Origin of the sequence: Mangrovihabitans endophyticus (genome assembly GCF_014646155.1) — a bacterium.
Lineage (GTDB): Bacteria > Actinomycetota > Actinomycetes > Mycobacteriales > Micromonosporaceae > Actinoplanes > Actinoplanes endophyticus.
Genome location: NZ_BMMX01000022.1, coordinates 1 through 80,803 on the forward strand (window position 1 = coordinate 1; position 80,803 = coordinate 80,803).

The window sequence follows — 80,803 nt, forward strand, 5'->3', positions numbered from 1 at the left end:
ATCTCGTTGCGGGCGGCGGCCCGGCCGCCGGGGCCGACGCGGCGCCCGCCCGGACCGGCGACCCGGGCGGCAAGCCGCGCGCCTCCACCGGGACCGCGCCGTTCGCGCCGGTGGGCGTAGCTGCTCCGGCCGCCTCGGCTGCCCCGGCTGCCCCGGCTGCCTCGGCCGCCCCGGCTGCCCCGGCCCCTGCAGCCCCCGCGGTCTCCCGTGACCGGGAGACGACCGTTTCTCCCGCAGCGGGCCCGACGGGTGACGTTACGTTCGCGCCCGCGCCGGACACGTCGCCGTCCGCAGGCCCCGGCCCGGACACAACCGCTGCTCACGTGCCCGCTACGGCTCGCGTGGCCGGCGACCCGTCCGGGCCCGGACAAGACGCCGTCGCTGCCGTTGCGACGCCGAGCCGGGACGACGCGCGGCTGGGCGGCCCCGACGCGCGGCTGGGCGGCCCCGACGCGCGGCTGGGCGGCCCCGGCACCGCGGCGCCGGCTGGAGCCGCGTCCGGGGGTGCGCCGGCCGGCGAGGTCGACCCGCTGCTGCTCGGTCCGCCGATCTTCACCCAGCAGAACCGGCCGCTGGACGCCCCGCAGTTCGTGCCGTCCGCTCCGCGGACCGGCCATCCTTGCGCCGACGCCCGCGCCGCAACCGAGGCTTCGGCCGCGTCCGGTTCGCCCGCTCCTGGCGGTTCGCCCGCTCCTGGCGGTTCGCCCGCTCCTGGCGGTTCGCCCGCTCCTGGCGGTTCGCCCGCGCCGCCGGCCGTCGACGCCCGGCCGAACCCCGGCCCGGCCACGCCGGACTCCGGATCCGCACGGACCGCGCCGAGCGGCTCCGGCGACCCCAACCCCGCCACCCTGGGTACGGCGGACGGCCGTACCGGCGATCCGGGTACGGCGGACAGCCGTACCGCAAACTCGGGTGGCGTCGGCGGCGCGGCACCCGGCCACGAACCGGCCGCTGGGTTCGGCGGCATCCGGCTGGGCCGCCCGGCCGGGGATGATTCCGCGAGTGCGCGGCAACCCGGCGTCATCCCGACGCCGAAGGGTGTCGACCTGAGCGGCCCGACGGTGACGGACACCCGCACGAGCGGACCCGGCCTCGGGAACCCGCCCGCCGCTACGCGCGAGGCCGGAAACGGTCCCGCCCCGTACGGCGAACGGCCGGTGCTCGGGCAGCGGCCCGCGGCGAATCCGGCACGGCCGGGTCCGGAGGGCGCGGCACCGGCCCGCCCGCCGTTGGAACCCCCGCAGCTAGGGCAGGTCAACCGGCCGTTGTCCGGTGGCGCGCCGAGCGAGCCGGCGGCTTCCGGAGCTGGCCGGCAGGAGCCCTCGGCGTGGGGACAGCGGTCGCGCCCGCCGCTGGAACCGCCGCAGCTAGGGCAGGTCAACCGCCCGCAGCAACCGCCGGGCGCCGCAGAGCCATCCGGCCTGCCCTCGGTCGGCGGCGTCACCGCCGGGCGCCCGGTCACGGAGCGCTCGCCCGGTGCGGTGGCGCCCGGTGCGGTGGCGCCCGGTGCGGTGGCGCCCGGCGACGCGCCCTCCGGGCTGCCCGCCCGCAGCGGTCTCCCGGCGTCGGTGACACCGCCGTCGCCATCGCCGCCAGCGGTGTCGGCGCCGCAGCCGGCACCGCCGGAATGGCCGAACGGCGGCGAGCATCGGGGCGCACCGGGCGACCGAGGCGCGGAGGAAGGCGCGTCGAACGGGGACAAACCGGATCCGAGTGGTCCGCCGCAGCGCCCCGGCCCGTCCGACTGATCCCGGTGCGCCAGCGCCTCGGGCGCCGCTGGGCCGCCGGGCGCCGGGCGCCGGTCACCGTGTCAGGCCGGTGCCAGGTGACTCCACACCACCTTGCCGCCCGGCACCGGCAGCACGCCCCATGACTCGGTGAGCTCGCGCACCAGGCGCAGTCCCCGCCCGCCCGCGTCCGCCGAACCCGGCGCCACCAGGCGCGGCATCCGCCGGTTGCTGTCGCGCACCGTCAGGCAGATCCGGTCGCCGCGCATGCCCAGGGTGAACTCCATCGTGGTGTGCGCGTGCCGCACCACGTTGGCCACCAGTTCCGAGGCCACCAGGGCCGCGGTCGACGCCGCGCCGGAAAGCTGCCACGCGGCACACGTCTTTGTCACCAGTTGCCGGGCCTGGCGGCACGCGTCCGGCACCGGGCGCAGCCGCACCCTGATCCGCCGGGACTCCTCCTGCGTGGTGTCTTCGGCCATTTCGGTCTCCCAGCTCTGGGCGATTCGCAGCTCTTGGCACCCGGGCCACGCGGCGACCGTGTCGGCGGTCTCCGCGGACGCCCCGCACAGCACCACCGGCACGCCCGGCCATTCGCTCGTCTGGCACAGCACGTCGCTGAACGCGTTCAGCCCGTGCGGGTCGACCACCGTCATGCCGGCGATGTCGACCACGAGCTTGTCAGGCTGGGTGGACAGCGATCGGGCGATGGCGTGCCGCAGCGCGGTGCTGGTGATCGCGTCGAGTTTGCCGCCGACGCGCAGCAGCCCGACCGGAAGATCCTGTTCCGGCCGGCATACCAGCTGACTCGTCATACGCCCCCCTCCACGCATGTCGTCCCCGGCGGGTGCCCGCAGATGGTGCCCGCACCCGGCGACCGGCAAACTCCCGCGTACGCTCGAAAAATGCGGGGGAGACGGGCAGGTCTGGCGGCGCTGCTGCCGTACCTGAGGAATCATCGGGCCACCCTCGCGTTCGTCGCCGCGCTGTCGCTGTTCTCCGCCGGGGCCGCGCTGGCCCAGCCGGTCCTGGTGCGCCACGTGCTCGACGGCATCTCGGTCGGCCGGGCGATCGCGGCGCCGGTCGCCGTGCTGGTCGGCCTGCTGGTCGCCGCCGCCGTGTTCGGCGGCGTGCGGGACTTCTTGTTGAAACGCATCGGCGAGGGCCTGGTGCTGGACACCCGCCGCCGCCTCGCCCGGCATCTGCTGCATCTGCCGATCGCCGAGTACGACCGGCGCCGCACCGGGGACCTGCTGTCGCGGGTCGGCGCGGACACCACGCTGCTGCGGGCGGTGGTCACCTCCGGCCTGTTCGAGATGGTGTCCGGGGCGGTCATGGTGGTGGGCGCGGTGATCGCCATGGCGGTGCTGGATCCGCTGCTGCTGACCGTCGCGCTGAGCGGGCTGGGGCTGGGCATGGCGGTGGCGGTCGCCGCGTCCCGGCGGGTGCGCGGATTGTCCGAGCAGGCGCAGGCGCGGCTGGGCGAGATGACCTCGGCCACCGAGCGGGCCCTGTCCGCGGCCCGCACCATCCGGGCCAGCGGCGCGCAGGACCGGGAGGCGCACACGGTCGGCGGGTACGCCGCCGGGGCCTACCGGGCCGGGATGCGCGTGGCCCGGCTGGAGGCGTTCGTCGGACCGGCCGCGCTGGTGGCCACCCAGGGGGCGTTCCTGCTGGTGCTCGCCGTGGGCGGGGCGCGGGTGGCGTCCGACGCGATCACCGTCGGCGCCCTGGTGGCCTTCGTGCTGTTCCTGTTCTTCCTGGTCGTCCCGCTGGGGCAGGCGCTGAACGCGTACACGCAGGTGCAGACCGGACTGGGTGCCCTGCAACGCATCACCGAGATGCTGGACCTGCCCACCGAGACCGACGCCGACCGCACGCCAGCGCCGTCGGCCGGCCAGTCCGCACCGGCGGATGACGCGGCGGTCGCCGACCGGGCCGACGCCGTGGTCTTCGACCGGGTGAGCTTCGGCTATCCCGGCGGCGAACCGGTGCTGCGCGAGGTGTCGTTCCGGGTGCCGTGCGGCGCCCGGGTGGCGTTGGTCGGTCCCTCCGGCGCCGGCAAGTCCACCGTCTTCGCGCTGATCGAGCGGTTCTACGACGCCGGCCGCGGCACCGTCTGCGTGGACGGCGTGGACGTGCGCGATCTGCCCCGGGCGGCGCTGCGCCGCCGGCTCGGCTACGTCGAGCAGGAGGCGCCGGTGCTGGCCGGCACGCTGCGCGACAACCTGCTGCTGACCGCCCCGCAGGCCGACGAGGCGCAGCTACGGGCCGCGCTCGCCGAGGTCAACCTGGGCGGGCTGGCCACCCGCGCGCCGGAGGGCCTGGACGTGCAGGTGGGCGAGGGTGGCGTGCTGCTGTCCGGCGGCGAACGGCAACGGCTGGCCATCGCCCGTACGCTGCTCGCCGACGCGCCGATCATGCTGCTGGACGAGCCGACGAGCAACCTCGACGCGCGCAACGAGGCGGCGTTGCGCGACGCGGTGGCCGCGGCGGCGCACCGGCGCACCCTGGTGGTGGTCGCGCACCGGCTGAGCACGGTGGTCGACTCCGATCTCATCGTGGTGCTGGACGCCGGGCGGGTGGTCGCCACCGGCACGCACGGCGAACTGGTCGAGCGCAGCGCGCTGTACCGCGAACTGGCCACCCACCAGCTCCTCGTCGCCGAGCCGCCGCGGGACAGGGAGTCGGCAGACAGGGAGTCGGCACCTGCCACACGCCCAAAGTGAAGTACCGTAATCCGCCATGGGTGTCTCGCAGCGGTTGAAGAGCCGGTTCCGCAAGTTTCTGCAGCGTCCGGGCACGACGGTCGACCTCGGGCCGCTGGCCAGGCGGCTGAGCGCCATCGAGGACCGTGAGGAAGCGCTGCGCGAGCTCGACGACGAGGCGCTCACCGAGGCCGCCGGGAAGGCGGCGGACCACGTGGAGATCTGCGCGGTCGGCCGCGAGGCCGCCCGGCGGGCGCTGGACGAGCGGCCGTTCGACGTGCAACTGCTCGGCGCGATGGCGTTGCTCGACGGGCGGGTCGCCGAGATGGCCACCGGTGAGGGCAAGACGCTGACCGCGACGATCGCCGCGTACGGGCATGTGCGGCGCGGCCACGGCCCGGTGCATGTGCTGACCGTCAACGACTATCTGGCCCGCCGCGACGCGCAGTGGATGGAACCGGTCTACACCCGGCTCGGCATCACCGTCGGGTGGGTCACCGAGGCGTCCACACGCGACGAGCGCCGGGAGGCCTACGCCGCCGACGTCACGTACGTCTCGGTCAGCGAGGCCGGCTTCGACTACCTGCGCGACCAGTTGGTGACCGACATCGCCGACCGGGTGCAGCAGGACCTGGCCTGCGCCATCGTGGACGAGGCCGACTCCATCCTCATCGACGAGGCCCGGGTGCCGATGGTGCTGGCGGGCAGCGTGCCGGGCGGGAGCGATCCGGTGCACACCGCCGCCGACCTGGTCCGGGACCTGCAGGCGGGTAAGCATTACGAGGCGGCGGAGGACGGCCGCAGCGTCGCCTTCACCGACGCCGGGCTGGCCCGGCTGGAGGAGCAGCTCGGCGTCGACCTGTACGCCGACGAGCAGTACGCCCAGTTGTCCGCACTGAACGTGGCGTTGCACGCGCACGCGCTGTTGCGCCGGGATGTGGACTACATCGTGCGCGACGGCGGCGTGGAGCTGATCGACGAGATGCGCGGCCGGGTGGCGCAGCGCCGCCGGTGGCCGGACGGGCTGCAGGCGGCGGTGGAGGCCAAGGAAGGGCTGAACGCCACCGCCGAGGGCGAGGTGCTGGACACCATCACCGTGCAGGCGTACATCGCGCTGTACGCGACGGTGTGCGGGATGACCGCCACCGCCGTGCACGTCGGCGAGCAGCTCCGCGAATACTTCAAGCTGGAAGTCGCGGTGATCCCGCCGAACACGCCGAACATCCGCGAGGACGAGCCGGACCGGATCTACTCGGCGCACGACATGCGCGACGAGGCGCTGGTCGAGGAGATCAAGCTGGCCCACGAGAAGGGCCGCCCGGTGCTGGTCGGCACGCTCGACGTGAAGGCCTCCGAACTGCTGGCCAAGCAACTGGCCGCGGCCGGGGTGCCGTCGGTGGTCCTGAACGCCAAGAACGACTCCGAGGAGGCGGCCATCATCGCCGAGGCGGGCGCGCTCGGCGCGGTCACCGTCTCCACCCAGATGGCCGGCCGGGGCGTGGACATCCGCCTGGGCGGCAGCGACGAGACCGACCGCGACGCGGTGGTCGAGCTCGGCGGCCTGTTCGTGATCGGCAGCGGCCGGCACGACAGCCGCCGGGTGGACGACCAGCTCCGCGGCCGGGCCGGCCGGCAGGGCGATCCGGGCGGCTCGGTGTTCTTCGTCAGCCTGGAGGACGACCTGGTCACCCGGCACGCCGGGGACGCGCTGCCGGCGTCGCCGCGGATGGACATCGACGGCGTCGTGCACGACCCGCAGGTGGAGTACGCGGTGGAGCACGCCCAGCGGGTGGCCGAGGGCGTCAACCACGAGATCCACCGCAACACCTGGCGCTACAGCGTGGTCATCGAGCAGCAGCGGATCGCCCTCGCGCAGCGCCGCGAGCGGCTGCTCACCTCCGAGGTGGCCGCCATCATGCTGCTGGAGCGCGCGCCGGAGAAGGCCAAGGAGACCGACGAGGACGTGCTGTCCGAGGCGGCCCGTGCCATCGCGCTGTACCACCTGGACCGGCTCTGGGCGCACCACCTGGCGGAGCTGTCCGAGGTGCGTGAGGGCGTGCACCTGCGGGCGCTGGGCAAGCTGGACCCGCTGGACGAGTTCCACCGCGCGGCGGTGCCGGCCTTCCAGAAACTGTTCACCGACATCGAGGCGCGCACCATCGAGACGTTCGAGGAGGCCGACCTCGGCGACGGCTGGCAGCCGGAGCGCTCGGAGATCGTCCGGCCCAGCGCCACCTGGACGTACCTGGTGCACGACAACCCGTTCGGCTCCGAACTGGACCGGCTGATCGCCGCCGTCGGACGCCGCATCTCCAGCAGCGGCTCCTGACGGCGTCTGCCGGACCCGGCGCGCCGGGTCCGGCAGACGCCGTCGCGGTGCGCCGTTTCAGGGGTGTGCGGCAGTGGCGTGATGGGCCGCGAGGATGTCGCCGCCGAAGTCGCCGCACGGGCGCCGCAGCACCGAGTGCGCGTGGTTGCCGTCCGCGGTGGTGTTGTCGAACTCGATGATCAGGTCGTCGCCCTGGATGCGGTAGTAGTGCGGCGCCCCCGGGCCGGACGCACCCTCCCAGGCGAAGTGCAGATCACGGGCCGGTGGCACGAGCGGCGCGGGCAGCCGCCCGAGATGCGCGCCGACCAGCCGGTCCAGCAGGTCGCGCTCGCCCGGCCGCAGATCCTGCCGGGGCACGCCACGCGGCTCCTGCAGCGCGGCGACCGGCCGGGTCCCGGTGCGCACGTCGGGCGGCGCCAGCGCGGCCACCACCGCCCGCCCGCGCGTGGCCGGGGTCATCGCGGCCAGCAACTCCCGGCCCAGGTCCTCCTCGACGCCCAGCGGGCGCACCGCCGGGCGCCCGGCCACGTCCACCCGGGCCGGGTTGGCGCCCAGGAACACCGGCGCGGGCGCGATCACCTGGTCCACGACCGTCATGGTCACCGACAGGTGGTGCCCCTCGAACCGCCATGCCCACCGGTCGTCACCCGGCTCGCCGAAGACCACCACCCGGTAGTCCTCGCTGTGCCGCCCGCGCTGCCAGCCCTCCCGCCGGTCCAGCACCTCCTCCAGCGCGATCACGGTCATCGCCTGCGCGTACGCCGACTCGCTCAGGCCGGTGGCGAGCAACCGGTGCGCGGCCTTGCGGGCCGTCTCACCGAGCGCGGCAAGGGAGAGTCCCGGCCGGGGGCGCGGGCGGTACTCGATCCAGCGCCGGGCCGCCTCGTCGTCGAACGCGCGGGCGGCCTCGGCCCGCTGCGCGCCGGTCAGTGCGGCCAGGAAGGCCGTCGCCTCGGTATGCACCGCCGCTCACTCCCGTCCCGCGGCGGCGCGGTTCCCGTGCGCCGCCGTCACCGCAGCCTACATTGAGGTCATTCGGCGCGACCAAGATCATCGCGGCCTCCCGGCGGTCGGGAAGGCCGGCGAATAACCCTCACTCATCGGCATTTCGGCGGGCCGGTAACATGCGCCGATGCCGGAGAACGTCCACGTCGGCCGCGCGGGTGTCGACGGTGCCCGTAACCAGGGCTGGCTGCTCGGCCATTTCATGCCCGAGGGCACGTTGTTGCACTCGACGGACGTGGAGGTGAAGTGGGGTGTGCACACACCCGGCGAAGAACGCGCGGCGTGGGCCGTCGGTGAGACCCGCACCGCATTGCTGGTGTTGATCAGTGGCACTTTCGACATCCGGCTCCGCGACCGGACAGTGGTGTTACGCCAACCCGGCGACTATGTGGTGTGGGGACCGGGTGAGGATCATTCCTGGCGGGCCGGCCCGCGGGAGACCGTGGTTCTCACCGTGCGCTGGCCGTCCCTGCCGGGGTGGCGACTGCCATGCCCGGATAATTAATCCCCGCGTCAAGGAAAGTTCTTTCCGGTCTCCCGGTAACGTGACGGGAATCGCTTTTTCGATCGCATTGCGCGTCGGGTCCGTACGGTAAGAAGTGATTGTGGAACGTTTTTCCCACACTGTGGTTGGCAACTTGACCGTCGAACAGCGCCGACGGAACCATCGGTCGCGGTTTTGGGGAAACCGCAGTCACCACATAATGATTTTGTGTGCTCCTGCCGTCATGCGTCGATCATGTCGCGCGTCATGATGAATGAGCCGCCACCCGGGGAGGGGTCATGCCGGTCACGGCACTGTCCGCGCGAGTCACACGACATGGCCCGCGGGCCAGCCGGGTGGTGATCGGCGCGGCGGAGGGGGAGTCGCCGGCGGTCACCGTGACGGTCGCCATACCGTTGACCGACGACACGCTGAGCCCGCAGGCGCACCGGCTCATCGAGGCGGTGCGGGACCTGGTCGAGGCCGGTAACGGCACGGTCGCCTACGACGAGGACGGCGCGACGCCGAGCGTCCGTGACCTGGCGGGCGTGCCCACGCAGCCGGGCGCGGCCGACGGGGACACCGGCGCGGCGCCGGTCGGCCCGGCGCTCGACCAGCCGGCCGGCACCGGGCCGCTGGTGCAGGTGCTGGCCGCTTCCCGCCAGGTCCTGCTGGACGGTGTCGCGCTGCCGCTGACCCGGCTGGAGTTCGACCTGCTGCAGTTCCTGGCCGGGCACCCGCGCCGGGTGTTCACCCGGGGGCAGCTCCTGGCCGGGGTCTGGGGCTACGACCACACCGGCGAGCGCACGGTGGACGTGCACGTGCGCCGGCTGCGGGTCAAGCTGGGCGGCCAGGCGCCGCTGATCACCACCGTGTACGGCGTCGGCTACCGCCTCGCGGACGACGCCCGCATCGTGGTGCAGCCGCAGGACTGAACCGGGCGGCGCTACCGTGGCCGCCATGCGTGTTCGGCCCGTCAGCTTCGCCGCCCTGGTCGACGAGCTCGCCGACCGTTTCGCCGGGCAGCAGCCGGGGCGGCGTCTGCGGGTCGCCGTGGACGGCCCGCCCCCGGCGGCGCCCGGCCTGCTCGCCGACGCGCTGGTCGACCCGCTGCGGGTGCGCGGCCGTGCCGCGGTGCGCGTGTCCGCCGGGGACTTCCTGCGCCCGGCGTCCGTGCGCCTGGAGTTCGGCCGCACCGATCCGGACGCCTTTTACCACGGCTGGTTCGACGAGGCGGCGCTGCGCCGGGAGGTGCTGGAGCCCGCCGGACCCGGCGGCACCGGCACCATCGTGACCACATTGTGGGATCCGGAAACCGATCGTGCCACCCGCGAACCGTACTCGACACTGCCGCCCTCGGCGGTGATCCTCATGGACGGTCCGCTGCTGCTCGGGGCCGGACTGCCGTTCGACGCCACCGTGCATCTGCAGCTCTCCCAGGCCGCCCTGCGCCGCCGCGCCGAACCGCATCTGCGCTGGTCACTGCCGGCGTACGAGCGGTACGCCGCGGAGGTCGCGCCGGCCTCGTTCGCCGATGTGGTGGTGCGCTGGGATGATCTGCGGCACCCGGCCGTGGTTGAGGATCCGTCCTGAGAGTTCATTCATGCCCTCAATCGGCCACTCCGTGGCGAAGTCGAGCACTGACAGTTATGCTCCGACTACTTTTCAGTGAAGATCCCGTTTGGGATCTTCGGCGGTGGGTATGAGCGGGCTCCACTTATGAGGTGGGGAACCGGTCGCGGGGATCACACCGGCAGGGGCCGAGGGAAGGGCAGGGATCACAATGCTCGTCAACAGCGCAGTCGTCACGGGGAAGACCGCCGAGACCGGCAAGCGCCGCACACCGGAGGAAGTCGAGCAGATCCGGGCCGTGCTGCGGAGCCGCTTCGAGCAACTGGACACCGAGTACGAGTCGGCGCTCGCGGAGAACCAGCAACTGCGGCTGGTCGAGATCGGCGATGCCGCGGGCGACGACCAGGCCGACAGCGGCTCCAAGACGGCCGAACGGGACGCGGCCACCTCGCTGCTGCGCACCCTGCTGGACCGCCGCGCGCAGGCCGAACTGGCCCTGCAACGTCTCACCGACGGCAGCTACGGCTACTGCGAGGGCTGCGCGAACCCGATCCCGGTCGCCCGCCTGGAGGTGTTCCCGTCGGCCACCACCTGCGTGACCTGCAAGGCCAACCGGGAACGCCGCGCCGGTTGAGCACCACGCACACGGTCCGCCGCCCGGGCCCCACCCCGGCGGCGGACCGTCGTCATCGGGACTAGCCTGGCGGTTCATGGGTGAGATCGCCGTGGGCACCGCCTCGTGGACCGACAAGACGCTCCTGGCATCCGGCTGGTACCCGCCGGGCGCGGACGACGCGCGCAAACGCCTGGCCTACTACGCGGAACGGTTCGCCGTGGTGGAGGTCGACTCGACCTACTACGGCCCGCCGGCCGAACAGACCGCCGCCCTGTGGACCGAGCGCACCCCGCCCGGCTTCACCTTCAACATCAAGGCGTACAGCCTGCTCACCGGGCATCCCACCCGGGTCTCGTCGATCTACAAGGATCTGCGGCCGGACACCGGCAAGGCGAACGTCTACCCGCGCGACCTGCCGCCGCAGGCGTACGAGGAGATCTGGACCCGGTTCCTCACCGCGCTGGAACCGCTGCACCGGGCCGGCAAACTCGGCGCGGTGCTGTTCCAGTTCCCGCCGTGGTTCGGCATCCGCCGCTCGAACAAGGACTACCTGCTTGAGGTCGCGGCCCGGTGCAAGCCGCTGCGTGCGGTGTTCGAACTGCGCAACGAATCCTGGTTCGCCGGCGGCAACGAGACCGAGACCCTGGACTTCCTGCGCGCCCACCACCTGCCGTTCGTCTGCGTGGACATGCCGCAGGGCCACCGCTCGTCCGTGCCGCCGGTGCTCGCCGCCACCGCCGACCTGGCCGTGGTGCGCTTCCACGGGCACAGCGACAAGTGGACCAGCAAGGACATCTATCAGAAGTTCGGGTACGAGTATTCGCCGCAGGAGCTGGCGTCGTGGGCGCCGCGGCTGCGCGTCCTGGCCGCCGAGACCGACCGCACGCAGGTCTTCTTCAACAACTGCTCCGGCGATTACGCTCAGCGCAACGCCGCCACCATGGTGGAACTGCTGGACCGCGACTGAGGCGACCGGCTCAGATCTCGTCCCACGGCACCGTCGCCCACGCCCGGGTCAGCGCATCGGTCAGCCCGGTCACCCCGCCGTACTTCACGTCGTCGATCACCCCGATCGGCTGCGCCGGGCACGACGAGTTGACCGCGGCAGCGGCCAGCAGGTCGGGCAGATCCCCGGCACCGATCTCGCGGATCGACCACGGCGTCCCGGTCATCGTCAGGGCGATCTGCAACAACACCATGGTCACCCCCTTGAGGGCCGGCGCCCGCGGCCACAGCACCTGGTCGCCGTCCCAGAACGCGACGTTCCAGGTGCTGCCCTCGCTGATCCGGCCGTCCCGGCTCACGAACAGCGCGTCGTCGAACCCGGCGCGCTCCGCCCGCCATCGCGCGTACCGCAGGCCCATGGTGGCCGCGTGCTTGTGCTCCGGCCAGTCACGCTCGTACGGGTCCAGGCGCACCCGCAGCGGCGGCGCCGGCGTGTCCGGGACCGGATCGTCGACCACCACCAGCACGTCCGGGTGCGCGAACCCGTCCGGGCCGGGGAGCATCGACACCCGCACCGTCGCGTCCCCGGTGCCGCGCAGCGCATGCCGGATCAGCTCGCGCAGCCGGGTCTCGCCGGCGAAGTCGGAGCGGGCGCCGAAGAACGCCTCGTTCCCGTCGTCCAGCCGGGCCAGATGCTGCGCGAAGCCGCGGACCCGGGCGTCGCGCACCTGCATCACGGTGAAATGCCCGTAGCCGGCGCGTAGCAACTCGGCGGGCTGCGGGGCACGCCCGTTCAGTTCGACGTTCATCACAGCCAGACTAGGGCCTGACGCCGGACGGCCGGCGAGGTGCCACCGCCCCGGTCCGCCCAGCACAACGCCGCGCCGCGCCGTTCGGTTCCGATCGCCAGCACGAGAGATGCGATACCCGCGCGGCGATCGGTTAGACGTGATCGGCGGCGGGTACGACGAGGGCTCCACCACGCCCCCTGCGGGGGCGTACCCGCGACAAGGAGCTATGGCATGCGACTCAACGACGACGACATCACTGGCGGCGGCGCGGCAGGCGGCGAGGGCCTGGCCGATGGCGGTGCGAACCCGGCGGGCCACGACGGTGGCGCCGACGGGAGCGCGGGCGAGGGCCCGGCCGACGGCGGTGCGAACCCGGCCGGTCGCGACGGTGGCGCCGACGGGAGCGCGGGCGAGGGCCCGGCCGACGGCGGTGCGAACCCGGCGGGCCACGACGGTGGCGCCGACGGCACCGCGTCCTGAGGCGCGGACGATGACGCACGCCACGCCGGGCGGCCCGCACGGCCGCCCGGCCCTGGCCCGGTGTGTCGCGGTCGAGCTGGAGAAATTCGCGCAGGCGCACTGGGGCCACGCGCCCCTGCTGTCGCGCGCCGCCGAGCTGGCCGGGCCGGACGGTTTCGCCGACCTGTTGTCCGCCGACGCGGTGGACGAGTTGCTCAGCCGCCGGGGCCTGCGCACCCCGTTCCTGCGGGTGGCCCGGCAGGGCACCGTGCTGCCCGCCGCGTGCTTCACCGGCAGCGGCGGCGCCGGCGCCGAGGTGAGCGACCAGGTGGTGGACGACAAGGTGATGCGCCTGTACGCCGAGGGCGCCACCCTGGTGCTGCAGGGGCTGCACCGCATCTGGCCGCCGCTGATCGAGTTCGCCGGCCGGCTGGGCGCCGAGCTGCGGCAGCCGTTGCAGATCAACGCCTATCTCACGCCGCCGGCCAGCCAGGGCTTCGCGACCCACTACGACACCCACGACGTGTTCGTGCTCCAGGTGGACGGCACCAAGCGGTGGCGCATCCACCCGCCCGTGCTGAGCGACCCGCTGGAGCGCCAGCCCTGGGGCGGCCGGGCCGACGAGGTGGGCGCCACCGCACAGGGCGAACCCGCCCTCGACGTGGTGCTCACCCCCGGGGATGCGCTCTACCTGCCCCGCGGGTGGCTGCACTCGGCGCAGGCGCAGGGGGAGCGGTCGCTGCATCTGACCGTCGGCGTCCGGGCCCTCACCCGGTACGCGCTGGTCGAGGAACTGCTCGCGCTGGCCGCCGAGGACCGCCGGCTGCGCGCCGGCCTGCCGCTGGGCCTGGACGCCGGCGAACCGGACCAGGTCGAGCCGCACCTGGCCGAGACGGTGGATGCGCTGCGTGACTGGCTGACCCGTGCCGACCCGGCGCAGGTCGCCGCCCGGCTGCGGGAACGCACCTGGCCGTCGGCGCGTCCGGCGCCGATCCGGCCGCTGGCGCAGTTGTCGTTCGCGCAGTCGCTGACCGCCGCGGACCGGGTCACCGCGCGGCCGGGGCTGCGCTGGCGCCTCGACGACGACGGCGCGGAGCACGTCGTGCTGCGCCTGACCGGTGGCACACTGCGGTTCCCGGCGTTCTGCGCCGCGGCGCTGACCACGGTGCTGGACGGCGCCGTGCACCCGGTCGGCGCGCTGCCCCTGGACGACGACCCGGACCGGCTCGTGCTGGTGCGGCGCCTGCTGCGCGAGGGCTTGCTGGTGCCGGCCGGGGACTGAGCCCCGCCGGCCGACCCGGTCCGGCCCGCTCAGCCGCGCAGGACCGCGAACGCCAGCCCGGCGGTGACCAGCCCGGCGAGCAGCACGGTGGCCACCGCCGTGTGGTCCAGTTCGATGCCGCGACGGTCGGACACCCGCTTGGCCTCCACCGCCGCGAGCACCGGACCGAGAACCATCGCGATCAGCGCCACCACGGGCAACGTGGCGGCCAGGTCGCCACCGGCCCGCTGCCCGGCCCATCGCAGCAACTGGTGCGCCACCGCGCCGAGCACGCCGCCGGCCACCCCGAGCACGACGTAGAGCGCCGGGCGCGCGGCAGCCGCCGGCTTCTGGTAGTCGACCAGCGCCCGCGCCTCGGCGGCGTACGACTCGGCGTCGCGGTCGCGCTGCCGGGGCACCGTCGGACCGGGCGCCGCCTTGCCGAAGCGGTCGGCGGTGGAACCGTACCGGTGGGAGATCTCGGACCAGATGTCCCACACCTCGGCGTCGACCCGGTCGCGCTCCCGCTCGGCCCGGCCCACCCGCTGCCGCGCGGCGCGCACGGTCTCCTCGGCGGTGCGCAGCGCCTCGTCCACCGCGGCGACCCGGTCGTCGTGCCAGCGGGTCGCCTCGGCCCGGTGGCCGACCGCCTCGTCCTCCAGCCGGGCCAGCCGCCGCAGCAACTCGGTGTATTCGGAGTCGCCGTCGGTCAGCCCACGGTCGCCCGTCATGACGGTCCGTACGGGATGATCACCTCGGCGCCGCGGTGCACCGAGCGGTCGAAGAACAACCCCCGCCACGGCCGCGGGTACCACACCGGGGGCCGGGCGCCGGGGTAGTACGCGTTCAGTTCGCTGCCGTGCGCGTCCAGTGCCACCCACGCCCCGATCGGGTCGGTGCGTGAGCTCGGGCCGCCCAGCGTCTCCCGCAACAGCGCCGCCCCGCGCCACCAGCCCAGCACGTGGACCCGCCGCTCCGGGCCCTGCCGCAGCACCCGCCGCAGAGCGGCGCTGTCACCGCCCGCCGCGTCCGCCGCGTAGATCAGCAGGAAGTGCGGCCGTGCGGCCGGTTCGCCCGCGGAGGCCTCCTGAGCGGCGTCCTCCAGCAGCCACGCCACGTCGGCGGCGTGGTAGAAGCCGGTGTCGCCGTGCGGCAGCACGCCCTTGAGCTCCTCGACCGCGGCCGACGCGTCCGGGTCCAGGCAGGCCACCGACCAGCGGGCCGCGCCGGGCGGCATCTGCGCGGCCAGCGACCGCGCCGCCGCGGCCAGCACCGCGCACGCCTCGTCGACCCGGGTGCCGAGCACCGCGAGGTTGCGGCCGGGCGCGCGGCGCAACGTCATCCGCGCGGACCGGGCGGCCACGTCGATGGTCTCGCCGAGCAGCGCCACCGGCGCCGCCCCGGTTTCCGCCGGAACGCTCGCCAGCGCGGCGAAGTCCGGGCTGGCGGCCAGCCGCGGCACCGCGTCGCCGTCGAACAGCCGCGGCGGCGGCAGGTCCGGCGGGCGCCGCCGCCACAGCCGGTGCTGCAACGCGTTCCAGCCGTCACGGTCGCCGGCCGCGGGAACCCGCACCACCCGGTTCGCCTCCGGGGCGCCGGAGTCGGCGTTCACCACGGCGTGGTATCTCGGCAGGCCCTCGGCGGCGGTGTTCGCCTCGGCCAGCACCCGCCGGGCCCGCGGCAGCGCGATCCGCAGGGAGAACTGAGCGACCAGCGCGGGGCGGCCCCACAGCGCCTCGATCCCGGACACGTCCTGGCTGGCCAGCACCAGGTGAATGCCCTGGGAACGGCCCCGGCGGGCGAGGTCTTCGAGCAGGTCCACGGCTTCCGCGGCGACCGCGTCGCGCCCGGCCAGCAGCACCTGGAACTCGTCCACCACGGCGACGATCCGCGGCCACGATCCCTGCGGGTCCTCGGCGCGCAGCTCGGCCAGGTTGGTGACCTCGTGCTGCTTCGCCGCGTCCGCCCGGCGGCGCAGCTCGGCGCCGAGGAAACGCAGCAGGGCCAGGCCGAACTCGCGGTCGGTGTTCACGTTGAGCCCGACCAGCCGCACATGCGGCAGCCAGCTCGGGTCCCGGCGGCCCGGGGCGAACCGGGCGAACGACACGCCCTCCTTGAAGTCCAGCAGGTAGAAGGCCAGTTCGCCGGGGGAGTAGCGGGTCGCCAGCGCGCCCATCCAGGCGTAGATGAGGTTGGTCTTGCCGGTGCCGGACGGCCCGGCGATCAGCGCGTGCGGCGGGTAGTCGCTGAGCTTCACCAGCACCGGTGGGCCCAGCGGGCTGTCCCCCAGCGGCGCTACCAGACCGGCGGCCGAGGTCGCGGTCCATTCCGCGTCCGGCAGCAGGCTCGACAGGGCCAGCGGCGCCGGCCCTTCGGCGACCTCGTCCGCGATGGCCCGGCATGTCGTGGTGATCGTCGGCAACGGCGGGCCCTCGTCCAGCCGCACCGGCAGATCGCCGGCGCTGGACAGGCGCGCCCGGTCGCCGTCGGCCGCCTCGATCACCTCGACACCGGCCCGGTCCGCGACCGTCAGCCCGCGCACGATCAGGTGCACGCCGCAGGCGGCGCCGGTGCGCAGCAGCCGGTCGAGCTGGCCCCGGTCGTGCCGGGACAGTTCGTCGGCGTGACCGGAGCCGAGCAGCACCGCGACACGCCACGGTTCCGGCCGGCGCCCGGTGGCCGCGGCCAGCGCCCGCAGCGAGGCGTGCTCCCCGGCCAGCACCGTCTCGTTGATCCGTCGCACGTGGTCGACCAGGCCGTCCAGCAGGGCGGTGAGCTCACCCGGCCCGACCAGGGTGAGCAGGCCCGCGGTGGCCAGCGCGGCGAAGCCGGCCAGGCCGCCGCCCAGATGCTCGGGGTCGTATCCGGTGAGGTGGACCGCGCCGGGGCGTGCCGTGCCCAGGGACCGCAGCAGCAGCGCGGCGACGACCACGTCGCCGCGCCCGTCGTCGCCGCGGATCACCACATGCCCGCGGTCCAGCAGGGCGACCAGCGCGGGCACGTCGTCGTCCGCCGGGACCTGCACCCGGCCCACCCGCACCTGCGGCGCCGCAGCGGCGGGCAGCGCCGGCGAGGGGTGCCAGCGGTCCCACGGCGATGCGGCGGCCCCCGGCGCGGCGCGGCGAGCGGCGTCCGCGAGGGCCGCGGCCAGCGCCGCCCGGTCATCGCGCCGGCCCTGATCGATCTCGTGCAGCCGCTTGTCGCGCTGCGCCGACAGCGTCACCTTCTGCCGTTGTGCCGCGGCCAGCATCCGGTCCCGGCGGTTCGCCGCGCTCAGGTGGCGGCTGCGGGCCTCCTGCAGCTCGGCCTCGGCCACGCCGAGGGCGTGCGACAGGGCGGCCCGCGCTTCGATCACCCGCCGGGTGGGCGACTCAGGCATCGGCGGCACGGGAGGCATCGGTGCCGCGGGCGTCGTCGCTGGAGCGCGACGGCACCGGTTCGGGAGCGGCGGCGTCCAGCGTGGAGGGGTCGCGCCCGAGACGGGCCAGCAGCACACCGGTCAGGACGCTCGCGGTGACCGCGGAGTCGGCCGGGTGCGCGGCGGGCCGTCCGGGCCGCTCCGGCGCCCGGCACACCCGGTCGATGAGGGTGTCCAGCAGCTCCGGCGAGGTGCCGGGTAGCAGCGAGCGGACCCGGTCGCCGACCGCCGACCGGAGCCGGCCCGCGTCCTGCGGCCGGGGTTCGTGCCCGAGCAGGTCACCGGCGAGGCGATGGAGCAGCGCCGGGGTGAGGGCGGACAGTCCCAGCCCGCTGGTCGGCCCGGCCTCGTGCAGGTCACGGCCGAGCCGGCCGCGGTCGCCGCTGCGGACTCCGGCGGCGACCCGCCGCAGCAGCTCGGGGCTGTCCGGCGCCGCGGCGGAGGACTCCCCGTCCGGGGGCTGCTCGCCGGTCAGCTCGGTCACCCGTTCACCCCACCAGGGTTCCAGCTCCTCCGGCGGTGGCGGCTCGCCGCTGGTCCCCGGCGCGTCCTTGCTGACCAGCGCGGCCTTGTAGGCGCGGTCGGGCGCGGCGCTCGCATCGGCGACCAGGCCGAGCGCGCCCAGATAGGCCGCGATGGCGTCCTGGGCGCTGCGCAGCGCGGCGACGGCGCGTTCCGCGTGCTCCAGGGCGTTGCCCAGCTCGGGCACGCCGAGCTGCTGCTGCGACTCGCGCCGTACGTAGAGCAGCAACTCGCCGGCGCTCTGCAGGCGCTGGAGCGCGACGGTCACCTGGCCGGTGGGCAGCTCGTCGGAGGTCGCCCGCAGCCGGGCGCCGAGTTCTTGCAGCAGTGACATCGAATTACAGCGCCGCCGTGTAGGCCTCGGCCTGCTCGACGGCTTGCAGGGTGGCGCCGAGGCACTCCTCTAGCTGCTGGTCGGCCTGGGCCAGCGAGGCGTGTGCGGCGCCGACGGCGTCGCTGGCGCTGCCGTCCAGGGCGGCGGCGAGGCTCTGCTGCGCCTCCCCGAGCTTCTCCCGGGCCGCCTGGATCGCCGCCTGCCCCTCGGTGACCTGCTGCAGTGCGGCGTCGACGGCTGCCCGGACCTCGGCGACACTGGCCACTCGTGCTTGCCTCCCGTGTAGCGGAGAACGTGTTCTGCCGCCAGACTATCGCCTGCGTTGGGGCGGTCGTGTTCGCCTGTCCGGTTTGCGGCACGGCTGCGAAAGCTGACATATGGCTCATGTTGCATGCCTGACGCCGTCCGGCTCCGGCCGGGCGTGGTCAGGCCGGTCGCCGGGGCACGCTGGACGGCCCGCGGATCTGCGCGCCGAGCGCGCTCACCCGGGCCCGCAGGCCACGGTCGGCGGTGACCACCACCACGTCACGCCCGGCGCCCTCGTCGCGCACCAGGGCGACGATCGCATCGTCTCCGCTGCCCGGCGCGGCGATCACCCGGATGCCGGGAACGCCGCGCACCGACCGCGCCTTCCCCTCCACCACGAGGACCACCTCCACCGGGCCGGGAAGATCCGCCAGCCCGCTGGAGGTGATGGACAGCAATGCGTCGCGCAGCCGCGACACCGCCGCGGCGCGGTCACGCCACCAGCCGTCGGGTACCGATCCGACCACGTTGGCGGCGTCGACGACGAGCAACGGATCGGCCATGAGGGCAGCGTCTCACACCGGGAATCACGCGAACGTCGCGGATGCTGTTCCCGCACGGACCGGGTATCCGGACTCACACGACGACCCGGTGTGGACCGCACCGACCATCTGCTGTGGGCGGTGCCGCAGGTGCCCGCGCCCACGTGAGGTCAGGCGGCGGCCATGTGCACGCCGCCGAGCTGCGGGAAGTCGGCCAGCCACGCGACATAGCGCGGATTGCGGGCCACCACCTCCAGGTAGGCGTCCTGCGCCATGCCCAGCAGGCGCGGGGCGAACCGCGCGGCCGGGCCGTCCGGGTGCCACCCCAGCACCTGCCGCCAGCGCAGCGGCGCGCCGGCGAGGGGACGGCTGGTCAGCCCCTGCGGCGGCCGGAACGTCGGCTGGCACAGTGCCACGCCCAGGCCCGACTCGACCATGTCGATGCAGCCGCGGATGTCGGTCTCCAGCACCCGCTTGGGGGTGAAACCGGCGCGGGCGCAGGCCGCCGCGAAGCAGTCCGCGAAACATCCGTCGCCGGGCGCGGCCACCCACAGCTCGTCGAACAGCTCGGCCAGGTCGATGTCCACGCCCTTGGCGGCCGGGTGGTCGTCGGGCATCAGCACGCAGACGCCGTCGATGGCGATGGTCTGCCACACCAGCCCGTAGTCCGCCGAGGGCAGCGCGTCGCCGCAGACGCCCACCTGGGCGTAGTCCAGCTTGCCGGCCAGCACCATGGTGGCCAGCTCGTCGACGTAGTAGGACGCGTGGGTGGTGATCTGCGCGTCCGGCTGCGCAGCGGAGAGACGGTAGACCATGCCGCCCACCGCCGGGCCGCCGGAGGCGCCGATGCGGTAGCGGCTCATGGTGTCCTCGCCGCTGCCGGACCCGGCCAGCCGGGCGGCCTCGTCCTGCAACCCCTTCATCGCCGGCAGCAGCACCCGGGCCCGGGAGAGAACCAGCTCGCCGAGCGCGGTGGGCCGCGCGCCGCGGCGGTCCCGTTCGAACAGCGGTCCGCCCAACGTGCGTTCGATGCGCTGCAGTTGCGCGGTGAGCGCGGGCTGCGCGAGTCCCAGCAGCGACGCCGCCTTGGTCACACTGCCCGTCTCCGCGATGGCGCAGACGACCTTGAGGTGCCGCAGCTCCAGGTTCATAGCGTGACGGTAGGACGTCCATGGGATCCTCGGCTAGACCTTCGGCCACCGAAAGATCCTAAAGCTGTGACAAACGGGTTAACCAACGGGACAGAATTCGCTAACCCGTACGGGCGCAATGCTCCATAGTGTAGTTTTTCTACTACTTCGAGTAAGATCGATGTCCACTTTGTTCGTTGTCACAGGTCTGACATGATCCCCGGCGGGTCCAGGTCCCGCGGATACGTGGTGCGCCGTCCGGCCACGTCGCGGATCTTGTCCAGCACCGCGATCGCCGGGTCCACCACCTTGTTCCACGGCGGCGTCGACGGCGTCCGCGGGTGCGCTCGGGTGGGTGCCGCCTCCACCGCGGTCTCCAGCCGGTTGCCGACCCGCACCAGATCCTCCACCGGCACCATCCGTGCCAGCGCCGGCAGCAGCTCCCGCGCGTCCGCCGCGACGTGGCGGCGCACCGCGGCGGCCACCGCGGTGGCCGCGCCGGCGAACCCGGGCGCGCCGGGCCGCGTACGGTCCAGGCGGCCCAGCCGGGCCAGCAGTCCCCGATCCTCGGCGATCTCCCGGTCGGCCAGCCGCGCCCCGCCGGGCACCACCCGGCGCACCGCGGGATAGAGGTACTGCGCCTCGGCCGACAGATGGCGCACGGTGGTGGCGACCAGCACCTGCGCGAGGGCGCGGCGCCCCGGATCGGCGGCCACCGCGTCGCACAGGCCGAGCAGCTCCCGGTGCTGCGCGCGGATCACGTCCACGGCGGTGCGCCCGGAGGTGGCGCCACCCACCGGTGGCAGGGGAGGAAGGTTCAACGACGGCACGGCGGCGTGCTACCCATCCCGGCGGCCGGGCAAACCGGCGGTGGCTGCCACCGGTTCGCCCTCCCCGGCTGGTAAGAAGAGCGGATGAACGACACCGCGGAGGGCGAAGTCGTCGGCATCTGCCGCGACCTGCTGCGCATCGACACCACCAACACCGGCGATCCGCGCACCACGGCCGGCGAGCGCGACGCCGCGGAGTACGTCGCGCAGCGGCTCGGCGAGGCGGGCATCGACGCGCGGATCCACGAGTCGGCGCCGCGCCGGGCGAACGTGCTCGCCCGGATCCCCGGCGCCGACCCCTCCCGCGGCGCGCTGCTGGTGCACGGTCACCTGGACGTGGTGCCGGCCGATGAGAGCGAATGGTCGGTGCCGCCGTTCGAGGGCGTGGAGCGCGACGGCTACCTGTGGGGCCGCGGCGCCATCGACATGAAGGACTTCGACGCCATGGTGCTCGCGGTGGTCCGCGGCTGGCATCGCACCGGATTCGTGCCGCCCCGCGACATCGTGCTGGCGTTCACCGCGGACGAGGAGGCGGGCATGCAGTACGGCTCGCAATACCTGGTCCGCGAGCACGCGGCGGCGTTCGAGGGGTGCACGGAGGCGATCGGCGAGGTCGGCGGCTTCTCCTACACGGTCGGCGACGACCAGCGGCTCTACCTGGTGGAGACCGCCGAGAAGGGCATCGACTGGCTGCGCCTGCACGCCCGCGGACGCCCCGGGCACGGCTCCTTCGTGCACGACGACAACGCCGTCACCGCGCTGGCCGAGGCGGTCGCCCGGGTCGGGCGGCACCGGTTCCCGACGGTGCTCACCCCGACCGTGCGGACCTTCCTGGAGCAGGTCTCGCAGGCGCTGGGCATCGACATGCCGGACGACCCGCAACTGGCCATCGCCAAGCTCGGCCCGATCGCCGGGCTGATCGGTGCCACGCTGCGCAACACCGCCAACCCCACCCGGCTGGAAGCGGGCTACAAGGACAACGTGATCCCCGGCAAGGCCAGCGCCACCATCGACTGCCGCACCCTGCCAGGCCAGGAGGAGACCTTCCTGGCGCAGCTACGCGAGGTGATCGGGCCGGACGTGGAGATCGAGCACCTGCAGCGGCAGCCCGCGGTGGAGACCAGCTTCGACGGCGCCCTGGTGGACGCGATGGCCGCCGCGCTGCGCGGCGAGGACCCGACGGCCCGCACCGTGCCGTACATGCTGTCCGGCGGCACCGACGCCAAGGCGTTCCGCACCCTGGGCATCCGGTGTTTCGGGTTCGTGCCCCTCAAACTCCCCGCCGACCTGCCGTTCTCCACGCTGTTCCACGGCGTCGACGAACGCGTCCCGACCGACGGACTACAGTTCGGCGTGCGAGTGCTCGACCGACTGCTGCGCACCTGCTGAGAAGGGATCGCTTCGACCATGTCCGACCAGTACGTGGAGCTGGAGGCCGCCCTCGACCGGGTGGTGGAGGCCGCCCGCGCCCATCTGACCGCGGTGAAAGTCGCCCAGGGCCGGATCGACGACGATCAGGTGTGGCAGGCGTACGTGCATCTCAACAACACCTCGTTCGCGTACGACGAGCAGCTACTCGACACGTTCGGTGAGGTGACGCCGTGGGACGTCGAGTCGATCGACCCGGACGAGGCGGACCAGCGCTTCGGCCTCAACGTCGGCGGCCTCGACGGTGCGCCGGCGGAGGACGCGTACCCGCAGGTGATCTCGGTGCGGCAGCGCCGCGACTACCGGGTGCCCAGCGTGGGTGCGCTGCTGCGGGTGGCGCAGGCGGCCCGGCAGTCGCTGGTGCCCGAGGACGCCGAGCGGGAACAGGTGGAGACGGTCGGCGAGGCGGTCATGGAGCTGCTGCAGGCCGGCGACGGGTCGCTTGCCACGCTGGACGTGCCCGAGCTGGAGCCGCTGGACGGCCTGCTCACGGTGACCGAGGCGGACAAGCCGCTGGACCTGGAGGCGTTCGAAGACTCCGACGGCGCCGGCCCGTTCGCGCCCGCCGAGGGCGACCACCTGGTGGGCCGGCTGGACGAGCACCCGTTCCCGCCGGAGGACCTGGACGACGCCGAGCCCGGCCCGGCGTAGGGCCGCCGTCCGCCCCGCCTTACAGCGAGAGACCCGGCTGGTTGCTGCCGTGCATCTTGCGCCGGAGCATCACCTGCCGGGTCCCGTCCCGGAAGAGCTGCACCCGGGCGAGTTCCCACCCGGAGAACTCCGCCTGGATGGCAAGCTGCGCCGCAGCGGTCAACCTGTCGACATTCGATGGCAACCGCAGCGGCGCGTATTCGTAGTCCATGGTCCCTAATATGCTCCAGCGCCGCGGCGGGCACCACCCCCGGTGCGGGTGCCCGTGACCGGGGCCCGGCGACCCGGCGCCGGTGCCCGCTCACCCGTCGCGTTCCGGGTAGCCGAAGGGCACCGCGGACACGTCGTCCAGCGCCTGCGTGATCTCCGCCGGCAGGGTCAGCTCCTCGCTGCGCAGGGCGCCCTGCAACTGCCCGGCGGTGCGGGCGCCCAGGATCGGCGCGGCCACCCCGGGCCGGTCCCGGATCCACGCCAGCGCCACCTCCAGCGGCGGCACCCCGAGACCGGAGGCGGCCGTGACCACCGCCTGCACGATGCTGGAGGAGCGCGGCTCCAGATAGGTCTGCACGAAGGCGGCCAGGTGCGCCGACGCGGCCCGCGAGTCCAGCGGGCGCCCGTTGCGGTATTTGCCGGTGAGCACCCCGCGGCCCAGGGGCGACCACGCCAGCACCCCGATGCCCAGGGCCGAGGCCGCGGGCAGCAACTCCCGCTCGATGCCGCGCTCCAGCAGCGAGTACTCCATCTGGGCGGCGACCACCGGGGCCCGTCCCGGGTACGCGGTCTGCCAGGTGGCCGCCCGCGCGGTCTGCCAGGCGGTGAAGTTCGAGACCCCCACGTAGCGGGCCCGCCCGCTGCTGACCGCGTGGTCCAGCGCGCCCAGCGTCTCCTCCAGCGGCGTCCCGCCGTCGTAGCCGTGCACCTGCCACAGGTCGACGTAGTCGGTGCCCAGGCGGCGCAGCGCGGCGTCCAGGGTGCGCAGCAGGTGGCCGCGGGAGGCGTCCCGGCGGCGGTGCCCGGACGTGCCCAGCCCGGCCTTGGTGGCGATCAGCACCTGGTCGCGCGCGACGAGCTGATCCAGCAGACTGCCGATGACCGACTCGGCGTCGCCGTCGCCGTAGACGTCGGCGGTGTCGATCAGGGTGCCGCCCGCCTCCAGGTAGAACTTGAGCTGGGCGGCCGCGTCGTCGGGATCGGTGTCCCGGCCCCAGGTCATGGTGCCGAGAGCGAGCCGGGAGACCGCCAGCCCGCTTCGGCCGAGCGGTCGCTGCTGCATGGGTGAACCTTATTCAGGGGCTGCTCACCGCGTCATCGTCGAACCGGGTCGGTTACCGGACCGAAATCACCGCGGGTAGGTGCGTAGGCTTCGCCCCGGGATCTTCGCGCCACCTCGGGAGGGCATGTGCGGCTCGGACTCAGCCTCGGCTATCAAGCCTCGTGGAGCACACCGGCGGACCACCTCGCCATGGCGCAGGAGGCGGACCGCCTCGGCTTCGCCGTGGTGTGGGCCGCCGAGGCGTACGGCTCCGACTCGCCCTCGATGCTCGCCTGGATCGCCGGGCAGACGACCCGGATCGATGTGGGCGCGGCGGTGATGCAGATCCCGGCGCGCAGCCCGGCGATGACCGCGATGACCGCGGCCACCATCGACGCGCTGTCCGGCGGACGGTTCCGGCTCGGGCTCGGGGTGTCCGGCCCGCAGGTCTCCGAGGGCTGGCACGGGGTGCGGTTCGCCCACCCGCTGGGCCGCACCCGGGAGTACGTCGAGGTGGTGCGGATGGCGATCGCCCGCAAGCCGGTGGCCTACGACGGCGAGCACTACCAGCTCCCGCTGCCCGGTGGCGCCGGCAAGGCGCTGCGCCTGGGCTTCCACCCGCCGCGCGCGGCGGTGCCCGTCTATCTGGCCGCGGTCGGCCCGCGCAACCTGGAACTGGCCGGCGAGATCGCCGACGGATGGCTGGCCGTGTTCTTCGCGCCGGACTCCGCGGCGGAGCTGCTGGCCCCGGTGGAACGCGGGCGTGCCGCGGCCGGCGCGACGATGGACGGCTTCGACGTGGCGCCCAGCGTGCCGGTGGTGGCCGGCGCCGACGTGGCCGCGTGCGCCGACCTGATCCGGCCGTACGCGGCGCTGTACGTCGGCGGGATGGGCAGCCGGGAGCAGAACTTCTACAACCGCCTGGCGGTGCGCATGGGATACGCCGACGACGCCCGCCGCGTGCAGGACCTCTACCTGGACCGCAAGCCGCGCGACGCGGCGGCCGCGGTGCCGCAGGAGTTCATCGAGCGCACCTCGATCCTGGGCGGCCGGGACCGGATGGTGGACCGCATCCGCGAGTACGCCGCCGCCGGCGTGGGGACGCTGTCGGTCAGTCCGTACGTGGGGGATCTGGACGCCGGCATCCGCACCCTGCGGGCGGTCGCCGACGCGTACGACGCCGCGGGTGTCGCCTGATGGCCACGGTGCTGTTGCTGCGGCACGGGCGCACCGCCGCGAACGCCTCCGGCGGCCTGGCCGGCCGGCAGCCGGTGGAGATCGACGAGACCGGGCGCTCGCAGGCGCAGCGGGTCGGCGCCCGGCTGCGGGAGCTGCCGCTGGCGGCCGTGGTGACCAGCCCGCTGGTGCGCTGCCGGCAGACCCTTGAGCTGGCGCTGCCGGGCGCCGAGCCGGTGACCGACGACGGCCTGATCGAGTGCGGGTACGGCGACTGGGAGGGCCAGCCGCTGAAGAAGCTGGCCAAGGACCCGCTGTGGCCGGTGGTGCAGCAGCATCCCAGCGCGGCGGTGTTCCCCGGCGGTGAGGCGATGGCCGCGATGAGCGCCCGCGCGGTGGCCGCAGTGCGGCGCTGGGACGCCCGGGTGACGCGGGAACACGGCCCGGAGGCGCTCTGGCTGGCGTGCAGCCACGGCGATGTGATCAAGGCGATCGTGGCCGACGCGCTCGGCCTGCACCTGGACGACTTCCAGCGCATCGTCACCGATCCGGCCTCGGTCAGCGTGATCCGCTACACGCCCACCCGCCCGTTCGTGCTGCGCCTCAACGACACCGCCGACCTGAGCGGCCTGGTGCCGCCGCCGAAGGGGCGGCGGCGCGCGGCGCGCGCGGCGCCGTCGTCCGACGCGGTGGTCGGCGGAGGCGGGGGAGCGGGCGCCTGACCGCAACCGTGCTGTCACAAAAAGTGATCAAAGATGTGCGCTGAGTCGCCCATCGTTGCGCCCATGGCGAACCGGCCCGGTGCGCTGCACGCGCCGTCCACCGGACGGATAGGGTCATCGGTATGACCCACCAGGTGCATGCCTTCGAGCCGCCCGAGCGGTTCGTCGCCGGGACGGTGGGCGAGCCAGGCGACCGGACGTTCTTCCTGCAGGCCCGCGGTGGCGGGCGAGTGGTCAGCGTGGCGCTGGAGAAGGTCCAGGTGCAGCTACTCGCCGAGAAGCTGGAGGAGCTGCTGACCGAGGCCAGCCGCCGGTTCGGAGTGGACCTGCCGGACCTGTCACCGCTGGCCACCAACGACAACGAGCCGCTGGACACGCCCGTCGACGAGGAATTCCGCGTCGGCACCCTCGGCCTGGCCTTCGACGTGGACACGAGCACCGTGGTGATCGAGGCGATCGAGGCCGGCGAGGGCGACGTCGAGGCGGACCTCACCGCGGAGGACGAGACCCCGACCCTCGAAGAGGGCGAGGACGACGAGCCGGACGACGCGCTCGACCGGCTGCGCGTCCGGCTGACCCCCGAGGCCACCCGGGCGTTCATCGACCGCGCGAAACGCGTGGTGGCGGCCGGCCGGCCGCCGTGCCCGCTGTGCGGTCAGCCGCTGGATCCGGCCGGGCACCTGTGTCCCCGGCACAACGGCTACCATCGATGACGATCTCCGTGTTGCCCGAGGACGAGGCCGTCGCACTGCTCTCGCGCGGGCATCTGGAGATCGAGGGACGGCTGGTCGACGCCTCCAACACCACGGTCCGGTGCGAGATCAGCCTGGACGGGCTCACCCGCCGTTGCGTCTACAAGCCGGTCCGCGGGGAGCGGCCGCTGTGGGACTTCCCGGACGGCACGCTCGCCGGGCGCGAGGTGTCGGCCTACCTGGTGTCCCAGGCGACCGGCTGGGACCTGGTGCCACCCACCGTGCTGCGCGACGGACCGCTCGGCCCGGGCGCCTGCCAGCTATGGATCGACGAGCCGTCCGGGGCCGACGCGCTGATCGGTTTCGTCCCGGCATACGACGTGCCGCAGGGCTGGTTCCCGGTCGCCTCGGCCCGCGACGACGAGGGCGACGCGTACGCGCTGGCACACGCCGACGACGCGCGGCTGGCCCGGCTCGCGGTCCTCGACGCGGTGATCAACAATGCCGACCGCAAGGGCGCGCACGTGCTCTACGGACCGGGCGACCGCCTCTACGGGGTGGACCACGGCGTGAGCTTCCACGTGGAGAACAAGCTGCGCACCGTTCTCTGGGGCTGGACCGGGAAGCCGCTGCCGGAGGACGTGGTGGCGGTGCTGACCGACCTGTCGGCCCGGATGGACCAGGCCCTGGTCCCGGCGCTGGAGGAGCATCTGACCCTCGCCGAGGTGCGCCAGGTGCGCCGGCGCATCACCCGGCTGCTGCGGGCGGGCCGGTTCCCGCAACCGCCGCGCGACTGGCCGGCGGTGCCCTGGCCGCCGGTCTAGGCCGGCGTCGCGATCAGGCCAGGGCGAGGCCCGGGTCGGGATCCGGGTCCGCGGCCGGCTCCGGCACCCGGTACTCCTCGGTCAGCGTGGTCATCGGTCCCGGCCAGGTCGCCTGCGCCACCTCGATCGGCCGGCGTGTCTCGTCGAAGGCCACATGCAGCAGGTGCAGCACCGGAGTGTCCGGGCGGATCTGCAGGATCTCCGCCTCCTCCCGGCTCGGCTGGCGGGCGCTGATGGTGTCCGTCGCCCACGTGTAGCGCCGGCCCAGCGCCTCCTCCGCCTCCTGATAGAGCGGGCGGCCGAACGCCTCCCGCCGCTCCAGGGAGGTGCCGCGGGCGTCGGCCACGCGGAACCAGGACGCACCCACCTCGACGCAGGCGTCCTCGGTGCGGACCAGATGCCGCCGGACCAGCATCTCCGTCCCGTCGCGGACGCCGAACGCGTCGGCCACCTCGCCGGGCGCCGCCTCGCGGCCCACCGCGGCCAGTTGCTGGCGGTACCGCGCGGCCAGGTCGGCGTGGTATCCGCGATGTGCGCCGTACCGGCCGCGGGAGAGGCGGTTCAGCCGGCGTCGGGTGCCCCGCACGTACGTCCCGGATCCCGGCTTGGTGATCAGCACGCCCTCGACCCGCAACTGGTCGACGGTGCGCTGCACGGTCTGCTTGGCCACGCCGAACATGTCCGCCATGGCCGGGATGGACGGTAGCCGCTCGCCGGGCTGCCAGTCGCCACGGCGGATGCGCTCGCGCAACTGGGCGGCGATCTGACGGTGCGGGAACTCGGCGGCGCCGGGGTTGATCGACATGGAGACCTCCAGACCCTAGGTTCCTAGGATGCCGTACGCGCTGTGCGCCGGCACCCGCGACACGCCGACGGCACCGGACGCCGGACGTGCCGGGCCGGGTCCCAGGCGGTGTTCGGGAGTCTGGTGGAATGCTGGCAACCGTTCGATGCGCGATGGAAGGTCCGATAGATGGAAGCCTTGCGGCTGATCCTGCTCTACCTGCACCTCGTCGGGTTCGCCCTGCTGCTCGGCGGCGCGATCACGCAGTGGTTCACCGGCCGGACCCGGATCAACCCGGCCATGCTCTGGGGCGCGGGCATCCAGGTGGTCACCGGTCTCGGGCTGTCCGCGCCGCTGCGCGGTGGCGGCGATGCCGAACCGAGCGTGGTCAAGCTGGCGGTGAAGCTGATCATCGGCATTCTGATCTTCATCATGGTCTTCTTCTCGCGCCGCCGCGAGGAGGTCAACCGCGGCCACTTCATCGGCATCGTGGCGCTGACCCTGATCAACGCCGCGGTGGCGGTCTTCTGGCACTGACGCCTTCGCGGGATATCGATTGCCGGTGCCGCGCCGGGCCGCGAGGCTGGGCTCATGATTGAGCCGGAGATCATGACCTACTACGAACACGGCGGGGAACACCACCGGCTCGCCACCGGCGCAGGCCGCCTGGAGTTCCTGCGCACCTGGGACGTGCTCGGCCGGGTGCTGCCCGGTCCTCCCGGCCGGATCCTCGACGTCGGCGGCGCCACGGGGGTGTACGCCGCGCCGCTCGCCCGTGCCGGGTACGACGTGCTGGTGATCGACCCGGTGCCGGACCATGTCGCCGCGGCCGGAGCCTGCGACGGAGTCGCCGCGACGCTGGGTGACGCCCGTTCGCTTCCGGTGCCCGACGGCGGGGCGGACGCGGTGCTCCTGCTCGGGCCGCTCTACCACCTGCCGGAGCGCGGCGACCGGGTCACCGCCTGGCGGGAGGCGGCGCGGGCCGCGCGTACCGGCGGGGTCGTCATCGGTGCGGGCATCAGCCGCTTCGCGTCGATGCTCGACGGCTTCGGCAAGGGCTTCTTCGCCGAGCCGGGATACCGTCCCCTCGTCGAGGGAGCCCTGCGGGACGGCGCGCACCGCAACGTTGCCGACCGGGAGCGCTGGTTCACCAGCGCCTACTTTCACCGGCCCGAGGAGGCGGCGGCCGAGGCGGGGGAGGCGGGCCTGCGGGAGGTACGCACGGTGGCCGTCGAAGGGCCGGTATGGCTGACCGGCCCGCGCGTGGACGAGTTCCTGGACGATCCACGGCTGGCCGAACTCACCCTGGACATGCTGCGCCGGGTGGAGGCGGAGCCCAGCCTGCTAGGGGCGAGCAGTCACCTGCTGACCATCGGGCGCACCGCTTGAGCCGCGTGGGCTGAGCCGCGTGCCGCCGGGTGCTCCTGCCGTGTCGGCTGCGGGCCGGTCACCACGACCCGGCGGTCGGGCCCGCCGAGCCGCCCCGGCGCCGCAGGTACTTCTCGAACTCGGTCGCGATCTCGTCGCCCGTGAGCGGTTGAATGCCCTCGTCGCCCACGCGTTCCTCCAGCTCGCGGACGTACTCGCCGAGCTCGCTGTCCTGCTCGGCCGCCGCGCGGACGCGCTTCTCCCACTCGCCCGCCTCCTCCGCCAGGTCCGCCATCGGCACCGGCAGGTCGAGCACGTCTTCGATGCGGTGCAGCAGCGCCAGGGTCGCTTTCGGGCAGGGTGGATTGTTCGCGTAGTGCGGCACGTGCACCCAGAAGGACATCGCGTCCAGTTCTGCCCGGGTGCAGGCTTCCTGGAGCACGCCCACGATCCCGGTCGGCCCGTCGTAGCGGGTCGGCACGATCTTGTATTTCTCGGCCGCGGTGGAGTCGGCCGCGGCTCCGCTGATCGGCAGCGGGCGGGTGTACGGCACATCGGCGAGCAGCGCGCCGAGGAGCACCACCTTCTCGATCTCCAGGCTGTGGCACACCTCCAGGACCTGTTCGCAGAAGGTCCGCCAGCGCATGCTGGGCTCGATGCCCCGGATGAGCACGACGTCACGCTCGACGCCGGGCGGGCTGGCCACCATGAAACGGGTGGTCGGCCACTCGATTTTGCGGGCCTCGCCGTCCGTCATGGCGACGGTGGGACGGCTGACTTGGAAGTCGTAGAACTCTTCCGGGTCGATGGAGGTGATCTCCCGTGCCTGCCAGACCTGTTCGAGATGCTCCACCGCCGCGGTCGACGCGTCGGCGGCATCGTTCCAGCCCTCGAACGCGGCGATGGCCACGGGGGAGCGCAGGAGGGGAAGACCGTCGAACTCTGTCACGATGACACCTTTCGAGACGCGCGTGCCGCAAGCCTACGTGCCGCGCACCCCGCCCCGCCCGGTGCCGCGCGGGGCGGCGCCGGGCGCCGGTACGAATCCCCTGATACCAGCCAAGAGCCGCCGAAAACGGCGCATACTGCGAACGTGCCTGCTCCCGCGGTCGGTCCCGCCGACGACACCGTGTCGTTCGCTCAGCCACGGGGGATGGTGTTCGTCACCGTCCTCTGGGTGGTGGCCGCGGTGTGGGCCGCCTGCCGCGGCCTGTCGCTGCTGATCCTGCTCGCGGCGGGCGCCCGCGTCACCGTCGCGGACCTGATCGGGGTGGGGGAGAGCCTGCTCGTCGTCCCGGCGGTGGCCACCTGCGTGATCATGCTCGTCGCGTGGAACCGGCTGGGATGGCTGCGCAGCAACGTGCACGGCGTGGAGTTCGCCGCGACCGGCCGGCGCGGCGTGCGGCTGCCGTGGTCGGCGATCGCCGCGGTTGCCCTGCGCCGCCGCGGCCCGTTCACCGAGCTGGTGGTGACGCCGTCCGCCGCGGGCGCGATCACCGTCGCCGACGGTCCGGGACGGGCTCCCCGTACGCGTCGTCGCGGGGCGGAGGTGGCGTACCTGGTCGACGTCGGCCTGATGTCGCCCGGACCGCGCACCCTGCTGGCCGAGCTGCATCGCCGCCTGCCGGGCAAGGTCTGACTCGTCACGTCCTCGACGGGGACGGCACGGGGCGTCACGGGCCGAGCTCCCACAGCAGCCGGTAGTAGCCGATGCGTACCGGGTCCGGGTCCACCCCGTACGCGTGGAAGAAGGCGGGTGCCCAGCCCGGTCCGTAGTTCCACTCCAGGCTCCACGAGGCGACCGCCAGGTCGGCCCACCGGTCGGCGACACCCAGCGCGGCCATGTCGACGTGACCGGTCCACGCGCCGTCGTCGGCGACAAGCGTGTTGGGCGCGCACGCGTCCCCGTGGCAGACCACCAGGCGGTCCACCGGCGGGATCTCCTTGGCCCGCACCAGCGCCTCGTCGATGGTGAGGTGCGCGAAGTCGCGGTGCCAGTCCCAGTCGTCGTAATGCCGGTCGGCGGCCAGGCGGTGCGCGACCGACAGGCGATGCTCGGCCATCCAGGTGTACGGGCAGCCGGCGACCGGCAGGGCGTCGTGCAGCGCCCGCAGGCCGGCGCCGATCGCCGCCACCGCCGGGCCGGGGTCACCCAGCCACCGCGGGTCGACGGCGCTGCGTCCGGTCAGGGCGGCCGTCACGAGCCAGGTGCCGGTCTCGTCCGCGCCGGTGTCGAGCACCCGCGGGACCGGTGTGTACGGGCGTGCCCAGCGCAGCCGTGCCGCCTCACGGGCCAGGGGCAGGCCGCTGCCGGCCGGGGCGAACTTGACGAAGAAGCGTTCGGAACCCGAGCCCACCTCGAAGGTGGTGCCGCCCAGCAGGTTGCACCACACCGCCCGCGCCGGGCGCCCACGGGTCAGGGTCCGCACCGCGTCCGGCATGGCAAGCTCAGGTTCCGGTATGCCCACGGGCATGCGCGCCTCCCATGATCTATTGTCACTGATCCGTATTCGCTCCCCGCACGTATCGTGAAGTATCACGCGGATCACGTCAGCCCTCCGGAGGTCCGAAAATGCCGGCGCCCCGTCGTTCCCGCATGGCGCTCCTGGCCCTGTTCGCCGCCGCGGTGACCGCCGCGGGCTGCCTGTCGGCGCCCGGCGGCGACCGTCGCGCCGCGGATCCCGCGCCGAGCGCCACCGGCGCCGGCGACCCGGCCGGCAGCCAGGACCCCGACGGCACGGACACCCCGGAGGAGTTCGCCGCCGACATCGACGACGCCCGGGTGATCGCCGAGGAATACTGGCGGGACCAGTTCCAGGCGTCCGGGCTGGACTTCACCCCGGTGGGCCGGCTGATCCCGTACCGGCGCGCCGGCGAGGTCGACTGCGGGGGCCAGGCGCTGGGTCGCAACAACGCCGCCTACTGCTCGGCGGGCGACTTCATCGCGTACGACGTGAACTGGGCTTTCGCCGCGTTCCAGCAGATCGGCGACGCGTTCATCTTCTACCTGCTGGGTCATGAGTACGCGCACGCCGTGCAACTGCGCCTGGGCATCCGCAAGCAGTTCACCATCCAGCAGGAGCTGCAGGCCGACTGCATGGCCGGGGCGTACATCGGCGACATGGAACGGCGCGGCCGGCTGAGCTTGCAGCCGGACGACACCGACGAGCTCGCCCGCGGCCTGGAGGCGGTGGGCGACGATCCGGGCCAGCCCTGGTTCGCCGAGGGCGCGCACGGCACCGCACGGCAGCGGACCAGGGCGTTCGTCAACGGGTACGACGACTCGTTGAAGCCCTGCGACCTGTCCTGAGACGCGCGCAGGCAACAATGGCGGGGTGACACGACTTCCCGCCGCGGTGCTCTTCGACATGGACGGAACGCTGGTCGACAGCGAGAAGGTGTGGGACGTCGCCCTGCACGAGCTGGCCGAACGGGCCGGCGGCAGGCTGTCCCCGCCGGCCCGGCAGGCGATGATCGGCAGCACCATGAGCCGCACGATGCAGTTGATGCGCGACGACCTGGGCCAGCCGGACCGGCCGGAGGCGCCGGACGCGGCGTGGCTCACCGACCGGGTGTTCGAGCTGTTCGGCAACGGGCTGGTCTGGCGGCCGGGCGCGCACGAGCTGCTGCGCGCGGTGCGCGCCGACGGTCTGCCCACCGCGCTGGTCACCTCGACCGGCCGCAAGCTCGTCGAGGTCGCGCTGGACACGCTGGGCCGGGAGAACTTCGACGTGGTGATCGTCGGCGACGAGGTCGACGCGCCCAAGCCGGACCCGGAACCGTACCTGATCGCCGCGGGCAAACTCGGCGTGCCGATCACCGCGTGTGTGGCGATCGAGGATTCGCCGACCGGGATGGCCAGCGCGCTGGCGTCCGGGGCGGCGGTGCTCGCCGTGCCGGCGGAACTGGAGCTGCCGCCGACCGACGGGGTGCACCTGCGGACATCCCTGGAGGGCGTGGACGCCGCCTTCCTGGGCTCCCTGCTGCGGCCGGTGGCGCTTGACTGACGTCATCTAAGGCGTCATAGTGACGTCATGGATGTCACCCCGTACGTGGACGCGCTGCGTGCCGATCTCGCGGCGGCGGCCGCGCCCGGCGGGCCGGACACGACCCGCGCTGCGGAACTGCTGAGCCACGCCCTGGACGCCTCCGCCAGGCTGGTCATGATCGAGGTGCTGACCGACGCCGCCGCGGAGATCACCACGCGGCTGCCGGACGCGTCCGTGGAGGTGCGGCTGCGCGGGCGCACCGTGGACCTGGTGGTGGACAGCCAGGCGGAGGTCGAGCCGGAGCCGGCGCCGGCCGCGCCGGCGCCGCCCGGCGACGGCGGTGAGCAGGCCCGGCTGACGCTGCGCATGCCCGAGGCGCTGAAGGTCAAGGCCGAGCAGATGGCCGCGGCGCAGGGCGTGTCGGTGAACGCCTGGCTGGTACGCGCGGTGACATCGGCGCTGGGCCACCATGCCGTCCCCGACGCCGGCCAGGCAGTTCCCGGGCCGGGCGACGGTTTCCCGCCGCCGCGCCGGCGCAGCAGCAAGCGCGTCACCGGCTTCTTCGAAGCCTGAGCGGCATTTCGGCAACCTCCGCGGTCCGCCCGTCGTGGCGGGCCCGAGCCTGCCCCGTTCGTCAGATCCGCGCCTACCCGAAGGAATCGCGATGATCGAGTTCGACCGCACCACCCCCGTCATGGCCGCCATCCGCGCCACCCGCGGATTCGTCGACGTCACCGCGGCCGCCGACGCCACCGTCACGGTCGATGTGGTCCCGCTGGACGACTCCGACGCGGCCCACCGGGCCGCCGAGGACACCACCGTCACGCTGGACGGCGACATGCTGGCCGTGACCGTGCCGGAGTCCAGCGGCTGGACCTGGCGGCGCCTGCCCCGGCTGGGCATCACCGTGCGGGTGCCCGCGGAGAGCGCGCTGTCGGTCAAGACGGTCTCCGCCGATGTGCGCTCGGTGGGCCGCTACGCGCAGGTGAAGGTCGACGTCGCCTCCGGCAAGGTCTATGTGGAGGACGTCATCGGCGACGCGGACCTGCGCGCGGCCAGCGGCACCCTGACCGCCAACCAGGTCGGCGGCTCCCTGCGCATCCGGACCGGATCCGGGGATGTGCGCGTGGGTGACGTCACCGGTGACGTCAATGCGGGCACGGCATCCGGATCGGTCGCCATCCGCAGCCTCGGCGGTTCGGCCAAGGCCAGCACCGCGTCGGGCAACGTCACCATCGAGGCGGTGCGGCAGGGCACGGTGCGGGCCTCCACGGCCTCCGGCAACGTGCGCGTGGGCGTGGTCCCCGGCACGCGCGTCTGGCTGGACGCCGGAACGGCCTCCGGCATGACGCGCAACAACCTGGCGGCCGGCGACGAGCACAACGGGGCCGGCGCCGCCGACGCCGAACTGCGCCTGCGGACCGCGAGCGGCAACATCACCGTCGAGCGCGCGCCCAGCGCCCAGCACACGGCCGCCTGAGCGCCGCGCGCCGGCGCCGGGCCTCGCATGGTGAGGCCGGCGCCGGGAGCGCGCGGCGTGACCGGCGCCCGGGCGTCACCCCAGGCGGTCGACGACCTCCGGGGCGGCGTCGTCCCCGGCGCCGGAGGCCGTCTCCCGCTCCGGCCAGGGCGGCGGCGTGCCACCGAACTCCGGGCAGAACGCCTGGTGGCTGCACCATCCGCAGAGCTTGCTGGGCTTGGGCCGGAAATCCCGGTCCCGCTTGGCGCGCTCGATCGCCCCGGACAGCGCGAGCAGGGTGCGTTCGAAACGCTCCAGTTCCTCGGCGTCCGGCCGGTAGTCGCAGACCTCGGCGTCCTTGAGGTAGAGCAGGCGCAGCACCCGCGGCACCACGCCGCGGGTGCGCAGGAGCACCAGCGCGTAGAACTTGAGCTGGAACAGCGCACGGCCCTCGAACGCCTCCCGCGGGGCGCCGCCGGTCTTGTAGTCCACCACCCGCAGTTCGCCGGCCGGTGACACGTCGAGCCGGTCGATGTAGCCCCGGATCAGCAACTCGTCGGCGACCAGGGCGGAGACCAGGCTCTCCCGCTCGGCCGGTTCCAGCCGCCGCGGGTCCTCCACCGCGAAGTAGCCCTCCAGCAGCTCCCGGGCGCCGCGCAGGAACACGCTCAGCGCGTCGCCCGCCGGTGCGGCGCCCGGACCGGCGAACAACGCCGCCAGCGCGGGCTCCTGCTCGGTCAGACCCGCCCACTGCGGCGCGACCAGGTCCGCCGCCGCCTCCAGCGTGCGCTCGGCGGCCGGCAGGTCGAACAGCCGCTCCAGCACCGCGTGCACCAGGGTGCCCCGCGCCTGGTCGGGGGAGGGCTGCTCGGGCAGGCGGTCGATGGTGCGGAACCGGAACAGCAGCGGGCATGTCTTGAAGTCGGCGGCGCGCGACGGCGACAGCGACGGGCCTCCCGCGGGCGGCTGCCGGTCCGCGTCCGGGGCGTCCGGCACCGCGGCGGTGGCAGTGCCCCGGGCGGTGGCGGCCTCCGGAGCGGTGGCGGTCTCCGGAGCGGCGGGGGCGTCCGGAGCAGCGGGGGCGTCCGGAGCGGCGGGGGAGGCAGGTGAGCCGGTCGTGGCGAGCGATCCCGTCATGCCGACAGGCTAGGGCAGGGGTACGACGAAACGCGGGCACGCCCGGCCCGGCGGCCTTTCCGTACCATCGGGGCGTGGAAGACCGAGCGCAGCGCCGCGGCCGGCCGGGCCGCCAGGTCGGCCGGCTGCTGGGCATCCCGCTCTACCTGAGCCCGTCGATGTACCTGCTGGCCCTGCTGGTGACCGTGGTCTACGGCGGATATGCCGAGTCCGAGCTGGGCGTGGCCGCGCCGGCGAGTTACCTGATCGGTCTGGGATTCGTGGCCTGCCTGCTCGGTTCGGTGCTGCTGCATGAGCTCGGCCATGCGCTGACCGCCCGGCGGCACGGCATCGGCGTGCGCGGCATCACCCTGGAGCTGCTCGGCGGATACACCGAGATGGACCGGGACGCGCCCCGTCCGCGGGTGGACGCCCTCGTCGCGCTGGCCGGCCCGGCGGTGTCGGTGCTGCTCGGTGCGATCGCCGCGACGGCCGCCTGGTTGCTGCCGGACCGCACCGTGGTCGGCCAGCTCGCCTTCCAGCTTGCCGCCAGCAACCTGCTGGTGGCCGTGTTCAACGTGCTGCCGGGGCTCCCGCTGGACGGCGGCCGGGCGCTGCGGGCGGGCGTCTGGGCGCTGCTCGGCGACCGTGACCGCGCCACCGAGGTGGCCGGCTGGGCGGGCCGGCTGATCGCCCTGGTCACCGCGGCCCTGGTGATCACGCTCTATCAGCTGCAACTGATCACCCTGTTCGGTCTGGTCTTCATTCTGCTGGTGGTGTTCACCCTGTGGCAGGGCGCCGGTCAGTCCATCCGGCTGGCCCGGATGACCCGCCGTTTCCCGCTGATCGACCTGCGGCGGCTGGCCAAGCCGATCTTCGCGGTCCCGTCCGGGACCCCGCTGGCCGAGGCCCAGCGCCGCCGCGACAGCGACACCCGGGGCCGCCCGGCGCTGGCCGTGGCGGACGCGGCCGGCCGGCTGGTGGGGCTGGTCGACGCGCGGGCCGCCGCGGCGTTGCTGGCCGCGCGGCGGCCGTGGGTGGCGGTGGACACCGTGACGCGCAGCATGGGCGCGGTGCCGGCGCTGGCCGTCGGGCTCTCCGGCGAGCAGGTGGTCCGCGCGGTCCAGGCCCACCCGGGTGCGGAGTACCTGGTGACCTCAGGCGAGGATGTGCTCGGCGTGCTGCACGTCGCCGACCTGGCGTCCGTGCTTGAGCCGCACCGCGCGCCCCGCCGCTGGGGTGACGCGGGTCCCGACGCACCGGACCAGTGGAAGAAGGATCAGTGACCGCCCAGCCTGACATTGCCGTCGACGCGCCGCAGCCCGCGCACCGGGGACCGTTTCGCCCGGGTGACCGCGTGCAGCTCACCGACCCCAAGGGCCGGGCGCACACCGTCGTGCTGGAGCCGGGCCGCGCCTACCACACCCACCGCGGCGCGCTGGAGCACGACGCCCTGATCGGGTTGCCGGACGGCAGCGTGGTCACGTCCTCCGGCGGCACCGCGTACCTGGCGCTGCGCCCGCTGCTGAGCGACTACGTGCTCTCCATGCCCCGGGGGGCCCAGGTCATCTACCCCAAGGACGCGGCGCAGATCGTGGCGATGGGCGACGTGTTCCCGGGCGCCCGGGTGCTGGAGGCCGGCGCCGGGTCGGGCGCCCTGACCTGCTCGCTGCTGCGGGCGGTGGGCGCCTCCGGCGAGCTGCACTCGTACGAGCTGCGGGAGGACTTCGCGGCCATCGCGCGCCGCAACGTGGAGGCGTTCTTCGGTGGCCCGCACCCGGCCTGGCGGCTGCACCATGGCGACGTGACGCAGGCCGAGGTGACCGGTTTTGATCGCATCATCCTGGACATGCTGACGCCGTGGGACGCGCTCGGCATGGTCGAGCGGGCGCTGGTGCCCGGCGGGGTGCTGATCGGCTATGTGGCCACCACTCCGCAGCTTTCCGAGCTGGTCGAGGCGCTGCGCGAGCGGGGCGGCTGGACCGAGCCGCGGGCGTGGGAGTCGCTGGTCCGCGACTGGCACGCCGAGGGGCTCGCGGTGCGGCCCGACCACCGGATGATCGCGCACACCGCGTTCCTGGTGTCCGCCCGCCGCCTGGCGCCGGGGGTGACCGCGCCGCCGCGGCGCCGCAAGCCGAGCAAGGGGGCCGAGGCGTACGCGCAGCGCCGGGCCGCGGCGGCGGCCGCCGCGCGTGGCGGCGACGACGCCGGGAGGGACACCGACGGTCCGCTCGGGCGTCCCGGGGTCTGACCGCACCGTCGGCGGCACGGGGGTGTGACGGCGCGCGGTCCTCGGGTAGGTTTCCCCCAGCGTCTTCTGGGGAGGAGCGAGTGTCCGCGATGAGTTCCCCGCCGTTCGGCGGCAGCAACGACGTGCCGGCGGTCTTTCCGGACTGGTCTCCCTACCAGGACCTGGATTCCGCCGCGCGCGCCTACCTGCGCGATCCGGAAGTGGCCCTGGACGCCCTCAACGGTGTGCTGCGCGGCGCGTCCGTGGTGTCGTTCACGCTGGAGCGCTTCGTCAACGAGGTGAACGGGGTCTGGCAGGAGGTCGTCATCTGCGACGGCAGCCGGCTGGTGCTCTGGCACGGCGAGGACGTCGCGCCCGGCGACGGCCCGGTCGGTTCGATGACGTCGTCGCTGCGGGTGGTGCCGCTGTCGACGGTGACCGAGGTGGGCTGCCGGCGGCGGCTTACCCGCACGCCGGCCGGCCAGGCCCGGGTGGACAGCATCGACGTCTATCTGCTGCTGAGCTCGGTGGACGACGCGGTGCCGCCGCCCGGGATGGGCGACGACGACTCGCGCGCCACGGTGCGGCACGACGCGCTGCGTTTCGGCAAGACGCTGGACGATGGCGGGCCGGGCCAGATCGCGCGGCTGGAGGAATTCTCCCGCGTCGTCGCGTCTCTGGTCGGTCGCCCAACCCTATAGTGGTGTGTTTCATTCCTGTGACATTTTCCGTCACAAAGGAATGCGGGCGGCCGTGAATGCGATCGGTGAATGCGCGAATGTGGCCAGGGTCTCAGTCGGCTTCCGGACCGGCCACCTCGACGTCGTCGCGACGGCGCACGACGTGGATGCAGTCGCCGGGACACTCCTTGGCGGCGTCGATCACTTCGAGCTGCAGACGGCTCGGCACGCCGGTCCGCGCCCCGGGGGATTGCAGCAGCTCACCACCGTCGTCTTTGACGTATGCGAGACCGTCGATGTCAAACTCGAAGACCTCCGGTGCGTACTGCACGCACAGGCCGTCACCGGTGCAGAGGTCCTGATCCACCCAGACCTGTAGCTCGTCCGTTTCGGTCTGCGCCGACACGGTTCACCTCCCCAGAAAGCATGCCCTCCGACCGTACCCGAACCCTGCGACACAACGGGCCGGGCAGTCACCCGAGTGGATCAAGAGTCGGTGACGGCGGTGTTGCGGGGGGTCGAAAAACGGTTCGCAGCAGTTAGTGTTGTCTACCAAGACGTTCGAGCCCCCGGGGAGGTGGGACGTGGCACGCAACGACGAGGCGGACTCACGCGCCGCACGTTGGGAGAAAGAAGCCAACGATCTCTCCAGCCAGGTGTCGTTCCTGCAAGAGGAACTCGCTCTGGTGCGGCGCAAGTTGACCGAAAGCCCCCGACACGTCCGGCAGCTTGAGGAACGGCTCGCGGCGACGCAGACGCAGCTGGCCCGAGTGACCGAGAACAACGACCGGCTCGTGGCGACCCTCAAGGAAGCCCGGGCTCAGATCGTCACTCTCAAAGAGGAGATTGACCGGCTCGCCCAGCCGCCCAGCGGCTACGGCGTTTTCCTGGCGGCGCACTCCGACGGCACCGTGGACGTCTTCACCGGCGGCCGCAAGCTGCGGGTGGCCGTGTCTCCGTCGCTGGAGACCGACGAGCTCAAGCGCGGCCAGGAGGTGCTGCTCAACGACGCGCTGAACGTGGTCGACGCCTTCGGGTTCGAGCGCGTCGGCGAGGTCGTGGTGCTCAAGGAGGTGCTGGCCGGCCCGGACGGGCTCACCGACCGCGCGCTGGTGGTCTCGCACGCCGACGAGGAGCGCATCGTGCATCTGGCCGAGTCGCTGCGCGTGGCCACGCTGCGCGCCGGTGACTCACTGATGATCGAGCCGCGTTCGGCGTACGCCTACGAGCGCATTCCCAAGAGCGAGGTCGAGGAACTCGTGCTGGAGGAGGTGCCGGACGTCGACTACACCGACATCGGTGGCCTGCACTCCCAGATCGAGCAGATCCGCGACGCGGTGGAGCTGCCGTTCCTGCATGCCGACCTGTTCCGGGAACACCACCTGCGGCCGCCGAAGGGCATCCTGCTCTACGGCCCGCCCGGTTGCGGCAAGACGCTGATCGCCAAGGCGGTGGCCAACTCGCTGGCGAAGAAGATCGCCGAGCGGCGTGGTGAGGAGAAGCACACCAGCTACTTCCTCAACATCAAGGGCCCGGAGCTGCTCAACAAGTACGTCGGCGAGACCGAGCGGCACATCCGTCTGGTCTTCCAGCGGGCGCGGGAGAAGGCCGGCGAGGGCACGCCGGTGATCGTGTTCTTCGACGAGATGGACTCGATCTTCCGGACCCGCGGCTCGGGCGTCTCCAGCGACGTGGAGAACACCATCGTCCCGCAGTTGCTCAGCGAGATCGACGGTGTCGAGGGCCTGGAGAACGTCATCGTCATCGGCGCCTCCAACCGGGAGGACATGATCGACCCGGCGATCCTGCGGCCGGGCCGGCTGGACGTGAAGATCAAGATCGAGCGTCCGGACGCCGAGGCGGCCAAGGACATCTTCGCCAAGTACATCCTCAGCGACCTGCCGCTGAACGACGAGGACGTGGCCGAGCACAGCGGCGACAAGGCGGTCACCGTGGCCGCCATGATCGAAGCGGTGGTGCTGCGGATGTACACCGAGTCCGAGGAGAATCGCTTCCTGGAGGTCACCTACGCCAACGGTGACAAGGAGGTCCTCTACTTCAAGGACTTCAACTCCGGCGCGATGATCCAGAACATCGTGGACCGCGGCAAGAAGATGGCCATCAAGGAATTCCTCACCTCCGGCCGCAAGGGCCTGCGGCTGCAGCACCTGCTGGATAGCTGCGTGGACGAGTTCCGGGAGAACGAGGACCTGCCCAACACCACCAACCCGGACGACTGGGCGCGCATCTCCGGCAAGAAGGGCGAGCGGATCGTCTACATCCGCACGCTGGTATCCGGCGGCAAGGGCGCCGAGTCGGGACGATCCATCGAAACCGCCAGCAACACGGGTCAATATCTCTGAGTGGACAACGAACCGTTGCCGCCACGGGCGGAGGGGCCGCGAGTGCCCCTCCGCCCGTGGCACTTCGGGGCCGTTCGCAGGCGTTATCCGCGTGGCCGGGGCGGTGCCGGCGCGGCCCGGGGACGGCGCGATGAGCGGCTCCGCGGGAGACTCGCGGCCACTGTCCGTGCGGCGGCGCGCACCAGCAGGGCGTGGAAGAGCGCCGCAAGCGTCTAGGCTCGACACATCGGCAACGGCAGGACGGCGGCGGGCGGAGTGATGACATGAGCGTTCGGCGAATCATGGGCACCGAGGTCGAGTACGGCATTTCGGTTCCCGGGCAGCCCGGCGCCAACCCGATGGTCACCTCCTCGCAAGTGGTCAACGCGTACGGTGCACGCCCGGAACTGAACCGCGGCGGACGCGCCCGCTGGGACTACGAGGAGGAATCCCCGCTGCGCGACGCGCGCGGGTTCACCTATTCCGGAACGGCCTACGACCCGGCGGAGGCGCTGGCCGACGAGGATCTGGGTCTGGCGAACGTGATACTGACCAACGGCGCCCGGCTCTACGTCGACCACGCGCACCCGGAGTACAGCACCCCGGAGTGCACCAACCCGATGGACGTGGTGCGCTGGGACAAGGCGGGCGAGCGGGTGATGGCCGAGGCCTCGCGGCGGGCCGCCACCATCCCCGGCGCGCACCGCATCCAGCTCTACAAGAACAACACCGACAACAAGGGCGCGTCGTACGGCTCGCACGAGAACTACCTGATGCGCCGGCAGACCCCGTTCGCGGACATCGTCGCGCACCTCACCCCGTTCTTCGTGACCCGGCAGATCTTCTGCGGCGCGGGGCGGGTCGGGCTGGGCCAGGACGGTTCCGGCACCGGCTTCCAGATCTCCTCCCGTGCCGACTTCTTCGAGGTCGAAGTGGGCCTGGAGACCACGCTGAAGCGGCCCATCATCAACACCCGCGACGAGCCGCACTCGGACGCCGACAAATACCGCCGGCTGCACGTCATCATCGGCGACGCGAACCTGTCGGAGACCGCGACCTATCTGAAGATGGGCGCGACCTCGCTGGTGCTGAACATGATCGAGGAAAAGGTGTTCACCGGCGAGCTGGGCGTGGCCGACCCGGTCTCCGAGCTCAAGGCGGTCAGCCACGACCCCTCGCTCAAGCACCTGATGCGGCTGCGTGACGGCCGCCGGCTCACCGCCCTGGACCTGCAGTGGGCGTACTACGAACGGGCCCGGATGTTCGTCGACGAGCGCTACGGCGCCGACGTGGACTCCCAGACCGCCGACGTGCTGAGCCGGTGGGAGGGCGTGCTCACCAAGCTGGGCGACGACCCGATGTCCTGCTCCGACGAGCTGGACTGGGTGGCCAAGCTGCGCCTGCTGGAGGGCTACCGGGACCGGGAGAACCTGGCCTGGTCGTCGCCCAAGCTGCAACTGGTCGACCTGCAGTACGCCGACGTGCGCCCGGAGAAGGGCCTCTATCACCGTCTGGTGGCCCGGGGCGCGATGAAGACGCTGCTGGACGACGACCAGACCCGGCGGGCCATGTACGAGCCGCCGGAGGACACCCGGGCGTACTTCCGCGGCCGGTGCCTGGCGCAGTACGCGTCCGAGGTGGTCGCCGCCAGTTGGGACTCGGTCATCTTCGACGTGGGACGGGAGTCGCTGGTGCGGGTTCCGATGATGGAGCCCGAGCGGGGCACCCGCCGCCACGTCGGGGCGCTGTTCGACAGGTGCGAGAGCGCCAAAGACCTCCTCGAGGTGATCACGAGTCGCTGACATCGTTTTGTCGCAGCCGCGAGGTAGGTTTTTCCCAACCCGGCGGTGAGGCTGTCGGGGACGCGAGAAGGGGGACAGGGATGGCAACCCGAGACACCGGTGGTCAGTCGCAGTCCGGCAAGGGCAAGCGGGACGAGGAGATCGAGGAAGCCGCCACCGAGGCCAACCCGGAGGTCGCCGAGCGGCACGCCGAGATCACCGAGGACGTCGACGACCTGCTCGACGAGATCGACTCCGTGCTGGAGGAGAACGCCGAGGAGTTCGTCCGGGGTTACGTGCAGAAGGGCGGCCAGTAACCCCTTCGAGGCTCCGGCGGCGCCGAGCCGCCGGAGGCTCCGCCGCGGGCCGCGACCCGACACTTCGATCACGGTCGTCGCACCGGCGGCGGCGTGCAAGATATTGTGCTTCAACCGCACCGGCGGCCCGGGGCGTTCATCGACGACCGGGGTCGTCCGGCGCAGCGATCAGACATTTGAAGGGAACCACGTGGCAGCGGGCTTTGATCCATCCGGGCGTCTACCAGATGTGTTCACCAATGCGGGGACGTCCTCCTTCACGCAGTTCCTGACCTATGCCGCCCCCGAGATGCTGCCGGGCCGCCGGCCGCTGCCTCCGGGGCTGAGCGCCGACATCGCACCCCACGCCACCACCATCGTCGCCATCGCCACCGCCGACGGCGTGGTGATGGCCGGAGACCGCCGCGCGACAATGGGCAACCTGATCGCCAGCCGGGACATCGAAAAGGTGCACCCGGCGGACGCGCACTCGCTGATCGGGATGGCCGGCACGGCCGGCATCGGCATCGAGCTGATCCGGCTGTTCCAGGTCGAGCTGGAGCACTACGAGAAGATCGAAGGCACCATGCTGTCCCTGGACGGCAAGGCGAACCGGTTGGCCGGCATGGTGCGCGGCAACCTCGGCGCGGCCATGCAGGGACTCGCCGCGGTGCCGCTGTTCGCCGGTTTCGACCTCTCCCCGGCCGACCCGGCGCGGGTGGGACGGATCTTCAGCTTCGACGTGGCCGGTGGCCTCTACGAGGAGACCGGCTACGACGCCATCGGATCGGGGTCGCTGTTCGCCAAGTCGGCGCTGAAGAAGAAATACCGCCCCGGCGTGAGCACCCCCGACGCGATCGCGATGGCGGTGGAGGCGCTCTACGACGCGGCCGACGACGACACCGCGACCGGCGGGCCGGACCTCACCCGCAAGATCTACCCGGTGGTCATGACCGCCACGGCGGAGGGCACGCACCGGCTCCCGCCGGAAGAGCTCAACACGGTGGCCGAGGACGTGGTCGCCGGGCGCATGGAGAATCCGGGCGGCTGAGCCCCGCACACCCACAGCACTCAGGGCGAGGAGAAGGAGCAGCCACCCGTGGCCATGCAGTTCTACGCATCACCCGAGCAGGTCCAGCGCGACCGCTCGGAATACGCCCGCAAGGGCATCGCCCGTGGTCGCTCGGCCGTGGTGCTGACCTACGCCGGCGGTGTGCTGTTCGTCGCCGAGAACACCACCACCCTGCGCAAGGTCAGCGAGATCTACGACCGGATCGGCTTCGCCGCGGTCGGCCGGTACAACGAGTTCGAGGCGCTGCGCCGCGCCGGTGTGCGGCTGGCCGACGTGAACGGCTACAGCTATGACCGCCGTGACGTCACCGGCCGATACATCGCCAACGCCTTCACCCAGACCCTCGGGGCGATCTTCTCGGAGACCTCCAAGCCGTACGAGGTGGAGATCTGCATCGCCCAGGTCGGCGCGACGGCCGAGCAGGACGAGCTGTACCGCATCACCTATGACGGCTCGGTGATGGACGAGCCCGGATTCATGGCCATGGGCGGGTCCGCCGAGGCCATCTCCGTGGTGCTCAAGGAACGGCACGACGAGGCGGCGGACCTGGCCAGCGCGCTGGCGCTCGCGGTCAAGGGCCTGGGCAGCGTCGGCGGGGAGAACGGCAACGAGCGCCGGCTGGAGGCCAAGCAGCTCGAGGTGGCGGTGCTGGACCGTAACCGCCGGGGTCGGGCCTTCCGGCGGCTGACCGACGCGACGGTGAGCGGGCTGTTGTCCGGCGACGCGCAGGAGGTGCCGGACGGCGGCGAGCCCGGCGACGTGTCGCCGCCGCCACCGGCGGAGCACAAACCCACCAGCTCGGCAGCCTCGGAGGATCTGGAGGGCGGCTCTGGCACGGACGCCTCCTGACCGGTGCGGCGACACCCGTGTGGCCGCCGTCACACGGGAGGGTTTCCGCTTGGCGTACGGAAAGAGAGCGGGTCGTGACTGACGTTCACGGCCCTCCGGCGGCTAGTGTTTCGTCATGGAACGGCGAATTTTCGGCCTCGAAACCGAGTACGGAGTCACGTGCACTTATCGGGGGCAGCGGCGGCTGTCTCCCGACGAGGTGGCTCGCTACCTGTTCCGCCGAGTGGTGTCCTGGGGACGCAGCAGCAACGTTTTCCTTCGCAACGGCGCCCGCCTCTACCTCGACGTCGGTTCCCACCCCGAATACGCGACGCCCGAGTGTGACTCGGTGACCGATCTGGTGGCGCACGACCGGGCCGGCGAGCGCATCCTGGAGGGTCTGCTCGTCGACGCCGAGAAGCGCCTGCACGACGAGGGCATCGCCGGAGAGATCTACCTCTTCAAGAACAACACCGACTCGGCCGGCAACTCGTACGGCTGTCACGAGAACTATCTGGTGTCCCGGCACGGCGAATTCGGCCGCCTCGCCGACGTTCTCATCCCGTTCCTGGTCACCCGCCAGCTCATCTGCGGCGCCGGCAAGGTGCTGCAGACGCCGCGTGGCGCGGTCTTCTGCCTGTCTCAGCGCGCCGAGCACATCTGGGAGGGCGTCTCCAGCGCCACCACCCGCAGCCGGCCCATCATCAACACGCGCGACGAGCCGCACGCCGACGCCGAGCGGTACCGCCGCCTGCACGTCATCGTCGGCGACTCGAACATGAACGAGGTGACCACGCTGCTCAAGGTGGGCAGCGCCGACATCGTGCTGCGGATGATCGAGGCCGGCGTGGTCATGCGGGACCTGTCGCTGGAGAACCCGATCCGCGCCATCCGCGAGGTCAGCCACGACATCACCGGACGCCGCAAGATCCGCCTGGCGAACAACAAGGAGGTCAGCGCGCTGGAGATCCAGCAGGAGTACCTCGCCAAGGCCACCGAGTTCGTCGAGCGGCGCGGCGGCGACCAGACCGCCAAGCGGGTGGTCGAGCTGTGGGGCCGGGTGCTTTCCGCGATCGAGAGCGGCGACCTCGACCCGGTCGCGCGCGAGATCGACTGGGTCTCCAAGTACAAGCTGATCGAGCGCTACCAGTCCAAGAACGAGATCCCGATGAGCCACCCCCGGGTGGCCCAGCTCGACCTGGCGTACCACGACGTGCGCCGCGGCCGCGGCCTCTACGCGCTGATGGAACGCCGCAAGCAGGTCGACCGGGTGGCGCACGACCTGGACATCTTCGAGGCCAAGGAGACACCGCCGCAGACCACCCGGGCGCGGCTGCGCGGCGAGTTCATCCGGCACGCCCAGGAGAAACGCCGCGACTTCACCGTCGACTGGGTGCATTTGAAGCTGAACGATCAGGCGCAGCGCACGGTGCTGTGCAAGGACCCGTTCCGGGCGTACGACGAACGGGTGGAGCGCCTCATCGCCAGCATGTGACGCGGCGCATGCCCTAGGCTGGTCGGGCCATGAACACCTCTTCTGAGCCCGGCCGGCCGGGGCGGACCGTGCCGGACCACGAGCACCCGGCTGCGCCGGCCCGGGCCGGCGACGACGCCGTGGAGCCGCCCGAGCGGACCATGGAGGACGTCGCGTGGGGGCGCCTGGAACGCCGCCGTGAACGCATCCGCGCGCAGGTCCGCCGCAATCGTGAGGGCGGCCACCGGGTGCCGACCTGGGTGCTGGCGGTGATCCTGGCCGTGTTCCTCGCCGGGTGGGTCTATCTGCTCGCGACGCGCTGAGGCCGGCGGACGGCAACCCTCAACCTGAACATGAGGTTGATCTCAACCTGAATCAGAGCTTGCGGGTCGAGCCTGCTTGGCGCGGATCCAGCACCGCCGCCGCGTGCCGGCCCGCCGCGGCGGCGGTGAGGAAGTAGGCGTGGTCCTGGTCCAGCCCGCGTCCCATCGTGGACAACGGGACCACGCAGGCACGCAGCGCCGCGTCGAGTCCCTCGTCGTCGACCGCGACGATCCGGTGCCGCCCGGCCAGCGGCACGAGCGCGGCGTCGACGTCGGCGGCCAGCTCCGCGGGCAGACCACGCGGCACCGGCAGGTCGGCCACTGCCAGCGCCACCCGGCCGTACGCGGTGAGGCTGTGATGCGACACGCCGCGGTGCCGGGGGCGGCCGTCACCGTCGGAGATCCGCAGCGACCCGATCGGCCGTCCGCCGAGCGCGGCCACCGCGTTCACCGCCTCGCCCAGCGCCACGCCGGAGAACCCCCACGTGGTGCCGGTGCCGAGGTTGCCGGGGCCCTGCGCGACGATCGCCACGTCGGCGCGCAGCACGTGACGGGCGGCGAGCAGGCCGGTGTGCACCGTCCCGGCCTCCAGGTCGCCGCCGAACGCCTGGCCGGTGGTGATCGTCCCGGCCAGGTGCGCGCGCAGCCCGTCAAGCGTGCGGGAGAACCAGGCGGGCAGCGCGCCGCCGTCGGTCATCACGTAGGCCACCCGGGCGTCCGGCCGGTCCGCGCGCACCCCGGCGAGCACCGCGGGCAGCGCGGAATGCAGGTCGGCGGTGACCACCGGCATGCCCTCCAGGGAGGTCGCCGCGGCCATCACGGCGCGATGCGGGGACGCCTGTTCGTCGACGCCCAGCCGGATCGCCTGCAGCGGGGTGTAGCGGGCCTTCACCAGATGACCCTGGTCGCGGGTGGCGCCGTCGCCGTCCGGGTCCGGGGGCAGCCGGTCGGGGAGGGCGACCACCAGCGCGTACCCTCCGGTGCCCAGGCCCATCCGCAGCGCGCCGACGTTCAGCAGCACACGATCGCCCGGTTCCGGCTCGCCGGTCAGGTCCGGGTACGCCAGGGCGCGTACCGTCCCCTCCGGGGTCTCCGCGTCGATTTCGACGGCGCCGTGCCACCGCCGCCGCACCGTCAGGACCGTCCCGGATCGCCAGCGCACCATGGCGGTGACCCTATCCGTCCGGGCGTGGGCCGCGGCGGACCCGGCGGTCGCTCAGACGTCGGCGCCGCCGTCGCGGTGGTTGCGGCCCGCGGTGCCCCGCGTCGGATCCAGGAACACGTACCGGATGCTGGGGTAGATACCCCGCAGGCGGCGTTCGGCCTCGTCCGAGGCCTGCTCCACGTCCGCGCCGGTGATCTCGTCGTCGAAGTCGACCTTCGCAGCGACCAGCACGTCGCCCGGCCCGAGCTGCATGGTCAGCAGCGTGGGCACCGCGGTGACCACGTCCAGGCCGGCCAGCTCGTCGGCGATCTGCCGGTGCATCCGGCGCGGCACCGCGCGACCGACCAGCAGCGAGATGTTGCTGTGCGCGAGGATGCCGGCGACCACCAGCAGCAGCGCCCCGATCGCGATGGAGGCGACGCCGTCCCACACCTCGGAGCCGGTGACCTGGGCCAGGCCGAGACCGGCCGCGGCCAGCAGCACCCCGATCAGCGCGGCCGAGTCCTCGAAGTAGACGGCCTTGACCGTGGTGTCCGAGGTGACCCGCAGGAACCGCAACTGGCTGACGCCCCACCGGGCCGACTCGCCGGCCACCTGCCGCCGGGCCCGCAGGAACGAGGTGCCCTCCGCCACGAAGGCGACCGCCAGCACGACGTACGACAGCCAGTACTCGCCGCTGTCCTCGCCTTTGATGATCGTGGTGACGCCGTGGTAGATCGAGAAACCCGCGCCGCCGATGAACGTGAACAGGGCGGCGATGAACGCCCACACGAAGCTTTCCTTGCCGTAGCCGAAGGGGTGCTCTTCGTCGGCGGGCTTGTTGCCGCGGCGCAGCGCCACATAGAGGAACACCTCGGTGACGGTGTCCGCTATCGAGTGCGCCGCCTCCGACAGCATGGCCGCGGACCCGGACAACAGGCCGGCCACCAGCTTGGCGGCGGCGATGACCAGGTTGGCGAGACCGGCCACGACCACCGTGCCGACGCTCTCGCTGTCGTCGTCCTTGTTCTGGGCGTTCGGTTCGGCGGGGGCCGGCAACGGCTCGGCGGCGGCGAGCCCGACGCGGCCGTCCTCGCCGGGCCGGGGGGGTTCTTCGGAAGACACGCAGCCTTCCTTCCCGGCCGGGCTGCGGAACTAACCCGCCCGCATGCGATGACAAGGCCCGCATGCGGTGACATGGCCCGCATCCGGCCGCCGGCCACGGTCGCGCCGCTCCCGCGTCCGCGCCATCGCGCCCGGTGGCTGCTAGCGTTTGCTCTCGTGTCGCGCACTCGCACCGAGCGCCTGGTGAACCTGGTGATCTGCCTGCTGTCCACGCGACGGTTCCTGACCGCCGCGCAGATCGCGCTGACCGTGCCCGGCTACGAGCACGACCCCGAGGACCCCCGCGACCACGAAGCGTTCCAGCGCAAGTTCGAGCGGGACAAGGCCGAGCTGCGGGAGCTGGGCGTGCCGCTGGAGACCGGGACCGCGAGCGTGTTCGACACCGAGCCCGGCTACCGCATCGCGCACCGCGAGTACGCGTTGCCGGACATCCCGCTGGAGCCCGACGAGGCGGCGGCCGTCGGCATCGCCGCCCGGCTCTGGCAGCACGCCGGACTGGCCGCGGCGGCCTCCTCCGGGCTGGCCAAGCTGCGTGCCGCGGGCATCGAGGTGGACCCGCAGGCCACCCTGGGCGTGGAGCCGGTGGTGCGGGTCGACCCGGCGTTCGGCCCGCTGACCGCCGCCGCCCGGGAGCGGCGCGCGGTCACCTTCACCTACCGGGTGCCCGAGGTGGACGACCCCGCCACGCGCCGCCTGGAACCGTGGGGCGTGGTCTGCTGGCAGGGCCGGTGGTACGTGGTGGGTCACGACCGCGACCGGGGCGCGACCCGGTGTTTCCGGCTGTCCCGCATCGTCGGATCGGTCCGGCCGGTGGGCCGCGCCGGCGCCTTCACCCCACCGGCCGGCGTCGACCTGATCAGCCACGTGGCGCGCTGGTCCGAGCCGGTGCCGTCGGCCGGCCGGGCCAGCGTGACGGTGCGGCCGGGCCGGGCCGCCGGGCTGCGGCGCCGGGCGGTGGACAGCGCGCCAGGGCCGGACGGTGACCTGTTGACGCTGCCGTATTCCGATCACGAGCGGCTCGCCGCGACCCTGGTCGGCTACGGCCCGGACGTCCGCGTGGAAGGGCCACCGGAGCTGCGTGACGCGGTCGTGCAGCAGTTGAAGGAGGTCGTCGCGCGGCACGAACCGCTGGCCGCGGCGGTGCGCCGGTGACGCAGCGTCCCGGCGCGCCGGGAGCACGCGCCTCCGCCGACCGGCTCGGCCGGCTGCTGAACCTGGTGCCCTACCTCATGGCCCGGCCGGGCATCAGCACCGCCGAGGCCGCCGCCGGGCTGGGCGTCACCCAGCAGCAGCTTCGCGACGACCTGGAGCTGCTGTGGGTCTGCGGGCTGCCCGGGTACGGGCCCGGCGACCTGATCGACATGGCGCTGGACGGCGACCGCGTGACGATCACCTACGACGCGGGCATCGACCGGCCGCTGCGGCTCACGCCGGATGAGGCGCTGGCGCTGGTGGTGGCGTTGCGGATGCTCGCCGAGACCCCCGGCATCGGCCCCCGGGACGCCATCGAGCGGGCCCTCGCCAAGATCGAGAGCGCGGCCGGTGACCAGGCCGGCGCCCCGGTGGCCGTGCGGCTGCCGGCCGGCGGGGAGAAACTGGACCGCGTCCGCGCCGCGGTGGAGCGCGGGCACGCGCTGCGCATCACCTACTACACGGCCGCCCGCGACGAGACGACCGAGCGGGTGGTCGACCCGATGCGGGTGCTCATGGTCGGTGGCCGCGGCTACCTGGAGGCGTGGTGCCGCAGCGCGGACGCCACGCGGATGTTCCGGGTCGACCGCATCGACGCGTTCACCGAGCTGGACGAGCCGGCCGCGCCGCCGGCCCGGGCGGTGCCGCAGGACGTCTCGGAGGGGGTGTTCCGCCCGACGCCGGACCTGCCGCTGGTGACCCTGCGGGTGGGGCGGGGCGGCCGCTGGATCACCGAGTACTACCCGGTGGAGCAGGTCAGCCGGGACGGCGAGGAGTGGGTGGTGACGATGCGGGTCTCCGACCTGGGCTGGGCGCAGCGGCTGCTGCTGAGCCTGGGCGCGGACGTCACCGTGACTGGCCCCGCCGAGTTGGTCGAGCGGATCCGCGCGCAGGCCGCCGCCGCGCTGGACCAGTACGCTGCGCCACCGTCGGCCGGCGGTAGGGTGTGATCCCGTGGTGATGTGGATCCTGATCGCGGTGCTCGTGGCCGGCGTGGTGCTGCTCGGGGCGCTGGCCGTTCGTCTCCTCGGCCGGTTGTCCGGCCTGCGGCGCGCGGTGACCCGCCTGCAGCGCCGCCAGCGGGACGCGCAGCGGCTGCGCACCGGCGCCGAGCAACTGCAGAACACCCTGGTCGAGCTGGAGCGCCGGGCCACCGAGACGCAGCACCGGCTGGCGATCATCAAAGCCGGGCAGGACGACGAAAGCGGGAAACATTCTTTACTGAAAGCTCGGTGACTCGTGGTAGCGTGCGGCGTTCCCGCCCCGCCGCGCGAGTGGCGTCGCCGGCGCACCCCCAGGTCGCCGGATCGGCGGAAACGCACAGGGTCCGGCGGGTCTCAATGACGAAATCCACACGTACGATGGACCCGCAACGCTGTTGGACCAGCACCCACCGACTGGAGTAACACCATGGGCGCCCTCAAGCCGTGGCACATCATCGTCGTCCTCGTCCTGCTCGTGCTGCTCTTCGGGGCCAAGCGACTGCCGGACGCCGCACGTTCCCTGGGCCGTTCGCTGCGCATCATCAAGGCCGAGACCAAGGGTCTGGTCGACGGCGACGACGACGTGGCCGAGAAGGCCGAGCCGCGATACAGCCGCCAGCCCCTGCAGGGCGAGGTGCGCGACCCCGGTTACCGGCAGGCCCCGCCTCCCGGCGACTACCGTGACGAGCAGCCCCAGCAGCCGTACGGGGACCCGGTGCGGCGCAACGAGCGCTGACCCGTCACCGTGGCGATCTCGCTGCGCCGTCGCGGGCCGAGCAAGTTCCAGCAGGCCGCCGACGGCTCCATGACGTTGCTCGAGCACGTGCGGGAACTGCGTAACCGGCTGTTCTTCGCCTCGCTCGGGATCGTGGCCGGCCTGATCGTCGGCTTCATCATCTCCGGATGGGTGTTCGACATCCTGAAGGAGCCTTATTGTGGCCTGGCCAGCTCCTGGTCGGTGAACGCCGCCGGGGACCGGGTCTGCAACTTCGTCGTGCTCGGCGTGGGCGACCAACTGCTGCTGCGGCTGAAGATCGCGCTGTGGGTGGGCCTGATCATCGGCGCGCCGGTGTGGCTCTATCAGCTATGGGCGTTCATCGCGCCCGGACTGCACCGCCACGAGCGTAAGTGGGCGTACGTCTTCGTGGGCATCGCCGCCCCGCTGTTCATCGGCGGCGCGGTGCTGGCCTACTTCGTGGTCAAGCACAGCCTGGCGTTCATCCAGGAGGCCGGCATCCTGGGCGTGACCACCCAGCTTGAGGTGGGGGCCTACATCGGGTTCATCACCAACATGCTGTTGCTGTTCGGGGCCGGCTTCGAGTTCCCGCTGGTGCTGCTGATGCTGAACTTCACCGGCGTGGCCTCGGCCAAGCGGCTGCTGAGCTGGTGGCGCGTGGTGGTGTTCCTGGCCTTCGCGTTCGCCGCCGTCGCCACCCCGGACCCGGGACCGTTCGGCATGACGCTGCTCGCGGCTTGCATGTCGCTGCTGTACTTCATGGCCGTCGGCGTCGCCTTCCTCAACGACCGGCGCAAGGGCCGGGGCCGGGAGCTCTACGCCGGCCTGGACGACGACGAGCTGTCCCCGCTGGACGACCGCCTGGACCCGATCGGTGCCGGGGACCGGATCGACGCGCCTGCCCCGGTCGGCGGCCCGGAGCCGGTGTCCCGGCCACTGCCGCTGGACACGCGCTACGACGACATGACCTGAGCGCGGCCCGTCCGTACGCTGATGTGTCGTGCCGACTGATGAGATCGCGGTGCTGGTCAACCCGCTGGCAGGCAGCGGCCGGCGCCGCGATCTGGTTCCGCGGGTGCTGCGCCGGCTGGGCGCGGCCGGGCCGGTCCGAGTGCTCGACGCCGCGGACTCGGCAGCCGCCGAGCGGGCCTGTCACGCCGCGGTGGAGCGCGGGGCGCGCGCCGTGGTGGCGGTCGGCGGCGACGGCACCGTGCACCGGGCGCTGCAGGCCGTCGCCGGGCGCCCGGTCGGGTTCGGCGTCGTCCCCGCCGGCACCGGCAACGACTTCGCGTCCGGCGCCGGGATGCCCGGCGACCCGCTGACGTGCGCCGCGCGGATCGCCGCGGCGTTGCGGGAGGACCGCCGGCATCCGCTCGACCTGGCCCTTATCGAGGCCGGCGGCCCGCAGCGGTCCGCGTCGCCGCGGTGGTTCGGTGCGGTGCTCGCCGCCGGGTTCGACGCACAGGTCAACGAACGCGCCAACCGGCTGCGCCGGCCGCGCGGACCCCGCCGCTACGACCTGGCCATCGCCCTGGAACTGGCCCGGTTGCGCCCGCGGCGGTACGCGCTGGAGGTGGACGGCGCCGATTGCAGCTTCGACGGCGTGCTCGCGGCCGTCGGCAACTGCCCGAGCTACGGCGGCGGCATGCGCGTGGTGCCGGACGCGGACCCGGCCGACGGCCTGCTCGACGTGGTGGTGGCGGCGTCGCTGGGCCGGGCGGCGCTGGTCGCGATGAAGCCGCGTCTGCGCCGCGGCACACACGTGCACGACCCCCGGGTGACCACCTACCGGGCACGGCAGGTGCGCCTGCACGCCGAGGGCGTGGTCGGGTACGCGGACGGCGAGCGGATCGGGCCGCTGCCGATGACCGTGCGGTGCGTTGCGGGGGCGCTGCGCCTGCTGCGGTGAACGCCGGGCGGATCAGGCGGCGCAGCCGGCCAGGGCCAGGGTGGCGCCGAGCCCGTTGGTGCGGCCCGGCTCGGCGGCCGGCAGCACCAGCGTCGCGCATCCGGCGCCGACCGCGCCGGCGTCGGCGGCAGTGTCGCCGACCATCAGCGTGCGGTCCGGGTCCGTGCTCACCATGCCGCACGCCCGTAGGAAGATCGCCGGGTCGGGTTTGCACCGCCCCACCTCGTAGGACAGCACGAACGCGTCCACCAGCGCGTCCAGGCCCCACGCCGCGAAGTGCGGGCGGATGTCGAAACCGACGTTGCTCACCACGGCCACCGCGACGCCGGCCTCGCGCAGGGTGCGCAGCGTCGGCTCGGTGTCCGGGTAGGGCAGCCAGCCGTGCGGGCCGAGCAGCCGCTCGTACAGGGCGTCCGGGAGTCCGGCCACGTCGCAGGGCACGGTTTCGGCCAGGCCGGTGTAGGCCGCGCGGTGACTGTGCTCGTAGAGGTCCCGGTCGGCCCAGTGCTCGGCCAGGTGCGGCGGCACCCGGTGCGGCAGCGGCCCGCCGGGCCGCCCGGCGGTGACCAGACGGTCGGCCAGTGCGGTGGCGGCACCCCGGTCCAGGTGGCGCCCGCACGCGGCGGCCGCGCTGGTCACCCAGACCACCGGGTCCTCCACCTGAGCGAGGGTGCCGTGGAAGTCGAAGAGCACGGCGTCGACCTGACGCTTGCGGGGCGATTCGGGGTCAAGCGGCACGCCTGCACCCTACTGGGTCCGCCGTCCCACCCCGCGCAGCGGCTGGTCGGCGGCGGTCGCGGCCCGGTGTGGAGGCCCGTGTGACGGCCCGGTGCGGGCCCGCCGTGGCGCGCCCGGAAGATCGGCGGATCGCGGCTTGTCGCCGGGGCGCACTAGCCTGGTGGTCATGAACAGTCCCGCCGACATGACCCGCCGCGCATGACCAGCGCGGCCGACATGACGAGCCCCGCCGAGCGGTACGCGGCGTCACGGCGGCGGGCGGCCCGGGCGGCCGGCTTCCCCGCCCTTGAGGACTTCCTGCCCGACGTCGGGTTCGACCTCGACGACTTCCAGCGGCAGGCATGTGAGGCGCTGGAGCGCGGCAGCGGTGTGCTGGTCTGCGCGCCGACCGGCGCCGGCAAGACGGTGGTCGGCGAGTTCGCCGTGCACCTCGCGCTGCGCTCGCCCGACGCCCGGCAGAAATGCTTCTACACCACCCCGATCAAGGCGCTGTCCAACCAGAAGTACCACGACCTGGTGGAACGATACGGTCCGGCGCAGGTCGGGCTGCTGACCGGGGACAACGCGATCAACGGGGACGCCCCGGTGGTGGTGATGACCACCGAGGTGCTGCGCAACATGCTCTACACCGGTTCGGCCAGCCTGGCCGGGCTGGCCTACGTGGTGATGGACGAGGTGCACTACCTCGCCGACCGGTTCCGCGGCGCGGTCTGGGAAGAGGTGATCATCCACCTCCCGGCATCCGTGACGCTGGTGTCGCTGTCCGCCACGGTGAGCAACTACGAGGAGTTCGCCGACTGGCTGGTGACGGTCCGCGCCGGGGAGACCGAGGTGGTGGTCAGCGAGCACCGGCCGGTGCCGCTGTGGCAGCACATGCTGGTCGGGCGGCGGATGTTCGACCTGTTCCACGACGCCGCCGCGGCGCGCAAACATGACGTGCATCCGGAGCTGCTGCGCTACACCCGCGAGATGCTGCGCCGGCTGGAACTGACCGACCGGGTGGCCGGTCCGGGGTGGCACCGCCGCGGTGGCCGGCCGCGCCGCTGGCAGCCGCCGCCGCGCGCCGAGGTGGTGGAGCGGCTGGAACGCGCCGACCTGCTGCCCGCCATCCTGTTCATCTTCAGCCGGGCCGGCTGCGACGCCGCCGTCGCGCAGTGCCTGGCCGCCGGCCTGCGGCTGACGTCGGCGGACGAACGCGCCGAGATCCGCCGCATCGCGCAGGCGCGGGTGGCCGGCATTCCCGGCGAGGATCTGTCCGTGCTGGGCTACTGGGAGTGGCTGGACGGCCTGGAACGCGGCGTGGCGGCGCATCACGCCGGGATGCTGCCCGCCTTCAAGGAAGCGGTGGAGGAGTGCTTCGTGCGCGGCCTGGTCAAGGCCGTGTTCGCCACCGAGACGCTGTCCCTGGGCATCAACATGCCCGCCCGGTGCGTGGTGCTGGAACGGCTGGTGAAGTTCAACGGCGAGGCGCACGTCGATCTGACCCCGGGGGAGTACACCCAGCTCACCGGGCGGGCCGGCCGCCGCGGCATCGACGTGGAGGGGCACGCCGTGGTGCTCTGGAGCCCGGAGGTGGACCCCCGGCACGTCGCCGGGCTGGCGTCCACCCGCACCTATCCGCTGCGCTCCTCGTTCCGGCCGTCCTACAACATGGCGGTGAACCTGGTTGGCACGGTGGGCACCCAGCAGGCCCGCGACCTGCTGGAGTCGTCGTTCGCGCAGTTCCAGGCGGACCGCTCGGTGGTCGGCCTGGCCCGGCAGGTGCAGCGCAACGTGGACACCATGCAGACCTACGGCGACGACGCGGCCTGTCACCACGGCGACTTCGACGAGTACTTCGCGCTGCGGGTGGCCATCGCGGACCGGGAACGTGCCCTCGCCCGGCAGGGCGTGTCGCAGCGGCGCGCGGACGCGGTGTCCTCGTTGGAACGGCTGCGCATCGGCGACGTGATCCGGGTGCCGCAGGGCCGCCGTGCCGGGCTGGCCGTGGTGGTCGAGCCGCCGGGCGGCGGATTCCATGAGCCCCGGCCGCTGGTGCTCACCCAGGACCGGTGGGCCGGCCGGCTCGGACCGGCGGACTTCACCGGCCCGGTCGACGTGCTCGACCGCATCCGCGTGCCACGCAACTTCAACCCGCGCTCGCCGGGCGCGCGCCGCGATCTCGCCGCGCAGGTCAGCGCCACCGGGCATGACCGGCACGGCGCCGGCCGGCGGCAGCGTAACCGCGGTGCGCCGGGCGAGGACCCCGAGGTGGCGCTGCTCAAGGTGGAGCTGCGGCAGCATCCGTGCCACCGGTGCCCGGACCGGGAGGAGCACGCCCGGTGGGCGGAGCGCAAGCACCGGCTGCAACGCGACACCGACGCGTTGCGGGCCAAGGTGGCCGGCCGCACCGGATCACTGGCGCGCACCTTCGACCAGGTGTGCGCCGTGCTGACCGACCGCGGCTACCTCACCCCGCAGGGCGAGGTGACGGCCGACGGCCGGGTGCTGGCGCGCATCTGGACCGAGGCGGACCTGCTGGTCGCCGAGTGCCTGCGCCGTGGGGTCTGGGACGGTCTGGCCCCGGAGGAACTGGCCGCGGCGGTGTCCATGGTGCTCTACGAGTCGCGGCGCGAGGGCGACGAGCGGGCCTCCGTGCCGCGCGGTGCCACCGCGACCGCGGTGGAGTCGTGCGCCAAGCTGTGGAGCGAGATCGCCGCGGACGAGGCGGCGCACGCTCTGGCGCTGACCCGCGAGCCCGACCCGGGCTTCGTCTGGCCGATGTACCGCTGGGCGCGCGGCGAACCGCTCGCCCGGGTGCTGGCCAGCGGGAACAACTACGACGCGGACATGCCGGCCGGGGATTTCGTGCGGTGGGCCCGGCAGGTGCTGGACCTGTTGAGCCAGATCGCCGAGGCCGCGGCGGCGTCGGAGGGCACCCGGCAGGCGGCACGCAAGGCGATCGGTGCGGTCAACCGCGGTGTCCTCGCCTATCAGACCGGGTTGTGACCGGCCCGGGAAAATCCGGCCGCGGATCCACTGTTTTCGATAGATTGAGCCGACTCGTCCACGTCGGACCGCGACCCGGTCCGCCGACGGAAGGAACGCTCGATCGTGCGACGACTACTGGTGGCCGCCGGCGTCACCGCGCTGGCCCTGGCCGGGACGGCGGCCCCCGCCGCCGCGGCGCCCGCACCCGGCGGTGCCGGGCTCGGTGACAGATACTTCCCGGATTACGGCAACGGAGGCTACGACGTCTCCCACTACGACATCCGGCTGCGCTACTACCCGGGCGAGGACCGGCTGACCGGCACCACCACGATCCTGGCCACCGCGACAAGCGACCTGAGCTCCTTCGACCTCGACTTCATCCTGGACACCGAGTCCGTGCTGGTGAACAACCGGCCGGCCGGCTTCGCCCGTCAGGGCGACCACGAACTGGTGGTCACCCCGTCGCGCACGCTGTCCGAGGGGCAGGCGATGACGATCGTGGTGCAATACTCCGGGGTGCCGTCCACGAAGGTCGCGGCCGGATACACGGCCTGGATCAGGACGCCCGACGGCGCGCTCGCGGTGGGCGAACCGGAAGAGGCGTGGTGGTGGTTCCCGAGCAACGACCACCCCAGTGACAAGGCCACCTTCGACGTCTCGGTGGCGGTGCCCGACGGCGTCGAGGTGATCAGCAACGGCGTGCAGCCGCGCAACCCGACGCAGGAGCTGCTGGGCTGGACCCGGTGGTACTGGCGCTCCGCCCAGCCCCAGGCGACCTACCTGGCGTCGCTGGCGATCGGGCAGTACGACATCACCCGCGACGTGACCCCGGACGGCATCCCGGTGATCAACGCGTACTCCACCAGCCTGCCCCCGGCGTACGACGCCGCCGCGCGGGCCAGCGTGGAACGCACCGCCGAGATCGTCGCGTGGGAGAGCAGCGTGTTCGGGCCGTGGCCGTTCGAGGCCCAGGGCGGCGTGGTCGCCCCGCCGGACACCCTCGGGTTCGCCCTGGAGAACCAGACCCGCCCCAACTATTCGGCGGCGTTCTTCCGGGCCGGCGCCAACCCGTACGTGATCGTGCACGAGAACGCGCACCAGTGGTTCGGCGACGCCGTCTCGGTCGGGCAGTGGCGCGACATCTGGCTCAACGAGGGCTTCTCCAGCTACGCCGAGTGGCTGTGGTCGGAGAAGCAGGGCGAGGGCACCACGGACGAGATCTTCGACTATCTGTACGCCGCCGAGCCCGCGCAGTTCTGGACCGTGCCGCCGGGTGATCCGGGCGCGCCGCGCCTGTTCAACGGCGCCGTCTACGACCGGGGCGCGATGACGCTGCACCGGCTCCGCAAGCTGATCGGCGACGACGACTTCTTCACGCTGTTGCGCACCTGGGTGAAACGGCACCGGTACGACGACGCCACCACCGCCCGGTTCATCGCACTCGCCGAGAACATCTCCGGCCGATCGCTCGACGACTTCTTCCAGACATGGCTGTACACCCCGGCCAAGCCGGCCCTGGCCGCCGCCGCCCGGTCCGCGGCGGCACCCGGCGTTGCGCCGCGGTCGTGGGCGGCCATCGACGGTGTCCATCAGTTGGTGCGGGAGAACTGAGGTCCACCCCGCGCCGCACTCGCGGCCCGCACCGGCGCCGTCCGGTGCGGGCTCACGCGGCCCGCGCCATGACCAGGTGGCTGATCACCGGGACGCCGACGCCCTTGAGCGCGGTGGGCTCGGTGCGCACCGGGCCGGGCGGGGCGCCGCCCGCGGCGTACGCCGCCGGGCCGATATGCACCTCACCCGGCCCGGCCAGGTCGCACAGCCGGGCGGCCACGTTCACCGCGCGGCCCCACACCCCGAAACCGGCCGGTGGCCACGACGGCGTGACGAACACCTCGCCGAACTCCAGCCCGACGTGCACGGACGGGCGCACCACCTCGGTGCCGCCCGCGGCCACCAGGTCCAGGCCCGCCCGGATCGCCCGGCCGGGCTCGTCGCCGAGCGTCTCGTCCAGCCCGAACACGCACATGAAGCCGTCGCCGAGCACCTGCTGGATCCGGCCGCCGTGCCGCTGCACGACGGCCACCAGGTCGTCCATGAGCGGGCGGACGACCTGATAGACGATCTCCGGCTCGACGGCCTCGACGAGCTGCGTGAAGCCGGACAGGTCGGCGAAGAGCACCGCGGCCCGGCGCCGTTGCCCGCAGGAGCGGTCCGGTGCGGCGGTGCGGCGGTCTGACGATGCAGCGTCCACGAGGATTCAGAGCATCGCGACGCCCGGGTGATACGTCACACTTGCGCGTTCACTCTCAGGCGGCGCCGTAGGCACTGAACGTGCACCAGTTCACGTACGCCGCCGGGGACGTGCGATCGATGCGCTCCCGGGCGGCGTGCAGGCCGTGCGCGAGCGTACGTCCCTGGGAGAGCTGCTCGTGCAGCGCGTGCATGAGGTCCACCGCGGCCACGTCCGGCACCGCCGCGACGCTGGCCACCACGCCCGCGGTGCCCCGGGCCAGCAGCGAGCTGATGAACCCGACCACCTCGTTGCCGGCGTACGCCACATCCGCCCCGGACTGGCAGGACGCCAGCACCAGGCGGTGCGGCGCGGCGCCGCTGGTCTGCAACTCCTGCACGGTCAGCGGCCCGTCGCTGAGCACCAGCGAGGAGAACAGCGGATTGTCCGCGCGCAGCCATCCGTGACAGGCCAGGTGGACCAGGTCGGCGCCGTCCAGGCGGCGCAGCACCTCCGCGGCCGTGCTGTGCGGCGGCACCAGCGCCGCGGCGTCCGGGTAGAGACCGCGAAGCCGGCGCACCTCGTCCGAGGCGCCGGGCAGATTCGGGCCCTCCACCAGCACCACCGGGCCGCCGCCGGGGCGGCTCCCGGCCGCCGCGCGGGTGCGCGCCCACATCCCGGCCGACGGCGCCAGCGACACCGGCGCGTCCCACAGCGCCGACCACGGGATCCCGTGCAGGTGCCCGACCGGGACCACCACCAGCTCCGCGCCGCCGGGCAAGCCGAGCGGATCGAACAGCAGCCCGCGCAACGCGGCCAGCCGCGAGTCCGCCGACAGCCGGGCCGCGGCCAGCGACGACTCCGGCAGTGATTGGGTCATCCGGCGCAGCGCGAAGAACAGGGTGCGCATCCGGTCCAGCACCGCCGACGCCGGGCCCAGCGTCACCAGGCGGCTGCGGCGGCGCTCCACCACCACCGCGATCAGGGTGCCGCCCAGCACGGCGTACTCGACCAGTACCCGGGAGCCGAGCCGGTCCCGCAGTTGCGCCGGACGCAGGGTGGTGTCGACTGCGCGGTCCGGGCTGCGCCGCCGCCAGCTCGACCGGCGGATCCGGTCCTCCAGGGATTTCAGCCGTGCGCTCACCGGGTCCGGGGTGCCGACCACCCGCTCCGCGGAGGCCACCGTCTCCAGCTCGGCGTGGATGCCGCGCAGCTTCTCCAGGTCCTCCGGGTCCACGCCGCCGGGCGGTTCGACGGCCAGCAGCGCCGCTGCGCGGGTCCGTTCCATCCAGGACAGCGCCTGCATCGCGGACCCGTTGCGCACCACCACGCCCAGCGCGAGCTGGCCCAGTTCGGCGCCGTGCCCGGACGCGAGCGCCCGCAGCTCGACCGACGGCAGCGCGGTCCGGTGCCGGCTCAGGTCGTTCAGCCCGCGGCGGCAGTGCGCGAGCACCGCGCCGTCGTCGGCGGTCAGCGACGCGGCCATCGCGGCGGCCACGCTGCCCCGCATCCGCACCAGCACCGGAAGGCGGCGCGCCAGGTCGGCGGCGTGCCGCAACGCGGACACCGCGTCCCGCTCGCGGCCCAGCAGCGCCGCGATCCGGCCGGTGATGCTGTACGCGTCCACCGCGTACGACCAGGTGCGCTGCGCCTCCAGACGGCGGCACACCCGGCGGGCCTGGCGCAGATCGTCCGCGGTGGCGGCACCGGCCCGCAGGCGCGCCTCGGCGCGCACCAGCGTCGCGCGCGCGGTCCAGGTGGGTCGACGTTGCCGGCGGAACGTCTGGGCCGCGGCGCCCGCGGCCGTCTCCGCGTCGCCGGCATCACCGGAGAGCAGCGCGAGCTGAGCCACCCGCAACTGCGCCTCGGCACCCATCAGCGGCACCCCGCTGATCCGGAATTCGTCGGCGGCGGACCGGGCGGCCGACGCGGCCTCCGGGATCAGGCGCAGGTCCATCAGCGCGTCGGCGTACTCCACATACAGCTCGCCCAGCGGCAGCCCGGCCGCCTCGTGCGCCTGGGTGGCCTGCTCGAACAGCCGCAACCCCTCGGTGAGCCGTCCGGCGTGCACGGTCACCCAGGCGCGGCTCTGCAACACCGTGGCCACCTGTGACGGCCCGACCCGCGGCGCGATCCGGCCGGCCTGGTCGAGCAGGCGCAGGGCGTCCGCGTACCGGCCGTGCTGCGCCTCGATCAACGCCAGGTTGTTGCCCGCGGCCACCAGGAACCGGCCGGTGGTGGGCGCGGCCAGCACCACCCGGTACGCGTCGGCGGCCGGAGCGAGCAGTCCGACGTTCTGGTCCAGCACCGCACGCTGGAAGATCAGCTCCACCCCGCGCGGCCCGGACACCAGGGGAGAGGCGAGATCCAGGTCACGCCGCGCCCCGGTGATGTTGCCGAGTTCCTGCTTCACCGAGGACCGTGTCATCAGCACCTCGGCCAGGGTGGCGGACAGTCGGTGCCGCCGGGCGACCGCGGCGGCCTCGTCCAGCAGCCGCTTGGCCTCGGCGGCGTTGAACTGGGCACGCTGCGCCCAGGCGACCGCGCGCAGCGCCACCGCGAGTGCCTCCGGGGGTCCCGCGCGGCGGGCCAGCCGCACCAGATCGGCCGCGACCGGCCCGAACCGCTGGGGATCCGACACCGCGCCCTCAAAAACACGCCGGGCATGTATCACGAGGTCGACGGGCGTCTCTTCTAGGTCGGCCAAGAGACCCACTTCCGCGCTGGGCACGCATCGAGAGAGAGCAGGGACAGGAGCGAGATGAAGTTCGAGAAAGACTGGCTGGGATACGCTTTCGAGGGCGACTATCCCGAATCCTACGGTCCCGACGACACGGCGCGGCTGCGCACCGTCCTGCAGCAGCAGCTCGGCCAACTGGGGCAGGGCGGCGCCACCACCGACGACCGGCTGCTGGGCATCCTGATCGGACGCCGGTGCGCGAACTCGGGCCGCTCCCAGATCGAGGCGCGCGGCCGGCGCGACGGTTCCCTGTGCATGGTCGCCCGCGGTGAGATGGTGCTGCCCGCGGCGGACGCGCCGATGGTCCAGCACCTGCTCGGGGCGTTCCAGCCGCCGCCGGCGGGCGCTGCCAAGCCGGGCGCGCATCTGCGCCTGCGCCAGCGTGAGGTGGGCCCGTCCGAGGTGGACCGGACCATCGACGCGGTCGCCGCGGCCCGGGTCACCGCATGGCCCAACTACATGGCCGCGATGGCCGCGGTGTCCAAGGGGGTCGGCGGCCCCGAGCCCGCGCCGGCGCCGGGCACCATGGCGGAGCTGACCGCCGGCCTGGGACCGGCGCTGCGCACGGTCCGGGTCGGCGTCATCGACACCGGCATCACCCAGGACCTGCGCGGCGACGAGTGGCTGACCGGCGTGCCGCGCGAGGACGACAACATCGACCCGCTGGACCAGTTGCCGGCCGGGCCGGACGGACTGCTGGACTACCAGGCCGGGCACGGCACCTTCGTGGCCGGCGTCATCCAGCGGGTGGCGCCGCACGCGGACATACGGATGTACCGCGCGGCCGACAGCGACGGCTTCGCCACCGACCACGACATCGCCGAGGCCATCCTGCGGGCGCACGACGACGGCGCGCAGATCATCAACCTGTCGCTGGGTGGCCGCACCGCCGACGACCAGCCACCGCCGGCCACCGCCGAGGCGATCGCCGCGGTGCAGCGCGAGTCGGCCGGCGCCACGGTGATCATCGCCGCGGCTGGTAACAACGGCGACCGGGCCCCGGTCTGGCCGGCCGCCCTGCCCGGTGTCGAGGCGGTCGCCGGCCTGACCGCGTACCTGACGCCGTCGGCGTGGTCGTCCTACGGCCCGGACGTTCGCTTCTCGACGGTGGGCGAGGGGATCCGCTCGCTGTTCGTCACCGGGGTCGAGTCGCCGGTGTTCGACCCGGTGCCGGACGTGTTCGGCCCGGACGCCTGGGCGATGTGGAGCGGAACGTCCTTCGCGGCGCCGCAGATCGCCGGGGCGGTCGCGCGCATCTGCTACGAAGAGGACCGGGAACCTCGCGCGGCGGTCGACCGGCTCGACGAGTTCGGCAAGCCGATCGAGGGATTCGGCAAGGCGATGCGGGTCCTGCGCGGTCTGGACTGACGCCATGCCGGTGTCCCGATTGTGCGTGCCCGGGCGGTCTCTCCACGGCCGCCCGGCTCATTACCGGCAGAGTGGAGACACAATGTCCACAGAGACGGCCGACTGGGATCTGCCGACGCTGATCAAGGCGAGCATCGACCACGGCGAAGAGGCATGGAACGAGCTGGTGCGGCGGTTCTCCGGCCTGGTGGCGTTCGTGATACGCCACTACCGGCTCTCGCCGACCGACACTCAGGACGTCAGCCAACTCGTCTGGTTGCGCCTGGTGGAGCACCTGGGCCGGCTGCGGGACCCGCACGCGCTGCCCGGGTGGCTGGCCACCACCACCCGGCACGAGTGCGAGCGCTACCTGCGGGTCAACGGGCGCAGCGTGGCGGTCGACCCGCTCACCCTGGGCGCGGACCAGACCGACGACGCGTCGAGCGTGGACGATGTGCTGCTCGCCGCGGAACGCCGGCAGGTGCTGCTCGACGCGTTGAGCTCCCTCGCCCCGCAGCATCGCGAGCTGCTGCTGATGCTCAGCGCCGACCCACCGTACGCGTACGCGGAGATCAGCCGGATCCTCGGCATGCCGATCGGCAGCATCGGGCCGACCCGCAGTCGTGTGCTCGACAAGTTGCGTGACACGGACGCGATTCGGGCATATCTGGAGGCGGATCGGTCCGAACAGATGGGAAGGTGTCCGTGATGCCTTGGCGTAACTGGAGCGACGACGACGAGCTCCTGCGCGACATCGGCGACGCCGCGCGGCCGGGACCCCACGAGCAGCAGGTCATCGACGCCGGGCGGGCGGTGTTCGCCTTTCACGGCGCTGCTCTGGACCGGGACCTCGCCGCTCTGCTCTACGACTCCCGCCTGGACGGCCTGGCCGCGGTGCGCGGCCCGGTGTCCGGCGCGCCCCGCAGCCTGGTGTTCGGGCTGGGCGACCTGCGAGTGGAGGTCGAGCTGAGCGACGAGGGTATCGAGGGGCAGCTCATCCCGCCCGGGCCGGGCACGGTGCGGCTGCTGGACGCGACCGGCCCGGTGGCCGAGACGTCGGCCGACGACGTGGGATGTTTCGCCCTGCCGCAACGCGACGGGCCGATCCGGATCGAGTGCGTGGTGGACGGCCGCCGGCTGGCCACCGAATGGATCGCCGCCTGACACCGGCGGGGCGTGTCCGGCGGGGCGCGTCCGTGTGGTGTTCGCCGCGATGTCAACGCGGCGGCACACCCGCCGGGCACCATGGGGACATGACGACCGACGATCTTCAGCTCGCCCGGCGTGCCGCGGCGGCCGGCGCCGCGGTGGGCCTGCGGCACTTCGCCGCGCTGGCCGGACTGGCCCGCGAGACCAAGGCGGACGGCAGTGTGGTCACCGCGGCGGACCGGGCGGTGGAGGCCGCCGTCCGCGAGGTGATCGCCGGGGACCGCCCCGGCGACGCGATCCTCGGTGAGGAAGGCGGCGAACAGGCGGGGGCGCAGCGGCCCGGGGGGAACGGACGCCGCTGGATCATCGATCCGATCGACGGGACGGCCCTGTTCGTCGAGGGCGACGACCGGTGGCTGGTGCTGATCGCCCTGGAGGAGAACGGCGTGATCACCACCGGCGTGGCGGCCATCCCGGCGCAGGGCCGCGTCTGGTGGGCCGCGCGCGGCCGGGGCGCCTTCGAGGCGCGGGACGGCGACGGTGCTGCCAGCGACGGTGCTGCCGGCGACGGTGCGGCCGGGTCGCCCGCCGGCGACGGTGCGGCCGGGTCGCCCGCCGGCGACGGTGTGGCCGGGTCGCCCGCCGGCGACGGTGCGCGGCGCATCATGGTGGCCCCGGCGACCACGGACGTGGCCGCCAGCCGCCTCGGGGTGATCTCCGTGGGCACCACCGTGGCGGCGCCGCTGCAACGGGTGGTGGCCGACCGTCCATGGCCGTTCCACCCGGCGCTGATGGTCGCCCGCGGAGATCTGGACCTGGCGGTGCAGGCGAACGGCCAGGTGTGGGACTTCGCGGCGATCTCGCTGATCGTCACCGAGGCGGGCGGACGGTACAGCGGGCTGACCGGCCGGCCGGAGCCCGCTGCGGGACCGTCGCTGTACTCGGCGAGCGCCGGCCTGCACGACGCGGCCCTGGACGTTCTCGCCCCGCCCCGCGCGGCCGGCACCCACTAGCCCCGCCGGCGCTCAGGTCAGGTCGCGCTTGAGGACCTTACCGGTGGCGGTCATCGGCAGGCTGTCCACGAAGGTCACCGTCCGCGGGTACTTGTACGCCGCCATCTGCTCGCGGCACCACGCCACCAGCTCCTGCTCGGTGACGGTGGCCTCCGGGGTGCGGATCACGTACGCCGCCACCTCCTCGCCGTGCTGCGGATGCGCGACGCCGACGACCGCGGCCAGCGAGACCGCCTCGTGCGTCATCAGCACCTCCTCGATCTCGCGCGGGTACACGTTGAATCCGCCCCGGATGATCATGTCCTTGGCGCGGTCGACGATGTAGTACCAACCGTCCTTGTCCCGGCGTCCCAGGTCCCCGGTGCGGAACCAGCCGTCGGTCATCACCTCGGCGGTGGCCTCCGGGCGGTTGTAGTAGCCGCGCATGATGTTGTGCCCACGGATCGCGATCTCCCCGATCTCGTCGGGGTTCTCCACGTCGTCGCCCTGCTCGTCGATGAGCTTGGCCTGGATGCCCCAGATCGGGATGCCCACCGAGCCGGGGCGCGGCTCGGCGTCGGGAGCCGAGAAGGTGGCCACCGGCGAGGTCTCGGACAGCCCGTACCCCTCCAGGATGGTCACGCCCAGCCGCTCGCGGACCTGCCGGATGATCTCCACCGGCAGGCTCGACCCGCCGGACACCGCCATCCGCAGCGTGCGCGCGATGCGTGCCACGTCCACGTCGTCGGTGAGGGCGTTGAGCAGGCCCCAATACATGGTGGGCACCCCGGCGAAGAAGGTCACGTTCTCCTGCTCCAGCAGCTTCACCGCGCCGGCCGGGTCGAACCGCGGCTGCAGCACCAGCGTCGACGCGGTGGCGAACCCGGCGTTCATGTTCACCGTCGAACCGAACGAGTGGAACAACGGCAGCACCAGCAGATGCGTGTCCACCCCCGGCTCGGTGCGGAACAAGCGGTTGCAGGTCAGCGCGTTGAGCACCAGGTTGGCGTGGGACAGTTCGGCGCCCTTGGCCTGGCCGGTGGTGCCGGAGGTGTAGAGGATGACCGCCGGGTCGGTCTCGGCTCCCGAGCGGGTCGCGAAGGTGCCCGGCTGCCCGGCCAGCGCCCGGCCCAGCGTCTCGGCGCCCTCGATCGGCGCGGGCGCCGCCGGGTCCGCGGTGATCAGGAAGAACTGCTCGCAGCGCTCGGCCTGGTCGAACCCCTTCTTGCCCTCGGCGCCCATCGGCAGCTCCGGCGTGCCCTCGAAGCAGAGATAGGCGCGGGCCTGCGAGTCGTTCAGGTGGTAGGCCACCTCGCGGCCCTTGAGCAGCACGTTCAGCGGGACGACGACCGCGCCGGTCTTGAGGATGCCGTAGTAGGCGATCGGGAACCAGGGCAGGTTGGGGCAGGACAGGGCCACCTTGTCGCCGGGCTGGACGCCCCGCGCGACCAGGAGGTTCGCCACCTGGTTGGCGGCCGCGTCGACCTGCGCGTAGGTCATCCGTTGCGCGCCGAGCACGACCGCGTCGCGGGCCGGGTAGTTGCGGGCGCTGTCCTCGAGCAGGATCGACAGGTTGAGCATGCTTCTCCCTCGGGTGTGTTCTGCGTCTCATTCCAGCATGCCAGCTCACCTGCCGGAACCCGCCGTCTCGGCGCGCACCAGCCGCGGCGTGACGCTTGCGAGCGTTGCGGCCACCGCACACACCAGCGCCACCAGACTCGCGGCGCCCCACGGCACCACCAGGGGAACGGCGCGCTGCAGCTCGGCGGCCACCGCGTCGCGCACCCCCGTGAGCGCGACCGCGGCTACCACCGCCCCGAGGAGCGTCCCGGCGACCACGGCCAGCAGCGCCTCCGCCACGGCGACCAGTTTCGCCTGGCCGGCGGCGGCGCCGGCCAGGCGAAGCGTGCGGAACTCCGCCCGCCGGCCCGCGGTGGACATAGCCATCGTGTTGGCCACGGCCAGCACGGCGTACCCGGCGGTCAGCCCGAGCAACACCCACAGGAACAGCCGCACCAGGCGGCCCTCCGCGTCGATGTCGATCTGCACGTACGCGCGAGCGGACATCGTCCGCGCGCCGGTGGCCGGAACCGGGGCGCCGTCCAGCAGCACCACCGGCGTCAGAGCCACCGGGTCGTGCTCGCGGACCAGGGCGCGGGGCAGGCAAAGTCCGGCCGGGGCGTCCCGGGTCACCGCGCGTACCGGCACCCTCGCGGCGGTGCCGTCCGCCCACCACAGCCGCACGTCGTCGCCGCGGCGCAGGCCGAGCCGGGCGGCCGTGGCCGGCGTCAGCACCGCCCCGCGGTCCGGCCCGTCCACCCCGGCAGCGTCCAGACCCTCGGTGGCGCCGCCGTGCCCGACCAGCACCCGGGTGGGCAGGGCGGAGCGGCCGGGCTGACCACGCACCGCTGCCGCAGCAAGGCCGGGCGCGCCGTCCGGCGCGAGCACGAGGGCGGCGGGAATGTCCGCGGCCCGGTCGGTGCCCTCGACCCCCTCGATGGTGGCCACCATGCCGGTGAGCAGCACCGTGAACGCCACCGCGAGCAGAGCCGGGGCGGCCGTGGCGGCGGTGCGGCGGGCGGCGGTCCGGGTGCCCTCACGCACCAGCAGCGCCGTCGCGGACCGGCGCACCGGCCACGTCACCGCCCGCACCAACGGGCCGATCAGCACCGGCGCGAGGAGCGCGGCGGCGCCGATCAGCAGCATCGCCGCGCCGGTGCCGGCCGTCGTCCGCTGGGTCAGCGGCACCCGGGGCAGCAGCGCCAGCAGGACCGTCCCGCCGACGGCGCCCAGCACCCCGGCCAGCCACCGTGCCGGAGTCATGGCGCGGCGTTCCGCGGCCGTTTCCCGCAGCGCCTCCAGCGGCGGGACGCGGCTGGACCGCCACGCCGCCACGACCGCACCGGCCAGCGCGACCACGACCCCCAGGATGTACGCGGCGGCCCAGGCCACCGGCTGCGCGGTGACCGTGAAGCCGGCCGGCTCCAGCCCGGCGCGGACCAGTGGCCCGGCCAGCAGGGGCGCGGCCAGCGCACCGGCCGGCACACCGGTGAGGCCCGCCGCCGCGCCCACCACCAGGGTCTCCGCCACCATGGTGCGGCGCACCTGACCGGGTGTGGCGCCGACAGCGCGCAGCAGGCCGGTCTCCCGCCGTCGCTGCGCGGCGCCGAGCCCGCAGGTGGCCGCGACCACGAACACCGTCACGAATACGCTCAGCGACACCATCGCGATGAGAAGCTGCGCGCCCAGCCAGCGGACCCGGCTCACCGCGTCCGGTTCCAGCGCACCGCGATCCGAGCCGGCGAGCACCGTGCCACGGTCACCCACCACGCGGCGGACCGACTGCGCCACCGCGGCGGGGTCGCCGTCGACGAGCAGGCCGATCACCCGCACCCCGGAGGACCGGCGCAGGGCGTCGTCGGCGGGAACGTACCAGCCGGGGCCGTCCGCCGTGCCGGTCACCGTCCACGTCTGCGGTCCGTCGGCGGTGAGCACCCGCACCGTCTCACCCGGAACCACAAGGTCGCCCGGGGAGGCGCCGCCGTGGCACGGTTCCGCGCCCTGGCATGCCGGGTCGCCGGCGACCACTTCGCCGCGGCGGACCGGCGGCCGGCCCGCGGTGAGCCGGTAGCCGCCGAGCGCCGCCGCCGGCCAGGAGTGTCCGTCGCGCAAGGACGCCTCGGCGTCACCGGCCGGCCGCCCGGCGGCGATGCGTTGCACATAGAACACCGGGTCCGCGACGGCAGCCCGGACGCCCGGCACGGCGCGCAGGCCCGAGGCGATCCGGACCGCCTCGGGCGTGGTCCACGATCGGTACTCCGGGTTCCCGTACTCGTCCTGGCCCACCGACGGGCTGTGCACCGCGACGGTGCTCGCGTCGTACCGGTCCGGCGCCTGGGGGCGGGAACTGGCCGCCAGCGATCCGGCGCCGCTGACCAGGGCGACCCCGGCGGCGATCGCGACGAAGGTCCCGGCGAACGCGGCCCGCCGGTGCCGCACGGTCTGCCAGGCGAGTCTCATCGCCGAGCCTCGCCGAGCGAACTGGTCTCCTCCAGCGCCGCCGTGCGCATCGCGATCTCTCGCGTCCCGGCCGGTCCGCTGAGCGCGTCCACGATCCGGCCGTCGCCCAGCCACACCACCCGGTCGGCGTGCGCCGCGGCGAACGGATCATGGGTCACCATGACCACGGTCCGCGCGCGCCGGTTCACGGCGGCCCGCAACAGGGCGAGCACCTCCCGGCCGGAAGCCGCGTCCAAGGCGCCGGTCGGCTCGTCGGCGAACAGCACCGCGGGCCTGGTGAACAGCGCCCGCGCGATCGCCACCCGCTGCTGCTCGCCGCCGGACAGCTCGGCGGGCCGGTGCCCGGCCCGGTCCGCCAGCCCGACCTCGTCCAGCGCCGCGGTGACCTCGGCGGGCACCACACGGCGGCGGGCCAGCAGCCGGGGCAGTGCGACGTTCTGCGCCGCGGTCAGCGCCGGCAGCAGGTTGAACGCCTGGAACACGAACCCGACCCGGTCCCGGCGCAGCACGGTCAGCCGCCGCTGGGAGAGCCCGGCCAGGCGCACCCCGTCGATCACCACCTCGCCGGAGGTGAGCCGGTCCAGGCCGGCCGCGCAGTGCAGCAGGGTGGACTTGCCGGAGCCGGACGGTCCCATCACCGCGACGAACTCGGCCGCCGCCGCCGTGAGATCCACCCCGGCCAGCGCGGTCACCGCCCGGCGCCCGACGCTGTACGTTCGGGTGGCGGCGCGCAGTTCCACCGCGAAGCCGTTCTTGGTCATCGTCATGGGCCCACCCCATCGGACAAGCGGGACCAGAACACGGGTGCGCGATGGAGTCCGCAAGGTAGAGCCCGCACTACCGCGCTTCTCGGGTGCCCGGCGGTACCGTCCATGGGTCATGGCACCCCGCAACGCCCTGGAAGCGCTGTCCCTGCGGCCGACCAGCCTCCTGTGCTCCGCGTGGCCGTGGCGGTCGGTGGCCTATCTGGCCGGCGGGGCCCTGCTCGGCTCGGGGACGATGCTCGTGGCCGGCGCGCTGCTGGTCGCCGGTCTGGCGCTGACGCTTGTCGTCGTCGGAGTGGTGCTGCTGCTGGCCACGGTGCTGTCCGGTGTCCTGGTCGCCCGGGTGGAGCGCGCCCGGATGCGCCTGGTCGACGCCGACGTGCTGCCCGACCCGCACCGCCGTCCCGCGCGGCCGGGTCTGCTCGGGTGGCTGACCACCCGGCTGCGGGAGCAGGTCACCTGGCGGGAACTCGGCTACGCGACGTTGTCCGCCTTGCTCTTCTGGTGGATGGACGCGGCGGTGGTGATCGCCGCCGTGCTGCTGCCGCTGGCGGTGACCGGCGCGCCGCTGTACATCCGCGACGAGCCGTTGGGACATACCGTGCTGATGGCGTTCGGCGGCCCCCCGTTCGCGGTCCTCATGGCCTATCCGGCAACGGCCTGGGCCGGAGCCCGCGCGGCGATGACCCGGGCGATCCTCGCCCCGCGCGCTGCGGACGCCGACGCCCGGCTGGTCGAGGTGACCCGGTCCCGGGCACGGCTGGCGGACGCGTTCGAGGTGGAACGCCGGCGGATCGAACGTGACCTGCACGACGGCGCGCAGCAACGCCTGGTCGCGCTCAGCATGCATCTGGGCCTGGCCCGGCTCACCGTTCCCGCTGGTGCACCTGCGGCCCCCCACGTGGCCGCCGCCCAGGACCTGGCCCGTCAGGCGCTGACCGAGCTGCGTGAGCTGATCCGCGGCGTGCACCCCAAGGTGCTGACCGATCGGGGGCTCGCCGCCGCGGTGGACGATGTCGCCGCCACCTCCGCGGTCCCCGTGACACGGCACGTCCGGCTGCCTCGCCGGTTGCCCGCCCCGGTGGAGGTCACCGCCTACTTCGTGGTCGTCGAGGCGCTGGCCAACGTGGCCCGGCACAGCGGCGCGGCCCGGGCAGCGGTGTCCGCGTACGAAGCCGAGGGGAGGCTCGTGCTGGACGTGCGTGACGACGGTCGCGGCGGCGCCGATCCCGGCCGGGGGAGCGGACTGATCGGGCTCGCCGACCGGGTGGCGGTGGTGGGCGGCACGCTGGCGCTGTCCAGTCCGCACGGCGGGCCCACCCTGGTGCATGTGGAGATCCCGTGCGAGTCGTGATCGCCGAGGACGGCGTGATCGTGCGCGAAGGCATCGCCGCGATGCTGCGCCACTTCGGGCACCAGGTGGCCGCGGCGGTGGGCGACGCCCCGGGACTGCACGCGGCGGTCGCCCGGCACCGGCCCGACGCCGTGGTCACCGACGTGCGGATGCCACCCGGCTACGCCGACGAGGGCCTGCGCGCGGCGATCGAGCTGCGCGCCGCCGATCCCCGGCTCCCGGTGCTGGTGCTCAGCCAGTACGTGCAGCACACGTACGCGGTGGAGCTGCTGGAGGCGACGCCCACGGCGGGGGTCGGCTACCTGCTGAAGGACCGGGTCGGTGAGGTGACGGATTTCGTGGACGCGCTGGAGCGGGTGGCGGCCGGGCACACCGTGGTCGACCCGGAGGTGATCCGCCAGTTGCTCAGCCTGCGCCGCGACCCGCTGCGCCGGCTGACCCCGCGCGAGCACGAGGTGCTGGCGCTGATGGCCGAGGGCCGCTCCAACACGGCCATCGCCCGCACCCTGGTGGTCACCGAGGCGGCAGTCGCCAAGCACATCGGCAACGTGCTGGCGAAACTGGACCTGCCGCCGGACGGCGACGACCACCGGCGGGTGCGGGCGGTGCTGGCGTATTTGCGCGAGGCCTGAGTGCCGGGCGGACGGCCCGTGTCAGGGCAGCTCAGCGCCGCCCGCCCAGTCGTGGCAGTCCCCGCCGGTGAACGTCGCGCCGTCGCCGTCCGCCCCGACCACCCCGACCTGCCGCTGGTCGATCGGGCCGGTGTCCGCCGCAAGCAGAGCGGCGACCACTGCGGTGGCCGGCACGCCGGTGCCGAGCAGGGCCGGTAGCGGCGTGCGGGACCGCGCACCGGACGGGCCACGCGCACCATCTGCAGATCGCGCGGCCCTGTTCGTAACGTGTGAGGTGCAGACTGCACAAGTGGAGTGGTTGCCCGTCGCCCAGGATGCCGCGGTCGGCGCCGCGCCGGTCGCGGTGCAGGCGGCCGGCGTGCCGCTGGTGGTGCTGCGGCCGGTGCCCGGCGGGCCGCCGGTGGTGTTCGCCGACCGCTGCCCGCACCGGCTGGTGCCGTTGTCCGCGGCCGTCGCCGACGGCGGCCGGCTGCGCTGCGCCTACCACGGCTGGGAGTTCGACGGCTCCGGCGCCTGCGTCGCGGTGCCCTCACAGACGGGCGCCCCGCCACCACGCGCCAGCCTGCCGGCCGGTCCGCGGGTGCGGGTGGCCGGCGGCACCGTGTTCGTCAGCGCCGCCGACGTGGCGGGCCTCCCGAGCGACCCCGGCGACCTGCTCACCAACGCCGAGCCCGCGCTGCGCCGGGCCTGGCATCCGGTCGCCCTGACCAGCGAGGTGCCCTGCGAGGTCACGCTGCTCGGCGAGACCTACCGGGTGGCCGTCGGCGGGGTGACGCCCCGGCCGTACGGCGTGCGGCACCGGTGGGGGCTGGTGTGGATCGCGCCGCGGGAACCGGTGACCGATCTGTTCGACGACCCGGACGGCGACGACGCGGCGTACACCGGCGCCTGGCTCCCGCCGGTGCGCACCCCGGCCAGCGCGGGCGTGGTGGCGGACAACTTCCTGGACGTGGCGCACTTCCCGTTCGTGCACGCGGGAACGTTCGGCGCGGCCGAGGCGAAGCTCGTCGAGCCGTACCCGGTGACGGCCGAGCCGCTGGGCTGCCGCAGCGTGCAGGAACAATGGTTCGACAACCCGCAGGACCCGGCGGTGACGGCCGGGCGGCGCCCGCTGCGCCAGCGCCGCCGCGCCACGTACGTGCACCGGGCGCCGTTCCAGCTCATGCTGCGCCTGGCGGAACTGGACGCGGGCGCGGTCAAGACGATCCTGTTCTTCGCCCAGCCGGAACACCGCGACAGCACCCGGATCTACACGAAGATGCTGCTGCACGGCATCGGCGGGGTGCGCGACCCGGCCCCGGACGTGGTGGCCCGGGAGGTGGCCTTCGAGGAAGCGGTGCTGGCCGAGGATCTGCGGCTGCAGCGGGCGATGCGGTTGCCGGGGCTGCCGCTGAGGCCGCGGGACGAGTTGCACGTCCGCGCGGACCGGCTGGGCGTGGCGCTGCGGCGTGCGCTGACCGCGTTCCTGGCGGAGGCCCGCTCATGATCGACCTGCTGCTGCGTGACGCGCTGGTGCGGGAGCCGGGCCGGGACGCCGGCCGGCGCCGCGACATCGGCGTGCACGACGGCCGCATCGTGGCGCCCGGACCGGCGCGGCAGACTCGCGACCTGGACGGCCGGTTGGTGACGCCGCCGCTGGTGGAACCGCACCTGCACCTGGACGCGGTGCTGACCGCGGGGCAGCCGCGGCACAACGTGTCCGGGTCGCTGTTCGAGGGCATCGCCATCTGGGCGCAACGCGTGGCCACGCTGACCGAGGCGGACGTGCGGCACCGGGCGCTGACCGTGCTGCGCTGGCAACTGGCCTGCGGCGTGCAGCACGTGCGCAGCCACGTCGACGTGTGCGACCCGGACCTGCGGGCGCTGCGCGCGCTGATCGAGGTGCGCGACGAGGTCCGCGGCATGATCGACCTGCAACTGGTGGCCTTCCCGCAGCAGGGCATCCTGTCCTTCGACGGCGGCGCGGACCTGATGCGCAAGGCGGTCGAACTGGGCGTCGACGCGGTCGGTGCGATCCCGCACTACGAGCTGACCCGCGAGGACGGCGTGGAGTCGGTGCGCTTCGCCATGGCCCTGGCGCAGGAGCACGGGCTGCGGGTGGACATCCACTGCGACGAGACCGACGACGAGCATTCCCGCTTCGTCGAGACGATGGCCGCCGAGACGATCCGCCGGGGCATGTCCGGCCGGGTGACGGCCAGCCACACCACGGCCATGCACTCCTACAACGCGGCGTACGCGTCCCGCCTGATCGCCAACATCGCCCGCGCGGGCCTGCACATGGTCACCAACCCGCTGGACAACGCGGTGCTGCAGGGAAGGTTCGACGCCGGTCCGGTACGCCGTGGGCACACCCGCGTGCGGGAGTTGCTGGACGCCGGCGTGAACGTCGCGATCGGGCACGACTCGGTCATGGACCCGTGGTACCCGCTGGGCCACGGCGATCCGGTGCAGGCCGCGTTCGTGCTCGCCCATCTGGGCCACATGAGCGGCGACGCGCACCTGCGCACCCTCATCGACATGATCACCGCCGCGCCCGCCGCCGCCCTCGGCGTGGCCGGCTATGGGCTTGACGTCGGTTCACCCGCCGATCTGGTCGTGTTCGACGCCAGGTCCGAGGCCGAGGCCCTGCGCCTGCAGGCGCCCCGGTTGCTGGTGCTGCGGGCGGGCATGGTGGTTGCCGCCACCGAGCCCGCCCGCAGCGTCGTGACCTGGCACGGCGAGCCTATGGATGTGGACTTCCGGTAGCCCGCCGGCGGTCCGCCCGCTCGCTCAGCGGACCACGGCCACCTCCTGCACGTCGCGGTCGCGCTGGAACCGGAACAGCACGGCGTACAGCAGCGCGGCTATCACGAAGCCGGCCTCGAAGGTGACGTCCCCGAGACCGGGCACCGCGGTCGGCACCGGACCCACGTACTGCTCCTGGTTGGAGAAGAGCCAAACGGACACGATGATGCCGGTCGCCATGGCCACCGCGCCCGCCCACGGGTTGTGTCCCCGGTCGTAGAGGAAGCCGTCCACCCGCTTGCCGCGCCGCAGATACCAGTCGGTGAGATAGACGGCCAGCCACGGGCCGATCCAGTAGGCGATGACGAGCAGGAAGCTCTCGTATTTGTGCCCGGCGTCGGACAGGCCGGACAACGCCAGCAGGAAGCCGAGCACCCCGAAGACCCCGGCCACGATGGCCCGGCGCAGGCTGAGCGGCAGGCTGATGCCCAGCGCCAGGAACGACATCGATCCGGAGTAGATGTTCAGCGCGTTGGCGGAGATGGCGCCCAGCGCGATGGCCAGCAGCGTCAGATCCGCGATCACGGTGGGCAGATGGCTGGTGAAGGCCGCGGTGGGGTTGTCGATGCCGGGCGCGGCGATGGTGGCCGACGCGGCGCCGACGATCTCCAGGAACGCGCAGGAGACGAAGACCCCCAGGCCGGCCCCGAGCCCGGTGGCCCGGCGGCTGGTGTCGGGGTCGAGGTAGCGGGTGTAGTCGGTGGCGTACGGGTTCCACCCGGCCGCGTACCCGAAGGCGGCGCCCACGGTGAGCAGGAACCCGCCGACGCCGCCGGTCCCGTCGGCGACCGTGGACGGCGCGGCCTTGCTGAGGGTGATGATCGAGGTGATGCCGAAGATCACGGCGAGCACCGGGAACGCGAAGCGTTCGAAGGCGTGCACCAGGTTGTGGCCGAAGAACGCCACGGCGACCTGCAGCAGCACCACCACGATCAGGCACAGCCAATCGGTCAGGCCGGTGAGGGTGGCCAGGGCGAGGGCGCCGCTGACGCTGTTCACCGCAAACCAGCCGACGCCCGCGACGACCGCGTTCAGGCCGGCCGGAAGGATATTGCCGCGGTAGCCGAAACCGATCCGGGACAGGATCATCTGCGGTACGCCCATGGCCGGGCCGCGGGCGGACAGGATGCCGTGGGTGGCCGAGCCGAGCGCGGTGCCGAGCACGATGGCGGCGACCGCCTGAGCGAAGGTCTGCTGGAAGTACAGCACCGAGATCACGCCGACGAAGACCGTCGCGAACTCGAGGTTGGGCGACATCCAGGTCCAGAAGAGGCCGAGCGGCCGCCCGTGCCGCTCGGCCAACGGGATGAACCCGGCGCCGCCCGGCTCCACGGCGGCCACCCGGGCGCCGTAGGTGCCTTCGCGTACCTCGGCCGAGACCTCGGCCGGAGCGTCCGTAGCTGTCATGGGGCACACCTTTCGCGACGATGCCCGCGGCACGGCTGCGGCCGTTCCTGCGCGAAGTAGACGCCCGTCGTGCTCCGGGCGCATTCCGGTCACGTTGCCGTGATGTTGCGGACGGTATCGATTGTCGCCAATTGGCGCGGTGGTTGACCGCTATCCGATAGGCGGGCAGCGTTGTCCCGGTGACTCAAGGTGAGTGACTGGAGGTCTCCGGATGACCACGCTTCCCGACCTGCCGATGCCCCGTGAGGACGAGTTCCCCTTCGACCCGCCACCGGAGTACGCCGCGCTGCGCACCGGCGACCCGGTGGTCAAGGTGTCCTGCCCCACCGGCATCGAGGCATGGCTGGTGAGCACGTACGAAGGGGTCCGTGACGTGCTCGGCGACGGACGCCGCTTCACCTCCCGGCCCGGCCAGGTGGCGCACATTCTGACGTCGTTCGATCCCGAATCGCCGGTGAACGGCGAGTTCTCCCGCCTGGACGGGCCGGAACACGTGCGGATCCGGCGCAACTTCGCCCCGCAACTGTCCCACGCCCGCCGGCTGGCCGAGCTGCGCCCGCTGGTGGAGGACATCGTCGGACAGGCGGTCGACCGTCTGGACGGCACCGCGCAGCCGCTCATGCTGCACAAGCCGTTCTCCCGGTGGATCACCACGGCGGTGATCGCCGAACTCATCGGGGTGCCGCCGGACCAGCGCTTTCTGCTGCACGACGCGGCCAAGGCGCTGTTCGACCCGGCCACCACGGCCGAGGAGCTGGACACCGCCCTGCAGCCGCTCTGGGCGTACCTCTACGGCCTGGTGACCACCCGCCGCGCCGCGCCGGGCGACGACGTGATGAGCCGCATGATCCGGCACTCGGCGGACAGCGACCGTCCGCTGACCGACCTCGAACTGGTGCGGATGAACGGCGCCCTGCTGGTGGCCGGCTTCGACACCACCGCGTCCATGCTCACCCACGGCCTGCTGGCGCTGCTGTGCCACCCGCGGGAGTGGGCGCGGCTGTGCGCCGACCCGGGCCTCGCGCCGTCGGCGGCCGAGGAACTCGTCCGCTACCTCGGCGTGGGCGTCGGGCTGATGCGCCAGGCCACCGAGGACACCCGGGTGTGCGGGCGGGACATCGCGGCGGGCGACTACGTGGTGGCGGCGGTGCAGTCGGCCAACCGCGACCCCGCGCTGCACCGCGACGGCGACGTGCTGGACGTGACCCGCAAACCCGGCGCGCACGTGGGCTTCGGGCACGGCGCGCACGCCTGCGTCGGCCAGCAGATCGCCCGCATGGAGCTGACCTCGGCGCTGCGCGCCCTGGCGACCCGGGTGCCCACGCTGCGGTTGGCCTGCCCGGCGGACGAGGTCGAGTTCAAGAAGGACAGTGTGGTGCGCGGCCCGGTCGACATGCCGGTCGCGTGGAAGGAGGTGGCGCCGCGATGAAGGTCTCGGTGGACCGTGACCTGTGCATCGGGTCCGGCATGTGCGCGATGACCGCGCCCGCGGTCTTCGACCAGGACCCGGAGGAGGCGGTGGTGGTGTTGCGCGACGAGAACCCGCCGCCGGTCCTGCACGACGCGGTCCGCGAGGCGGTGCAGCGCTGCCCGGCGGCGGTGATCCGGGCCGACGACTGAGCCCCGGCCCGCGTCAGCGCTGCCCGTCCGCGCCGGCGGTCAGCGCGGCTCGCGCAGCCGGTACAGCACCTCCCCGGCATCCGGCACGACGAGGGTCTGCGGGTCCGCCCGGTACGCCTGCACGTCCACCGCCGCGGGGGAGAGGTAGTCCAGACCGACCGCGCGCACGACGTGCTCCGGGATGCCGGTGGCCAGCGTCACGGTGACCCGGCCGTGCTCGCCGGTCTCCGGATCCCACGTGCCCGCGCCACGCAGATGGGTGGAGTGCGCCAGGTCGCCCCAGTGATGGTCGCGGAACCGGTCCCACTGCTTCACGAAGTAGTCCCGCACGTGGTATCCGATGTCCGCAACGGCCGGGTGCGTCTCGGCGATCGTGGTGATGTGCGGCGCGTACACCACGACCTGGCCGCCGTCGGCGACGATCGGCTCGACCTTGTAGAACCCCTTCGCGCCGGTCCACATGTCGTCGTACTTGCGCGGCACGATCGACAGCACCCGGCGCACCGGGGCGTCCAGGTAGCGGATGTGCGTACCGGCGGAGACGTCGGCGCACGCCGCCCAGGCGTCCGCGGGCGTGCCGAAGGACGCGGCGTGCAAGCCGGTGCCGCCGGACTCAACCACCAGGCACAGCGCGAGCTTCTCGGTGGGTATCAGCGCCACCGCGTCGTCGATCATCGCCCGTACCGGCGTGATCCCGCGCGTGCCGATGATGTCCGCGCTGGTGATCAGCGCCCCCAGCCAGTGCGAGAAGTCGATGATCTGCTGACCGGCCACGCCGGGCACGAAATACTTGGTGCCGCCGGAGAAGCCCACCACCTCGTGCGGGAAGACCGGGCCGACCACCAGGCACACGTCGTGCTCGACCACGGCGCGGTTGACCACCACGTCCACGGACTCGCGCAGCCGGCCCTCGGACAGGTCCGCGACCCGCCCGGCGGACAGGGTGCCGACGGTGGTGAGCCGCGCCGGATCCCACCATTCGTGGTTGCGCACCGTCACGCCCTCGTGTACGCCGAGGTGGCGGGTCAGGTGTTCGTCGCTCATCGCGGCGTGCGTGCCGAGCGCCACCAGCACGGTGATCCCGGTGGCGCGTCCGCGCAGCGCGGCGGTAACGGTTTCCAGCAGCATCGGCAGCGGACAACTGCGCGTGCCGTCGGGCACGATCACGCACACCGACCTGCCGTCCAGGGCGGCGTGATCGAGCTGCCGGGTGACGAACGCGCGCACCTCGTCATCGCGCAGAATCCGGCCCGTGCCGCCGATGGTCGCCGCGTCGCTCACCCCTCCACCCTGACACGCCCGCCCCGCCCGCGCCTGCTGCCCTCGCCTGCTGCCCTCGCCTGCTGCCCTCGCCTGCTGCCCTCGCCTGCTGCCCTCGCCCCGCCGCCCCGCCCTGCCCGTCGCCTCCGCTCCGCGTCTGGCCTGTGCCCTGCGTCTGGCCTGTGCTCCGGGTCTGGCCTGTGCCCCGGGTCTGGCCTGTGCTCCGCGTCTGGCCTGTGCCCTGCGTCTGGCCTGTGCTCCGGGTCTGGCCTGTGCCCCGGGTCTGGCCTGTGCTCCGC

General features: G+C 73.3%; 78 protein-coding genes and 1 pseudogene. 51 read left to right on the plus strand and 28 right to left on the minus strand.

Going from position 1 to position 80,803, the window contains the following annotated elements; all coding sequences use genetic code 11:
* A pseudogene (locus IEY73_RS21360) lies at nt 1-1,748 on the plus strand (hypothetical protein); the annotation flags it as partial.
* 62 nt (nt 1,749-1,810) lie between these two features.
* Here IEY73_RS21360 and IEY73_RS21365 read toward each other — a convergent pair.
* Entirely contained in the window at nt 1,811-2,542 is a 732-nt protein-coding gene (locus IEY73_RS21365) for an ATP-binding protein (protein WP_189081056.1), read from the minus strand.
* A gap of 90 nt (nt 2,543-2,632) precedes the next feature.
* Here IEY73_RS21365 and IEY73_RS21370 point away from each other — a divergent pair, with 90 nt between their 5' ends.
* Nucleotides 2,633-4,456 carry an ABC transporter ATP-binding protein gene (locus tag IEY73_RS21370; RefSeq protein ID WP_189081057.1) on the plus strand — a complete coding sequence of 608 codons (1,824 nt, stop codon included), beginning with the start codon at nt 2,633-2,635 and terminating at the stop codon, nt 4,454-4,456.
* A gap of 16 nt (nt 4,457-4,472) precedes the next feature.
* The gene (gene secA2 / locus IEY73_RS21375; protein WP_189081058.1) at nt 4,473-6,764 is read left to right on the plus strand and encodes an accessory Sec system translocase SecA2; all 2,292 of its coding nucleotides are present in this window, start codon (nt 4,473-4,475) and stop codon (nt 6,762-6,764) included.
* 57 nt (nt 6,765-6,821) lie between these two features.
* Here secA2 and IEY73_RS21380 read toward each other — a convergent pair whose 3' ends face one another.
* Entirely contained in the window at nt 6,822-7,727 is a 906-nt protein-coding gene (locus tag IEY73_RS21380) for a DUF3500 domain-containing protein (protein ID WP_189081059.1), read from the minus strand.
* Between the two features lie 169 nt (nt 7,728-7,896).
* Between IEY73_RS21380 and IEY73_RS21385 the strand changes: the two genes are divergently transcribed.
* From IEY73_RS21385 to IEY73_RS21405, 5 genes are all read left to right on the plus strand, one after another.
* The gene (locus IEY73_RS21385; RefSeq protein WP_189081060.1) at nt 7,897-8,274 is read left to right on the plus strand and encodes a cupin domain-containing protein; all 378 of its coding nucleotides are present in this window, start codon (nt 7,897-7,899) and stop codon (nt 8,272-8,274) included.
* Nucleotides 8,275-8,651: 377 nt separating this feature from the next.
* Entirely contained in the window at nt 8,652-9,188 is a 537-nt protein-coding gene (locus IEY73_RS34255; protein WP_306661518.1) for a winged helix-turn-helix domain-containing protein, read from the plus strand.
* 25 nt (nt 9,189-9,213) lie between these two features.
* Nucleotides 9,214-9,846 carry a nucleoside/nucleotide kinase family protein gene (locus IEY73_RS21395; RefSeq protein ID WP_189081062.1) on the plus strand — a complete coding sequence of 211 codons (633 nt, stop codon included), beginning with the start codon at nt 9,214-9,216 and terminating at the stop codon, nt 9,844-9,846.
* A 190-nt stretch (nt 9,847-10,036) separates the two neighbouring features.
* Complete coding sequence (locus IEY73_RS21400; protein ID WP_189081063.1) at nt 10,037-10,459, plus strand: TraR/DksA family transcriptional regulator; 423 nt, start codon at nt 10,037-10,039, stop codon at nt 10,457-10,459.
* 76 nt (nt 10,460-10,535) lie between these two features.
* Nucleotides 10,536-11,408 carry a DUF72 domain-containing protein gene (locus tag IEY73_RS21405; RefSeq protein WP_189081064.1) on the plus strand — a complete coding sequence of 291 codons (873 nt, stop codon included), beginning with the start codon at nt 10,536-10,538 and terminating at the stop codon, nt 11,406-11,408.
* A 10-nt stretch (nt 11,409-11,418) separates the two neighbouring features.
* Here the strand turns inward: IEY73_RS21405 and IEY73_RS21410 are convergent, their stop codons facing one another.
* A complete protein-coding gene (locus tag IEY73_RS21410; protein WP_189081065.1) occupies nt 11,419-12,195 on the minus strand; it encodes an aminotransferase class IV in 777 nt (258 codons plus the stop codon).
* 213 nt (nt 12,196-12,408) lie between these two features.
* Between IEY73_RS21410 and IEY73_RS21415 the strand changes: the two genes are divergently transcribed.
* Nucleotides 12,409-12,657 carry a BatC protein gene (locus tag IEY73_RS21415; RefSeq protein ID WP_189081066.1) on the plus strand — a complete coding sequence of 83 codons (249 nt, stop codon included), beginning with the start codon at nt 12,409-12,411 and terminating at the stop codon, nt 12,655-12,657.
* 10 nt (nt 12,658-12,667) lie between these two features.
* The gene (locus IEY73_RS21420) at nt 12,668-13,918 is read left to right on the plus strand and encodes a cupin domain-containing protein (protein ID WP_189081067.1); all 1,251 of its coding nucleotides are present in this window, start codon (nt 12,668-12,670) and stop codon (nt 13,916-13,918) included.
* Between the two features lie 29 nt (nt 13,919-13,947).
* On the opposite strand, the gene IEY73_RS21425 is transcribed toward IEY73_RS21420, so the two are convergent.
* The 7 genes from IEY73_RS21425 to IEY73_RS21455 all read right to left on the minus strand — a co-directional run bounded on the left by IEY73_RS21425 (nt 13,948) and on the right by IEY73_RS21455 (nt 20,919).
* A complete protein-coding gene (locus IEY73_RS21425; RefSeq protein ID WP_189081068.1) occupies nt 13,948-14,628 on the minus strand; it encodes a hypothetical protein in 681 nt (226 codons plus the stop codon).
* Nucleotides 14,625-17,276 (minus strand): FtsK/SpoIIIE domain-containing protein, encoded by a 2,652-nt coding sequence (locus tag IEY73_RS21430; RefSeq protein WP_189081069.1) that lies wholly within the window; start codon nt 17,274-17,276, stop codon nt 14,625-14,627. The genes IEY73_RS21425 and IEY73_RS21430 overlap by 4 nt, the downstream gene beginning before the upstream one ends.
* On the minus strand, nt 17,269-18,171 hold the full coding sequence (locus IEY73_RS21435) for a hypothetical protein (protein WP_189081070.1): 903 nt from the start codon (nt 18,169-18,171) through the stop codon (nt 17,269-17,271). The genes IEY73_RS21430 and IEY73_RS21435 overlap by 8 nt, the downstream gene beginning before the upstream one ends.
* A gap of 4 nt (nt 18,172-18,175) precedes the next feature.
* Nucleotides 18,176-18,436, minus strand: coding sequence for a hypothetical protein (locus tag IEY73_RS21440; RefSeq protein ID WP_189081071.1), 261 nt, complete (start codon nt 18,434-18,436; stop codon nt 18,176-18,178).
* A 160-nt stretch (nt 18,437-18,596) separates the two neighbouring features.
* Complete coding sequence (locus IEY73_RS21445; RefSeq protein ID WP_189081072.1) at nt 18,597-18,980, minus strand: NYN domain-containing protein; 384 nt, start codon at nt 18,978-18,980, stop codon at nt 18,597-18,599.
* Nucleotides 18,981-19,129: 149 nt separating this feature from the next.
* Entirely contained in the window at nt 19,130-20,110 is a 981-nt protein-coding gene (locus IEY73_RS21450) for a LysR family transcriptional regulator (protein ID WP_189081073.1), read from the minus strand.
* Nucleotides 20,111-20,289: 179 nt separating this feature from the next.
* Complete coding sequence (locus tag IEY73_RS21455; protein ID WP_306661517.1) at nt 20,290-20,919, minus strand: hemerythrin domain-containing protein; 630 nt, start codon at nt 20,917-20,919, stop codon at nt 20,290-20,292.
* A gap of 84 nt (nt 20,920-21,003) precedes the next feature.
* Here IEY73_RS21455 and IEY73_RS21460 point away from each other — a divergent pair, with 84 nt between their 5' ends.
* Nucleotides 21,004-22,308: a M20/M25/M40 family metallo-hydrolase gene (locus IEY73_RS21460; protein WP_189081074.1), complete on the plus strand. Its 1,305-nt coding sequence runs from the start codon at nt 21,004-21,006 to the stop codon at nt 22,306-22,308.
* A gap of 18 nt (nt 22,309-22,326) precedes the next feature.
* Nucleotides 22,327-22,998, plus strand: coding sequence for a hypothetical protein (locus IEY73_RS21465; RefSeq protein ID WP_189081075.1), 672 nt, complete (start codon nt 22,327-22,329; stop codon nt 22,996-22,998).
* Between the two features lie 19 nt (nt 22,999-23,017).
* On the opposite strand, the gene IEY73_RS21470 is transcribed toward IEY73_RS21465, so the two are convergent.
* Both IEY73_RS21470 and IEY73_RS21475 read right to left on the minus strand, forming a co-directional pair.
* The gene (locus IEY73_RS21470) at nt 23,018-23,209 is read right to left on the minus strand and encodes a DUF5703 family protein (RefSeq protein WP_189081076.1); all 192 of its coding nucleotides are present in this window, start codon (nt 23,207-23,209) and stop codon (nt 23,018-23,020) included.
* A 90-nt stretch (nt 23,210-23,299) separates the two neighbouring features.
* The gene (locus tag IEY73_RS21475; RefSeq protein ID WP_189081077.1) at nt 23,300-24,271 is read right to left on the minus strand and encodes an aldo/keto reductase; all 972 of its coding nucleotides are present in this window, start codon (nt 24,269-24,271) and stop codon (nt 23,300-23,302) included.
* A 126-nt stretch (nt 24,272-24,397) separates the two neighbouring features.
* Between IEY73_RS21475 and IEY73_RS21480 the strand changes: the two genes are divergently transcribed.
* From IEY73_RS21480 to IEY73_RS21495, 4 genes are all read left to right on the plus strand, one after another.
* Nucleotides 24,398-25,447: an LLM class F420-dependent oxidoreductase gene (locus tag IEY73_RS21480; protein ID WP_189081078.1), complete on the plus strand. Its 1,050-nt coding sequence runs from the start codon at nt 24,398-24,400 to the stop codon at nt 25,445-25,447.
* Entirely contained in the window at nt 25,447-26,148 is a 702-nt protein-coding gene (locus tag IEY73_RS21485; RefSeq protein WP_189081079.1) for an MSMEG_4193 family putative phosphomutase, read from the plus strand. The genes IEY73_RS21480 and IEY73_RS21485 overlap by 1 nt, the downstream gene beginning before the upstream one ends.
* A gap of 122 nt (nt 26,149-26,270) precedes the next feature.
* Complete coding sequence (locus IEY73_RS21490; protein ID WP_189081080.1) at nt 26,271-26,861, plus strand: DUF3090 domain-containing protein; 591 nt, start codon at nt 26,271-26,273, stop codon at nt 26,859-26,861.
* Nucleotides 26,858-27,664 (plus strand): SCO1664 family protein, encoded by an 807-nt coding sequence (locus tag IEY73_RS21495; protein ID WP_189081081.1) that lies wholly within the window; start codon nt 26,858-26,860, stop codon nt 27,662-27,664. Before IEY73_RS21490 ends, IEY73_RS21495 begins: the two co-directional genes overlap by 4 nt.
* 13 nt (nt 27,665-27,677) lie before the next feature.
* Here IEY73_RS21495 and IEY73_RS21500 read toward each other — a convergent pair whose 3' ends face one another.
* Nucleotides 27,678-28,469: a GntR family transcriptional regulator gene (locus IEY73_RS21500; protein WP_189081082.1), complete on the minus strand. Its 792-nt coding sequence runs from the start codon at nt 28,467-28,469 to the stop codon at nt 27,678-27,680.
* Between the two features lie 168 nt (nt 28,470-28,637).
* Between IEY73_RS21500 and IEY73_RS21505 the strand changes: the two genes are divergently transcribed.
* Both IEY73_RS21505 and IEY73_RS21510 read left to right on the plus strand, forming a co-directional pair.
* Nucleotides 28,638-28,985, plus strand: a complete 348-nt coding sequence (locus IEY73_RS21505) for a hypothetical protein (RefSeq protein ID WP_189081083.1) — start codon at nt 28,638-28,640, stop codon at nt 28,983-28,985.
* A 54-nt stretch (nt 28,986-29,039) separates the two neighbouring features.
* Nucleotides 29,040-29,837, plus strand: coding sequence for a class I SAM-dependent methyltransferase (locus IEY73_RS21510; RefSeq protein ID WP_189081084.1), 798 nt, complete (start codon nt 29,040-29,042; stop codon nt 29,835-29,837).
* A gap of 58 nt (nt 29,838-29,895) precedes the next feature.
* Here IEY73_RS21510 and IEY73_RS21515 read toward each other — a convergent pair whose 3' ends face one another.
* Nucleotides 29,896-30,765 carry a PAC2 family protein gene (locus tag IEY73_RS21515; protein WP_189081085.1) on the minus strand — a complete coding sequence of 290 codons (870 nt, stop codon included), beginning with the start codon at nt 30,763-30,765 and terminating at the stop codon, nt 29,896-29,898.
* Nucleotides 30,766-30,909: 144 nt separating this feature from the next.
* On the opposite strand from IEY73_RS21515, the gene IEY73_RS21520 reads away from it, so the two are divergent.
* Nucleotides 30,910-31,455, plus strand: coding sequence for a hypothetical protein (locus tag IEY73_RS21520; RefSeq protein WP_189081086.1), 546 nt, complete (start codon nt 30,910-30,912; stop codon nt 31,453-31,455).
* A 34-nt stretch (nt 31,456-31,489) separates the two neighbouring features.
* On the opposite strand, the gene IEY73_RS21525 is transcribed toward IEY73_RS21520, so the two are convergent.
* Entirely contained in the window at nt 31,490-32,290 is an 801-nt protein-coding gene (locus IEY73_RS21525; RefSeq protein WP_189081087.1) for an aminoglycoside 3'-phosphotransferase, read from the minus strand.
* A 122-nt stretch (nt 32,291-32,412) separates the two neighbouring features.
* Here IEY73_RS21525 and IEY73_RS21530 point away from each other — a divergent pair, with 122 nt between their 5' ends.
* The 4 genes from IEY73_RS21530 to IEY73_RS21545 all read left to right on the plus strand — a co-directional run bounded on the left by IEY73_RS21530 (nt 32,413) and on the right by IEY73_RS21545 (nt 35,285).
* Nucleotides 32,413-33,126, plus strand: a complete 714-nt coding sequence (locus tag IEY73_RS21530) for a neutral zinc metallopeptidase (RefSeq protein ID WP_229716025.1) — start codon at nt 32,413-32,415, stop codon at nt 33,124-33,126.
* A 46-nt stretch (nt 33,127-33,172) separates the two neighbouring features.
* Nucleotides 33,173-33,823: an HAD family hydrolase gene (locus tag IEY73_RS21535; RefSeq protein WP_189081133.1), complete on the plus strand. Its 651-nt coding sequence runs from the start codon at nt 33,173-33,175 to the stop codon at nt 33,821-33,823.
* A 27-nt stretch (nt 33,824-33,850) separates the two neighbouring features.
* Nucleotides 33,851-34,378, plus strand: coding sequence for a toxin-antitoxin system HicB family antitoxin (locus IEY73_RS34160; RefSeq protein ID WP_189081089.1), 528 nt, complete (start codon nt 33,851-33,853; stop codon nt 34,376-34,378).
* A gap of 91 nt (nt 34,379-34,469) precedes the next feature.
* Nucleotides 34,470-35,285, plus strand: a complete 816-nt coding sequence (locus tag IEY73_RS21545; RefSeq protein ID WP_189081090.1) for a DUF4097 family beta strand repeat-containing protein — start codon at nt 34,470-34,472, stop codon at nt 35,283-35,285.
* Between the two features lie 75 nt (nt 35,286-35,360).
* Here the strand turns inward: IEY73_RS21545 and IEY73_RS21550 are convergent, their stop codons facing one another.
* Nucleotides 35,361-36,401, minus strand: coding sequence for a RecB family exonuclease (locus IEY73_RS21550; protein WP_229716026.1), 1,041 nt, complete (start codon nt 36,399-36,401; stop codon nt 35,361-35,363).
* A 125-nt stretch (nt 36,402-36,526) separates the two neighbouring features.
* Here IEY73_RS21550 and IEY73_RS21555 point away from each other — a divergent pair, with 125 nt between their 5' ends.
* The 3 genes from IEY73_RS21555 (at nt 36,527) to IEY73_RS21565 (ending at nt 39,311) form a co-directional block, all read left to right on the plus strand.
* Entirely contained in the window at nt 36,527-37,666 is a 1,140-nt protein-coding gene (locus IEY73_RS21555; protein ID WP_229716033.1) for a site-2 protease family protein, read from the plus strand.
* Entirely contained in the window at nt 37,663-38,631 is a 969-nt protein-coding gene (locus IEY73_RS21560; RefSeq protein WP_229716027.1) for a tRNA (adenine-N1)-methyltransferase, read from the plus strand. Before IEY73_RS21555 ends, IEY73_RS21560 begins: the two co-directional genes overlap by 4 nt.
* Nucleotides 38,632-38,720: 89 nt before the next feature.
* Nucleotides 38,721-39,311: a hypothetical protein gene (locus tag IEY73_RS21565; protein ID WP_189081091.1), complete on the plus strand. Its 591-nt coding sequence runs from the start codon at nt 38,721-38,723 to the stop codon at nt 39,309-39,311.
* Nucleotides 39,312-39,402: 91 nt separating this feature from the next.
* Here IEY73_RS21565 and IEY73_RS21570 read toward each other — a convergent pair whose 3' ends face one another.
* Nucleotides 39,403-39,696: a ferredoxin gene (locus IEY73_RS21570; protein ID WP_189081092.1), complete on the minus strand. Its 294-nt coding sequence runs from the start codon at nt 39,694-39,696 to the stop codon at nt 39,403-39,405.
* A gap of 178 nt (nt 39,697-39,874) precedes the next feature.
* On the opposite strand from IEY73_RS21570, the gene arc reads away from it, so the two are divergent.
* The 7 genes from arc (at nt 39,875) to IEY73_RS21605 (ending at nt 47,406) form a co-directional block, all read left to right on the plus strand.
* The gene (gene arc, locus IEY73_RS21575) at nt 39,875-41,653 is read left to right on the plus strand and encodes a proteasome ATPase (RefSeq protein ID WP_189081093.1); all 1,779 of its coding nucleotides are present in this window, start codon (nt 39,875-39,877) and stop codon (nt 41,651-41,653) included.
* Nucleotides 41,654-41,916: 263 nt separating this feature from the next.
* A complete protein-coding gene (dop, locus tag IEY73_RS21580) occupies nt 41,917-43,434 on the plus strand; it encodes a depupylase/deamidase Dop (protein WP_373292833.1) in 1,518 nt (505 codons plus the stop codon).
* Nucleotides 43,435-43,514: 80 nt separating this feature from the next.
* Nucleotides 43,515-43,730, plus strand: a complete 216-nt coding sequence (locus tag IEY73_RS21585; protein ID WP_189081094.1) for a ubiquitin-like protein Pup — start codon at nt 43,515-43,517, stop codon at nt 43,728-43,730.
* Between the two features lie 190 nt (nt 43,731-43,920).
* The gene (gene prcB, locus IEY73_RS21590; RefSeq protein WP_189081095.1) at nt 43,921-44,760 is read left to right on the plus strand and encodes a proteasome subunit beta; all 840 of its coding nucleotides are present in this window, start codon (nt 43,921-43,923) and stop codon (nt 44,758-44,760) included.
* A gap of 48 nt (nt 44,761-44,808) precedes the next feature.
* Entirely contained in the window at nt 44,809-45,630 is an 822-nt protein-coding gene (prcA, locus tag IEY73_RS21595) for a proteasome subunit alpha (protein WP_189081096.1), read from the plus strand.
* Nucleotides 45,631-45,745: 115 nt separating this feature from the next.
* Nucleotides 45,746-47,104, plus strand: coding sequence for a Pup--protein ligase (pafA, locus tag IEY73_RS21600; RefSeq protein WP_189081097.1), 1,359 nt, complete (start codon nt 45,746-45,748; stop codon nt 47,102-47,104).
* 29 nt (nt 47,105-47,133) lie between these two features.
* Nucleotides 47,134-47,406 carry a hypothetical protein gene (locus IEY73_RS21605; RefSeq protein WP_189081147.1) on the plus strand — a complete coding sequence of 91 codons (273 nt, stop codon included), beginning with the start codon at nt 47,134-47,136 and terminating at the stop codon, nt 47,404-47,406.
* A 52-nt stretch (nt 47,407-47,458) separates the two neighbouring features.
* Here the strand turns inward: IEY73_RS21605 and IEY73_RS21610 are convergent, their stop codons facing one another.
* Nucleotides 47,459-48,571 (minus strand): DUF3866 family protein, encoded by a 1,113-nt coding sequence (locus IEY73_RS21610; protein ID WP_189081098.1) that lies wholly within the window; start codon nt 48,569-48,571, stop codon nt 47,459-47,461.
* Nucleotides 48,572-48,622: 51 nt separating this feature from the next.
* Nucleotides 48,623-49,675: a cation diffusion facilitator family transporter gene (locus tag IEY73_RS21615; protein WP_373292835.1), complete on the minus strand. Its 1,053-nt coding sequence runs from the start codon at nt 49,673-49,675 to the stop codon at nt 48,623-48,625.
* A 156-nt stretch (nt 49,676-49,831) separates the two neighbouring features.
* Here IEY73_RS21615 and IEY73_RS21620 point away from each other — a divergent pair, with 156 nt between their 5' ends.
* From IEY73_RS21620 to IEY73_RS21645, 6 genes are all read left to right on the plus strand, one after another.
* Nucleotides 49,832-50,827, plus strand: coding sequence for a helix-turn-helix transcriptional regulator (locus IEY73_RS21620; RefSeq protein ID WP_189081099.1), 996 nt, complete (start codon nt 49,832-49,834; stop codon nt 50,825-50,827).
* Nucleotides 50,824-51,816 carry a helix-turn-helix transcriptional regulator gene (locus IEY73_RS21625; protein ID WP_229716028.1) on the plus strand — a complete coding sequence of 331 codons (993 nt, stop codon included), beginning with the start codon at nt 50,824-50,826 and terminating at the stop codon, nt 51,814-51,816. The genes IEY73_RS21620 and IEY73_RS21625 overlap by 4 nt, the downstream gene beginning before the upstream one ends.
* 4 nt (nt 51,817-51,820) lie before the next feature.
* Nucleotides 51,821-52,102: a hypothetical protein gene (locus tag IEY73_RS21630; protein WP_373292836.1), complete on the plus strand. Its 282-nt coding sequence runs from the start codon at nt 51,821-51,823 to the stop codon at nt 52,100-52,102.
* Between the two features lie 174 nt (nt 52,103-52,276).
* Nucleotides 52,277-52,585, plus strand: coding sequence for a Sec-independent protein translocase subunit TatA (tatA, locus tag IEY73_RS21635; RefSeq protein WP_189081100.1), 309 nt, complete (start codon nt 52,277-52,279; stop codon nt 52,583-52,585).
* A 9-nt stretch (nt 52,586-52,594) separates the two neighbouring features.
* Nucleotides 52,595-53,557, plus strand: a complete 963-nt coding sequence (gene tatC, locus IEY73_RS21640) for a twin-arginine translocase subunit TatC (RefSeq protein ID WP_189081101.1) — start codon at nt 52,595-52,597, stop codon at nt 53,555-53,557.
* Between the two features lie 28 nt (nt 53,558-53,585).
* Nucleotides 53,586-54,494, plus strand: a complete 909-nt coding sequence (locus tag IEY73_RS21645) for a diacylglycerol/lipid kinase family protein (RefSeq protein WP_189081102.1) — start codon at nt 53,586-53,588, stop codon at nt 54,492-54,494.
* A 12-nt stretch (nt 54,495-54,506) separates the two neighbouring features.
* On the opposite strand, the gene IEY73_RS21650 is transcribed toward IEY73_RS21645, so the two are convergent.
* Complete coding sequence (locus IEY73_RS21650; RefSeq protein ID WP_189081103.1) at nt 54,507-55,232, minus strand: HAD family hydrolase; 726 nt, start codon at nt 55,230-55,232, stop codon at nt 54,507-54,509.
* A 216-nt stretch (nt 55,233-55,448) separates the two neighbouring features.
* Between IEY73_RS21650 and IEY73_RS21655 the strand changes: the two genes are divergently transcribed.
* Nucleotides 55,449-58,220, plus strand: coding sequence for a DEAD/DEAH box helicase (locus tag IEY73_RS21655; RefSeq protein ID WP_189081141.1), 2,772 nt, complete (start codon nt 55,449-55,451; stop codon nt 58,218-58,220).
* A 105-nt stretch (nt 58,221-58,325) separates the two neighbouring features.
* Nucleotides 58,326-59,813 carry a M1 family metallopeptidase gene (locus IEY73_RS21660; RefSeq protein ID WP_189081104.1) on the plus strand — a complete coding sequence of 496 codons (1,488 nt, stop codon included), beginning with the start codon at nt 58,326-58,328 and terminating at the stop codon, nt 59,811-59,813.
* Between the two features lie 52 nt (nt 59,814-59,865).
* Here IEY73_RS21660 and IEY73_RS21665 read toward each other — a convergent pair whose 3' ends face one another.
* Both IEY73_RS21665 and IEY73_RS21670 read right to left on the minus strand, forming a co-directional pair.
* Nucleotides 59,866-60,453: an adenylate/guanylate cyclase domain-containing protein gene (locus IEY73_RS21665; RefSeq protein ID WP_189081105.1), complete on the minus strand. Its 588-nt coding sequence runs from the start codon at nt 60,451-60,453 to the stop codon at nt 59,866-59,868.
* A gap of 55 nt (nt 60,454-60,508) precedes the next feature.
* Nucleotides 60,509-63,073, minus strand: coding sequence for a CHAT domain-containing protein (locus IEY73_RS21670; protein ID WP_189081106.1), 2,565 nt, complete (start codon nt 63,071-63,073; stop codon nt 60,509-60,511).
* Between the two features lie 120 nt (nt 63,074-63,193).
* Between IEY73_RS21670 and IEY73_RS21675 the strand changes: the two genes are divergently transcribed.
* The 4 genes from IEY73_RS21675 to IEY73_RS21690 all read left to right on the plus strand — a co-directional run bounded on the left by IEY73_RS21675 (nt 63,194) and on the right by IEY73_RS21690 (nt 66,681).
* Complete coding sequence (locus IEY73_RS21675; RefSeq protein WP_189081107.1) at nt 63,194-64,540, plus strand: S8 family peptidase; 1,347 nt, start codon at nt 63,194-63,196, stop codon at nt 64,538-64,540.
* 82 nt (nt 64,541-64,622) lie between these two features.
* Nucleotides 64,623-65,228, plus strand: coding sequence for an RNA polymerase sigma factor (locus IEY73_RS21680; RefSeq protein WP_189081108.1), 606 nt, complete (start codon nt 64,623-64,625; stop codon nt 65,226-65,228).
* Nucleotides 65,228-65,683 carry a hypothetical protein gene (locus IEY73_RS21685; protein ID WP_189081109.1) on the plus strand — a complete coding sequence of 152 codons (456 nt, stop codon included), beginning with the start codon at nt 65,228-65,230 and terminating at the stop codon, nt 65,681-65,683. Before IEY73_RS21680 ends, IEY73_RS21685 begins: the two co-directional genes overlap by 1 nt.
* An 89-nt stretch (nt 65,684-65,772) precedes the next feature.
* Nucleotides 65,773-66,681, plus strand: a complete 909-nt coding sequence (locus tag IEY73_RS21690; RefSeq protein WP_189081110.1) for an inositol monophosphatase family protein — start codon at nt 65,773-65,775, stop codon at nt 66,679-66,681.
* 12 nt (nt 66,682-66,693) lie between these two features.
* Here the strand turns inward: IEY73_RS21690 and IEY73_RS21695 are convergent, their stop codons facing one another.
* Genes IEY73_RS21695 through IEY73_RS21705 form a run of 3 tightly spaced genes read right to left on the minus strand, consistent with a single transcriptional unit; the run spans nt 66,694 to nt 71,447 of the window.
* Nucleotides 66,694-68,241: a long-chain-fatty-acid--CoA ligase gene (locus tag IEY73_RS21695; protein WP_189081111.1), complete on the minus strand. Its 1,548-nt coding sequence runs from the start codon at nt 68,239-68,241 to the stop codon at nt 66,694-66,696.
* A 45-nt stretch (nt 68,242-68,286) separates the two neighbouring features.
* Complete coding sequence (locus IEY73_RS21700; RefSeq protein WP_189081112.1) at nt 68,287-70,680, minus strand: ABC transporter permease; 2,394 nt, start codon at nt 70,678-70,680, stop codon at nt 68,287-68,289.
* The gene (locus tag IEY73_RS21705; RefSeq protein WP_373292837.1) at nt 70,677-71,447 is read right to left on the minus strand and encodes an ABC transporter ATP-binding protein; all 771 of its coding nucleotides are present in this window, start codon (nt 71,445-71,447) and stop codon (nt 70,677-70,679) included. The genes IEY73_RS21700 and IEY73_RS21705 overlap by 4 nt, the downstream gene beginning before the upstream one ends.
* Nucleotides 71,448-71,559: 112 nt before the next feature.
* Here IEY73_RS21705 and IEY73_RS21710 point away from each other — a divergent pair, with 112 nt between their 5' ends.
* Nucleotides 71,560-72,798, plus strand: a complete 1,239-nt coding sequence (locus IEY73_RS21710) for a sensor histidine kinase (protein WP_189081113.1) — start codon at nt 71,560-71,562, stop codon at nt 72,796-72,798.
* Nucleotides 72,786-73,430 carry a response regulator gene (locus IEY73_RS21715; RefSeq protein ID WP_189081114.1) on the plus strand — a complete coding sequence of 215 codons (645 nt, stop codon included), beginning with the start codon at nt 72,786-72,788 and terminating at the stop codon, nt 73,428-73,430. The genes IEY73_RS21710 and IEY73_RS21715 overlap by 13 nt, the downstream gene beginning before the upstream one ends.
* 21 nt (nt 73,431-73,451) lie before the next feature.
* Here IEY73_RS21715 and IEY73_RS21720 read toward each other — a convergent pair whose 3' ends face one another.
* Nucleotides 73,452-73,619 carry a DUF1028 domain-containing protein gene (locus IEY73_RS21720; RefSeq protein WP_189081143.1) on the minus strand — a complete coding sequence of 56 codons (168 nt, stop codon included), beginning with the start codon at nt 73,617-73,619 and terminating at the stop codon, nt 73,452-73,454.
* A 100-nt stretch (nt 73,620-73,719) separates the two neighbouring features.
* Between IEY73_RS21720 and IEY73_RS21725 the strand changes: the two genes are divergently transcribed.
* Both IEY73_RS21725 and IEY73_RS21730 read left to right on the plus strand, forming a co-directional pair.
* Nucleotides 73,720-74,916, plus strand: a complete 1,197-nt coding sequence (locus IEY73_RS21725; RefSeq protein ID WP_229716029.1) for a Rieske 2Fe-2S domain-containing protein — start codon at nt 73,720-73,722, stop codon at nt 74,914-74,916.
* Complete coding sequence (locus IEY73_RS21730) at nt 74,913-76,178, plus strand: cytosine deaminase (protein WP_189081116.1); 1,266 nt, start codon at nt 74,913-74,915, stop codon at nt 76,176-76,178. The genes IEY73_RS21725 and IEY73_RS21730 overlap by 4 nt, the downstream gene beginning before the upstream one ends.
* Nucleotides 76,179-76,202: 24 nt before the next feature.
* On the opposite strand, the gene IEY73_RS21735 is transcribed toward IEY73_RS21730, so the two are convergent.
* Entirely contained in the window at nt 76,203-77,624 is a 1,422-nt protein-coding gene (locus tag IEY73_RS21735; RefSeq protein WP_189081117.1) for a purine-cytosine permease family protein, read from the minus strand.
* Between the two features lie 211 nt (nt 77,625-77,835).
* Between IEY73_RS21735 and IEY73_RS21740 the strand changes: the two genes are divergently transcribed.
* Together IEY73_RS21740 and IEY73_RS21745 are read left to right on the plus strand one after the other, a co-directional pair.
* On the plus strand, nt 77,836-79,053 hold the full coding sequence (locus tag IEY73_RS21740) for a cytochrome P450 (RefSeq protein ID WP_189081118.1): 1,218 nt from the start codon (nt 77,836-77,838) through the stop codon (nt 79,051-79,053).
* Nucleotides 79,050-79,244, plus strand: a complete 195-nt coding sequence (locus IEY73_RS21745; RefSeq protein WP_189081119.1) for a ferredoxin — start codon at nt 79,050-79,052, stop codon at nt 79,242-79,244. The genes IEY73_RS21740 and IEY73_RS21745 overlap by 4 nt, the downstream gene beginning before the upstream one ends.
* Before the next feature lie 39 nt (nt 79,245-79,283).
* On the opposite strand, the gene IEY73_RS21750 is transcribed toward IEY73_RS21745, so the two are convergent.
* Nucleotides 79,284-80,525, minus strand: a complete 1,242-nt coding sequence (locus tag IEY73_RS21750) for a lactate racemase domain-containing protein (protein WP_189081120.1) — start codon at nt 80,523-80,525, stop codon at nt 79,284-79,286.
* Nucleotides 80,526-80,803: the final 278 nt, after the last annotated feature.

Coding starts and splice junctions, on each gene's coding strand:
- IEY73_RS21610 (WP_189081098.1), bottom strand. CDS start 48,571: ATGGTGCGCTGGCGATCCGGGACGGTCCTGACGGTGCGGCGGCGGTGG.
- IEY73_RS21505 (WP_189081083.1), top strand. CDS start 28,638: ATGGAAGCCTTGCGGCTGATCCTGCTCTACCTGCACCTCGTCGGGTTC.
- IEY73_RS21420 (WP_189081067.1), top strand. CDS start 12,668: ATGACGCACGCCACGCCGGGCGGCCCGCACGGCCGCCCGGCCCTGGCC.
- IEY73_RS21735 (WP_189081117.1), bottom strand. CDS start 77,624: ATGACAGCTACGGACGCTCCGGCCGAGGTCTCGGCCGAGGTACGCGAA.
- IEY73_RS21485 (WP_189081079.1), top strand. CDS start 25,447: ATGGCCACGGTGCTGTTGCTGCGGCACGGGCGCACCGCCGCGAACGCC.
- IEY73_RS21460 (WP_189081074.1), top strand. CDS start 21,004: ATGAACGACACCGCGGAGGGCGAAGTCGTCGGCATCTGCCGCGACCTG.
- IEY73_RS21690 (WP_189081110.1), top strand. CDS start 65,773: ATGACGACCGACGATCTTCAGCTCGCCCGGCGTGCCGCGGCGGCCGGC.
- IEY73_RS21675 (WP_189081107.1), top strand. CDS start 63,194: ATGAAGTTCGAGAAAGACTGGCTGGGATACGCTTTCGAGGGCGACTAT.
- IEY73_RS21475 (WP_189081077.1), bottom strand. CDS start 24,271: ATGCAGCAGCGACCGCTCGGCCGAAGCGGGCTGGCGGTCTCCCGGCTC.
- IEY73_RS21430 (WP_189081069.1), bottom strand. CDS start 17,276: ATGCCTGAGTCGCCCACCCGGCGGGTGATCGAAGCGCGGGCCGCCCTG.
- IEY73_RS34160 (WP_189081089.1), top strand. CDS start 33,851: ATGGATGTCACCCCGTACGTGGACGCGCTGCGTGCCGATCTCGCGGCG.
- IEY73_RS21705 (WP_373292837.1), bottom strand. CDS start 71,447: ATGACGATGACCAAGAACGGCTTCGCGGTGGAACTGCGCGCCGCCACC.
- IEY73_RS21680 (WP_189081108.1), top strand. CDS start 64,623: ATGTCCACAGAGACGGCCGACTGGGATCTGCCGACGCTGATCAAGGCG.
- IEY73_RS21525 (WP_189081087.1), bottom strand. CDS start 32,290: ATGCCCGTGGGCATACCGGAACCTGAGCTTGCCATGCCGGACGCGGTG.
- IEY73_RS21435 (WP_189081070.1), bottom strand. CDS start 18,171: ATGTCACTGCTGCAAGAACTCGGCGCCCGGCTGCGGGCGACCTCCGAC.
- IEY73_RS21425 (WP_189081068.1), bottom strand. CDS start 14,628: ATGACGGGCGACCGTGGGCTGACCGACGGCGACTCCGAATACACCGAG.
- IEY73_RS21500 (WP_189081082.1), bottom strand. CDS start 28,469: ATGTCGATCAACCCCGGCGCCGCCGAGTTCCCGCACCGTCAGATCGCC.
- IEY73_RS21545 (WP_189081090.1), top strand. CDS start 34,470: ATGATCGAGTTCGACCGCACCACCCCCGTCATGGCCGCCATCCGCGCC.
- IEY73_RS21465 (WP_189081075.1), top strand. CDS start 22,327: ATGTCCGACCAGTACGTGGAGCTGGAGGCCGCCCTCGACCGGGTGGTG.
- IEY73_RS21400 (WP_189081063.1), top strand. CDS start 10,037: ATGCTCGTCAACAGCGCAGTCGTCACGGGGAAGACCGCCGAGACCGGC.
- IEY73_RS21605 (WP_189081147.1), top strand. CDS start 47,134: ATGAACACCTCTTCTGAGCCCGGCCGGCCGGGGCGGACCGTGCCGGAC.
- IEY73_RS21745 (WP_189081119.1), top strand. CDS start 79,050: ATGAAGGTCTCGGTGGACCGTGACCTGTGCATCGGGTCCGGCATGTGC.
- tatA (WP_189081100.1), top strand. CDS start 52,277: ATGGGCGCCCTCAAGCCGTGGCACATCATCGTCGTCCTCGTCCTGCTC.
- IEY73_RS21530 (WP_229716025.1), top strand. CDS start 32,413: ATGGCGCTCCTGGCCCTGTTCGCCGCCGCGGTGACCGCCGCGGGCTGC.
- IEY73_RS21365 (WP_189081056.1), bottom strand. CDS start 2,542: ATGACGAGTCAGCTGGTATGCCGGCCGGAACAGGATCTTCCGGTCGGG.
- IEY73_RS21730 (WP_189081116.1), top strand. CDS start 74,913: ATGATCGACCTGCTGCTGCGTGACGCGCTGGTGCGGGAGCCGGGCCGG.
- IEY73_RS21585 (WP_189081094.1), top strand. CDS start 43,515: ATGGCAACCCGAGACACCGGTGGTCAGTCGCAGTCCGGCAAGGGCAAG.
- IEY73_RS21395 (WP_189081062.1), top strand. CDS start 9,214: ATGCGTGTTCGGCCCGTCAGCTTCGCCGCCCTGGTCGACGAGCTCGCC.
- pafA (WP_189081097.1), top strand. CDS start 45,746: ATGGAACGGCGAATTTTCGGCCTCGAAACCGAGTACGGAGTCACGTGC.
- IEY73_RS21700 (WP_189081112.1), bottom strand. CDS start 70,680: ATGAGACTCGCCTGGCAGACCGTGCGGCACCGGCGGGCCGCGTTCGCC.
- secA2 (WP_189081058.1), top strand. CDS start 4,473: ATGGGTGTCTCGCAGCGGTTGAAGAGCCGGTTCCGCAAGTTTCTGCAG.
- IEY73_RS21565 (WP_189081091.1), top strand. CDS start 38,721: ATGAGTTCCCCGCCGTTCGGCGGCAGCAACGACGTGCCGGCGGTCTTT.
- IEY73_RS21710 (WP_189081113.1), top strand. CDS start 71,560: ATGGCACCCCGCAACGCCCTGGAAGCGCTGTCCCTGCGGCCGACCAGC.
- IEY73_RS21495 (WP_189081081.1), top strand. CDS start 26,858: ATGACGATCTCCGTGTTGCCCGAGGACGAGGCCGTCGCACTGCTCTCG.
- IEY73_RS21685 (WP_189081109.1), top strand. CDS start 65,228: ATGCCTTGGCGTAACTGGAGCGACGACGACGAGCTCCTGCGCGACATC.
- IEY73_RS21470 (WP_189081076.1), bottom strand. CDS start 23,209: ATGGACTACGAATACGCGCCGCTGCGGTTGCCATCGAATGTCGACAGG.
- IEY73_RS21655 (WP_189081141.1), top strand. CDS start 55,449: ATGACGAGCCCCGCCGAGCGGTACGCGGCGTCACGGCGGCGGGCGGCC.
- IEY73_RS21550 (WP_229716026.1), bottom strand. CDS start 36,401: ATGACGGGATCGCTCGCCACGACCGGCTCACCTGCCTCCCCCGCCGCT.
- IEY73_RS21510 (WP_189081084.1), top strand. CDS start 29,040: ATGATTGAGCCGGAGATCATGACCTACTACGAACACGGCGGGGAACAC.
- IEY73_RS21490 (WP_189081080.1), top strand. CDS start 26,271: ATGACCCACCAGGTGCATGCCTTCGAGCCGCCCGAGCGGTTCGTCGCC.
- IEY73_RS21405 (WP_189081064.1), top strand. CDS start 10,536: ATGGGTGAGATCGCCGTGGGCACCGCCTCGTGGACCGACAAGACGCTC.
- IEY73_RS21410 (WP_189081065.1), bottom strand. CDS start 12,195: ATGAACGTCGAACTGAACGGGCGTGCCCCGCAGCCCGCCGAGTTGCTA.
- IEY73_RS21740 (WP_189081118.1), top strand. CDS start 77,836: ATGACCACGCTTCCCGACCTGCCGATGCCCCGTGAGGACGAGTTCCCC.
- IEY73_RS21445 (WP_189081072.1), bottom strand. CDS start 18,980: ATGGCCGATCCGTTGCTCGTCGTCGACGCCGCCAACGTGGTCGGATCG.
- IEY73_RS21450 (WP_189081073.1), bottom strand. CDS start 20,110: ATGAACCTGGAGCTGCGGCACCTCAAGGTCGTCTGCGCCATCGCGGAG.
- IEY73_RS21415 (WP_189081066.1), top strand. CDS start 12,409: ATGCGACTCAACGACGACGACATCACTGGCGGCGGCGCGGCAGGCGGC.
- IEY73_RS21385 (WP_189081060.1), top strand. CDS start 7,897: ATGCCGGAGAACGTCCACGTCGGCCGCGCGGGTGTCGACGGTGCCCGT.
- IEY73_RS21695 (WP_189081111.1), bottom strand. CDS start 68,241: ATGCTCAACCTGTCGATCCTGCTCGAGGACAGCGCCCGCAACTACCCG.
- IEY73_RS21370 (WP_189081057.1), top strand. CDS start 2,633: ATGCGGGGGAGACGGGCAGGTCTGGCGGCGCTGCTGCCGTACCTGAGG.
- dop (WP_373292833.1), top strand. CDS start 41,917: ATGAGCGTTCGGCGAATCATGGGCACCGAGGTCGAGTACGGCATTTCG.